Origin of the sequence: Litoreibacter roseus (assembly GCF_009811795.1) — a bacterium.
Taxonomy (GTDB): domain Bacteria; phylum Pseudomonadota; class Alphaproteobacteria; order Rhodobacterales; family Rhodobacteraceae; genus Litoreibacter; species Litoreibacter roseus.
Genome location: NZ_BLJE01000005.1, coordinates 55,308 through 168,477, shown reverse-complemented (window position 1 = coordinate 168,477; position 113,170 = coordinate 55,308). Strand labels below are relative to the sequence as shown.

Sequence of the window (113,170 nt, the reverse complement as noted above, 5' to 3'; positions counted from 1 at the left end):
TCAAAGAGCGTGTCTAACTCGCCCGACAAGGTCATTTCGGTGATGATGTCACACCCTCCGACAAATTCGCCCTTCACATAAAGCTGCGGGATCGTCGGCCAGTCAGAGTAGTCCTTGATCCCTTGACGGATGCCGTCATCGGCCAGAACGTTCACGTCCTGATATCCGACGCCCATGTAGTTCAGCACGCCTGCGACCTTTGACGAGAAGCCGCATTGGGGCATCTCTTTCGTGCCTTTCATGAACAACACGACGTCGTTGGCCGTAACGGTTTCTTTGATCTGTGTGTTTGCGTCAGTCATTTTTATGGTCCTTCTGTCGCGAAGTGTTTTTCTTTGGATTTGGCCGACCGCCGTCGATCCAGCCATTGACGGCTTCTGCCGAGAGATAAAAAAGTCCGAAAAGCGCGTCCATCACTCCGGCGCTTTGGTGGTCAAGGCCAGTGCGTGTAATTCGCCATGGGCCCCGTCCATTTTGCCTTTCAAAGCGGCATACACCGCCCGTTGTTGCTGGACACGGTTTTGTCCCCGGAAACTTTCGTCGATGACCTCTGCCGCGTAATGATTTCCATCGCCCGCCAGATCAGTGATGGTGATCTTCGCATCCGGAAAAGTTTCTCGGATCAGATCTTCGATTTCTCGGGCTTGCATCGCCATGTACGGACTTCCTTGGTGTATTTGTCAAAAAGGTAAGGTTCGGGGTGCCCTGAGACAACCCGTCTAGGCCAAAGCTGCCTCAAAACTGGTCTCAAAGAGATGCGACAGGTCAGCCAAGGGGGCCTCGGACCGTCCGATGCGAACGGTATCGCCGGTGAATTTGCCAACGGTGCTGAGGGTCACGCCTGCGTTTCCAGCTGCGATCATAAGTGCTTCCGCCTTATCGAAAGAACAGCCGATCAGGTAGCGACCCTGATCCTCTCCAAACGCAAAAGCCGTCGTATCGTCATCAAGGCAGACGCCAACACCGCCCGCATAGGCCATCTCAAAGGCCGCCATCGCTAGGCCGCCGTCGCTGATATCCGTACAAACGTCGATCCAGTCGCGCTCCGCCCGGATGAAATCGCCATTTCGTTTCTCGGTATCCAGATCGACGGCCGGGGCGTCGCCGTCCTCACGGTTGAACACCTCGGCCAAAAGCGCAGACTGCCCCAGATGGCCGGTCGTATCCCCAACCAGAATAGCCAAATGACCGTCGCGCACCGTGCCGCTGATGATATGGTCGATATCGTCAATCAACCCGACAGCCCCGATGGTGGGAGTCGGTAGAATGCCGGTCCCATCTGTTTCGTTGTAAAGCGAGACGTTGCCCGACACGATTGGCATGTCGAGGGCCGCAACCGCAGCCCCGATCCCCTTGATCGCCCCCACGAACTGCCCCATGATCTCAGGCTTTTCTGGGTTGCCAAAGTTCAGATTGTCGGTCGTGGCCAACGGCTTGGCGCCCACGGCGGTCAGGTTGCGGTAGGCTTCTGCCACGGCCTGTTTGCCGCCCTCAACCGGGTTGGCTTTCACGTAGCGCGGCGTGACGTCCGATGTGAAAGCCAGAGCTTTCGTCGTGCCATGCACCCGCACGATGCCTGCGCCGGAGCCCGGCGCTACGAGCGTGTCGGCCATGACCTGACTGTCATATTGCTCCCAGACCCACTGCTTGCGCGCGTAGTTGGGGCTGGAGAGCAGGGCTTTCAGTGCATCGATCCCGTCAACCTGCGGCAGGTCCTCAAGTGGCTCGGCGGCGGGCGTCTCAACCCATGGTCGGTCGTATTCCGGTGCATTGCCAGACAGGGCCTTCAACGGAAGGTCTGCCATGACCTTGCCGTTGTGTTCAATCAGGAAACGGTCCTCTGCAATCGTTTCTCCGACGATGGCAAAGTCCAGATCCCACTTTTCGAACACCGCCTTCGCGGCATCTTCCTTGGCGGGATCGAGCACCATAAGCATCCGTTCCTGGCTTTCGCTCAGCATCATCTCATAGGCAGTCATGTTTTCTTCGCGCACCGGCACGTCGTCCAAATTGAGCTTCACGCCCAGATTGCCCTTGTCCCCCATCTCTACGGCGGAGCAGGTCAGACCTGCAGCACCCATGTCCTGAATCGAGATGACGGCGCCCGTGCGCATCAGTTCCTGGCACGCCTCCATCAGACGCTTTTCCGTGAAGGGATCACCGACCTGCACGGTTGGGCGCTTGTCCTCGATCGTGTCGTCGAACTCGGCGGAGGCCATGGTGGCACCACCGACGCCATCGCGCCCGGTCTTTGCACCTAAGTAGACGACGGGCATTCCGACGCCCGATGCTGCCGAATAGAAGATCTTGTCCGCATCTGCCAAACCTGCGGCAAAAGCGTTTACCAGACAGTTCCCATTGTAGGCGGGGTGAAACCGGACCTCGCCGCCAACGGTGGGAACCCCAAAGCAGTTCCCGTACCCGCCAACCCCGGCCACAACACCTGAGACAAGGCTTTTGGTTTTCGGATGATCCGGGCTGCCGAAACTCAGCGCGTTCATCGCAGCGATAGGCCGGGCGCCCATGGTAAACACGTCCCGCAAAATGCCCCCGACACCGGTGGCCGCCCCTTGATAGGGTTCGATATACGAAGGGTGGTTGTGGCTTTCCATCTTAAAGACTACGGCCTGCCCATCCCCAATGTCGACAACGCCCGCGTTTTCCCCCGGGCCGCAGATAACCTGAGGGCCGTCTGTTGGCAGGATTCGAAGCCATTTCTTGGACGATTTGTAAGAGCAGTGCTCGTTCCACATGGCCGAGAAAATGCCCAGCTCGGTGAACGTGGGGGACCTGCCGATGATGTCCAAAATGCGCTGATACTCGTCGGGGCTCAGCCCGTGTGCCGCGATGAGGCCATCGGTCAGTTCTGGTTCGGTCATATGGTCTGTGTCCCCCGGGCAGAGCGCTGGTGCGCGTCAGTTCGCAGACCTTTTAGGACAGGTCCGCACGATGGGGAAGGGGGGCGGCGTGTGCCGCGCTAACCGAAAGGGTGGGCGTGTGCATTTCTACGTCGCCCGCGGTCGGGTGGATCATCTCATCATCCGCCAACGCGGGCAGGATCAAGGTGATCTTCGTGCCGCGATCGACGGCGCTTTCAATTCTGATCTGACCGCCGGACTGTTCCACAAAACCGTGAGCCATCGACAGTCCCAGACCGGAGCCCTCGCCGATGGGTTTTGTGGTGAAGAATGGATCGAACACCCGAGACAGGATATCACTTGGAATGCCGCGACCGGTGTCGGCGATCTCGATTGTCACATACCGACCTTTCGGCAGGTCAAAGACTTTGAAGTCGTCCTTGCTCAGAGGTCTTACAGAAATGGTTAGTTTGCCCCCGGCTGGCATCGCATCTCGTGCATTGATCACCAGATTCAGAAGGGCGTTCTCAAGCTGGTTTCGGTCCAGCTTAACGGCGGGTGTGTCGGGCGAGATGAAGACGTCCGCCTCTATCACGTCCGGCAAGATGCCACGTGCCAGATCCATGAACTCGTCCAGAAACACGTGAATGTCGAAGGCCTTGGACAACAGCACGGACTTCCGGGAGAACGCCAAAAGGTGAGAGACGAGCTTGGACGCTCTGCCCGCGGCAGCCAAAGAGCTTTCCACAAGTTCATCGCGTTCCTTTTGATCCTTGATCTCGCGGTACAGATCGAGATTTCCCATGACGACCGTGAGGATGTTGTTGAAATCGTGTGCCACGCCGCCGGTGAGCCTGCCCACGGCTTCCATCTTTTGTGCCTCGAGGCTGCGTCGATTCACTTCAAGCGTCGTGCGGCGCAGACCGAACACGTCCCGCAAAACTGTGACGTAATAGGCGAGCGTACCGGCGGCGATGATTGGACCGACCCAGCGAACGTGACCGATCTCGGGAGGGCCCAGAAAAAGCGCGCCGAGATATATGATGATGATTGAGTTGGTCACACCATCGATGATCGCAAGTTCGCGAATGGTGGAGCGCTGCGTAAACGAATTCAGAAGCGCACCCAGTATCAGGGCAGTCCCGGCGAAGTTGAGAAAGACGCCGGGCTGGGACCAGAGATAGATTGGCAACGCGATGAAGATGCTGGTCGAGACAAGCTCTGATGTGATCACCGCACGGTAAACCCTCCGGGTCTGATCGACTGTCAGGCGATGGACGAGATAGGCAGTCAGTGCCAGAGCAAGCGTGTAGGCGAGCAGCCAATATACAAATATTGGATAGCCCATGAAGAATGTCATCAGGATGGCCGACACCGTTAGAATTACCAGCCTTGCGGTAAACTCTGGTGTTTTGAAGCTGAAGATAGCACCGAGCGTACGGATATCATCTGCCTGAACATTTGACTGACTGGGTATCGGCAATTGCAACCCTTCAAACCACTTTACGTGTCGGTCGCGTCATACCTTTATTTCGGCTCAGCTCAAATGCGAAAAAAAAGGCCGAGCACTAAGCTCGGCCAAAGTCCAACAGGGAGGTAGACAACGGCATGCCGTCATCTGACTGTTGAGATAGGGATGCTATGTGTCACCTTCAAGAAAAAATCGAGGCGTCGCAGTAATAGCCGCTATGCGTCCTATGCATGGCATTTCGCCGCTATGCATTCTCTCGCATTTGGGCTTTTTTCCGCTGGGCGTTGATCTCTGTCACCACGAAATCGCGGAAGGCCGCGATGCGCTTCGATTGACGCAGTTCTTCGGGGTAGGCGAGGAAGACGGGCACGTCATTGGATTCAACCTCCGGTAGAACGCGAACAAGGCCCGGCTCATCGATCGCTACGTAGTCCGGAAGGATGCCGATGCCTAACCCGTGATGAACCGCCTGAAGGCATCCGAAATAGTTGTTTACTGTCAATAGGTTAGGAAGTTCATAGCTTAGAAGTTCCCGCACCAGCATGGCACCGGCACTGACCTGCTCGGACGTTGTGTTCTGACAAATGAGACGGTGATCGCGCAGGTCTTCCATTGTCTCGGGCGCGGGCTTTTTTTCGAGGTAGGCGCGACTTGCATAGAGCCGCATCTGAACACTCATGAGCCTTTTGCGCACAAGATCAGCCTGGCTGGGTTCTTTCATCCGAATGGCGACATCGGCCTCCCGCATGGGCAAATCGAGCACCCGCTCTTCCAGCATCAGGTCGATGTTGAGGTCGGGATATGTTGCATAAAGGTTACTCAATCTGGGCGCCAGCCACAGCGACCCGAAGCCGATTGTCGTAGTGACACGCAGCTCACCGAAGACTTCTTCTTCGCTGTCGCGAATCCGGGCCGCGGCTGCATCGAGACGCTTGGTTATGGACCGTGTTGCGTCAAAAAGCAGTTCGCCTTGCTCGGTGAGAATCAGTCCGCGTGCATGGCGGTGGAAGAGGGTGGAATTGAGCGACTCCTCCAGCGCGCGCACTTGCCGCGATACAGCAGACTGTGAAAGGTGCAGGACCTCGCCTGCATGGGTCAGACTGCCGGCATCCGCGACTGCGTGAAATATTCTAAGCTTGTCCCAGTCCATCGTGATCCGAACATTTCAATTTAGAGTGGCCCCACCTGCGTTGTCGTACTTAGTCGTCAATTGCTGCAACTGCAAACTTTTCAGGCGAATTCTCGCGTTAAGGTCAGTTTGCCTGACCCAAATTCTGTGCTAGGTTATCGGCAACTGGAGGTACGCATGACCAATCAAGATATCACGCTTCACGACAGGTTCGATCTGGAGAAATCGCCGGTCCTTTTGAACGGGACACAGGCCTTGGTTCGATTGGTTTTGATGCAGCGCGCACGCGACGCGGCGGCCGGTTTAAACACGGCGGGATTGGTCACCGGTTACCGCGGATCGCCGTTGGGGGCAGTCGACTTGCAGATGGGGCGCGCTCAGAAACTGCTCGGACAGTCCCAGATCACATTTCAACCGGGGCTGAACGAAGATCTGGCGGCAACGGCCATCTGGGGTGCGCAGCAGGCCGAGTTGCGGGGCGAGGGGCGCTATGATGGCGTCTTCGGCCTTTGGTACGGCAAAGGGCCGGGCGTGGATCGCTCAGGCGATGTGATGCGCCACGGCAATATGGCTGGAACCTCGGCGCACGGGGGTGTGCTCATGGCGATGGGTGATGACCACACGGGCGAAAGCTCCACCACGCTTCACCAATCAGACTGGGCAATGGTCGATGCCTATATGCCCATCGTCTCGCCAGCGGGTGTGCAGGAAATTCTGGATTACGGGATTTACGGCTGGGCGCTCAGCCGGTTCGCGGGTGTGTGGGTCGGTCTGAAGACGATGAAAGACACGGTCGAAGCGACGGCCGTTGTCGATGGCCGGGCAGATAGGATGCAATTTGTTCTGCCGGAATTTGATATGCCCGAGGGCGGCTTGAATATCCGGCTTGTGGACACGCCCGTCGCACAAGAAGCACGTATGATCGATTATAAGCGGTTCGCGGCAGAAGCCTTTGCAAAGGCTAATAAAATCGACAAACGGGTTTGGGGGAAGCCCGGCGCAAGGATCGGGTTTGTGGCGGCCGGGAAGAACTGGCTGGATCTGGTGCACGCCCTGTCCCTTCTTGGTATAGATGCCGAAGAGGCCGAGCGCTTGGGTCTTACCACCTACAAGGTCGGGCAGACATGGCCGCTGGATATGGACAGTTTTCACGACTGGGCAGACGGGTTGGATCTGATCGTCGTCGTGGAGGAAAAGCGCAAGCTGATAGAGGTGCAGGTCAAGGAAGCGATCTTCGATGACCGGAAGGGCCGCCGCGTCTATGGTTGGCACAAGGGCGACACATGGGAACATGGCCGGCGGATGGAGTTGTTCCCGACGCGATATGCGCTCGACCCGATTGATATCGCCGAAAAGCTCGGCAACATCCTGATCGAAGAAGGCCGCAGAACCGACCGGATCGAAGCCGGGCTCGCCATGTTGGCCGAGGCTAAGCGGGCGGACAATGCTCAAGACATCGCGGCGCGGCTGCCGTATTTCTGTTCGGGCTGCCCCCACAACAGTTCCACCAAAGTGCCCGAGGGATCGCGCGCCTATGCGGGCATAGGGTGCCACTACATGGTGCAGTGGATGGACCGGGAGACGGTGGGATTCACCCAGATGGGCGGCGAGGGCGCGAACTGGATCGGCGAAGCGCCGTTTTCAACCCGTGACCACGTGTTCCAGAACCTCGGCGATGGCACGTACAACCATTCGGGCGTTCAAGCGATCCGGGCTGCTTTGGCAGCTGGCACAAACATCACCTACAAAATTCTTTACAACGATGCGGTCGCCATGACCGGTGGCCAGACCAATGAAGGCGACCTCGATGCGCCTCGTATCGTAGCCGAATTGCAGGCAATGGGCGTCCAGAATGTCTCACTTGTCTATGACGAGAAGGAGGACGTCGACCTCAAGGCGTTTCCTAGGGATCTCGATATTCATGAGCGGGCCGAACTGCCTATCGTACAAGAGAAACTTAGCAAAACCAAAGGCGTGTCTGCGATTGTTTATGTGCAAACCTGTGCCGCTGAGAAGCGCCGCCGTCGAAAACGTGGCTTGTTCCCGGACCCCGACAAACGGGTTTTCATCAACACGGACGTTTGCGAGGGCTGCGGTGATTGCGGTGTCCAATCCAACTGCGTGTCCATCGTGCCGGTTGAGACGGAACTGGGCCGCAAGCGGGCGATCGACCAATCTTCGTGCAACAAGGACTTCTCCTGCGTGAACGGGTTTTGCCCGTCTTTCGTCACCATCGAAGGCGCCGAAATTCGCAAGCAGGCAACGTCCGAAGTGGATCTACCCGATCTGCCCAATCCTGCTTTGCCGTCTATTTCGGGCACCCATAACGTGGTGATCACCGGCGTCGGCGGTACCGGCGTAGTTACCATCGGCGCGGTTCTCGCCATGGCGGCCCATCTGGACGGCAAGGGCGCCGGCATGATGGAGATGGCCGGGCTGGCCCAAAAAGGCGGTGCGGTTCACATTCACTGCCGGCTGGCCAACAACCCTAACGATATATCCGCGATCCGCGTGGCAACCGGTGAGGCCCATGCCGTGATTGGCGGCGACCTCGTCGTGACCTCTGGGGCAAAGACATTGGGTCTGATGAAAGGCGGGCAGACGAAAGCTGTTGTAAACTCTCACGAGATCATAACCGGGGACTTTACCCGAAACACCGAATTTTCCTTGCCGTCCGACCGCCTGCAGATGTCGCTTGAGGCGAAGCTGCAAGACGACGTGGCGTTCTTTGATGCGTCCGACTTGGCCAAGGCGCTGATGGGCGACAGCATCTTCTCCAATATGATGATCTTCGGGGCCGCGTGGCAAAACGGAATGATCCCTCTGACCTACGAGTCGATTGCGCGGGCCGTGGAATTGAACGGTGCAGCGCCTGAGAAAAACCTGCGGGCGTTTGAGCTAGGTCGCTGGGCGCTACTGCACCCCGAAGACGCCGCGCGCCATCTGTCGTCAAATGTGGTCGAACTGCCCAAGACACTGGATGAAAAGATCGATTTTCGTGCCGACCATCTGACCGCCTACCAATCCAAGCGGCTGGCCAAGCGGTACCGGAAATTCATTGACCGCTTTGACGACCCAAAAATGAAAGAAGCGGTGGCGCGGGGCTATCATAAGTTGCTGGCCTATAAAGACGAGTACGAGGTGGCTCGCCTACATCTGGATACAGAAGCCAAGGCGAGAGAAGCCTTTGGTGGCGATCTGAAACTCACCTACCATCTGGCCCCACCGATGATCAGCAAGACCGGCCCGAACGGGCGGCCCGCCAAGCGCGAATTTGGTCCGTGGATCGGCCGGGGATTCAAGATCCTCAGCAAACTCAAGCGGCTGCGTGGGACGCCCCTCGATCCATTCGGTTACACGAAGGAACGGAAAATGGAGCGAGCGTTGATCAAGCAATATGAGCGTGATCTCAAAGCGTTGCCAAGCGATGCGGATCCTGAGGTCGCGATTGCGTTGGCGGAACTACCTTTACAGATCCGTGGTTTTGGTCCGGTGAAAGAGGCAAACGAACAGAATGCTGCCAAACGTCGGGAAGAACTTTTGGCGGCGCTGAGCCAGCCGCCACTGAAGGCGGCCGCAGAATAGGCTAGCCCTTTTTAATCCAATAGGTCTGGTGCGCGCCATGGTCTTCCTGAGCGACCAGCGCGTGCCCGGCCTCGGTACAGAAGTGGGGAACATCAATCAGCGCTGCCGGATCGTCCGCGTCCATCCGCAAAATCTCGCCGGTCTCAAGTGCCTGCAACTGTTTGCGCGCCTTCAAGACGGGTAGAGGGCAGAGCAACCCAATGGCATCCAATTCTGCGTTCCAAGTGTCCATGGCCGTGATCTAGGGGACACGGCGCACGAAGTCTACTGCGCGACGTTCTTACCTTCTTCACTTGAATTGACTAGCGTCCATCCATGACCAGCCAGACCTCCGCGCCAGTGAAAAAACGCCGGGTGTTTTACATCCCCGGCTATGATCCTTTTCCAGCCCGCCGCTACCGGGAACTCTATCGCACCGAAAGCAAGGAGCAGGCGAAGATCAGCGGGTACAGAATTGATATAAAAGGAAAAGGATCCGGTGATGCTCGGGGTTGGGATGTTCGATCTCTGATAGACGGACACATGGTGGATACGTCCGTTGACGTATTAGTCTGGTCCGATCTGGTTCAGCACAGCATGGCCCAAGACATCCCGCGCACCTATTGGCAGTTGGTCAAGACCAGCTGGATCTACATCACCTCCGGCGCGTTGCAACGGCTGATGCGATTGCGCAAAGGTCCGATCATCGCGGCGCTTTATCCCATTGGAATGTTGTTGTTGCAGCTGATGCTGGCGCTGATCGCCGGTGACCTCATAAGTTCGCTCATCCATTCCGGTATCGCATGGATCCTGCCCGATAGTATCGAGTGGCTGATCGGGTTCCTGACATGGCCGGTTTTCATAGTTGTCGCAGTGGTGATCTTGCGTTGGTTCAAAGAGAAGGACGGCTGGTTTTTCGCCCATTACCTGATGCATGACTACGCCTACTCCGCGCAGCATAGCGGTGAGACGCCAGGACTGCTTGAGGTCCGCATGGGGGAGTTTCGTGAGAAGATCGTGCGCGCTCTGGCTGAGCCTTTGGATGAAGTGCTTGTGGTCGGTCATTCGTCCGGCGCGCATCTGGCCGTCAGCGTTCTGGCCGATCTCTTGCGGGAAGGGACGGAGCACAAACCCGCGTTGGCGTTTCTGTCCTTGGGACAGGTCATCCCGATGGTCTCATTCCTGCCGAAGGCAAATGTTTTGCGCGCTGATCTAAAGTATCTTTCGGCGCATCCCGGTTTGACGTGGGTCGACGTCTCGGCCCCAGGCGATGGATGCTCATTCGCGTTATGTGATCCGGTGGCCGTGACCGGTGTCGCCCCAGAGGACAAGCGCTGGCCGTTGGTGCTGTCGGCCGCCTTTACGCAAAGCCTGACACCGGAAAAGTGGAAAGAGTTGCGGTGGCGGTTCTTCCGGCTCCATTTCCAGTACCTCTGCGCCTTCGACCGACCGAAGGACTACGACTATTTTCAAATCACAGCCGGTCCGATGACATTGGCCGAGCGGTACCAGGATCGCGCACCGTCGCGGTCGCGCATCGATGTGGCGGCGTCCCGCTATAGGTCGACCGCCGCATGATCCCCCCAAAGCCAGAAAGCCGGGCGGACAACGTCTCTTTCTGGAAGTATCTGCGCCTGTTTCGCAAAGACATTCTGTCCGCCCAACCCGCGCGGCTTTATAAGGCGTGGCTTGCAGAGTTCAGAACACCGTTTTTTCGAAGCTATCTGGTCAACCAGCCCGAGCTGATCCGCGAGATCCTAAACGTCAGGCCGAAAGATTTTCCAAAATCTGACCGGATTGGCAGCGGGTTGGCACCGTTGTTGGGAAACAGCGTCTTTCTGACCAACGGGGCTGCTTGGGCGCGTCAGCGGCGCATCATCGACCCGGCCTTCGAAGGGGGGCGTTTGCGCGACACATATCCGGCCATGAAAGCAGCCGGCGAGGCGGCATGCGCGCGGCTCAACGCTATGGACTTGTCTGGGCCTGTCGAAATTGAAGAGGTGACGAGCTTTCTGGCCGCGGATGTGATATTCCGCACGCTCTTTTCTTTGCCCATCGAGGACGAGATCGCGGCGCAGGTGTTTCGCGAATTCCAAACCTATCAGCGGCAGCAACCGCTTTTGAATCTCGCCGCTTTTCTTCCGCGTTTTGGGCGGCTGTCGCCGCTGCACAGACGCCAGACCCGAAAATCCGCCGCATCTATCCGCACGCTCATCAAGGAACTCACGACGCGGCGCATGGCCGAGATCAAGGCCGGTACAGCCCCCGATGATCTGGCAACCAAGATCATGCTGACCCCCGATCCGGAAACGGGGGAGACCTTCTCGACGGAAGAAATGGTAGATCAGGTCGCGATCTTCTTTTTGGCGGGTCACGAGACCAGCGCGTCGGCTTTGGCGTGGTCACTTTATCTTTTGGCGCGCTCGCCTGACTGGCAAGCGAAGGTTTCGGCAGAAGCCAGCGATGTGACGGATGATTTCGGCTCCGTATCGCGGCTGAAAGTGTCCCGCGATGTCTTTCGCGAGGCGCTGCGATTGTATCCGCCTGTGCCGATGATGGTCAGGGAAACAACCCGTTCGGAAGAATTTCGCAAAAAAAAGATTGCACCGTCCTCGTTGATGGTGATTTCGCCCTGGCACTTGCACCGACATACCCGGTTTTGGGATACCCCCGATGCCTTCGATCCAGGCCGGTGGAACACGGAGAACGGTAAGGCCTGTCAGCGCAAAGTACTTATCCCTTTTTCAACGGGGCCAAGGGTTTGCCCCGGTGCTGGCTTTGCGATGATCGAAGGACCGCTTCTGCTGTCGATGTTGGTCGGGGCGTTTAGATTCGAGGTTGTCAAAAATCGGGAACCGGTCCCGGTCGCGCATCTCACAGTCCGCGCTGAAAAGGGAATCTGGCTGCGTCTTCAGCCAAAATCCGCCTAGTAATCGGGCGAAAGGTTACCAAAATGCTTCACTCTTCGATTTCTGACGCCACGTCGCAATCTTAAGAAATGATTAACGTCACGAAAAAGTTCCAAAAAAAACAGAAAGTTATGCGTTAATATTACAGACACGGCTGAATCTGTGACAAAAATTCAGTGTTGTTCCCCGTAAATGATGTGGTTCATTTGTCTAAGTTCTTTTCTGCAATTCATTTCTTGGGGGAACGTGATGCCATCACAATTGCTGAAAGCACGAATTACTGCGCCGAAGATGCGTGCCTATTTGCCTTTTTTCAAAGTGAAACGTCGTCGGACCCAAGCAGACCTTTCGCCATCCGAACTGGAGCGTCAGGAACTTCGTGCACAATTCGAAGCAGATCTTGGTCTGTTCATCAAAACGAGCACATCGAAGGCGGGTGCCCGTGCCGTACACAGATCGCGTCAAGCACCGCTTTACTTGCGGGCGAGCGATCAATCCGCCGCCTGATCCTGATACCATTTTAGGACGAAAACCCGGATCGCGGACGCAAGACCTGTGTCCGCATCCCGTGTTGCATCGATCTCGGCCGCAAGGTCGTTAATCGCGCGTTTGTCCTGTGCTGCAATCATTCGGAAAGCCCGCCAGAAGCTGTCTTCCAGCGACACGCTCGTGCGGTGGCCTTTGAGGGTCAGCGACCGCTTTTTGGGTCGGGTCATGTATCCAGCTTATGTTGGTCGAGCTTTTGTCGAAGGCTGATCCGCTCAGCGGAGGTCTTGGATTTCTCCGCTTTCGACTGCCCGAACTTTACCGCATTCTCTTCGGCCCGCGCCTTTTTTTGGGCGCGTGCCTTTGCCTTGCGGGCCTTGTTCAGGTTGACCGGCTTCACTTCGGGCCGGTCATCTGCTCGGGGCGCACCACACGGTCAAACGTCGCCTCATCGACAAAGCCCAAGTTGATCGCCTCTTCACGCAAGGTTGTCCCGTTCTTGTGAGCGGTCTTCGCGACTGTCGTGGCGTTGTCATACCCGATCTCGGGCGCCAGTGCAGTCACCAGCATCAGGCTTTCGCGCATCAGTTTTTCGATCCGCTCTGCGTTCGCTTCAATGCCTGAAACGCAGTTGTCGGTGAACGCCACGCTGGCGTCGCCCAGAAGCTGCATGGATTGCAAAAGGTTGTACGCCATCATCGGCTTGTAGACGTTCAACTCAAAATGACCCTGAGAGCCCGCGAACCCGATGGCCGCGTCATTGCCGAACACATGGGCACAAACCTGCGTCATGGCTTCGCACTGCGTTGGATTGACCTTGCCCGGCATGATCGACGAGCCGGGTTCGTTTTCTGGCAGCATCAATTCCCCCAACCCGCAGCGGGGACCTGAGCCCAGAAGGCGGATGTCATTTGCGATTTTGAAAAGCGATGCCGCGACTGTTTTCACCGCGCCCGACATCTCGACCATCGCGTCATGGGCGGCCAGCGCTTCGAACTTGTTGGGGGCTGTCACGAAGGGCAGACCGGTGATCTCTGCCATATTGGCCGCCACGGTCTGAGCCCAGTCTTTCGAGGTGTTGAGGCCGGTCCCGACGGCGGTACCGCCCTGTGCCAGCTCGTAGATGTGGCCCAAGGCAGCCTCGATGCGTTTGATCCCCATCGCGACCTGGTGGGAATAGCCTGAAAACTCCTGCGCCAGTGTCAGCGGGGTCGCATCCATCGTGTGGGTTCTGCCGATTTTGATAATCCCGTCAAACTCTGCCACCTTCGCCTCAAGCGCGGCATGGAGCTTCTTCAGCCCGGGCAGCAGCACGTCGCGTGCCGTCATTGCCGTCGCGATATGCATGGCCGTTGGGAACGTATCGTTGGAAGACTGGCCCATGTTGCAGTGATCGTTCGGGTGAACCGGTTCCTTGGATCCGATCTCGCCGCCCAGGATTTCAATCGCACGGTTCGCGATCACCTCGTTTGCGTTCATGTTGGATTGCGTACCGGAACCGGTCTGCCAGACGACCAACGGGAAGTTGTCATCCAGCTTACCGTCAATGACTTCCTGCGCGGCCTCGGTAATCGCGTCGCCCAGCTTCGCATCTAGCTTGCCGCTCGCCGCATTGGCCTGTGCGCAGGCCTTCTTGATCACCCCAAGCGCCCGCACGATGGCCACCGGCTGGCGTTCCCAACCAATCGGAAAGTTCAGGATGGAGCGTTGGGTCTGCGCGCCCCAATATTTGTCCGAAGGAACCTCTAAAGGGCCAAAGCTGTCGGTCTCGGTCCGGGTGTTGGTCATGGTCGCAGTCCTTTTGTCCTAGGGTCGCCCCGATTTAGCGGGGCCGCCCAAAGATGACAATCGAAGGTTGCGCTAACAGTTGGGTCAGGGTTTGCGAAAACTATCGAGACTCACGACTTCCGCTTCTTTTTGCGGTGGCTCATCGTCTTTTTCAGGTTCGGATTTCACATCGGGCACTTCGGCTTCGAGCGTGTCCAGATCAAGCTCTGCGATCTCCACAATCTCAGGATCACCCTCGTCCTGATCGTCTTGTGTCTCAAAGCGCAGGCCGAACTCGACCGACGGATCGACGAAGGTTCGAATGGCACTGAACGGGATCGACAGGGGTTCGGGCGAGTCGCCAAAATTCAGTGTGATCTGAAATCCATCTTCGCCCACCACAAGTCCGTCAAACCAGTGCTGAATGACGATAGTCATCTCCTCCGGATAGCGGTCAAAGAGCCAGTCTGCCATTTCGACATCAGGGTTTTGCGTGTCGAAGGTGACAAAGAAATGATGCTCGCCCGGCAGGCCCCGTTCCCCCACTTCTGTGAGAACCTCGGCAATCAGACCCCGCATCGCGCGGTGCATCTTGTTGCCATAGTCGATACTATCACTCATGGATCAGCCCCTCTGTCCCGTTCAACATAAGGAATTCTGATCCGATGGAAAGGGGGTCAGACCATCAACGACAGCCCCACCGCCGCAAGCGCCATAAGTGGCAGCACAATGAGCAAGTCGAGCTTCCGCCAGATCAATAATGCAGCAGCTAACGCGGTGATCAGAACTGGCTGCCATTGTAACGTCGTCAGATCTGGCAAGGTGATGGCCAGATCAAGGATCTCACCAATCTGCCAAGAAAACACCGCCTCTGCCGAGAACCACAAGGCGGAGGCAAACCATAAGCTGAGATTGGCGATCACGCCCACAACCGCTGCTGTAATTGCGCTGAGCGCGCCCGACAGACGGGGTTTGTTCGCGAGCCCGTCGATGTAAGGCGCCCCGGCGAAAATCCATAAAAAGCAGGGCGCGAAGGTCATCCACAGCGTCACCACACCCGCGATGAGTGAGAGGCCCAAACCGCCCTCGCGAAAGCCCGCCAGCATTCCGACGAACTGCGTGACAAGGATGAGAGGGCCCGGCGTGGTCTCTGCCAAACCCAAGGCGTCCATCATCTGCGCCGTCGTAATCCATCCAAATTCGCCTACAACCGCTTGGGTCATGTAGGTCAGAACGGCATAGGCGCCGCCGAACGTCACGACGGCGAGGGTGGAAAAGAACAGCGCCAGATCGCTTAGAAAACCTGGTGCAACAATCAAAATCGCCAGAAGCGGCATCAGCCACAGCGCGCCCCATATAGCGATTGTGCGCAGGGTGCTCACGGTCTTCACGGGCTCCGACGGAACTTCCTTTGAGGGGGCGGGCGCCAGAAACAGCCCGCCGATCAGGGCTGCAGCAAGGATCACCAGCGGAAAGGGCGTATCGAACAGATAAATTGCCATGAAGCTGAGTGCCGCGATCACCCAATGCAGCGGCGTCAGCAGCGCCTTGCCGGCAACCTTTGCCAGCGCTTGAAGGACGACGATGACGACCGTGGCTTTCACGCCCAGAAAAAGAACCTGAACGATCGGCAGGTCGCCGATATAGGCATAAGTCAGCGCCAGCGCGAGGATGACCGCAGCGCCAGGCAAAACGAAAAGAAGTCCCGCGATCAGTCCACCGCTCACCCCGTTCAGCCGCCAGCCCGCATAAGTTGCCAATTGCATCGCCTCCGGACCGGGCAGAAGCATACAAAACGACAGCGCGCGCAGAAACTGGTCCTCGGTCAGCCACGGGCGATCCTCGACCAGTTCCTTGTGCATCAGCGCGATTTGTGCTGCGGGGCCGCCGAAGGACAAAACACCAACGCGGCCGAACACGCGGAAAAGTTCGGACTGGGAAACGCTCATGAAAGATGTCCTTCAGGCCACTCGTGATCTTCGCCCTGACCATCCCGCGCCCAGCGATAGAGCGCGTCGTAGAGCATCATTCCGGCATCTAGCTGTTCCAGATCATTGCGAAATTTCCGTGACAGTCCGACTGAGACGGCAAGAAGACCTGCAGCTTCGGGGGCCAAATCGTGACGACCTGTATCCGCCGCACGCACCACGGTGGCCAGTCGGGTCAAGGCTGGGGTGGTCAACCCGAAGGTTTCGACCATCTTGTCAAAGGTGCAGAATGTGCCTTTGTGGCTCCAATCGCCGTCTGGCATGTCGAAGGGAGTTGCCCCAAAACGGGTCGCGACATCCTGCACTTGGGCCGGGGGCACAAACAGGAACCGGGCTGTCGGATCAACAAATCTGCGGATCAGCCACGGGCATGCGATGCGGTCGATCTTGGGCCTGTGGCGTGTCACCCAAAGCGGTCCGGGGTAGGCACCCATGGGTACCATTGGTAACCCGGCCTCTGACCATCCAACCATGCCGCCGTCCAGCACTTCGGCCGCGACGCCATGACTGCGCAAGACCGCAGCCGCGCCGTGGCTGAGCTTGAGGCCCTTGTGGCAGATTACGACCGCCGGGCGCGTCCCAAGCGTGGGTACAAGATCGGCGACGGACTGAAATGCGCAGGGCAGGGCGGTCGGCACGCGGGCCGCAATCGCGGCCACGTCTTCCTCGATGCGCACATCTATCAAGACTGGCGCGTCGGGCAGGCCGACCCTGCGCGTGAGATTGTCGGGTGATATTTCGTTGAACGCTGGCATATGTGCACCCCGGATATGGCGTTAAGCTGGGATGCGAAACTCTGGCCTTTGCCTCACGGGGTGCTCGCAAGCCCCATAGGCCAAACATGCCGTGCCGGGTCAGGGTGGTCAAGGGTATCGCTGCAGGAGGGAAGATGCAGGCTTCTGTTGCCAGGTGCCTGCGAACCCCGCCTTACGCTGCTAGGCGCAAGGACTTAATTTTCAGTGTTCCGCACAGCTTACGCTGCGAGGGCTACTGGAGCTTTGTTGTCATTTGCAACTAGCTTAAGTGTACCGATAACGGTGGTAACTCACCGAGACAAAGCTAACCCCTTTAGACGTTCGTCGATCCTGTTTCGACCCCTCTGTCCGCCAAATGAACGGGTTTTGGTGGAGTCGCCGGGTACCGCCCCCGGGTCCGATCCGCTTATTACGAGCGCGTTTATGTCCATAGTCCCGAAGGACATTCTAGATATAAGGGAAACCCCTTTCGGTTTCAATAACCTGTGCTCACGCAGCAAGTGCAAGTTTGTAGACGTGGATCTCAAAGGTTGGGTGCATATCGGCGCCGATTACTTGTTCCTTGTAATGGCGGTAGGTGGAGCGCCAGTAGGGTTGGATCACCACGCCTTCGTCCTGCATGATCTGCTGGATCTTTGCCATCGTCTCGCGCCGACTGTCCGCATCCGCGATGGACAGCGCCTCGTTCAGAAGGCTGTCGAACTCGGGATTTGAGAATCCGCTTTCATTCCATGGTTCGCCAGACCGGTAGGCCAGCGCCAAGACCTGCACCCCCAGCGGACGCTGGGCCCAGTCAGTGGTCGAGAATGGATATTTGGTCCAGTCGTTCCAGAAGGTTGAGCCGGGAATGATCGTCCGTTTGATCTTGATGCCCGCATCCCGCAGCTGCGCGGCGATAGCGTCAGAGGTATCGCGCCGCCATGTGTCATCGATAGAGACCAGATCATGCTCGAAATCGGCGAGGCCTACCTCCTCCAGCAAAGCCATGGCGGCTGCCGGATCGTAGGTTGGGTCGGAGATCTCGGCATATTCCGGATGGATCGGACAGACGTGATGGTTTTCCGCAACGACGCCCTGATTGGCGTAACCGAGTTCAAGGCAGACCGCATTGTTCACAGCCATTGCAAGCGCCTTGCGCACCCGGACATCCGCGTAGGGCTGTATGCCATCGACCTCGGCCACCTGATTGGGGCGGGTGACCATCGTATTGGCGGTCACGGCTTCGGATTTGACCCAGCCAATGGCATCGAAGATCTCGATGAACTCGCCGAGGCTTTCGTAGATCATATCGACCTCGTCGGCGTCGACGGCAGCCACGATAGCCGCTTGATCCGTGCCGTAATCCACGTATTCGATCCGCTCCAAAGCGGCCTCGCCAATGACGCCCTTGCCCCACCAGTCATGATCGGTGTTGCGCACCAATGCGCACCGGACACCGACCTCGAAGCCGTCGGGCAGAAAGGGACCGGTCCCAATCGGATTGGACAGCGGGTCACCGTCAAAAGACGAATGAACGATAGCGGCGGGATAATCGGAAAATCCCGCGATCAGTGTGATGTCGGCGGTGCCGGGGCGCAGAATAACGGTCTGGTCGTCGGCCACTTCAATTGCGCCTTCGCGTGCTACGCCTGTGTCTTCGTCGATCAGAGACCCCATGCGGCTGGCCATCGAATTGCCCTCGACGCTGCGGTCGCACCACCGTTCGATGTTGAAGGCGACGTCTTGGGCTGTGAACGGATCACCGTTGTTCCATGTCACGCCCTCGCGGATCTTCAACGTATATTCGGTCGCGTCCGGGTTGACGTCCCAGCTGTCCAGAAGGATTCCGCGGAAGCTGCCATCTGCATTGTATTCGACCAGATATTCCAGCCATCCGCGGGTAAAGTTCGACATCTGCGGCCAGTCATATGTCCGCGGGTCTTTCAGGGCCTTCACAGTGCTTTCGATCCGCAGTGTTCCGCCATCCTGTGCATGACCTTCTGCGCGTGCAGGCGGCACGGCGCCGATCAGCGCGTAAGCCGCCGTCGCCGTAAGGCCCAGCGACGTGGCGCGGCTGAGAAATTCTCGTCGTGACATCTGACCCGCCGTGACGTCCTGTGCATAGGCGATGGCTGCGGGGTGAAGGTCGGTTTGGGTGCGTGAATACAGCAAGGCGAAGTCCTGTCGATCTCAAGTTGCGATGACCCAAGCCTGTTTCAATTTTATCCACAGACAAGTCTTGACAGATATATTGAGGCGTTTGAGGCCACAGTACGAAAAAGGCGCGCCGCATTCAGCGACGCGCCTGATCCCATCCAAAATGAAAGACCTTAGAAGCCCGCTTTGATCCGTTCGAACTGTTGGATCATTTGTTCCCGCAGGGCGTTGTCCATGGGTAACTGCGCCAGCAGCGGGGCCTCGATCTCGTTCAAGCCGACCTCCGTCAGTTCCTCTTCGCCAAACCCGCTCATCGCCTCGGTGTTGGAATGGCCATAGCCCCATTCCGTCACGATGTATTGCGCGCTGCTGTCACTGAGCCACGCGTTGATAAAATCGTGAGCCTTGTCTTCCGATCCCGGTCCATCCACGAGGTTTACGTATCCGCAGAACCAGGCTGACGAGCCTTCGGCCGCCTCGCGTTGGAACTCGATATTGTAACCGTCGCCGACCATCTGGACGGGGGTTTCGTTCCATGCCCAGGCGATTAGTACTTCGCCCGTCGCCATCAGTTGCGCTAGTTCCGCGCCATCGGCCCAATAGGCCCGTGTGTTGTCATGAGCCTGACGCAACCAATCGCTTGCGGCCGCCAATTGCTCTTCCGTTGCCTGCGTCCAGTCGCTGACACCGGTCGCCAGAAAGGCCAGTGCAAATGCGTCGTCCACATTGTCTGGCAGCGAGATACGGCCAGCATATTTCGGATCGAGGAAAACGGACAGGGACGCGACCTCGTTTTCTGTGACCTCGTCTGCATTGTAGGCAAGCCCTGTCATACCCAGATCGACGGGAATGAAGTAGACCTCACCATCGCGCACAAACGTAGGGTCGTTCTTGTAGATGTCGGCGACAGTTTCATAGGCCGGAATTTTCGAGACGTCCCACGGCTCGATCAGGCCCGCTTGGTACCATTTGTCCACGGATTGCGAACAAGGGTGAGATACGTCGGCCTTAAAGCCTGAGCGCAGCTTCTGAAATGCTTCTTCCTCTTCCCCAAAGAACGCAAAGGTCGGCGGCGCGCCATGGGCATCAATGTAGGCTTGAAAAAACCCTTCTTCCTCGAACCCGGACCAATCGAAAACCAAAAGCTCCGGGTCGGCAGCGCTGGCCGCTGTCGCGATAAGCGCGCTGGCGGCGCAACCCAGAAGGCGGGGAAGATGAGACATTCAGAAGCTCCTCTCAGAAGGGTGTTGAATTTGATGAATACGCTAAAATGCGGCCCGCGCAGTCACAAGCAGAAAGCCCGTCAGCCGCTTGGTCGAGCGACGATCAGATCCTCTGCGAGCGCTTGTGTGTAACTTTCAAGCAGATCAAGGCTATCTTTCACCGCGGACGGATCGCGTTGCTCTAGCGCATCGACGATGTTTCCATGAAGCATCAGGATTTTGACGCGAGAGCGGGCCGTAAAGGTGATCATATTCATCAGCGGCTGCATCGCCTCTACCGCGCCTGCAAGTTGGTAACTCAGAACCGGGTTGCTCGCGCTGTCGACCAAGGCGCGGTGAAAGGCGACATCGGAAGCGCAGAAGGCCTCGTCACTCAGCTCATCTTGGGCCTGATGCCCCAGCTCTGCTTTCATTTTTTCCAGATGAGAGCTCTCGCGCCGGGTACATGCCATAACGGCGCAGGCCCGTTCCAGCGCGTAGCGCGCCTCACAGGCCTGGGTGAAGCTGACATCATTCATCGACAAAAGAAGGGTCGAGGTCGTGACATGCATTGCTTGCGCATCTTCAAATGTCAGACGATTGACGAAGGCCCCTCCGGTGGCACCCCGCTGCGTGCGGATCAGGCTTTGCGCCGCAAGTCGTTTCAGCGCTTCGCGCACTGTCGACCGGGACACGTTGAATTGGTCTGACAATTCCGTTTCAGACGGCAGACGCGCGTCTACGATAAGTTTGCCCGCGACGATGGCATCGCGAATGGCTTGAGCGATCTGAGCGGACAAATCCTTTGGGCTGGACGGATCGATTTTCATATGTCAGACAATTAATGTCTGACAATTGAAATGCAAGACAAACCGGAGGCTGTCCAGGTTGAGCGGAGCAATGAGGTCCATAGGGTGGCTTGGCTTTTTCGGTGCCATACTCGCCGCGTGGTGGGTCATGTTTTCCATGGCGCAAATGTCGGGCGTCGATCTCATCGGGCGGCCTATGAGCATGAATATGATGCCGATGACGAGCTTCGGGGCGCTTTTTCCCATGTGGGCGATCATGATGGCTGCGATGATGCTGCCAACGCTCGTCCCGACGCTTTTGTCCTACGAAGACCTGATGCGCAGCGCCAACGGGACACGGGCAGGGTGGCTCGGTGTGTTACTTGGATACTTCATTACATGGGTAGGCTTCGCGGTATTGATCTCGGCGGTGCAGGTCGCACTTTTGACAAGCGGCGCGATTACGTCGCTTGGTACTTCTGCCTCGCCGTTCATCGCCGCGGCATTGTTGTTTGCGGTTGGGATCTATCAATTTACTAGGATCAAGGACGCGTGCCACGGCGTTTGCCTGTCGCCTATGACCTATTTTCTGGGCCGTTGGAAAACCGGTTTTGCGGGCGGGCTGCGCATGGGGCTTGGCCTCGGCTCATTCTGCGTCGGTTGCTGTTGGGGCTTTATGGCTCTCGGCTTCGTCGGTGGTGTCATGAGCCTGCTTTGGATGGGCCTCGCAACGTTTGTGATGATCTTGGAAAAACTGCCGCAAGTCGGCCGTCATATAACCCGCCCGTTGGGCGTGATCTTGATAATTGCGGGATGCGCAACCGCCGGATACGGTCTGACCTGAGAGGAGCTCACAATGGCAAAAGCGGACAGAAAACCCTCGGACAGACTGCAGGTCATGCAGAAGATCGACAGTCGGATGAACCCGTCGCGCAGGCGGAAAGAGCCGACCGATTGGGCGATTAACGGGGAGCTTTTTCTGAATTGCTCCTGCACCGTGTTTTGTCCCTGCGTCGTCTCGCTTGGGGCGCACCCACCGACGGAGGGTCACTGCCACGCGTGGATGGCCGTTGCGATTGACGACGGGCATTTCGAGGGCGAAAGCCTCGCCGGGCTGAATGTCGGTCTGCTGGTGGACATCCCCGGTCGCATGGGCGAGGGCAACTGGAAGGTTGGCGCTTACGTAGATGAGCGCGCGACCCAGAAAGCCTATAACGGCATCCTGAAAATCTTCTCAGGTGCAGCGGGTGGTACGACGGGTCTTTTCACCATGCTCGTCAGCGAAATCATCGGGGCTGAACGTGCCCCGGTCGAGATCGTCCGGGATGGCAAGAAACGGTCCATCGTGATCGGACGAAAAATTCAGGGCGAGATCGAAATGATCGATGGAAAGAGCCCCGATCACCCAGTCATGGTCTCGAACTCCAAATACTGGATGGGCCCCGATATCATTGCTGCCGTTGGTACGAAAAGCCGCGTACGCGATTATGGGCGCGTCTGGGATTTTGGCGGGAAATCCGCAGAGATCTGCCCGATCGCGTGGTCTGGTCCCTGAGATGATCACAGTCGAGTTCTGCAAGGTTATGTCACGTTACAATGCGTGGCAGAATGAAGGGCTTGAACAGGCGATGCTGGCGCTGAACCAAACGGAGTTGCGCAAGGATCGTAAGGCATTTTTTGGATCGATCTGGTCCACAGCAAACCATTTGCTTTGGGGCGACAAGATGTGGTTGTCACGGCTCAGCGGCGGACCGCCACCCGGGGGGACACCGGGTGGCCTCGATCTGCATTCGGAGTTGCAGCCTTTTCTAGATGATCGCCGGCGCACCGATGGTCATATCACCCGTTGGGCCGGGCGACTGACCCATGTCGATCTGGTTGGGCCGCTGACGTGGTACTCAGGTCTTTCTGGGCGGAATGTCACGCAGTCCAAGGCAATGTGCATCATGCATTTCTTCAACCATCAGACCCACCATCGCGGACAAATTCATGCAATGCTGACCGCAGCGGGACACAAAACGATGATCAGTGACTTGGCGTTTATGCCGGAGGCGTTTTGAATGGCGTTGATCTCTCCCTCTCGCCGGTTGCGCAGAACCCCGTTTTCCGACGGTGTCGAAGCCGCCGGGGTTAAGGCCTACACTTGTTATAACCACATGCTATTGCCGACGGTATTTCGCTCGGTGGACGAAGACTACCACCATCTGAAAAACGCCGTGCAGGTTTGGGATGTCTCGGTCGAGCGGCAGGTCGAACTGCGTGGTCCCGATGCAGGCCGCTTGATGCAAATGCTGACCCCGAGGGACTTGCGCGGGATGCTGCCCGGCATGTGTTATTATGTGCCCATGGTCGATGAAACTGGCGGCATGTTGAACGACCCGGTCGCCCTTATGCTAAGCGATGATCGCTACTGGGTGTCTATTGCTGACAGCGATCTTTTGTTGTGGGTCAAAGGGTTGGCGTACGGTCTTCGTCTTGATGTCCTCGCGGAAGAACCTGACGTATCGCCCTTGGCCGTTCAGGGCCCCAAAGCCGAGGATCTGATGGCACGGGTGTTTGGCGACGGCGTGCGCGACATCCGATTTTTCCGCTACGGATATTTTGATTTTCAAGGGCAGGCGCTGGTCGTTGCCCGGTCCGGTTACTCCAAGCAGGGCGGTTTCGAGATCTATGTGGAGGGCAGCGAGATCGGAATGCCGCTCTGGAACGCGCTGTTTGAGGCGGGGCGCGATCTGGATGTCCGGGCCGGATGCCCCAACGGGATCGAGCGCGTCGAAGGCGGGTTGCTGAGCTACGGCAACGATATGACCCGAGAGAACACGCCCCATGAATGCGGGCTGGGAAGGTTCTGCTCGACCCAGACGGCTATTGGCTGCGTGGGTCGGGATGCTTTGCTGCGGGTTGCAAAGGAAGGACCCGTGCAACAAATTCGGCCGCTGTCGATTGAGGGCGATATCCCGCCCTGTGATCGCGCGTGGCCTATCACGGCCAAGGGCAAACGGATCGGAAAAGTGACCTCCGCTGCCAAGAGCCCTGACTTCAACACCAATGTCGCCATCGGCATGGTGCGGATCACTCATTGGGACCCTGGCACGGAACTGAGAGTTGAGACCACAGACGGCCCGCGCCCTGCTCGGGTCGAGGAAAATTTCTGGATCTAGAGGAGAGAGACCATGTTCAATGCTTTGATCGTCGAAAAGGATGAGGACGGCAAGACAAGTGCCTCTGTTCAGGAGATTTCTGAGGATCGGCTGCCGGACGGGAATGTGACCGTAGCCGTCGAATACTCCACCGTGAATTACAAGGACGGACTGTGCATTGGGCCGGGTGGTGGTTTGGTCCGCAACTACCCTCATGTGCCGGGCATCGACTTTGCGGGGACCGTAGAGACATCCGACGACGACCGCTACGCGCCGGGCGACAAGGTCGTACTGACCGGATGGCGCGTGGGCGAAGCGCACTGGGGCGGGTACGCGCAGAAGGCCAAGGTACGGGCGGACTGGCTGGTTCCCCTGCCCAAAGGTTTGGACACGCGTCACGCGATGGCGGTCGGCACCGCCGGGTTCACCGCGATGCTGGCTGTCATGGCGCTTGAAGATCACGGGATGACACCAGGTCATGGCCCGGTGCTGGTAACTGGGGCCGCTGGTGGGGTTGGCTCGGTTGCCACAGCGATTTTGGCGAAACTCGGCTACGAGGTTGCAGGCGTCACCGGGCGGCCAGAAACCGCAGATTACCTGAAATCTCTGGGTGCCACTCAGATTGTGGCGCGCGACGAGATCAACGAGACTGTGAAGCGCCCGCTTGAGGCCGAAACCTGGGCGGGCTGTGTCGACGCGGTTGGCGGTGAGATGCTTGCGCGCGTTTTGGGGCAGATGAAGTACGGCACGTCCGTGGCCGCTGTTGGTCTGGCCGGTGGGGCGGCTTTGCCTGCGACGGTTATTCCGTTTCTTTTGCGCGGCGTGAACCTTCTTGGCATCGACAGCGTGATGAAGCCCTATGAGGGTCGGCTGCGTGCTTGGGAACGGATTGCCAGTGACCTGCCGATGGACAAATTGGACGAGATGATTCAGCCCGCGACGCTTTCGGATCTGCCCGATCTTGGGGCCAAAATCCTGAAAGGTCAGGTCAAAGGCCGCTTGGTGGTCGACGTCAACGCTTAGCGTCCAGCTTGATTGTCAGGCAGTCGCGCTAGGTCAGCCTTGTGCTGAGAACAGGTTTTGACGAGAGGGCGCCATGGCTGACGATACACCGATCCTGTACTGGTTCCGCCGCGATTTGCGGCTGGGTGATCACGAGGGATTGACCGAAGCCGGCAAGACCGGGCGTCCCGTGATCCCTGTGTTTGTCCATGATGAGGTTGTCGCTGGTCACGGCGCGGCTCCGAAGTGGCGTCTGGGGTTGGGGGTCGCGCATTTTGCCGAAACGCTCGAAGGCATCGGATCACGGCTGATCTTGCGCAAAGGCACGGCGCTGGAGGTTTTGCGCGCTCTGATTAAGGAGACCGGGGCAGGGTCGGTCTGGTGGACCCGCGCCTATGATCCCGATGGGATCGCGCGGGACAAAAAGGTGAAATCCGGTCTCAGCGAAGACGGGATCGATGCACAGAGCCATCTGGGACATCTGCTGTTCGAACCGTGGACCGTCGAGACCAAGCAGGGCGATTTCTACAAGGTCTACACACCCATGTGGAAATCAGTGCGCGACAGGGACGTGCCATCGGATCTGCCTGCGGTCTCTGCGCTGAAAGCGCCCGATGCTTGGCCGGACAGCGAGGACTTGTCGAAATGGAACATGCGCGCAGGCATGGTGCGCGGCGCCGACATTGTTGCAAAGCATGTCGCGGTCGGGGAGGATGCTGCGTCCCAGCGGCTAGGCACTTTCATGGGGCACAGGATCGCGGACTATGCCGAAGCGCGGGACCGGATCGCCGAGAAGGGGACCTCGAACTTATCCGAAAATCTCACCTACGGGGAAATCTCTACCCGCCGCTGCTGGCACGCGGGGCGGCGCGCGCTGGCCGATGGGAAAGCGGGGGCCGAGACTTTTCTGAAAGAACTTGTTTGGCGTGAATTCGCGTATCATCTGGCCTATCACACGCCGCGGATCACATCCGCCAACTGGCGGGAGGAATGGGACGGTTTCCCGTGGAAAGATGACGAGCGAGCCGCGGAAATCAAGGCGTGGAAGCAGGGGCGTACGGGCGTTCAACTGGTGGATGCTGCGATGCGCGAAATGTACGTCACTGGAACGATGCATAACCGTGGACGGATGATCGTGGCCTCTTATCTGACCAAGCATCTGATGACCCACTGGAAGGTTGGGATGAAATGGTTCGAGGACTGCCTGATTGACTGGGATCCGGCGTCGAACGCAATGGGGTGGCAATGGTCCGCAGGATCAGGCCCCGATGCCACGCCGTTTTTTCGTGTCTTCAACCCCGCAACGCAGGCCGAGAAATTCGACAGCAACCGGGTTTATCGTGCGCGGTTTCTTGGGGAGCTTTTCGAGGATCACGGAGAAGAGGCCGAAGACTACTTCGAAGCCATTCCCCAGAGCTGGAACATGTCCATCGACGACAGCTATCCAGAACCCATTGTCGCCTTGGACGAAGGACGGGAACGGGCTCTTGCCGCGTATAAAAATCGCTGACGTGGGGTCAGGTTTTCGAAAATTAACACAGGTTAATTTCTCTTGAGCCACCGCCGCCTATCTGTCTAATTTAGTTTACAACTTGTGTAATGGATGATCCATGGAAGCTCTTAATACCACCGTCGGACAGAAGGCTCTGCCGCGCTATTTTTCTCAGGCCTTTCAGACGGCACAGAAGCTGACCTATGGACGGCTCGATATCAAGCTGGAGGACGGTCGCGTCTTTCGCGCAGAGGGTGCAAAGCCCGGGCCAATTGCTGAATTTACCGTTCACAACAACGATCTTTTCGCGCGGCTCATCCGCGAGGGCGATCTGGGCTTCTGCGACGCCTATCTGGATGACTGGTGGTCGACGCCGGACCTGCAGGCGCTCATGGATCTGGTGCACGCGGACAATGAGGACGTCTATGATGGCTATCCCGGTATGGGGCTTGTCCGGGCCTACGAGAAACTACGATTTTGGATGCAGGCCAATTCCCGCAAGCAAGCCAAGAAGAATATCAGCTATCATTACGATCTCGGTAACGAATTTTATGACATCTGGCTCGACGACACGATGACCTACAGCTCTGCCTTTTTTAAGACCGGGCAAGAGAGCATGGAGAAGGCCCAGACCCAGAAATACGCCAGCATGATCGACGAAATGGGGGCGCAGCCGGGGGATCACGTCCTGGAGATCGGGTGTGGCTGGGGTGGCTTTGCCGAATACGCCGCGAAAGAGCGGGGTCTGAAAGTGACCGGGCTCACAATCAGTCAGGAACAGCACGATTACGCAGTGGATCGCATCCGCAAAGCCGGGCTTGAGGGGCAGGTCGAGATCAAGATGCAGGACTACCGCGACGAAAAAGGCACATATGACGGCATCGCCTCAATCGAGATGTTTGAGGCCGTCGGCGAGAAATACTGGCCGGTTTATTTCAACGCTGTGCGTGACCGCTTGAAGCCTGGCAAGAACGCAACGCTGCAGATCATAACCGTTGAGCACAGACGGTGGGCTGTCTACAAGCGAGGCGTTGATTTCATTCAGAAATATATCTTTCCGGGGGGCATGCTGCCCAGCCCGAAAGTCCTGCGGGACGAGATCGCGCGCTCTGGGTTGAACCTTAAGCATTCCATCGAATTCGGCGAGAGCTACAGCCAGACATTGCGCCGCTGGCATGAGACGTTCAACGCCCGATGGGATGAGGTTGCAGAGCTTGGATTTGATGCCAGGTTCCGTCGGATGTGGAATTTTTATCTGACCTCTTGCGCGGCTACTTTCTGGAGTGGAAACTGCGACGTGACACAGATCACGATGACACGACCGGAATAGAGACACCTTTCAATGCCCACAGCCGCCAAGATCATCGCCGCGCTAATTTTCGGCGTGACAGGATATTTGACCGCGCAGTCCGTCATTCCCCTATTGCCAGAGGGCATGCCGGTGAACTGGCTGTTCCCTGTTTCGGTTCTCATTCCCGTCGTGTGCGGATGGCGCGTGATGGGCAATCTTGTGGGCAAGAATTACGCGGTGGCCATCAATTCGGGCATCTATACGGTTGTGGTCTGCCTCTTCTACGTTCTGTTGACCTTCTCGATCAGTGAGATGATCAAGCGGTCCGTTGGCCTGCGATACGATGGACCGATGGAAGCGATCGTTGGCATGTTCGGCATATTCGTGGAATACGCACTTTTGCTGGCGGCATCGGGTCCGCTCACATATCTTATTGCAGGGGCCGTGATCGGTGGTATTGCCGCTGAATGGACCAACCGCCGGTGGAGCTGATGCTTTAGGTCAGATCCCGGATTTTCGCCGAAAGTGCTTTTATGACGAACCTGTTTCTCTATGGCACGCTCTGCGATGCTACTCTGTTGAAGACAGTTCTGGGGGCCAGCCCATCCTATGAGCCAGCGCATCTACCGGATCACCAAACTTATTGGGTCGCGGGGCAACATTTCCCGATGATCGTCCCGCGCGAGGGCGCGCAAGCCGACGGTATGTTTTTGCGCGGCGTATCAGACGCGCAGTTGGACCGGATCAGCTTTTACGAAGGCCCTTTCGCATTCGATCTGCAAAACTGCACGGTCATCTCAGATGGCCGCAAGTATGATGCACGGGTTTATCGGGCCACGTCAGACGCATGGCATCCCGGAGAGATATGGAACCTCGTCGACTGGCAGGATCGCTTTGGTCCCGTGCGCCGCGAGGCCGCAGTCGAGATCATGAGCTATTATGGCGCGTTAAATGCAAACGAGGTCGCAAGTCGGATGACCGTGATCGAAACGCGGGCGCAGGCGCGGGTCAACGCCGTCTCCAAACCATCGCCGATTGACCTGAGGTCCGGCCTTGCCAGAGATGACGTTGAGATTGTTGACCAGCGCAGGATCTATTCCGAATTCTTTGCTCTGGACGAGTTGGACGTAAAGTACCGTCACTTTGATGGCGGTCAGAGCGATCTGGTGGAACGCGCTGTGTTCATTGCGGCCGACGCCGTGACTGTGTTGCCCTATGATCCGGTGCGGGACCGGGTGCTTTTGATCGAACAGTTTCGGGCGTCTCTTGTATCGCGCAACGATCCCGTTCCGTGGCTGTTGGAGGCTATCGCGGGTCGGATCGATCCATATGAAACGCCGGAGGCTGCCGCGCGCCGTGAGGCGCAGGAAGAAGCTGGGATCGAACTTGGCGCGCTTCATCACATGTCCAGCTACTACGTCTCGCCGGGGGCGGCGACGGAGTACATCGTTTCCTATCTTGGCATTGCGGATTTACCTAATGACGCGGCGGGCTTTGGCGGACTGGAAACCGAGGCGGAAGACATCCGCGCAATGGTGGTCAGCTACGATCAGTTCATGGGGGCTCTGACCAGCGGTGAGATCTCGAATGCACCACTGGTGATCTCGGCTCTCTGGCTGGCGCAGAACAGGGCACGTTTACGTGCAGGCACTGCTGGTTGAGTTCCCGAAGATGACGTCCTATCAACAGAGACGATCAACACAATCGATCACTGCCGGGGAGGGCGCCGCATGACCGTCAAATCAAATCTGGCAGACCTGATCGGGAACACCCCCTTGATCCGGCTGAACAAGGCCAGCGAGCTGACCGGCTGCGAAATCTTGGGGAAATGCGAGTTCATGAACCCAGGTCAATCGGTCAAGGATCGTCCGGCGCTGACCATCATTCAGGACGCCATTGCCAGCGGCGCGCTGAAGCCCGGTGGTACGATTGTCGAAGGCACTGCGGGAAATACCGGCATAGGTCTGTCGCTGGTTGGCGCATCGATGGGGTTCAAGACCGTCATCGTCATCCCAGAGACCCAGAGCCAGGAAAAGATGGACATGCTGAAGCTCGCTGGTGCGACTTTGGTGAAGGTTCCGGCTGCCCCTTACCGAAATCCGAACAATTTCGTTCGCTACTCCGAGCGTTTGGCGAAGAAATTGAACGAGACCGCAGAGAACGGCGCAATCTGGGCCAACCAGTTCGACAACGTGGCGAACCGCAAGGCTCATATCGAGACGACTGGACCAGAGATTTGGGGTCAGACGGGCGGTAAGGTGGACGGCTTTATCTGCGCGGTGGGATCCGGCGGCACATTGGCGGGCGTAGCGACGGTCCTGCAGCCAAAAGGGGTCAAGATCGGATTGGCAGATCCCATGGGGGCCGCGCTTTACGATTTCTATACGACGGGTGAGCTAACGACGGATGGCGGCTCTATCGCGGAAGGGATCGGTCAGGTGCGGATTACGAAAAATCTCGAAGGCTTCACCCCTGATTTCGCCTATCAGGTCCCGGACGAAGAGGCGCTGCCGATCGTGTTTGACCTGTTACGTGACGAAGGGCTGTGCATGGGCGCATCCTCAGGCGTTAACATCGCCGGTGCCATCCGCTTGGCCAAGGATCTGGGCCCGGGGCATACCATCGTGACAATCCTGTGTGACTACGGCACGCGTTACCAGTCCAAGCTCTATAACCCTGAGTTCCTAAAAGAGAAAAACCTGCCATGCCCTGCATGGCTCGAGGATGAAACACCGCTTTTGCCGACGGTGTTCGAGGACTGATATGCGCTACATCAAGGTTCTGTTGCTCTGCGTTTTCAGCGCATTTTGTGTTGCTGCTGTTACGGTGCCGTCCGGCCTTGTCGCGCAGACCTCGCAGACTCAATCCGGGCAGCCGGACTACAATCTCTGGGACCGCGTTGCCAGCCGGGCGGACAACCTGCTTGCGGATGAAAACACCACACTTGAGCAACTGGACAGCCTGTCTTCCGAGTTGTTCGACTGGCGGCAGAAGTTTCTGGCGGCGCAGAGTATCAACTCGGAACGCATCACCACCCTGAGAAATCAGATCGAAACCCTTGGTCCGAAGCCCGCTGAAGGCGAGGCAGAGGAAGCGCCCGAAATTGCTGAACGGCGCAGTGAGTTGAACAGCCAGCTGAATACTTTGCTGACGCCCGTCCGACGTGCGGAAGAGGCTTTTACGCAGGTCAATGGCCTGATCGGCGAAGTTGATGCGCTTTTGATCGAACGTCAGACGAACCGAGTTCTGGAACTGGGTCCATCGCCGCTGATGCCTGCAACATGGAATGACACAGCCAAGGATGTGTCGCGCTTCGTCACCCAAGTGCGTCGGGAAGTGGTGAACAACTTCAATTCGCCGATAAAACGCAAGCAGCTTCATGACAATCTTCCGGTTATTGTTGTTCTTTTGGTTGTCGCAGGCCTTTTGATCCTGAGATCGAATGCGTGGATCGACAAAGGTCTCAACTACCTGCGGAAACGCGAGTCCTCCAGCCGGGCTGGGTACCGGGTTGGTGTATTTTTCATTTCGCTTGTATCGATGGCGCTGCCCATTCTGGGGCTTAGTGGTCTAATCGAGGCCGCAGATCAAAGCATGCTGACATCGCGCGTGGGCGACATGCTTTTGCGCATTCTCTCTGCGACGGTGATTATTCTCTTTGTCAGCCGGTGGCTTGGTCAGCAGGTTTTCCCGGCCGCATTCCCGCCTCGACCTATCTTGAACCTCAGTGCCAGGCTCTTGGGCCGTGGGCGCCGTCTTGCGGTCGCCGCAGGTATTCTGCTGGCGTTGCGGATCGGCATTCGACGGCTCGGGGAAGAGGGGTTCCTGAGCGATGCGGCCATCGCGGTTCTGGGCTTCCCGATTCTTTTGCTGGGGGGCTACGTGCTCTTCCGCTTGGCGCGCCTGATGACATCGGCAAACGAAAAGCTAGCCGAGGTCGAGGATGACGCGGAGGCCGAGGTGAAGGCGGAGGCGCCCGTCGGATTAATCCTGCGGTTCCTGTCACGGGGGACGATCCTTCTGGCGGTTATCGGTCCGCTTCTGGGCCTGATCGGCTATCGCTACGCGGGTAACATGCTTGTCTTCTCTGCGCTGCAGACCGTTGCCTTGGTCGGCCTTGTCGCGGTCCTGCAACGCCTGGCTCGTGACACCTACGCGCTCTTTGTTGGTGATGACCGGCTTGAGGACGGGCTGATCCCTGTGATCCTCAGCTTTGCCCTGACCATACTGGCTACGCCGTTTTTCCTGTTGATTTGGGGCGCGCGCACCACGCAATTGCAAGAGGCATGGACCGTCGTCGCAACAGGGTTCCAGATCGGCAGCACCCGCATTTCGCCAACAGATTTTCTAACTTTCGCGATCATCTTCGCCATTGGCTACATGCTGACCCGCTTCTTACAGGGCGCGCTGAAAACGCAAGTTTTACCGAAGACACGGATCGACACGGGCGGGCGCAATGCGATCATTTCGGGGACGGGCTATGTCGGCATCTTCCTCGCAGCAGTGATCGCAATCACCACGGCTGGGATTGATCTTAGCAGTTTGGCCATTGTCGCGGGTGCACTATCCGTGGGCATTGGTTTTGGTCTGCAAACCATCGTCTCGAACTTCGTGTCGGGCATCATTCTTCTGATCGAGCGTCCGGTCAGCGAGGGGGACTGGATCGAGGTCGGCGGCACCATGGGGGTCGTGAAGGACATTTCAGTCCGGGCCACCCGCATCGAGACCTTTGATCGCCGCGACGTCATCGTGCCCAATGCCGATCTGATTTCGACCTCCGTGACCAACTGGACGAAGGGCAACCTTAGCGGTCGTTTGATTGTACCGGTGGGTGTGGCCTACGGGTCCGACACGCGCAAGGTACAAGAGATTTTGCAAGGGGTTGCCGAAGATCACCCGGTGGTGATCCTGCGCCCACCGCCGTCAGTATTCTTTATCGGGTTCGGTGCGGACTCTCTGGATTTCGAAATCCGTGCAATCTTGCGGGACGTCAACCATACGCTTTCGGCCCAAACCGAGATGCGGCACAACATCGTGAAACGGTTCGAAGAAGAAGGTATCGAGATCCCATTCGCGCAGCGCGATGTCTGGCTGCGAAATCCAGAAGTGCTGCAGCAGGCCGCGCCCCAGCAGGAGCCGCCGGAAGACCCGACCCCGAAAGGCCCGCGGGAAGATCTGGAGTTGTCCGATCCATCCGATGACAGCTCAGACGCTCCAGAAGGGGATGACGCGCCCCAACCGTAAGCTGACCGGTGGTTTGTTTTGAAAGGGTTTGATGAGCAGGCCACAGTCGCGCAAAAACTTTCGCGAAAGGGCCGATCATTCTGTCTGTGCCCTCTTGCCCCCGGACAAAACTTACTGATAGACCCGCCGGCGGAGCGGTGGCCGAGTGGTCGAAGGCGCACGCCTGGAAAGTGTGTAGGCGGGGAACCGTCTCGAGGGTTCGAATCCCTTCCGCTCCGCCACATCCCCCCTGTCTTAGAAAAATTCAGTACGCTCTGTAGGTCGCCTTTGCTGCTTCAGAAGCGGGTTGGCACCGCGGCCAAGCTGACGGTCACTTTTGTTGAAGGCTCAGCTGTCCCTTAAAGTCCTGAGGCGCGCTGTTGCATCCTCCATGCGTGATTTGACGAGTGACAGCTCCTCGTCAGAAAAAGCCTTGGCCATGGCCGTCACAACCTCGCTTTGAATATCAAAGGCCTGACGTGCAAGTATTTGTCCCTTTGGCGTGAGCGATAGGAGCCACGCTCTTTGATCTGTCGCAGACCGGCGCCGGCTGATCAGCCCGTCGGCTTCAAAGCGCGAGATGAGCATGCTGATCCCGCTTTTTGCAGAAAAACACCGATGCGAAAGCTGCTTCTGCGTTAGGTCATCAGACCGCATGAGGTTCATCAGAACTTCGTGTTCGAGCAACGACAGTCCAAGCGGTTCGAGACGTTTTGATAATGTCGCGGTGCATTCGTTGTAGGTTTGCACAACCGCTAGCCACGTCTCTGTTGCAACCGCGGGTGACACATCATCGGTAGGAATAGGGTCGGATGGATGCTTCATACATAGAGTATAAACCGTGCCTTGATTGGTTCAAATATGATCTTTATGGTTCAAAGTTGAACTAGTATGGGGCGCCTAATGAATTTGTATCTGAGGTTAATCTGGACTGTTCTGCGCACATGGTGGCTGCCCAAGCTGTCGATCACCGACGGCTTCGAACGTGAGTTGCGTGTGCTTCCAAACGATATCGACATCAACCTGCACATGAACAACGGCCGCTATTTGACGATCGCAGACCTCATGACCGTTGAATATTTTGCACGAACCGGATTCCTGAAAGCATTGATCAGGAACAGGTGGAAGCCGGTCCTTGGCGGCGCCATCATCACCTATCGGCGACAGTTGAAGCTTGGGCAGAAATACAAAGTGAGCTACCGCTGGACCGGGGCTGACGCCCACTGGAATTATCTCTTCTTTCAGTTCTCTGCGATGGATGGAACACTGTGCGCTACGGGCTATTCCAAGGGCGCGGCCGTATCGCGTAAAGGTCTTGTGACCAACGATCTGTCATTTGAAGCGCTTGGGATCCCCCAACCGGCGACAACCCTACCCAGTGCCGTACAGCATTGGAAAGAGAGCGAAGCCAAGTTGATAGGCTGAGGTCAATCAATGAACTCTGGCATCCATGCGGTATTGGCGTTTAGACGGCCCAAAATGGATCAGCATCTGAAGGCTATCGAGTGGCGGGGCATCATGCATTTTTCTAACGCAGCTCATCAAAACGACACTGCCGAGCACGCAGATCTCTCCTTATGACGGCATAGGACATGTACGCGTCGCAGACCCAGTAAACGGAGCGCGTTTTTTGAGTCATCTTCTCTTGGTGTGGGAATGTCGCGATATGGCTTCTTGTTGTCACGTTTGGCCTGATCGTACTTCGCGCAGGCCCAGTTGAGCACTTCAAATTGACAAACCGCCCGCCCGCGCGCACGACTGCGTTACTGCCAAATCCGCCCATAAAGACCTCTATGGCTTATCCCGTTTTTCTTTCATCGCGGACTTCACTCGTTTGCCGAAGTTTTTGTGGCGGGCTCGTGCCTCGGCAATTGTTTCAGAGTTGTACTGGTCTTCCCGCTGCAACTTCTGCCAGCGGTGAAACCGTTTTTCGTCCAAGTCCCCGGCGGCAACCGCCGCTTGGATTGCGCAGCCGGGTTCTGTCAGGTGCTGGCAGTCCGAGAACTTGCACTGATCCGTGAGACCATCGAAATCGGCGAAGACCTGCGCGATCCCGTCGGCGCTGTTGTCGAGCGGCAAGGACCGCATCCCCGGCGTATCAATGAGCCAACCGCCACAGGTCGTCTGGCGCAAACTGCGGGACGTTGTGGTGTGTCTGCCTTTTGCGTCGTCCTCCCGGATGCCTTGTGTCAAAGCGGTCGCGCCGGTCAGGCCATTCAGGATCGTTGACTTGCCAACACCGGATGATCCCACCAACGCAGCCGTGTCACCGGGCCTGAGCCACGGCGCGAGCGTCGCAAGCTCAGACATGTCACGCGCATCGATTGTCAGGGCGGTTGCGAGAGGTGACAGACGCTCCACCTCTCTGCGGTAGGAGGCGGCATCGTCCGCGAGATCAGCTTTGGTCAGAACGACAAGTGGCAGGGCATCGCTGCTTGCCGCCAGTGCCAGATAGCGTTCAAGCCGGGCGGGATTGAAGTCCGCGTTGCAGGACGTGACAATCATGAGCGTATCGACATTTGCCGCGATAAGTTGTGCCCGCATGTCGTTTCCGGCGGCCTTTCTGCGCACAACGTTACGGCGCGGAACCAGTGTTTTGACCTGTCCCGTTGCGAGATCTGCCAGAACCCAATCGCCCACAGCCAGATCGCCTGTGGTCATACCCGCCGGAAGGGTCAGGCTGGCATCGCCTTCTGCGGTTTTTGCCAGAACACGGTCGCGGTGCACGTCGCTGAGCCGCCCGGGTTGAACGGTTTCGTTGATCTCCGACGTGACGTGAGACGCGAAGGTATCCGACCACCCGAGGTCGGTAAGTGGTGTGTTTGTCATGTGAAGTGCCCTTAAAGACGTAAATGGGCCGACGCCGTGCAGGCGGTCAGCAAAAGTCTCGTGTCGGGCCAGATCAGCGGGCTAGCGCAGATCCGCCCGGGGGAATGTGACATTGGCCATAAGATCCTCCTCGGGCTGCAAATTCAGCACAAGCATAACGCTCTGACGTTCGTTACACAATCACCTGCGGTTGATTGGTGGGCGTGGCGCTGGCCACGTATAGATACACTTACTTGGCAGTCTGGGCATGGACGTTAGGGTCAGGGGAATATCTTGAGATGGGGATCTTCAATGCAACAATTGATCAGGGCGGCGCGCGCTGTCCTTTGCAGTCTTCTGATTGCTCCAACGGGCGCGATGTCTGAAAATCGCATAGATCGACAACTGCCCAATGCGCCCGAGCTTTCGGCGTACGGCGCGTTCCCCGTTGGGGTTCAATCCATCACGCTGACCAATCCAGACCAAATCGACATTCTTGCCATCGACCCGGACGGGCCAAGACCAACGGAACTGCCGCGCTATGATCGCCCGCTGCGGGTGGAGATCTGGTATCCTGCGGCCGAGGGCGCATCTGGCGAGACGGCCCTAAGTGTCTATTTGCGGGATGGGATGACACAAGTGCAGATCGAGGGGCAGGCCGTTCGCGATGCAGCGCCGGGGCAGGGACCCTTTCCGCTGGTTCTGATTTCGCATGGCTATCCTGGCAACCGCTTTCTGCTGTCACATCTGGCCGAAAACATCGCCTCCAAAGGCTATGTTGTTGCGTCCATTGATCATACGGACTCGACCTATCGCACCAAAGCCGCTTTTGGCTCGACGCTGGTCAATCGACCTCTGGATCAGGTGTTCACGTTGAATGAAATGGAGCGGTTATCGAACGAGAGCATTTCGTTTCTCAGCGGTCTTGTGGACACGTCGAACACGGCGTTGATCGGATATTCCATGGGCGGGTACGGGGCCGTTATCGCGATGGGCGGTGGCGTCACTCAAACTGCAACCGACTACAGCTGGGGGGCACCCCACGGTACGCTTTCCGTGCACCAGAGCGGATCCGACACGTTGGCTGCTCTTCGCGATCCGCGCATCAAGACGGCCATTGCATTTGCACCTTGGGGAATGAACCGGGTGTTCTGGGACGCGGAAACGCTGAAGGGCATTACCGCGCCGATGCTCTTTATTGCGGGCTCTGTCGATGATGTGTCCGGGTATGAGACGGGTGTTCGTGCACTCTGGCAGCAGGCGGTGAATGCCGACCGCGCCCTTCTGACATTCGACAATGCGAACCACAATGCGGCCGCACCCATGCCCGCGCCGCAGGAGGCGGACCGGTTTGATGAAGATCTTGGGTTCAATCTGACCGAGCACTATACGGATGCGGTGTGGGATACGGTCCGAATGAACAACATCGCACAGCATTTTGTGACGGCGTGGCTGGGCAGGCATCTGAAGGACGACGCGGAAATGGATCGCTTTCTGGACCTTGTTCCACGCTCCAACGACGGGGCTTGGTCGAAAGAAGAGGACGGTTCAGAAAAACCCGATCACACCCATTGGACCGGCTTTCCAAAGCGGACGGCCAAGGGTTTGAGGTTTGAGACTTTGCCCGCAACGGAGTAGATCCGGCACCGCCGGCTGGCGTTAATGATGCACTGGCAGCATGATGCCGAGGTTGAAACAACTCAAACCGTCTGATCTGGCGAGCAGCAGGCGATGTTTTTAATGCCGGGTTCGCAGGAAATTGCGGATTTCTTGCCTTGGCGCTCGTCCGGCACGCGGTAGGCGATGAAGTCTCCCTCAGAACCCCAGACCTTCAATGCTTGATCGACTTTAACTTTTCCAATCAGCATCTTGCAAGATTTCTCTCAAGTCCTCCCGGGCGGCGCGGAGGGGTCTGGTTCCCGTATTCCCCGTTATCGATTGTTTTCGTTTCGGAAACAAATCTAAGACATCTGGCAAACTGCTAACGGAATGCAGCCGACGCAAAAGACCGCCTATCGCACATCACAGGCGTGATTTGGCCAAGCAGGATGCCGCCATACACGGACCTGTGAGGTTAGAACTGACCCGGTTCGCCCCTACATTTCAGTCATCGAGTATCAGAAGAAAGTGCAAGCTATGAAACGTCAAATTTTGTTCACCACAGCGACCTGCATGATGATTACATCCCCCGTTTGGGCTGGCAGTTTCGAACCAGCGGAGCCCGTACCATCGCCGGTTGTAACGGCACCGGTCGTCGATGCAGCACCGATATATGACTGGACCGGTTTCTCGGTCGGTGCACAGCTGAGCTACGGCGATGTCGAAACGGACGGCGCCGCTGATCTGGACGGGGATGATTTCCTGTACGGGCTCAGAGCCTACTATGATTATGATTTCGGCAACTTCGTAGTTGGTGGTGGTATTCAGTATGACCGGGCCGATATCGATCTCGATGATGTTGCCGCGATCGACTCTGTTCTTCGGATCGGTGCGCGTGTCGGTATCCCTAGCGGCAGGAATTTTTACTACGGCACCGCCGGGTATGCGCGTGCGGACACAGATGACGGAACCTTGTCCGTTGGCTCTTCAGATGGCTATTTCGTCGGCGCCGGCTACGAAGTGTTTCTGACGGAGCAGATCACTGCGGGCGCGGAGTTGCTTTACCATGAGTTCGACGATTTCGACGTGGATGATCTGGAAGCCGAAGCCACGACCCTTGGCTTGTCCGTCAACTACCGCTTCTAGCTAAGACTACGGTCAGGTGGACCTGCATTCGATGTGGATGCAGGTCCATTTTACTCTCTTCAGAGCGTCAGTCAGAAGATACCTCTTATTCCGTCAGACCGATGCGCTTACCGAACGCTTTGTGGCTGTCGACCATGGCTTTTGTTTCCGGCGTCTTCTCGGCCCATTCGGTCCATGCGTTCTGGGCAGCCGCACGGAACGCAGATCTGTCCTCGGCGGACCAGTCATAGATCGTTACGCCCTCTGCTGGCAGTTCCGCCAAGGCTTCCCCGTTTTCCACCAAGGTCAGCATGATCAAATCCATCGCCAGCACCTTTTCGGCCGCGGTAATGATTGCCCGCTGCTGATCGGTCATCCCCTCCCATACATCGGTGCGGCAGGCCAGATGATCCGAGGACATCGAATGGAAGCCGGGATAGGTCGTGTGTTTGGCGATGTCGTAGATGCCCAACCCCCGGTTCACCGCAAGGGTTGAGGCGTCGGCCCCGTCGATAATGCCCGTTTCGAGCGCTGTGAAGATCTCGGTGAAATCCATCACGATGGGCTTCGCCCCGAGAGATGCGAAAATCTCGGATTCCATCCCGGGCGGCGAGCGAAACTTGAACTCTTTCAGATCGTCCGGTCCAGCCAGCGGGTGGGTCGAATTCAGGGACTCCTGACCGCCCACATGTGCGCCGACAAACGTCATGCCAAGTGCATTGTAAAGCTCATTGATCTGTTCTTTTCCGCCTCCGAAATTGACCCATGCTTGATACTGGATCGGTGTGTCGTATCCGCCCATTGTGTCTGCCACGAACTGGAACGCAGGGTTCTTTCCGGTCTGATAGCTGCCGTTCGTCATGTCGCAGTCCAGAATGCCAGACGCTGCGGCGTCGAAAGTCTCCACCGATTTCACGACCGACGCGGAATAGAACATTTCGATCTGGATTTCGCCGTTGGACATGGTTTCAACATTTTCGACGAATTCAGCAATCAGACGTCCAGACGTGGATTCCGGGGCTTGGTGGTTCTGGATACGAAGTTGCACCGTGTGGCCCTCGGCAAATGCCGGTGCCGTCAAGGCGCTGAGGGTGATGGCTGTGGTCGCAGAGATGAGGGTCTTCGCTGGTCTACGCATGTGGTCCTCCCTTTTTGCGCGGTGCACGTCCGGCTGGCCCGGATCTTTGCGTGCGTTACGGGAGGATGAAACGGGATCCGGGCCAATTTGTCACGACAATCCGCCCGGACCCCTTTCATTGTTGCGTCCTGCATGGGCTATTTCGCCCGTGCTGCGTCCTCGTCCGGACTGCGCGTAATCAGGGTTTCAATCTCGGCCATGATGGATGCGGGCAGGGGACCGTGATCCAACGCGCTCGCGTTGTCCGTGATCTGCGCCACTGTCCGCGCGCCGGGCACCGGAACGTTTTGGCCTGACTTCGCCCAAAGCCAACACAGCGCCCCTTGCGGCACGGTGCGCCCACCGGTTTGCAAGAGTTCGCGGATCGCATCCACCCGGGCGAGGTATTCCGGGTTGATCTTGCCGTCCTGGAAGAAGGTCTTCCACGCCTGATCGGTGGACCTGATGTCGTCTGCCTGCATTTTCGTGCTGCTGTCGAACTTCCCTGTGAGAACACCCATCCCGAGCGGGGACCGGATGATCGCCGCCAGATCATGCTGTTCAATTACGCCCTGAATGGTCGGCACGTCGAGAAACACATTCATCGCGTGCTCGACGGCGGTGAAACCCGGGCGGTCCGCGAGGGCCTCAACACTTTTGGGAAAGTCTGTGCTCCACCCGTAGCTGCGTATGAGCCCGTCCTGCCGCGCGGATTCCATCGCATCAAAGAGCGGGGTCGCCACGTCCAGCGTCAACTCGTTCACATGCAACAGGAGGACATCAATGCGGTCCCGCCGCAATCTTTTGAGACAGCGCTCGATCGCAGGCCTGACATGGGTCGGGTCGAGATCCTCGCCCGTGAGCTGCTTTGACTGTTCGTCGAATGCCAGCCCGATTTTGGTAATGATGATGGCGTCGGGATGATCGGCTAGTGCTTCGCCCATCAACCGTTCCGCATGACCCGCGCCATAGACCGCCGCAGTATCGAAAAGCTGAATGCCTGCGTCCAGCGCCGCATGGATCGTCCGAATGGATTCGCTATCTTCGGCGTTTGCATAACCTAACGGCTGCGCGCCTCGATAGAACGGCCCACCAATCGGCCAACACCCCATACCAAGGGGCGCTATGTCGGTTCCAAGAAATTTCATGAGATCACCTGTGCTTGCTTATGCACTCAGGCTGTCAGCAAAATATGTTTTCATCCATGAAAGTTAACGTAAGTGTGTTTTCAATAATGAAATTTGGGGCAAATATCACCCGACATCCCCCGCTCAAAATACCCGCTGGTCCCGCCGTGACAGGAAGAACCCGTGGCCATCGCGGTTGATGCATTCCAAGCCGCTTCGGGACGATCCGCAAACAAAGCCGCTGAATTCTCGGGTGGTGCCGTATTCAGCGGTTTCCTCTGCCGTGCCCGCTGTCATTGAACTGCCCTCGTCACACAGCATCGTGACGGGGCCGCTGTCGCGCATGAAAAACGTGTGACCCCAATCTGCATCGCAGCTGCTTGGACGGGGTTGGGCGGGAGGATTGAACCGGTTGATGATGGTGCATTCGAGATCGGCAAAGTTTACTTCCTGATCCACGGTACACTGAATGTTCCGTGACGGCGTCTGAAACGACGACACATCCGCAAAAGCTGCGGTTAGGGAAAGAATATAAACGGAGGCAGCAAATCTGAGCATCAAAACCCTTTCGCCATGCGTTCTCGTGCAGGATTCATAGCGCATAAGAATAGGGTGCAAGGTATACGGCGGCCAGTCAGGTTCAGACGTCAGAAGATCACGTCTTCGCTATCTGACGCGCGCTCGCTCGGTCTTCGCCCAGTCCGGCCAGCCAATGTAGTGCTCGATCAGCCCAATGGCGATACAGGCTGCAAGTATCACCAGAAAGAGCTTCACTTGTTTCTCCGAGGGTGGGTTTTGCGCCCATCTCTTTGCCCTCAGAAGCCAGCGAAAGTTCATTCCGTAAACCGAACCTTACCGATGTAGGGCAGGTTCCGGTCGCGTTGTCCGTAGTCGATCCCGTAACCCACGACAAATTCATCGGGAATTTCGAACCCTGTCCAAGTCGCCTTGATATCCACTTCGCGCCGGGTTGGTTTGTCGAGCAAGGCAACGGTTTCAATGCGCGCGGGCTCCCGCCCGGCCAACAGCCTGATCACGTGGCTTAGGGTGAACCCGGTGTCGACGATGTCTTCGACGACCAATACGTCGCGACCTGCGATCTCGCCGCGCAAATCCTTAAGAATACGGACCTCCCGCGAACTTTCCGTGCTGTCACCGTAGCTGGAGGCCTCAAGAAAATCGACCTCGACGGGCAGATCCAGTTCGCGCACAAGATCAGCAATGAAAACAAAAGACCCCCGCAAAAGGCCGACGATCACCAGCTTATCCGTGCCTTCGAAATGGTCGTGAATTTCCCGAGCGAGGACCTCAATTCGGGCAGCGATGGACTTGGCCGAGATCATCTTGTCGATGACATAGGGCGGGTGAGACATGAAACCCCCTTGTCTTTTCGGTGTTATCCTACGAAATCGCTTCCCAGATCAATCAAACAACACCTGCCGGACAAAGACCGAATGCCAAAGCACGCCGAAACCCGCTCTATGCCCTATACCGCGCAGCAGATGTACGATCTTGTGGCGGATGTCGCCGCATATCCAGAGTTCTTGCCATGGTGTGCCGCGGCGCGCATCCGGTCCCGCGACCAAAAAGAACATTGCGAGGTGATGCTGGCCGATCTCGTGATCGCGTTCAAAGTTTTCCGGGAACGCTTTGGCAGCCGGGTGACGCTGTTTGCAGATGAGCTGAAGATCGACACCGAGTATCTGGACGGTCCGTTCAAATATCTTGTCAGCACATGGCGGTTCGAGGACACGGCAAGCGGGTGCGATGTGTCCTTCGACGTTGATTTCGAATTCAAAAGCCGGATGCTGCAAGGCGTGATCGGCCTGGTGTTCAACGAAGCCATGCAGCGGGTCGTTCGCGCATTTGAAAAACGCGCCGTGGCGCTGTACGGCGGCCCGGCGAGCGCAACCGCCTGAGGCGTCTGGCGCAGAATTAGTATCCGCGCCATATCCAGCCGCCGCCGAAGATCCGCGTGCTGTCGTCGTCGTAGAACACACAAGCCTGTCCCGGGGACACGCCTTCTTCCGGCGTCAGCAATTCGACCTCCGCCTCCGTTGCCGAGAGCGGGCGAATAATTGCAGAGGCGGGGGGGCGTGTGGACCGAACCTTCACCCCCACATGCCACTCGGACTGGCTGTCGAACGGGGCATCGCCCAGCCAGTTGATTTCGCGCACGGGGATCTTGCGCGTCGCCAAAGCTTCTTTCGGGCCGACGATCACATGCCGCTTGTCCACGTCCAGTTTCACAACGTAAAGCGGCGTGGACAATCCGCCGATCCCCAGGCCGCGCCGTTGACCAATCGTGTAGTGGATCACACCCTCATGTTGGCCTAAAACGGTGCCACCCATATCAACGATTTCACCGGGCTCCCCCGCGCCCGGCCGCAGCTTCTCGATCACCGCAGCGTAGTTGCCATTCGGGACGAAGCAGATGTCCTGGCTATCGGGTTTATCCGCGACCGGCAGTCCAAACTTGAGCGCCAAAGCGCGTGTTTCGGACTTTGATTGCAGATGCCCCAACGGGAACCGCAGGTAGTCCAGTTGTTCAGGCGTCGTGGAAAACAGAAAGTAGCTCTGGTCCCGCGCTGCGTCAGCCGCGGAATGAAGCTCAGATCCAAACTTGCCGGATTTGCGCTGGATGTAGTGCCCGGTCGCCATGCAATCGGCGTCCAGATCCTTTGCCGTTTCCAGCAGGTCCTTGAATTTAACGCGCTCATTACAGCGGATACACGGCACGGGCGTCGCACCAGCAAGGTAGCTGTCCGCAAATTCATCAATCACGGCTTCTTTGAAGGTGTTCTCGTAGTCCAGCACGTAATGCGGGAAGCCCATCTCCTCGGCCACGCGTCGTGCATCATGAATATCGCGTCCTGCACAACAGGCACCTTTCTTGGCCAGGGCCGCACCGTGGTCATAAAGCTGCAATGTGACGCCCACGACGTCGTAGCCCTCGTCCGCCAGTTGGGCTGCTACGACCGAGCTGTCCACACCGCCGGACATGGCCACGACCACGCGCGTCTCGGACGGCGCTTTCGCGAAACCGAGCGAGTTGAGTTGTCCTGTTGTCCAATCGAGCGCCATCGGCGGGTCTCCGAGCGGGTGAGTTTCAGATTTGAGCGAGTTCCTGCGAAATATAGGAAAATCTTATCTACTCACAAGAACCAGCTTCATGCCTCTTTAAACTTGGATGTGCAAACACTCAGCGAACACAGAAAAAGATGGAATGATCGCATGTATCTTAAGCGTCAAGCTGGCCCGCATTTGGTAGAATTGCCCGATGGCACGACGATGACCCGCGCTGATTTGCCAGATCCCTCGACCCGTCGCTGGGTCGCCAGCCGAAAAGCTGCGGTCGTAAGAGGCGTAGATGCGGGACTTTTAACAAAAAAAGAAGCGTGCGATCTTTATAACCTGTCAGAGGAAGAGCTAAGCTCCTGGCGGACGGCCGTCTCGGTATTTGGGGAGAACGCGCTGAAGACGACTGCATTACAAAAATATAGGCAACCAGAACCCTTAGAGAGCAAACACTAACGCCGGTAACTTTGAATTAACCTTTTCGTATTTAAAGTTTGTTTACATGAGGGGCAGACCGGAGAGATTAAGATGCGCGTATTACTCGTGGAGGACGACCCGACAACAGCAAAATCAATTGCGATGATGCTGACCCATGCGAACCTGAACGTCTATACAACCGATTTGGGTGAGGAGGGGATCGACCTCGCCAAGCTCTACGACTACGATCTCATTTTACTCGATCTGAATCTGCCTGACATGACGGGCCACGAGGTTTTGCGCCAGCTCAGGCTGGCCCGTATCGAAACCCCCATTCTGATCCTGACGGGTGCCGACGACACCGAAAGTAAGCTTAAAGGCTTTGGTTTTGGTGCAGACGATTACCTGACAAAACCTTTCCATCGCGAAGAACTGGTCGCCCGCATTCACGCCATTATCCGCCGCTCCAAGGGTCATTCCCAGTCGATCATCAAGACAGGTAACATCGCAGTGAACCTTGATGCCAAAACGGTGGATGTGGACGGGACGCCCGTTCATCTGACCGGCAAAGAGTACCAGATGCTGGAGCTTCTGAGCCTTCGCAAAGGGACGACGCTCACGAAAGAGATGTTTCTGAACCATCTGTACGGTGGAATGGACGAGCCGGAACTCAAGATTATCGATGTTTTCATCTGCAAGCTCCGCAAAAAGCTTGCGACAGCAACAGGTGGCGAAAGCCATATCGAGACAGTATGGGGCCGTGGCTATGTTCTGCGCGATCCTCAGCCAGCGACTGCAGACGATACACAGCGTGTCGCGATAGGCGCTTGATCTGACGAACCTATGACCTGCCGGAGAGCAGGCAGAGCGCATAGAAGGCGGCCTGATTGTGGCCGCCTTTTTTTGTTGAGCCAGCCATTCGCTCACTCTGGACGCCTTGGCCGTGGCGCACTATCCCTCTAGATAGTCTGCCCTGACAAGGCGGATTGATCTGGGGGTTTTCCTGCAATGCCAAACGATACTGCGAGCTTCGACACGGTGTCGGTCGACAGTTTGACCGAACGCCAAGCCAAAGCTGAACTTGCCAGACTCGCAGAGCTTCTAAGTGACGCGAACCGAGCCTACCACACAGAAGACCAACCAGATCTGAGCGATGCGACCTACGACCTGCTCAAGCGGCGCAATGCTGAAATTGAAGCGCGATTTCCGGATCTGAAACGCGACGACAGCCCCTCCGATGCGGTAGGTGGACCGGTTGCGGAGGGATTCTCTAAGATAGCTCATGAGCAGCGTATGCTGTCGCTCGGAAACGCGTTCGACACCAATGATGTCGTCGAGTTTGACGCTCGTATTCGGAAGTATCTCGGGCTTTCTGCAGAGGACGAACTTGATTATACCGCCGAGCCGAAAATTGACGGTTTGTCTCTGTCTCTGCGCTACGAGCAGGGCAAACTGATTTATGCGGCCACCCGGGGCGATGGTCAGATTGGTGAGAATGTCACAGCCAATGCACGCACCATCAACGATATTCCGCAAACTCTGGACGGCGCGCCGGATGTTCTGGAAGTACGCGGTGAAGTGTATATGTCCCACGCCGACTTCGCCGCGCTCAATGTTGCGCAAGAAGAGCGTGGCCAAAAACCGTTTGCCAACCCGCGTAACGCCGCTGCGGGTTCACTCAGGCAACTGGATTCCGAGATCACCAAGTCCCGCCCGCTTCGGTTCTTTGCTTACGCGTGGGGCATATTGAGCAGCCCGCTGGCCGAGACCCAAAAGGGTGCGCTTGATCGTTTGAAGGCCCTTGGTTTCTGCACCAATCCGATGACGGCGCTGTGCAACGGTCCCGACGCCTTGATCGCCCATTACAAAAAGATCGAGGAAGAGCGCGCAACGCTGGGGTATGACATCGATGGTGTGGTCTACAAGGTCGATGATTTGTCCTACCAGCGACGGCTCGGCATGCGCTCCACAACGCCAAGATGGGCAATCGCTCATAAATTTGCGGCAGAGCTTGCGTGGACATGGCTTGAGGCAATCGACATCCAGGTCGGACGAACCGGTGCCTTGTCGCCCGTCGCTCGCCTGACCCCGGTCACTGTCGGTGGTGTGGTCGTGTCAAATGCGACCCTGCACAACGAAGACTATATTGCGGGACGCGACGCGAAGGGCCAATCTATTCGGGACGGTAAGGACATTCGCGAAGGAGACTTCGTGCAAATCTATCGCGCGGGCGATGTGATCCCGAAAGTGGCTGACGTTGATCTGGAAAAGCGACCCGCCACAGCAAAACCTTATCTATTCCCGAAGGCGTGTCCGGAATGCGCCTCCGACGCCGTACGGGAACCGGGGGACGCGGTGCGGCGCTGCGTTGGCGGTCTGATATGCCCGGCGCAAGCCGTTGAAAAGATGAAGCATTTTGTCAGTCGAGCGGCGTTTGATATCGATGGTCTGGGCGCCAAACAGGTTGAGATGTTTTACGACGACGCCGATCTGCCGATCCGCGAGCCGGCCGATATCTTTACATTGCGCAACCGCGACGCAGCCAATCTTACAAAGCTGAAAAATCGCTTGGGCTGGGGCGAGAAGTCTGCCGAAAACCTGTTTGACGCAATTGACGAGCGACGGGCCATCCCGCTCAATCGTCTGATTTTCGCGCTTGGTATCCGCCATGTCGGTGAAAGCGCGGCGCAACTTCTTGCGGTCAACTACGGCAACTGGGACGCATTTTTGCATGCAGTCGAGAATGCTTCGTCGCTTGAGGGTCCAGAGTGGGACGGTCTCTTGGCAATCGACGGGGTTGGGGCGGTCATGGCACGGTCACTTGTTGAAAGTTTCGCTCAAGAGGCTGAACGCGCATCAATCGATAGGCTCGTGGGGCACCTCACGGTCGAGGATGTGAAAGCAAATGTTGCGGCTGACAGCCCCGTGGCGGGCAAAACCGTCGTGTTCACGGGAACACTGGAAAAGATGACGCGATCCGAGGCGAAGGCACGGGCCGAGGCGCTTGGCGCAAAGGTGTCAGGCTCGGTTTCTGCCAAGACGGATCTTGTCGTTGCCGGTCCGGGCGCAGGATCCAAGGCGAAAAAAGCCGCGGACCTAGGCCTTGAGATGATTGACGAAGATGGCTGGATCGCACTGATCGGATCGGCCTGATCTCATGTCAGGTCGTCCGCCTATCCTGTTCCCGCTTTTCGGTGAGTTGACACAATTGCCCGGAATTGGGCCGCGGCTCGCTCAAAATCTGTCGGGCCTGCACATCCGCGCGCCGCGAGACCTGCTCTTTACGCTGCCTGTCTCTGGGATAGATCGCACCCGTCGCAAGTCCATTCGGGAGGTGGCGGCGCCCGCCATCGTGACGGTGGATGTCGAGATCGGGCTGCATGTGCCGCCGCGCAGCAAGGGACGACCTTACCATGTGCATGTCCATGATGCGCAGACCGAGTTCCGCTTGGTGTTTTTTCATGCCCGAGCAGACTATCTCAAGAAACAGCTTCCGACGGGCCAGCGGCGGATCGTCTCCGGTAAAATCGAAATCTTTGATGGGATCGGGCAGATGGTCCATCCCGATCATATTCTGACGTCGGAGACTGCGGGCGACATGCCGACGTTCGAGCCGGTCTATCCGCTGACCCACGGAATCACGCAGCGGGTCATGTCACGCGCGGCGCAAGGGGCCGTGGCATTTGCACCGGAACTGGACGAATGGATTGATCCCGCACTGAAGGCGAGGGAAACTTGGCCAGATTGGCAAGAGGCCATTTCACAGGCACACGCACCGCAAGACCTAAGCGATATCTCTCTTGATGCGCCCGCACGTACCCGATTGGCGTATGACGAATTGTTCGCGCACCAGTTGACGCTGGCCCTTGCACGGTTGCATCAGCGGAAAAAACCGGGGATTTCGACTGTTGCGACTGGCATTCTGCAAAAGAAGGTGCTGGCGAGCCTGCCGTACAAGCCAACAGGCGCCCAGATCCGTGCAACGCGCGAGATCGCGAAAGACATGTCGATGCCCGTGCGGATGAACCGCTTGCTCCAAGGGGATGTCGGCGCAGGCAAAACGCTTGTGGCGTTTCTTGCTTTGTTGGCCGCGATCGAGGGTGGAGGGCAAGGGGCGCTGATGGCGCCGACAGAAATTCTTGCGCGGCAGCATATGGAAAGTCTTGCTCCGCTGGCAGAGGTTGCCGGGGTGTCACTGGCCTTGCTGACGGGGCGTGACAAGGGGGCGGAGCGTCAGGACAAGCTTTCGGCACTGGCCCGGGGGGACACGAACATTCTGCTTGGAACTCACGCCGTTTTCCAAAATGACGTTGTGTTTCACGACCTTCGTCTGGCCGTAGTTGATGAACAGCATCGCTTTGGGGTTCGCCAGCGGCTTGAGCTGGGATCAAAGGGCACGGCCGTTGATCTGCTTGTCATGACTGCCACGCCTATTCCGCGCAGCCTGGCTCTTGCACAATATGGCGACATGGATGTTTCGATCCTTGATGAAAAACCGCCCGGGCGCGAACCCATCACGACCGTCACCGTATCAAGCGATAGGTTGGATGAAGTCATCGCCAAGCTGCATGGGGCCGTCGCTGATGGTCGGCAAGCGTATTGGGTCTGTCCGCTTGTCGAAGAGAGTGAGCTGAGCGACAAGACAGCCGCAGAAGCACGTTTTCAGGCATTACGAGCCGTGTTTGGCGAAGGGGTTGTCGGCCTTGTCCACGGGCAAATGCCGAGCGCTGAAAAAGATGCAGCGATGGCGCGCTTTACGGCGGGTGAGATGAAAATTCTGGTCGCGACGACTGTGATCGAGGTCGGGGTGAATGTGCCCAATGCGACGATCATGGTGATCGAGCAAGCAGAGACCTTCGGCTTGGCACAACTGCATCAACTGCGGGGCAGGGTCGGTCGCGGTTCGGCAGCATCGGCTTGTGTTTTATTATTTGAAGATCCGATTTCTGAAAGTGGCAAGCGGCGCCTGAAAATTCTTCGCGATACAGAAAATGGCTTTCGCATCGCGGAAGAGGATTTGGCGATGCGCGGGTCAGGCGATCTTATCGGGACCGCGCAAAGCGGCCTGCCGCGGTTTCGGATCGCTGACCCGGAGCGGCAGACCGCGTTGATGGCAACTGCTCAATCCGATGCTCGTGCGCTTTTGACGACGGACCCCGGTCTTGAATCGCGCAGGGGACAGGCGGCGCGTGTGCTTCTTTGGTTAACAGAGCAGGACAAAGCAATTCGCTTAATATCAGTGGGTTAGGGATTTCTGACTGCTTTTGTTCGCAAATGTTCTTAAAAAGTTCTTTACAGACTCATCCATAAATGAGAACAAAGTGGCAACTTATGGATTTCAGGTGAGGGCCGCAAGATGATAAATGATGTAAAAGACATTTTGGCAAGGTCGCCCAAAGCTTTGATCGTTGATGTTCTTGGCGCTAGTGCAATCGGCATCATAATGGCCGTCGCACTTCATCTTCCGAGTTTGGTTTAAGTATCGAGTTGCCTGCTGTCTGACACTCGCACTGCTCGAATTTCTGTCCCGTTGTTCGAGGGGTATATGCAAAAGTCCCCAACTTTTCGCCGGTTGCCTCATGTCCGGTCTGCATATGGTGCGAGAGACATGCTGACTGGCCACCACGTCCCCGCGTGGTGGCCTTTTTATTCCAGCAGGTAGGCAAGCCGTAGATTGCCCCAGTGCTGTCCGTTTACGAAGATCGGCGCGCAAACATCCTTTGTCAGCGTATAGGATCCGCCGCCCATGTCCCGACGGTAGACCTGCAGAAGAAATGGTGCTTGGTTGCGCCCACCCTTCAAGCCGACCCTATCATCAAAAATCCGGCGGTTCCGGGAATGGCGCGCATTCCAGACTGGATCGCCGGGCCTCTGAGGCTGCGAAACGCGTGTGTTGTGGGTCGGAATATATCCATTTCGGTCGATCGCCGCGCAAAGGCAAACTCGCTTGTGAAAATCGAGACCCTTTTCAAGAATGTCAGGTAAGACCTCGTCCGTGAATTCGGTGAACTGGGTCGTATGTTGCACCGGGTTTGTTCCCTCGACCTGTACGTAGTTCGTGTCGAATAGCGCGGCATGGCTGATTTTACCCTCTTCAATAGCAGCTTCGAACCGCTCGGCGATCAGATCGGCATTTGTTTGCACAAAGCTGATGAAAGGTCCGTCTGCAGCATTGCCACCAATGCTGGCCACGCTTTGCACGATCGCTTCGCTGAGGTCGATCAGGTGACCGATCCGCTCGCTTGCCTTGGTTACGGAAATCGACGTGCTATGGACGGCTTCGGCCATATCATCGAAGGCCGGCGCAATTTGACTGCCTGTTTGATGTGCGGCCTTTGCGGTTTCGCTCATGCGGATGGTCTTTACATTCATCTCGCGCATGGCTGTTTCTATGCCACCCAATGCGTTATCCGTCACAGCAGCATCATCCAGCACCTTGTCGGCATCCCGTGCGATGGCAGCAGCCTCCGTGCGCAGGGATGATACGATCTTGCCCAGGCCCGCGATATTTTTTGCGATGCCGCCTGCGGCGCGGGATGTGTCGCGGGAGAGTGCGTTGATCGCCTCGGCCACGACCGCAAAGCCACGCCCGGCATCACCCGCCCGAGCAGCTTCGATACTGGCATTGATGGCGAGAATATTAACCTGCGTGGCGATCGCAGTGATGTCATCATTGTCATTGCGCACATGTTTCAGAGCGTCTTCAGAGGACCGGATGCGCGTGTCCAGATCCTTGACCCATGTCGCTATGGACTTGCTGTACTTTACGGTGTCTTCCATCACCCGAAGGGACTGGGCCACAACCTCGAGCGCGTTTTCGCTGTCATTCCTGATCGATCCCAGCGAATCCGAGATCGTCTCATTCTGGTCCAGAAGCTCATGCAGTGCGATCTTCAGTCGATCGACGGCAACCGCGTGCTGACGGGACTTGTTGTCAACATTTTCTAGAAAGCCTGCGACGTCTACAATCGATCCGCCAAGGCCACCGACAAGTTGTGTAAGGCTCAGGTCTTCCGGTTCGACCTCTGACGCCCGACGTTGATCGGCATCTTCTTCGTAAGCGACGGCTTCGACAGCTTGCATCCTGACCTCATAGATAGGGTATCAGGCAGGGGTAGCAGTCTAGTCTTGTCAGTCCGTTAACGGGGATCGCCTCAGGCGCAGCTTTGCGTGCGCGCCTGCTCAAGTGCGTCAACTGTCGCATCCAATGAAAGAAGAATGGAGGCGTGCCGGTTCTTGAAATCACGTGCCGGAGTAAGGACTTCCAGACCGTCAAAGGGCGCGTCCGGCACAGGGCCGCCTGATTTGAGCATGTCCTTCAATTGATCGCGCGCAGTTTGAACCTGTTCAGGTGTGCATCCGACAATTGCATCTGCCACTACGCTGGCTGCAGCCTGCCCCAAAGCGCACGCTTTAACATCCTGACCATAGTCACTGATCAAACCATCGGTCATATTGACATCGACGGTGACCGTCGAGCCGCACAAAGGCGAGCGTTTTTTGGCTGTCGCATCAGGATTTCTCAGCCGCTCCGTCCGCGCGATATCTGCGGCAAGGGCAAGGATCTTGCCGGAATAGAGCTTGATCAGATCGGTATCAGCGGACATTTGATCCCTCGACGTGGTCGTTGTGGGCTTTCCCAGCCCGTTGCCTCTGATTAAGTAACTCTTGCGGCTCGTTTTGCAAAAGGAAACAGCAATGACCTTCGACCCTGCGACACTTCACTACACGTCGGACGGGCTCATCCCGTGTATCGCCCAGCAGGACGGCACTGGCGAAGTCCTGATGATGGCGTGGATGAATGAAGCGGCTGTCGAGCGGACGCTGGCGACGGAAAAGGTCACCTATTGGTCGCGGTCTCGGCAAGCCTTCTGGGTTAAGGGCGAAACCAGCGGCCATACACAACAGCTGGTTGAACTGCGCGTGGACTGTGATCGGGATTGTCTTTTGGCGATCGTCCGCCAGACCGGACCAGCATGTCACACGAACAGGCGCAGCTGCTTTTACACCGCGATTCAAGATGAAGCAGAAGTCGAGTTGATGAAGCCCGAACCCTAACGCTAGGCTAGACCCACCAGATCACGCAGGTCAGCAGGCGTAAATCCCGCCGCGCGATACGTGGCAATTGCCTTTGCATCGTCACGTTTGGCCAGCCGCTTGCCTGCGTCGTCTCGGATCAATCGATGATGGTGGTAGATCGGCGTGGGGAACCCCAAGAGGGCTTGCAGAACGACATGGATCTGCGTGGCATCGAACAGATCCTCGCCGCGCACCACATGGGTGATGTCTTGCGCAGCGTCATCGACGACACTGGCCAGATGGTAAGCCGCTGTCCCAATATCGCGCCTGTGCAAGACAACATCTCCGACAGTCTCGATCATCGTCCCCAAATCAACCATTCGATCCATAATCTCGCCAGAGCCGGTTTCTTTAAAAAATAAATCTCTATCAATGAGTTCCGATGTTTTCTTCATGTCCAGACGAACGGCATCGGTTGGCGCTGCATCGGCCATCGAACGTTTGCGGCAGGTTCCGGGGTAAATCAGGCCATCCGGACCTGTAGCATGGACGCCTTCCTGCGGCGCCCCCAAAGCGTCGCGGATATCGGCTCGCCGACAACTGCATGGATAGACCAGGCCAAGCGTCGCCAATTCTGAGAGGGCAGCATTATAGCGCGGGCCGTTCTCCGACTGGCGCAAGACCGGCATATCCCATTTGAGGCCGAGCCATGCGAGATCATCGAAGATTTGCGATTCCCATTCTGGGCGACAGCGACTTGTGTCGGTATCCTCGATCCTCAAAAGAAATGTGCCGCCGGCATCTGTCGCCATATCGTATGCCAGCAGAGCAGAATAGGCATGGCCCAGATGCAGCGGACCTGTCGGTGAAGGGGCGAAGCGGGTGCGGAAAGTCACGCTTTCTCGAACACGTAGACCATGGATTTCAGGTCAAGTCCCGGAAGATGCTCGCCGTAGTCTTCTACCAGTTTGCGATGGTCCGCGGCCTCCAGCGCCTTGACGCGTGCAGTATAACTTTCATCCGCAAGTGCATGATCATTCAGGGAAAACCCCAAATATCCGCCGGTTGGCAGCAGATCAATCAACGTGTCCATAAGTGACGCCGGTCCGGCGCCGGTGCTGATGACGCCGATTGCCACGATTGCCGCATATTGCCCTTGGGTAAAAGGCAGCGGACGGGACAGGTCGAGCGTTGTTAGCGTGCGATACATCTTCTTTTCTTGGGCGACAGCCAGCATCTCGGCGGCGGGATCGGCACCGTCGCAGGTTTTGAAACCGGCGTCGCGCAACGCGGTTCCGCCAAGACCTGTTCCGCAGCCGTAGTCCAGGATAGGTGTCGTTTTGTCGCTGATGCAGCGCCCCATAGCGTCGGCGACGCGTCGCGGGGTGAGATAGCCGTGTTCCCCGACCTCATCATCATAGGTGGTCGACCATGCATCATAGAGATCGCGTTGGGCGTCCTTACCGGTCGTCTGATACACCTTATCGAGATATTTTTCAGCCATACCTGACCGTCGCAAAAAGATCAGGCGGCGTCCAGTCTGGGACCATCAAGCCATGACGTCCAAGCGGCTTTCGCGCGATCAGTATAGATCTTGTAGCGTGTCTTGCGATTTTTCCGGCCACCCTTGGCGTCAACCGGCGGAAACAGCCCGAAATTCACATTCATCGGCTGGAAGGTCTTTGCGTCAGCACCGCCGGTGATATGGGTCACGAGCGCGCCCATTGCTGTTTCTGGGGGCGGCGTTGTAACGGGCTTACCAAGTATTTCGGCCGCGGCGAAGCGTCCCGCCAAAAGGCCCATCGCGGCACTTTCCACGTAACCTTCGACGCCCGTGATCTGTCCTGCAAACCGCAGGTGAGGGCGGCTGCGCAGGCGCATCTGGTTATCCAGAAGGGTGGGCGAGTTGATAAATGTGTTGCGGTGAACGCCGCCCAGACGCGCGAATTCTGCCTCTTCAAGGCCAGGGATCATTCGGAGCACCTCTTTTTGCGCCCCGTATTTCATCTTGGTCTGAAAGCCCACGATGTTGAACAGTGTGCCCAATGCGTTATCGCGTCTGAGCTGAACGATGGCATGGGCCTTTACGTCCGGCTGATGCGGGTTGGTCAGCCCCACGGGCTTCATCGGGCCAAAGCGCAATGTTTCGCGACCACGCTCCGCCATCACCTCAATGGGCAGGCAGCCGTCGAAGTAACCTGCCGTTTCACCCGGCTTGAACTCCGTTTTATCCGCGGCGAGCAAGGCGTCGATAAACGCTTCATACGTGTCACGATCCATAGGGCAATTTAGATAGGCCGTCCGCTCTTCCTCGGTGTCGCCCTTGTCGTAGCGGGACTGAAACCACGCCTTCTCCATGTTGATCGTGTCGAAATAAATGATCGGCGCGATGGCATCGAAGAAGGCGAGGGCATCCTGACCAGTGGCGTCGGCGATGGACGAGGCCAGATTGCCCGAGGTCAGCGGACCGGTCGCAACGATCCAGTGCCCGTCCTCTGGCAAGGTTGTTATCTCATCGTAGCTGATCGTGATATTCGGATGATCTTGGAGGGTCGCGGTGACGCTTTGCGCAAATGGATCGCGATCCACCGCCAGCGCCCCGCCCGCAGGAAGCGCGTGCTTGTCAGCGGTTGCCATAATCAGTCCGCCCGCGGCGCGCATTTCCCAGTGGAGCAGGCCTACAGCGTTTTGTTCGTCATCATCGGACCGAAACGAGTTGGAGCACACCATCTCCCCTAAATTGCCGGTACGATGGGCAAAAGTGCCGACCTTCGGCCGCATCTCGTGGATTGTGACGTTGACGCCGAGATTTGCGGCCTGCCATGCGGCCTCGGACCCGGCCATGCCGCCACCAATGATGTTCAATGTGTTGCTCATGGCAAGGATGTAGCGATGCCTGATCTAAATGAAAAGCCTTCCGGCTTTCCTCTCTTTCTTGATGCCCTTTGAGGCGTGAGCCCACAGCGGTTCAACGCTGCGACTGCCTACTCGGTGGTGTCGCCGTCGTCCTCGTCGCCCTGATCGGCAATCCACGCGACGGACACGACCTCTTCCCCTTTGCCGGTGTCAAAGACCTTCACCCCGCCCGCGCTGCGTGACCGGAAGGATATGCCGTCAACGGGACAGCGAATGGATTGGCCTTTGGAGGTGGCCAACATGATCTGATCGTCCATATCGACTGGGAATGAGGCGACGATCGGCCCGCCCCGCATTGCCTTGTCCATGGCCATCACACCCATGCCGCCACGCCCACGCACAGGGTAGTCGTGGGACGAACTGGTCTTACCGGCCCCTTGAGATGTGATCGTCAGGATCAGATCTTCTGCCGCTGACATCTCGGCGTATCGTTCCTGAGAGATTGCACCCGGTGCGGCTTCCTCATCCTCGACCTCAGCGTCATCGGCTAAACCCATGACAGCACGGCGCATTTTGAGGTAGGCCGTGCGTTCTTCCGGGCTGGCCTCGAAGTGTCGGATCACGGACATGGACACGACTTTCTGATCGCCGTCCAATTTGATACCGCGTACGCCCGTTGAATTGCGGCCAGCAAAAACGCGCACGTCCGTCGTCGGGAAGCGGATCGCGCGACCGGAACTGGTGACCAGCATCACATCATCGCTCTCTGTGCAGATACGTGCGTTTACCAACTCGACATCCTCGGGCAATTTCATCGCTATTTTGCCATTGCGCATAACATTGGTGAAATCGCTTAGCGCATTGCGGCGGACGTCACCTGCGGTTGTGGCAAAGACAATCTGCAGGTCGCCCCAGTCTTTCTCATCCCGGTCCACCGGCATGATTGCAGCAATGGAAACGCCCGTGGGGATGGGTAGAATGTTGACGATCGCCTTGCCTTTGGAGGTTCGCCCCCCTTGCGGCAAGCGCCAAGTCTTGAGCTTGTAGACCATGCCGTCCGTGGTGAAAAACAGAAGCTGCGTGTGGGTGTTGGCCACAAAGAGCCGTGTGACCACATCGTCTTCCTTGGTCGCCATACCGGACAGGCCTTTACCACCGCGTCGCTGCGCCCGGAAATCGGCGAGCGGCGTGCGCTTAATGTATCCGCCCGAGGTCACGGTCACCACCATGTCCTCTTTCTCAATCAGGTCCTCGTCTTCCATGTCGCCGGACCATTCGGCGATCTCTGTGCGACGTGGCACGGCAAACTGGTCCCGGACCTCTTTCAATTCGTTGGAGATGATCTCCATGATCCGGTCGCGGGATCTGAGAATATCGAGGTATTCCTTGATCTTACCGGCAAGCTCTTCCAACTCGTCCGTGACCTCTTTGACCCCGATTTGGGTCAGACGTTGCAGGCGCAGTTCAAGAATGGCGCGGGCTTGCGTCTCGGACAGGTTGTAGGTTCCGTCCTCGTTCATAGTGTGGGTCGGATCGTCGATCAGCTTGATATAATCGGCGATGTCCTGAGCGGGCCAGCGCCGGGTCATCAGCTTCAGCCGCGCTTCGGCCGCGTCCGCCGACTGACGGATGGTCGCCACGATCTCATCCACGTTCGACACCGCGACCGCCAGACCGCACAACACATGGGAGCGTTCGCGTGCCTTGCGCAGTTCGTAGGCCGTACGTCGCGCGACCACATCTTCGCGGAAGGCGATGAAGTTCGTCAGGAACGACCGCAAGGTCAGTTGCTCCGGCCGCCCACCGTTCAGGGCCAACATGTTGCAGGCAAAAGACGTCTGCATCGGTGTAAAGCGGAACAGTTGGTTCAGAACAACTTCGGCTGTTGCATCGCGCTTCAGCTCGACCACCACGCGGACGCCGACCCGGTCGGATTCGTCCTGAACATGAGAGATGCCTTCAATTCGTTTGTCACGGGCGGCTTCCGCTATGCGTTCGATCATCGTGGCCTTGTTCACCTGATAGGGAATTTCGGTCACGATAATCGCGTAGCGGTCCTTGCGAATTTCCTCGATATGGGTCTTGGACCGCAGGATGACGCTGCCGCGCCCCTCGGTATAGGCTTTCCGCGCGCCAGTGCGGCCCAGAATGATACCGCCCGTTGGAAAATCGGGGGCGGGAACGTATTCCATCAATTCGATCGCATCTAGATCGGGATTTTCGATCAAGGCCAGCGTTGCCTCGATCACCTCGCCCAGATTGTGCGGGGGAATGTTGGTGGCCATACCCACGGCGATCCCGCCAGCCCCATTGACCAGCATGTTAGGAAAGCGGGCGGGCAGGACGGTCGGCTCTCGGTCTTTGCCGTCGTAATTGTCCTGAAAATCGACTGTGTCTTTTTCAATATCAGCAAGGATTGCACTGGCGGGTTTGTCCATCCGCACTTCGGTATACCGCATGGCGGCGGGGTTATCGCCATCCATCGAGCCAAAATTGCCTTGCCCGTCCAAAAGCGGCAGCGACATGGAGAAGTCCTGCGCCATACGGACGAGCGCGTCGTAAATCGCGCCGTCGCCATGGGGGTGGTATTTCCCCATCACGTCCCCGACGGGACGGGCCGATTTGCGGTAGGATTTGTCGTGCGTGTTTCCCGTCTCGTGCATTGCATAGAGGATGCGTCGGTGCACTGGTTTCAAGCCGTCGCGCAGGTCCGGGATGGCCCGGCTGATGATCACCGACATGGCATAATCAATGAACGAGGTTTTCATCTCGTCGGTGATAGACACTTGCGGTCCATCGTGGATCATACGTTCAGGAGTGTTTTCTTCTTCGTTCTCAGGTGTTTCCGGCGTGTCGTTCACGTAAATTCCGATCTTGCTTTTGGCCGACTACATTTTGTTGTGAAAACTATAGCCGATGCTGCATATGGGGTGCAATGCCCATGAAAATCATGTTCGGGAGCGAGTCAGGCGCGCCGTAACGCCAGCACCCAGATCACCGCAAGACAGAGGGACAAAATCGCGTTCCAACCGGCCATAGATATGCCCGCCAGTTGCCATGCGATTTCATCACACCGCACCAGCGGGGCGTTCATGATTTGATCCAGAAGCTCTTCCGGGGTGAGGTCCCCGATTGGGGTAGACGTGCAGGTCGTCGGGCCTTCCCACCACTGCTGCTCGACACCGACATGGAAAAGACCAATGCCCGCTGTCGTCAGTGCGGCCAGCGCCCCTAAGGCAAGCAGGACACGCGTTTGGATTGCAAGAAATACGAGGCCTATCAGGATGGCGATTGCATGGGGCCACCGCTGCCAAAGACACATTGCGCACGGCGGATAACCGAAATACTGAAAGACAAACGCGCCACCTAGAAGAAGCGCCGAGCCAAGCGTCGCAAGCGAGGCAAGGCGCAGCGCCGTCATATCAATTTCACCGCAGCGAAGCCGCCAAGCAGCAGCACGATGAAAGCTGAAAAGGCGAGACCCAGCCTTTTTTCGATGAATTCGCGTATGGGCGCCCCAAATTTCCACAAAAGCGCGGCAACGATGAAGAACCGCATGCCGCGGGCAATGATCGAAGTGACAATGAATGTGCCAAGCGGCATGCCGGTCCATCCGGACATGATCGTGATGACTTTGTAGGGAAACGGGGTCAGTCCGGCGATCAGAACCGGCCAGAAGCCAAGGTCGTTGAAGCGCTGATTGAATTCCAGGGCGGCATCGCCTTTGCCCAACATCTCCAACAGCGGTTGTCCGATTTGCAGGAAAAATAGCGCCCCTATGGCATAGCCCAGAAGTCCACCCAAGACGGATGAGATCAAACACACCGCCGCAATCAGAAATGCGCGGTCAGGACGGGCCAAGATCATCGGGATCATCAGAAGATCTGGCGGAATGGGAAAGAACGAACTTTCCACGAAAGATACGAGCGCGAGCGCCCACAACGCGTTTGGATGCGCACTCAGCGACATCGTCCAGTCATAAAGACGCTTGATCATTGGAAAGCCTGCACTTCTTTTAGGGCTATGCAGCACGGAGGGGCACCTTCGGTCAAGGTAGGGGAGAACACAATGCGCTGGAGAGGTCGTCGCGGAAGCGGAAATATCGAGGACAGGCGCAGGCAAAGAGGTGGCGGTGGCGCACGTGCGGGTGGGATCGGCGGCTTCGGGCTGATCGCCATCGTCCTGATCGGCTGGTTCCTGGGCATTGATGTGACACCCTTGCTGCAAGGGGGCGGCGGATCGGTGTCCGTTGGCGCCCCGCAATCCCAAGAAGTCACAGAGGCCGACGAGCGCGCCGCGCAATTTGTGTCGGTCGTTCTGGCCGATACGGAAGAGGTCTGGGCCGAAATCTTCGCCGAGCAGGTCGGACAGCCTTACGACCCGGCGACACTTGTTCTGTTCAAAGGGGCAACCAACAGCCCTTGCGGCGGGGCAAACGGCGCGTCCGGACCCTTCTATTGCCCGGCAGACGAGAAAGCCTATCTCGACACGGACTTCTTCGTCACGATGGAACGTCGCCTCGGTGCGGGCGGTGATTTCGCGGCGGCTTATGTAGTTGCTCATGAGATTGCACATCATGTGCAGAATGAACTGGGCATTCTGGGACAGGCGAACCAGATCCGCGCGCAATCGTCCCAGGCCCGCAGCAATGAGATTTCCGTGCGGATCGAGTTGCAAGCCGATTGCCTGTCCGGACTTTGGGCTCGGTATGCGCAGGCGCGCTTCGGATCACTCGAGCAGGGAGATCTGGAGGAAGCGATCAATGCAGCGAAACAGATCGGGGACGATACCTTGCAGCGGAACGCGGGCCAGCGTCCCAACCCGCATACTTTCACCCATGGCACATCCGAGCAGCGGCAGCGGTGGTTCGCAAAGGGCTATGAAAATCCGCAAATTCAGACCTGCGACACCTTCAGCACAAACCGCCTGTGACATGTGGGAAGATATTGATTGTCAATGTCAATCAATATGCCTAACGTGACTTGCAATCGCTCTTGCAGTGATAGGACGCAGCGTTAAGCTGCGCGCATCTTACGTTTGGGAGGACGACTGAACATGAAACATCTGTTTACATCTGCGCTGGTCGGCGCGATGACGCTGGGGATGACTGCGACCGCAAGCTTTGCACAGGACGTGACGCTGAGATGTCAGCATTTCCTGTCGCCGAAGGGATCGGTGCCACGCTACTTTATTGAGCCTTGGGCGGAAAAGGTTGAGGCGGACTCAGGCGGCCGGATCAAGGTCGAGATCTATCCGGCGATGCAACTGGGGGGCAAACCGCCTGCACTCTATGATCAGATCCGCGACGGTGTAATTGATTGCGGTTGGGCGCTGCCTGCCTACACGCCCGGTCGGTTCCCGGAAGCAGAGGCATTTGAATTGCCATTCATGACCTCGATGAGCGCCGAGGCCTCCTCCAAGGCGGCATGGGAGTTCACTGAAAAGTACATGCAGGAACGTCTTTCAGACATTAAGGTGCTTGCTGTGCATGTGCATGGACCCGGTGTCATTCACAAAAAAGGTGATCCGATCACGACGCCCGCTGATTTTCAGGGCGTGAAGTTGCGCGGGCCGTCCCGCCAGGCCAACGCATTGCTTGAAACACTGGGCGCGACGCCCGTCGGCATGCCGGTTCCGGCTTTCCCGGAAGCTCTGTCGAAAGGCGTCGTTGATGGTGGTGTGATCCCTTGGGAAATCGTGCCGCCGCTGAAGGTGCATGAACTTGCAGACAGCCACACGCAGATTGGTGGGGACCGTGCGCTTTACAATACATTTTTCATCTGGGGTATGAACAAGAACACCTACGAGTCTCTGCCCGATGATCTGAAAGCGGTGATCGACGCGAATTCCGGCCTCCAAACATCTGCCGATGCCGGTCGTGCAATGGACACCGGCGATACGGCTGGCGAGGAAACAACAGCCTCTGCGGGTAACACAATCGTCACGATGGACGAGGCCGCTGTGGCAGAGCTTCGTGCAATTGGCGACGCGCAAACCGAAGCATGGGCCGCTGAGATGACCAGCAAGGGCCTTGATGGGGCTGCGATGGTGTCTGACGCGCAAGCCCTTGTCGCCAAATACGCCGACAATTGATCTCGGACATGCCCCGGATTTCGGTCCGGGGCATTTGAGAAACAGGATCGTGCTATGACTGTGTTGATTGCAGGCGGAGGTATCGGCGGCCTTGCGTTTGGTCTGAGTCTGCATCAGGTTGGGGTGCCATTTCGTATTTTCGAGGCTGTCGAAGAGCTGAGGCCGCTTGGGGTGGGGATCAACCTTCAACCTCATGCTGTCCGGGAATTGTTCGAACTGGGTCTTGAGGATCGGTTGGACGAGATCGGCCTGCGCACCAAAGAAGTCGCATATTTTTCTGCCCACGGTCGTGAGATATGGCGAGAGCCGCGCGGTCTGGATGCAGGCTACCGGTGGCCGCAATTCTCCATTCATCGCGGATTGCTTCACATGGCACTTTTGGATGCTGTGCGGACCCGCTGTGGCACGGATGTGGTTCAGACAGGTGTAGCGGTCTCTGACTGGACGAACCTGCCGGATGGGGTCGAGGTCGCGTTGGAGGACCGAAAAACCGGCAAATCCAAAGGAACTACAAAAGGTTCGGTGCTGATTGCCGCCGATGGGATCAATTCGACTGCCCGGGCAAAGCTTTATCCCGAAGAGGATGGCGCCGTCTGGGGCGGTACGATGATGTGGCGCGGTGTGACGGACGGCCCTGCCTTTCTCAGCGATTGCACGGTCGCGATGAGCGGCAAGAAAGATGTCAAGTTCGTCTGCTACCCCATCGCGCGCAACACGGAAGGTGTTCGGATTAACTGGATCGCCGATCTTACGATGCCACCAGACTATGATTGGCGGGCTCAAGACTGGAGCCGGGAGGGCGCGCGCACTGATTTCGCGCAGCACTTCAAGGATTGGTCGTTTGACTGGCTCGACATCCCTGAGATTATCGAAACCGCAGAAAACGTTTGGGAATACCCAATGGTTGACCGAGAACCGCTGAGCCAGTGGACCCACGGCAACATGACCTTGCTTGGTGATGCGGCCCACGCCATGTATCCCATCGGATCGAACGGTGCATCGCAATGTATTCTGGATGCCAGGCATCTGGCACGGGCTTTGCGGGATCACGGCGAGACGCAGGACGCGCTGATGGCCTATGAGGATGTTCGCCGAGACAGCGTAAACGCCTTGGTGTTGGCAAACCGTGGTGACGGGCCGGACAAGATCTTAGATGAGGTCGCAGTACGCGCACCCGACGGGTTCGGCACGATAGACGAGGTCATGAGCGCGGAAGAACTCGACAGTCACGCGCGGCGCTATAAAGCGATTGCGGGCATGGACATCGAGACCTTAAACGCAAGCGCAAGCATATTGGATGACCGGGCCGCATGACACTTGCAAAGACCACCGAACTGCGCGTCGGGCGCGCTCTGACCCTCGTGTGTCGTCTGCTTGCTTATGGCGGTGGCGTCTTGTTGGTCAGCATGGCTGTAATCACCGCGGCCTCCATCACAGGGCGCGCGTTGATTTTTGCGGGGCTGTCTCCAATCACCGGTGACTTTGAGCTGGTCGAGGCGGGCTGCGCGATCGCCATTTTTGCATTTTTGCCGTGGTGCCAACTCAACCGCGGGAATGTGACAGTCGACATTGTCGCGAATGCCTTGCCGTCCCGCTTGAAAGCCATATTGGGCCTGATCGGCGATATCTCCGTCACTGTCGTCGCTGGGTTGATACTGTGGCGCATCTGGCTGGGCTTCGGGGAAAAATTCCCCTACGGATCGGATGCGGTGAGACGCTTTTTCGGCATGGGATCCAAGCCTTTCTTCCCGGAAACAACTTATGAGTTGGAACTGCCCGTCTGGATCCCCTATGCGATGGCGACCTTCGGCGCGGCCGTATTTCTTTTGGTTAGTCTTTACACGGTCTGGCGCGCGCTCAATTGGGTACTTGCAGGGGAAGAGCCATGACAGGTCTGGAACTGGCGCTCATAGCCTTCGCGCTGATGCTGCTGGCGATCTTTCTGCGGGTGCCGATTGCCGTAGCAATGTTTGCGACGGGGTTCATCGGAACTTGGATCGTTCTGGGGCGTCCAAGTGCGACGCTCAGTCAGATGAAAACGCTGACTTATGATACGTTCTCGAGCTACTCGCTCAGCATCGTGCCGCTGTTTCTGCTCATGGGGCAGTTCGCAACCAAGTCAGGCATGTCTGCCGCCTTGTTCAACGCCGCGTCCGATTGGCTGGGGCACAAGAGGGGTGGTGTGGCGATGGCAGCAGTGGGCGCCTGCGCAGGCTTCGGGGCGGTCTGCGGATCTTCCCTCGCCACGGCATCGACAATGGGGCAGGTGGCGCTGCCCGAAATGCGCAAACGCGGGTACTCCGACGCGCTGTCGACAGGTGTTTTGGCGGCTGGCGGGACACTGGGCATTCTGATCCCGCCATCGGTCATTTTGGTGATCTATGCGATCCTTACAGAACAGAACATCGTCAAGATGTTCATCGCCGCGCTCGTGCCCGGTATCTTGGCGGCGTTGGGTTACATGCTGACCGTTGCGATTTATGTTCGGGTCAAACCAGGCTCAGGACCCGTTGCCGAGCGGAAACCGATCAAAGAACGGTTCCGGACGCTTTGGCGGGTCTGGCCGGTCGTCGTGATTTTCGGTTTGGTTATGGGGGGGATCGCGGCTGATTGGAACTGGGCGAACCCGGGTGTTCAAGCGCTTTTCACGCCAACCGAAGGGGCTGCAGTGGGGGCCGTCGCGACGGGCCTCTACGGTATCCTGACGGGCGGGCTGAACTGGCGAAGTTTTCTCGACAGCATCCTCGAAACGGCCCAGGCCAGCGCGATGATCTTCCTGATCATCTTTGGCGCGCAGGTGTTCAACTCTTTCCTCGCCTTCACTCAGGCGCCTCAAGCTCTGGCAGAGTGGGTCACAGGGCAGGGGTTCGCGCCCCTCACTATCCTGATCGCGATGCTTGTCTGCTATCTTGTCTTCGGCTGTGTCATGGATTCCTTGTCGATGATCCTTCTGACCATCCCGATCTTCTTCCCGATCATCGAGGTGCTGGATTTTGGCATGACGCCGGAACAAGTGGCAATCTGGTTTGGTATTCTTGCCCTCATTGTGGTGGAGGTCGGACTGATTACGCCGCCCGTGGGTATGAACCTCTTCATTATCAATCAGGTGGGTCGGGATATTCCGATTTCACAAACTTACCGGGGCGTCCTGCCTTTCGTGGCCAGCGACCTGGTGCGGGTGGTGATCCTTGTGGCGTTCCCGGTCCTGTCGATCTGGTTCGTCAGTTGACGCGAAGCTCAGCTTCGACCGCACTGGTCACCTCACGGCTCATTGGTCTGACGTTTGATCCGTAGGTCTCAAGAACCTCTCCGTCGCCGCTGATCAGGACTTTGTTGAAGTTCCAGTTGGGCTCAAATCCGACGGCATCCTTCACCCATTTGTAAAACGGATGTGCATCGCCGCCGCGCACGTCCGAAATTGTGGTCATTGGAAAGTCGAGCCCGTAGTTGAGCTCACAGAATTCTTTTACTTCCGTCTCGCTGCCAAGCTCCTGACGGAAGTCGTCTGACGGCACGCCAAGCACAACCAGACCTTCGTCCCGGTAGGTGTCGTAGAGCTCCTGCAAACCTGCGTATTGGTAGGTGAAGCCGCAAAGCGAGGCCGTGTTCACGACAAGGACAGGTTGTCCGGTCCACGCGTCCAGATCAATGGTTCCGCCGTCAATGCTGTCGAAGGTAAATGCCTCTGCCTGTGTTGCGAGCAGAAGTGTACTGGACAGGACTGCTAGGAGTGACGTGCGCATCATTTTCTAACCCTCTTCTTCCGGCTGAAACATAGGCCCTGGCCGTCGGAGTTCAATTAATCGGAAGCCGACGTCCGTCTGTGATTGACCTTTGCGTGGGCGTTGTCTAAATCGCCTCTACCTCTGGTGGCGGCTACCGCGCCACATCACAGATCGCAGGGGCCCGAGTGGCGGAATTGGTAGACGCAGGGGATTCAAAATCCCCCGCCGCGAGGCTTGTCGGTTCGAGTCCGACCTCGGGTACCAGACCATCCTTTCCACGCAACGATGATCGCTACATATCCCGCCGGCGTCGAATCGAATCGCCAAATGGTTAAGTTGTGCCGGGTCCGAAACAGTGTGTGGTCCGGCTTTGAGAGTGTTTCACAGGTGAGCTTTGGCCGTCGCTGATTGTGAAAAAAATCGTTCGGCGTTTGTCTTCTGAGATCACGAAAAATGAAGGCAGGGACCGAAGTGGGGTTTGTCAGACCCATGGAATTCTCGACGCGGTGCGTTTGCCTTTTAAGCCACTGATGCAAATTGAAAAATCCGAAAAAGAAGCCCGATAGGGCGTTTAGGTTTTGGATTGAATTTGGCCTGTTTCGCACCGGTCTCGGCGATCACTCCCGAGAAATGAGAGTTTCATACGTCGGATTTGTGGCAGCAATCGGCCAATTTCCGCTTGGTTTGAGGCAGCGTTTTGTTAAATTGTATGAATACCAGATGAACGTCTGGTTGCGAAAAATTCAGGCCACGGGGGCGGCCGCAAGAAGATGCTTGGAATTGTCAGGTGCTGCGCCTGTCGATGCCCCTCGATCCTTGTAAGCCGTCTGCTCGGTTTGCTCGGACGCCCGATCATCTCGCTTGCGGTTTTCCCTTGGCCTCATCATCTGAGGAGTTTGGTGCTGCCGTGCCCTGTCTGACGTCCGGAACTTCTGTCGCCACCCCACAGGGGGAGATGCGCGTTGAAGACCTGAAGGTCGGTGATGATGTCATCACACGGGACAATGGGACGCAGCCACTGGTCAGCGTGTCTATCAAGACGCTGGACGCCTTCTGGCTTCGCACACACGAGCATCTGCAACCCATCGTGATCGAGGCAGGCGTTCTTGGAAACGGGCTGCCTGAACAACCCATCCGCGTCAGCCCCAATCATCGGCTTTTGTCCCTCAGGGATAGAACGGCGCTGGCCTATGTCGACGCCGAGACGTTGATTGCGGCGAAAAATCTGCTGAATCCGAAGGCGGGCATCTACAAGTTGGATGCCGGGACAGTGACCTACGTCCACATCGCGTGTGTCTGCCATCAGGTTGTGTTGTGCAACGGGACGTGGACCGAAATTTTCCAGCCGCATGACAAGTCTCACCACGGATTTGGCAATGCACAAAGAATTGAGCTTTTTGAGATATTTCCTGATCTCAAGACGACACATCCCTGGCGACAGCGTTCTACGTCGCGGGAGATGTGGCGGCGTCAAAGTGCGCGCCTGATGGCGCGGTGACGTTTAAGGAATCCGAAGAGCGGCGTGTTTGTTGCTGCGGTTCGGGGGAAGGTAACGAGTATAAGGGTCGCTGTGGGGAGCGGCCCTTTTTCATTGTTCTACTTCAGTCATTTTTGGCGTCTTGCCGTGCGGCGCGCCAAGCTTCCCAGTCTTCCGGCGTATCGAGATCGGACAGAGCATGCTGACCGGGCAGTGGGACAAGCACCGTATCTGCCACATGTGCTTTCAAAACCGGCTGCGCGCCCGCATCACCTTTCGTTCGCATAAGCTCGGGGAACAACGCGGCGCGCACCAGGACCGGATGTCCCGGACGCCCATCTTTGGTCGCGCCTCTTACGACGACAGCATCCGTATCGCGGGCCGCATAAATGACTGCGTTCAAATCCGCCGTGGTGAGATCAGGCAAATCCGCGAGAATAATCAGCACGGCGTCAGTCGTCACATTCGACAGACCGGTTTGCAGCGAATGGCTCAGACCCAGGCCCGACCCATTGTTGAACAGAGTATCGACCGGTAGGTCGTCTAAGGCGTCGGCGCGCGCCGGGCGATCTGGCGGCAGTATCACACAAACTCGATCAACCTCTGCGGACAGGCACGTTCGTGCCACGCGTGTCAGCAGGGGCGTGCCATCAATCGGCTCCAACAGCTTGTCAGATCCCCGCATCCGACTGGAGGCGCCACCTGCCAGCAGAAGGGCGGTGATCGTTGGTCCGCGCATGCTCATCTGATGTGTCTTGACGTCCGTTCGCTGCTGAGTCGAGACCCTGTCCTCTGGTCTTTGGTGCTCGGGGTCAAAGCGATTTAGATATTCGGCGCTCATTGGGTATCAATTGGCAATAATTCGCCCCCGTTTTGGCAATTGTTTCTACGTCTCGGGCGCAAGTTTGCTTATCGGAGAAATTTGGACAAGATTGCTTTGCGGCTGTCCGCAGCTTCCGTGAAAAAGCAGATCGACACGTCCTTTATTTCTGGTTTGATCACATGACCCCATTGCAAAAAACGACACTTGCCGCGATCGCCGCAGGCTTTCTTGTCACCCCCGCGGTTCAGGCCGCCGTTCTCAATTTTGAATTGAACTCGGGCATTATGTTCGACCTGTCTGAGCGTGATGATCGCGTCGGCGATGTCGAGCCGGGTGGCGAAGGCCTTGATGATTTCGAGACCATCTTCGATGGCATTGGTTTTTACGACGTGATCGGATCGTTCAATGTGGACACGGAAACGCTGCAGGTGTTCGGCGCCGAGGTGACGACGCCGTTCGCCACCTACGTACAGACGGAAGATGCCACAGCTGCCCCAGACTTCGTCAAACTCATTTCAGCAGATGGTATGATGGCGCTGGAGTTTGTGAACCCGATTACCGCTGAAGACATCAATCGTCCCGAGGAGTATGCCAATGATGATTTTTCGGAGCAGGACCGGTTCAGTTACGATTCCTTCTTCACAGAGATCATCGAATTTGACCCGACCAGCCTGAGATTGTTTGGTGTGTCGGACGAGGCATCTCAAATTGATACGTTCAGTGTTGAAGATACCCGAAGCGTCACGCCGGTTCCGCTGCCAGCAGGCTTGCCACTGTTGGTTGGGGCGTTCGGGCTGTTGGGGGTGTTGCGTCACCGCAGGGCCTGATAAACCTCATTTCGACAAAAAGGCGGCTCTCGGTGAGCCGCCTTTTTCTATTAGACGGATGCACTCCGTTCACATCGCCTTATTTAGGTTCTCGTCGATTTTTTCGAGAAACCCTTCCGTGGTCAGCCAATTCTGATCCGGTCCGACGAGAAGCGCGAGATCTTTCGTCATGAACCCGCTTTCGACCGTATCGACGATCACATTTTCCAAAGTCTCGGCGAACTTCATCAACTCGGCGTTGTCATCCAACTTGGCGCGGTGCTTGAGCCCGCCGGTCCACGCATAGATGGACGCGATGGAGTTGGTCGATGTCGCTTCCCCCTTTTGGTGTTGCCGGTAGTGGCGGGTGACGGTGCCATGTGCGGCTTCTGCCTCAACGATCTTCCCATCTGGGGTCATCAGTTGCGATGTCATCAGGCCAAGCGACCCGAACCCCTGCGCCACAGTGTCGGACTGCACGTCGCCATCGTAGTTCTTGCAGGCCCAGACAAAGCCACCATTCCACTTCATTGCGCAAGCAACCATGTCGTCGATAAGCCGGTGCTCGTAGTGGATGCCCTTGGCCTTGAATTTCTCTTCAAATTCTTTCTCGTAGATCTCCTGAAACAGTTCCAGAAAGCGGCCATCATACTGTTTTAAAATCGTGTTTTTTGTCGAGAGAAAGACGGGCCATCCGAGGTTGAGACCATAATTCAAGGACGCACGCGCAAAATCGATGATCGAGTTATCGAGGTTGTACATACCCATATAAACGCCAGCGGAGGGAGCTTTGTAGACCTCATGCTCGATCACTTCACCGTCGTCCCCGACAAATTTCATCGACAAGGTGCCGGGGCCGGGAAATTTCATATCCGTCGCGCGGTATTGATCACCGAAGGCGTGACGGCCGATTACGATGGGTTGGGTCCACCCCGGCACAAGGCGGGGCACGTTCTTGCAGATAATGGGCTGGCGAAAGACCACACCGCCCAGAATGTTACGGATCGTCCCGTTGGGCGAGCGCCACATCTTTTTCAGGCCAAATTCTTCGACGCGGGCTTCGTCCGGGGTGATCGTCGCGCACTTCACCCCAACGCCGTATTCCTTAATGGCTTCAGCGGCGTCTATCGTGATTTGGTCTTCGGTTTCATCGCGGGCTTCGATGCCGAGATCATAGTATTTCAGGTCAATGTCGAGATAGGGCAGGATTAGCTTCTTTTTGATGAAGTCCCAGATGATCCGGGTCATCTCATCCCCGTCGAGTTCGACGACGGGGTTTTCCACCTTTATCTTTGACATGCAGTCTCTCCAATATGCGAGTCACGTGGGCGCGTCATAACGCAAGCCCGTCAGCGGAGAAAGCGGCGACCGGCCAGCGCTCGAACTGATCGTGTCATGGCACGTAGACATTCTCTGGATGGCTGAGCTTAACAAAAAATTAGCGAAGTTGGGCTAAGCAGCCTGTGCGCGACCTTCCGCATCTTCACCTATTTCTTGATTAAATGAGATCCCCTGTCAGCGGGGATATACACTGTCTTGAGAAAAGTGTAAGTTTAACTGGACGTGTCGACAGATATTTTTCGCCTGATATGGACATCCCTTGAAATCATACACCCGCCTTCCAGCACAATCAGGAGAGTCCGCGAAAGTGCTGGGGCTTTTGGAAGGGCTGTCCAACTCCTTTGCGCTGTCAGTTCTCAACTCTTCGCTCGATTGCATCAAGTTGATCGAGCTGGATGGCAGTCTGTCCTTCATGAATACGAATGGTCTGTGCGCGATGGAAATTGATGATTTCTCTGCCATCGAAGGGCGCCCTTGGCCCAGCCTTTGGCCAAAGGATGCGCAAACCCTGCTTCAAAACGCGATCGAAGATGCGGCCCTCGGCCTGCCGTCTGAATTTGAGGCGTTTTGCCCGACCGCACGCCGCAACGACAGGTGGTGGCATGTCTCGGTTGTGCCGGTCTGTGCCAGTGATGGTCGGGTCGAACGGATCATGGCGACATCCCGTGATATATCGAACCGCGTGTCTTATGAGAACCGTCTGACAGATCGGGATCATCAGCTCACGTCCTACGCCAGAGAGCTTTCGCTGCAGCTTGAGGAGAAGAACGAGCTGATCGAGCGACAAAAGCTGCTGATGGGTGAGATCGACCACCGGGTCAAAAACAGCTTTGCTCTGATCACCGGTATTTTGAGGCTTCAGATGCGCGAGATGGCTGAGCCAGCGGCGGTATCTGCGATCAACGACGCAGTCAACCGGATCGGAACGCTGGCCCGTGTCCATGAGCAGCTGCACATGCATGCAGAAGCGACAATGGTTGAGCTGTACCCGTTTCTCTGCCTGCTTTTGGACGATTTGGCCTCTGTCATGACCGATCACGGCAAAATTGATGTGGGTCCCGTCGCCAACTTCCCGGTCCCGGCCAACGTCGCCGTTCCATTGGGGCTGATCACGGCAGAACTTGTCGGAAATGCATTGAAGCACGGCGCACCAAAGGACGTTCCCATGGTTCGCTTCAGTCTTGTGCCATGCGATGCCGGAGAGACAAGCTTCAGACTTTCGGTCAGTGATGATGGTGTGGGGCTGCCCCACGGCTTTGACGTCATCAAAAGCACCGGGCTGGGGATCAAGATTTGCCGCGTCTATGCGGAACAAATCGGCGCGACGTTCGAGTCCAAGAATGGTGATCTGGGTGGGGCACAGTTCGATGTGATCTTCCCACGCCCGATAGTTTAGCGGCTCAGGTTTCTGCAGGTTTCTCTGGCGAAGGCGCCGGTTCGGACTCGTTGGGGCTCGCGGCATTTTGCGGCTTTGCAGCGTTCTCCAGCTTCTGTCTCAGCATGCGTCTTGCGCGGGCTTCCGCGCGCCGCACCCTGATGGCGGTCAGAAACGCCTCTTGAGTGGTCTGCGAACTGGCGCCGATCACTTCGGAAATCTGATTGACGAGTGTCTCGTCCCCCAGCTTTTCTTCAGCTGCGATCACGTCCTTTGCCAGCGCATCCGCCAGATCTTCGGTGATCCCCATTGCGACTTACCGGGTGTTTTCAGTCATGCGCCGCCGGACGTATTCCTCGACAGATGTCGTCAGCGTGTCCATGTGATTATCTTCAAAAAAGTGACCTGCGCCTTCAACTTCTTGGTGCGTAATCGTGATGCCCTTCTGCTCATGCAGCTTGTTCACCAGCGAAACAGTATCAGGCGGCGGTGCCACCCGGTCCCCCAGACCATTTATGATCAGTCCGGACGAGGGGCAGGGGGCGAGGAAGGAGAAGTCATACATATTTGCAGGCGGCGAGACCGAGATAAAACCCGTGATTTCCGGGCGACGCATCAGAAGCTGCATGCCGATCCACGCCCCGAACGAAAAACCAGCAACCCAGCAATGCTTGGTATTCTGGTTCATCGACTGCAGGTAATCCAGCGCCGAGGCGGCATCGGACAATTCGCCGATGCCCTGATCGTATTCGCCCTGGCTGCGCCCGACACCGCGGAAGTTAAACCGCAGGACATTGAAGCCCATATTGTGGAACGTGTAATGCAAGTTATAGACAACACGATTGTTCATTGTCCCGCCGAACTGTGGGTGCGGATGCAGGATGATCGCGATCGGAGCGTCCTTGACCCCTTTATGCGGATGGTAGCGGCCTTCCAGACGTCCTTCGGGTCCGGGAAAAATCACTTCGGGCATAGGGTCGTGGTCCTTTGGTCAAGATCAGCCGCGCGAAATCTTGACGACTTTGCTGGGGCAATCTAGAATAGTTCTAAATGAGTGGCGATAGTGGTGCCGGAACGGTTCGGATCAGTTAAGGTCTGTGCCTCTTGGCGTCAATGCCAATCGCCAAAACCGGGGGGCGTCAGAGCGCAATGAAGCTTAGCACAAAGGGCCGTTATGCCATGGTCGCGCTGACCGACCTTGCGCAATCGTCGGAAGGGGGGCTTGTGTCCCTCAGCGAAATTTCGCGCCGTCAGGACTTGTCTTTGCCTTATCTCGAGCAGTTGTTCGTCAAGTTGCGCCGCGCGGGGATTGTCACATCCGTGCGGGGACCCGGCGGTGGCTACAAGCTGGCAAAGTCACCGGAGGCAATTCGGGTCTCCGAAATCCTCGAGGCCGTCGATGAGACTGTAAGTGCGATGCACACGGGGGCGAACGCATCGGGTGCCGTCTCAGGCTCCAAGGCGCAATCCATGACCAACCGCTTGTGGGAAAGCTTGTCCGCCCATGTTTATGTATTTCTGCACCAGACCCGTCTGTCGGATGTCGTCAGCAACGATTTGACGCCGTGTCCTGCGGTGCCGTCAATCTTCACCGTCGTGGATGACGCATGACAGGTCGTGTCTACCTTGATTACAACGCGACGGCCCCCCTGCGTCCTGAGGCGCGAGAGGCGATGATTGCCGCGATGGATGTGCTCGGCAATCCGTCCAGCGTCCATTCGGAAGGGCGGGCGGCGAAGGCGGTTGTCGACAAGGCGCGGGGGCAGGTGGCCCGACTTATGGGCTGCTACCCGGATGATCTTGTGTTCACAGGCAGCGCGACGGAAGCTGCCGCCTTGGCTATTCCGGAATTTGCAACCGTATCCGGCAGTGAGGTTGAGCATGACGCCGTTGCCGCATGGATCAATCATCCGGATTGGGACGTGGATAAGAACGGAAAGCTCACGGGAACCTTTCGGGGTCAACCGCTGACAGAGTCAATCTGGGACGATCTGGTCGCGGTGCAGGCGGCAAACAGTGAAACAGGCGTTTTGCAGAACACCATGCCCATCGCACAGAGCCTATGGGCCTTGAAGCGGGACGTGAAGATCTTGGTCGACGGGGTTCAGGCCATTGGCAAAATTCCGTTCTCGACAGATAGGTCCGGCGCAGATTACCTGATGGCATCTGCTCACAAGATCGGCGGTCCGAAAGGGATCGGGGCTCTCTACGTCAAGCGCGGGCTGTCGACGGCGCCGCGTATTCCAGGTGGCGGTCAGGAAATGGGTCGGCGGTCAGGCACTGAAAACATTGTCGGAATTGCTGGATTTGGCGCTGCCGCAGAGGCCGCCGCCCGGGATCTGAAGGATGGTGTTTGGGACCGGGTTGCGAAACTTAGAAATATTCTAGAAAAGGCCATTGAGGCTGCTTCAAAGCATACTATTTTAGTTGGGAAAGGGGCTGATCGGTTGCCCAACACAACCTGCTTTATTACGCCCGGGTGGAAGGGCGAGACGCAGGTGATGGTGATGGATCTTGCGGGGTTTGCGATAAGCGCAGGTTCTGCATGTTCGAGCGGCAAGGTGAAGTCCAGCCGTGTGTTGAAAGCGATGGGCTATGACGACACAGAGGCCGCAAGCGCCATTCGCGTTTCGCTGGGACCTCAGACAACAGAAGACGATGTGCTGCGTTTCGCTGAAACGTGGTTGAAGGCGGAACAGAAATTTCACGCGAAAGCCGCGTGAACGGACGGGAGATCAGGATGTCCTTGGACACGGAAGTCAAAGAAGGTGTGGATCAGGAAACCGTCGATGCGGTCCGCGAAGTCGGCGGGGCCTACAAGCACGGTTGGCAGACCGATATCGAGATGGATTACGCCCCAAAGGGCGTGAATACGGACATCGTGCGCCTTATCTCCAGCAAAAACGATGAGCCCGAATGGATGACTGAATGGCGCTTGGGCGCCTTCGACCGTTGGGAAAAGATGAAAGAGCCCGAGTGGGCGATGGTCGACTATCCAAAGATCGACTATCAGGACATTTATTACTATGCCGCCCCGAAAAGTATGGCCGAGAAGCCAAAGTCCTTGGACGATGTGGATCCGAAACTTCTGGAAACGTACAAGAAACTTGGAATTCCGCTGAAGGAGCAGATGATCCTTGCGGGTGTGGAAGGGGCTGAGAATGCCCCGGCTGAAGGGCGCAAAGTGGCCGTCGACGCTGTGTTCGACAGCGTTTCTGTTGGCACGACCTTCCAAGAGGAATTGAAGAAAGCGGGCGTGATCTTCTGCTCAATTTCTGAGGCGATCCGGGAGCATCCGGAGCTGGTCAAGAAATACCTTGGTTCAGTCGTGCCAGTTACGGACAACTACTTCGCGACGTTGAACTCTGCTGTGTTTTCTGACGGGTCCTTTGTGTATGTGCCGCCCGGCGTGCGCTGCCCGATGGAGCTAAGCACGTACTTCCGGATCAACGCGGAGAACACCGGCCAGTTTGAGCGGACACTGATCATCGCTGATAAAGGTTCTTACGTCAGTTATCTCGAAGGCTGCACGGCACCCATGCGTGACACGAACCAGCTGCATGCGGCTGTCGTGGAATTGGTCGCCTTGGAAGATGCAGAGATCAAGTATTCGACGGTCCAGAACTGGTATCCGGGCGATGAAAACGGGGTCGGTGGCATTTATAACTTCGTGACCAAGCGCGCTGATTGCCGTGGCGACCGGTCTAAGGTGATGTGGACGCAGGTCGAAACGGGCTCTGCGGTTACATGGAAATACCCGTCTTGTATCCTGCGCGGGAACGAAAGCCAGGGCGAGTTTTATTCGATCGCCATTGCCAACAACATGCAGCAGGCCGACACCGGCACGAAGATGGTTCATCTGGGCAAAAACACCAAATCGCGCATCGTCTCGAAGGGCATCAGCGCGGGCAAGGCGCAAAACACCTATCGTGGGCTGGTATCCATGCACCCAAAGGCGAAAGAGAGCCGCAATTACACACAGTGCGACAGCTTGCTGATTGGTGACAAATGCGGGGCACACACGGTGCCGTATATCGAAGTGAAGAACAATTCGAGCCGCGTGGAACACGAGGCGACAACCTCCAAGGTCGATGATGACCAGCTGTTTTACTGCCGCCAACGCGGCATGGACGAGGAAGAAGCCGTCGCGCTGGTTGTCAACGGGTTCTGCAAGGATGTTCTTCAAGCCCTGCCAATGGAGTTTGCGATGGAAGCGCAGCAACTGGTGGCGATCTCGCTGGAAGGGTCCGTAGGTTAAGTGCTGTCGAATGGCCCCATGGATGGTCCGTCTCGCGTAAAGGCGTGTCTGAGACGTGCGGGACCACACGGGCTTCGTTGGCCTTAAAGAAGACACGCAAGATTACTGGGCGGCAGGAATAGCTGATCTCAGGAACAGAACGAGGAAGAAAAGAATGTTGGAAATCAAGAACCTGCACGTACAACTTGAAGAAGAGGACAAGCAAATCCTCAAAGGTGTCGACCTCACAGTCGATGCGGGGCAATTGCACGCGATCATGGGGCCAAATGGCTCCGGCAAGTCGACATTGTCCTACGTTCTGTCTGGCAAGGACGGCTATGAGGTCACCAAGGGCAGCGCGACGCTTGAAGGTCAGGACGTGCTTGATTTGGAGCCTGAAGAGCGCGCCGCCGCAGGTCTGTTTCTTGCTTTCCAGTATCCTGTCGAAATTCCCGGTGTCGGGAACATGACGTTTCTGCGCACTGCGGTGAACGCGCAGCGCAAGGCGCGGGGCGAGGAAGAGATGAGCGCGGCTGATTTTCTCAAGGCAATCCGCGCCCGTGCCAAAGAGCTTAAGATTGATGCGGACATGCTGAAGCGGCCGGTCAATGTCGGGTTCTCGGGCGGTGAGAAAAAGCGAAACGAAATCCTTCAGATGGCGATGCTTGAGCCGAAGATGTGCATCTTGGACGAGACAGACTCAGGTCTGGATGTCGATGCGATGAAGCTCGTGTCCGAAGGGGTGAACGCGTTGCGGAACGAAGGCCGCTCTTTCCTCGTTATTACGCATTATCAAAGGCTTCTGGACCATATCAAACCTGATGTCGTTCACATTATGGCCGACGGTCGTATTGTGAAAAGCGGTGGGCCAGAACTGGCCCTCGAGGTCGAAAACAACGGGTATGCCGATATCTTGGCTGAGGTGGCCTGATGGCACTTCCAGAACAAAAACAAAGCCAGATTGACGAGCGCTTGTCTGACCTGACTTTGCCGGAGGGCGGCGTTTGGTCGAGTGCTGCGCGCGCAGACGCTCTGGACCGATTGCGGGCCATGGGATTGCCTGTCCGCCGTGATGAATATTGGCGCTTTACCGATCCGCGCGGTCTGGTTTCGTCCGACGCGCCGGCGGCCAAAGTGCTCGTGACAGACGAGGCGCCGATCTTTGAGATCATCAACGCGCTGAAAATTGTCTTCGTGGATGGTGTTTTCGACGCGGATCAATCAGATGATCTGACCCTCGAAGCCGTCGATATCCAGCGTCTCTCAGACGCTGCCTCGACAGATATCCACTGGGCGAAAGATATCTACGGCGTCCTGGAAGCCCGAGGCCAGTCGCCGGTTCAGCGCCCACTGGCTGCGTTGAATACGGCCTTTGCGACAGACGGCATTTTGATCCACGTGACGGGTAAAGTGTCCAAGCCAATTAACCTGATTTACCTCCATCAATCAGAGACATCGGACGCAATCCTGCACCATTGCATCAAACTGGACGCCGGCGCTGACGTGACCGTACTGGAAAATGGCCCCGCTGCGGCGCGCTTCAACAAAGTAATGGAAGTCGAGGTTGCCGATGGCGCCGCCTTCCATCACGTGCGCACTCAAGGCCGGGACCACGAACGCAGCGCGGCGACGCATATGTTCACGCGCCTTGGGACCGAAAGTACGTTCAAAAGCTTCACCCTGACCGTCAATGGCGTGCTGACGCGGAACGAATGTGTAATTGAACTGACCGGTGACGATGCTGTGGCCCATGTTGCCGGTGCTGCTGTGGGCGACGGCGACTTTCACCATGATGACACAGTTTTCGTGACCCATGATGCGGTGAATTGCGAAAGCCGTCAGGTGTTCAAAAAAGTTCTGCGCAACGGGGCGACCGGTGTGTTCCAGGGCAAGATCCTCGTCAAAGAGGGGGCTCAGAAAACCGATGGCTATCAGATCAGCCAGTCCTTGCTGCTGGATGGCGACAGCCAGTTTCTCGCAAAGCCTGAGTTGGAGATCTATGCCGACGATGTCGCCTGCTCTCATGGGTCGACGTCTGGCGCTATCGATGAAGACGCGCTGTTCTACCTGCGGTCACGCGGTGTGCCATCATCCGAGGCGCAGGATTTGCTGACCTTGGCCTTCCTCGCCGAAGCCTTGGACGAGATCGAAGATGAAGACATCGCGGCTGTTTTGCTGGAACGGCTAGACGGTTGGCTGTCTCGTAGGCGCGCCACCTAGTCTATGTCGACGGCCCAGACAATTCTGCGCAGCTACCGTACCCCCGGTGCCGTTCTAAAAAGGTTCCGGGATGACGGGGCGGACGAGGGCTTGGCCCTCACGTGGCTTCTTGTCGCGTGCATTCTGTTTTTTGTCGCGCGCTTGCCCGGTCTGGCCAGAACGGCGCATCTGAATGGGGATGAGACGCCGCTTTTTGGATTGGCGCTTGGAACGTTCTTCGGCACGATCCTTCTGGCGCCCCTATTTTTCTATGTCTTGGCCGCGCTATCGCATCTCGTTGCAAAGATCGTGGGTGGGTCGGGCCGTTGGCTGGACGCGCGCCTCGCGCTGTTCTGGGCCTTGCTCGCCGCCACGCCTCTGGTGTTGTTGCGCGGACTGGTCGCTGGGTTCATTGGCGAGGGACCGCAACTGACACTCGTTTCGTTCGTTGCCTTCGCTGGCTTTCTCTATATTTGGTTGCGTGGCCTCATTGCATTGGAAAGGGCCACCTGATGTTGAAAGCGCTCACGCCACTTACGATTGAGAGCATCAAACGCCCTCAAGATGCCGCACGTGCGCTGCAAGCTTGGGATATTCCGCGTGAAGCGCTGTGGACCGCCTTGGCAGCAGTAGCCCTGATGAGCGTTATCGTAACAAAGCTGATCGTCTGGCTGACGCCTGCAGGCGCGACATCGCAGCCGTTTCCAAGCGCACCGGTTGTTCTGGCGGTGCTGGTTGCGGGCGGCTTGGTCATAACTGTACTCTGCACGTATTACTTTGGGCGCGTGTTTGGCGGGACGGGCTCATTTGACGACAGCATGAAGGCGGTCATTTGGCTGCAATGGGTGCTTCTTGTACTGCAGGTCGGACAGGTCATCCTGTTCCTGATCTCACCCGGTCTGGCCCTTCTTGCCGGGCTTGCACTGTTCCTGATTGGCATCTGGATTTTCCTGAACTTCGTTCTCGTGATTCACGACTTCAATTCCCTTGCCATGGTCTTTTTTGGCACGTTGATCACCATCGTCGGCGTGTCGTTCGGACTGGCCATTGTGGCGTCGCTTTTTGCAGCTCTGCTGGGGCTGGAGGTACAAAATGTATGATGTGAATGCAGTTCGCGCGGATTTTCCGATCCTGTCGCGCGAGGTAAACGGAAAACCGCTTGTTTATCTGGACAACGGTGCATCGGCGCAGAAGCCCAAGGTCGTGATTGATGCAATCGCACATGCCTATTCACATGAATATTCAAATGTTCACAGGGGCTTGCACTATCTTTCGAATGTCGCGACCGAGAAGTATGAGGGTGTTCGAGGTAAGATCGCGCAGTTCCTAAACGCAGCATCCGAAGATGATATCGTGATGAATTCCGGCACGACCGAGGGCATCAACATGGTCGCTTACGGTTGGGCAATGCCGCAGATGGAGGCGGGGGACGAGATCATCCTCAGCGTCATGGAGCATCACGCGAACATTGTGCCGTGGCATTTCCTGCGCGAACGGATGGGTGTCAAACTGGTTTGGGTGGACGTCGACAGCAATGATGATCTTGATCCGTCCAGCGTGATTGACGCGATTACGCCGAAAACAAAGCTCATCGCAGTGACCCATCTGTCGAATGTTCTGGGCACCAAGGTCGATATCAAAACGATATGTTCCGAAGCGCACGCGAAGGGCGTCCCGGTGCTGGTCGATGGATCTCAGGCAGCGGTTCACATGCCTGTTGATGTGCAGGACCTGGGATGTGATTTCTACGCAATCACCGGTCACAAACTCTATGGTCCGTCTGGGTCAGGCGCAATTTATGTGCATCCTGACCGGATGTCCGAGATGCGCCCATTCATGGGTGGCGGGGATATGATCCGTGAGGTCCATAAGGACGTCATCACCTACAATGATCCGCCGATGAAGTTCGAAGCGGGCACGCCTGGTATCGTGCAGACGATCGGCCTGGGCGTTGCGCTAGACTACATGATGGGCCTCGGGATGGACAATATTGCATCCCACGAAGACATCTTGCGAGACTATGCGCGTGATCGGCTGGACGGGTTGAATTGGCTCAACGTTCAGGGACAAAGTGCCACGAAGGCTGCGATCTTCTCATTCACGCTGAGCGGCGCCGCCCATGCCCATGATATCTCTACCGTTCTTGACAAAAAAGGCGTGGCCGTCCGGGCGGGTCATCATTGTGCACAGCCCTTGATGGAGCATATGGGCGTCACCGCCACGTGCCGGGCGTCGTTCGGGCTTTACAACACCAAGGACGAGGTCGACACGCTGGTGGACGCACTGGAACTGTGCCACGAACTGTTTGCCTGACACGCAAGGAAGACTTCGCCTGACGGATGCAGGCGAAGTCTATCAGATTAGCCGCAGAAAAGATCTTCGCGGTGGGTCACATGGTCTCGGTGTGTCTCAACGTACTCCATCATCCGTCCCATCGTGCAATCGGCACCGCCAAAGCCATGCCAAGGCTCAAAATGATGCAGGTTCAGGACACTTTCCGGATCCAGACGCAACAACCGTATGATAACCGAAGCCACGATGTGTCCTCCGACGCCGGTCAACCGACCTTTGCCTTTCTCGGATGCTTCCTGCAGGCAGTAAAACCAGAGCGGCGTTTTATCGATATGATGGTCCGTCAGCGCCGTCGGGGGCGCCAATGCGTCCAGGCCCAGTTTGGCCGCCGCTTGCTGGCCAGAAGCAAGCTTCAGCGCGGAGCGGTCCCGGAGGATGTTTCTGAGCCCCAGTTTTCTGGCCTGTTCGAGCGGAATCTCATGCCCGTTCCATTCCAGACCACCACCAACAATGTTGCCCGGCAGTTGGAACAGGGTATCAGCCATTTCGATACCGACAGGCAGGGCCTTCTGCGCCGCTGTGCCCGCAACATCAAAGAACATCCGCATCTCGATATCGCTCTCCGTTCCACGGGGCGAGAAGCCGAGCATTTCGAACAGATGGACCGGGTCACCGCCCTTTTTTAATTTGTAGGTCGGTTGCACCGTCGCATGCCCGAACCGGTACGCCGCGCCGGAAAATTCTGCTGGCATGATAGGGGCGTTGGGGAAGGGGTCATGGGCCAGAACATGGTCGATGATTTTTTGATCGACGAAGGCCGGCAACATCTCGTGAAGGACGATCCACTGATAGTGCAGCCGGATGAACCGTCGCACCTGCTCAAACCCCATCAATTTCGGGGCGACCACTTCGCTCCAAATTTCGCTGCGGATGCCCATGGCGGCACAATCATGCACGTCCTTGGCGGTGTCATCCTCTTCCTCCACATGGCTCATGAGGATGTTATGCAGCTGAATGAAGGCGCCTTGGATCTGGCTAACAATGATGTTTTCGTCATTGCGCGGATCACCGATCAGCGCGCGCCCTTTGCAGTTGCGTGGCAGATCATTGGGATTGTCTTCGCGTCCCATCAGCATGAAGCCTTCATGGTCGGGCGAATAAAGGAACGGCGTCGCTTCCGGCCCGTCCCCGTAGACGCAATCCAGATCCAGATTGGGCGTTCTGATGTTGCGGATAGAGCGCGGATCAATGCGCGTTCCGATGGCGCTCTGAGCGTCGAGAGTCACGTCATGATCCACGAACTGGCCCAAAAATGTCATACCGGCGTCTGCGGGACCGTCGTTAATTTCATCCGTGCGCATTGTTTCCACCAACGCATCAAATGCATCGACAATATGCGATGTGCTCAAATTACCGGTAACCGGGTTTTCATGAAAAAGCCGACCGAACACCTGCGGAAACGGCGCGGAATCGTTCAATGCATGAGCATTGAGGCATTCCTTTACGAGATAGTCATAGCGGGAAAGGCCGTGGAACATCTGTACCATGGAAATACTCCTAATTAAAAATACGCCAAATTGGCGCCACTCTTGAAACAATCATGGCGATACCATTTTCTGTGATTCAGAAAAAGTATTAATTTTTGGGCGGCATTTTGGACATGGCCGCCATTGCACCACCGGATCAAGCTGGCTATACCGCGCTGAGGCACCCATAGCTCCGCTGGATAGAGCGCTGCCCTCCGAAGGCGGATGTCAAGTCTGGCGGTTGCTAAGGGAACTGGAAGAATAAGTTTGCGAAACAATGGCTTGAGCGGATGTCGGAACCGCTATTCAAACGAGTCAATGTTTCGAGTAAGCACTGCGTAAGCAGTAGGAAGAAATAGAGCACCCGTAGCTCAGCTGGATAGAGTGTCGGCCTCCGAAGCCGAAGGTCACAGGTTCGAATCCTGTCGGGTGCGCCATTTCTCTCAATAAATCAATATCTTAGAAAACGGCGCCGCGGAGCTTTGCTGCTTACGTGGTGCTTGCGCGGCGATTTTGCGTAGACAATCAGGCAATTATGGCGTGCTGGAGCGATATCGCCAACTAAGTCAGTCGGTTTTTGCGGTAAGTTCGAATCTCACGCGCACCACCACGTGAGAAATGGTTCGCTGCCGTGCCAGTGAGTACTCCTTGATGCGAAATGACGCCGACGGTGCGAATGCCAACCCGCGATGAGATGCGAACTATTCCTAAGCAGTCGCGCTACGTTCGGCTGGCAGCGGCCTACGACCAGTTCGCTCGCACAATACGGCGGATAGCGATGGCGCCGGACGGCAGCCGGAGGCCCTACTGCCGCGCCTCCCGCCGCCACTTCCCTGGCGTTGTGCCCAGCACGCGGCGGAAGGTGTCGGTCATGTGGCTCTGGGAGGCGAAGCCGGTGGCGTAGGCGATTTCGGCGAGTGGCATGTCGCCCAGACGCAAGAGTTCGCAGGCTTTGTCCAGACGCTTGCCGGTGACATAGACGTGCGGCGTGTCGCCAGTGGTGGCCTTGAAGGCGTCGGCGAAGGTCCAGCGGGGCATGTCGAGTGCGCTTGCAAGGTCTTCGACAGTGAGCCGTTCGGCAAGCCGGTGCTCGACCAGCGTGTCGATGCGTGTGATCTCGTCGGGGCTGAGCGGCAGGATCGGCTGCGGTCGGCGGAGCGCGCCTGCCTTGTCGAGCAGCCGCGCGATCAGGACTTGGGTCAGCCCGTCCATCAGCAGGTCGCTGGTGCCACCTGTCCGCGCGCTCTCGGTCCACATCTGCATGACGGTGCGGCGGAGAGTGTCGTCTCGGAAAAGTGTGGCTCCGGTCAGAGAGTTCAAGTCTGATAGGCTACCCGCGCCATGATCCTCAAGCAGCGCTTCAATCTCAGCTGCGGGAAGAAGAATGTCTATGAGTTCATGTTCCCCATAGCAGTAGAAATCTACAGCCGTCCCCGGTGGAACGAAGCTGAGACAGCCGCTTCGATAAGTTGTTTCGTCGGTAAGGCCATCACCGACGTTCCAACGGAATGGCATGTCAGCGCGCATCACCAGGATTAGCCCCAATTCCGGCACAGCAGGATCTGTACCTTCAAATGGCTGCTGCTCAGCGCGAAGCAGTTTCAGCGGTATCGATCCACCGGAGCGATGTTCCTGAGGGAATCCTGCGTAAGGACTGGACGGATCATTGTAAAAATCTGCTAGCGAGGGTGCGGTGTGCTGTGTCATTTTTTCCGCCTCCTTTCGCGTGCAATTGGCCAGAACTTCAAAACACTATATAGCACAAAGTGATCCAGTATTCTGTAATCGTCGAGAATTCAGACTTCGTCGGTCGACGAATGTGAAATACCTGCGCGCTAATTGGTGCGACCTTTCTGGAATGACCTTCGGAACCTCCAAACCGCCACCTGTGGTCAGTTCCAGCGACGGGTCCCGGCGCGACCTCAGTACTGGCAGCATCTGCTATGTCATGTTGAGCAAGGACGACACTGTTGTCGCCGGTGACGATTTCGAGATTTTCCTGCGCAACGCTGGGCGTGGCCGTGCCCGCTGGTCGGGAACGAACGGCCGAGACCGGTCAGGCGCTGCCATTCTGCTGCCACCGGGGGCAACGCTATCAATCTCGGGCCATCTGAGGGCGCTTCGCGTGGTGCTTCCGGGGCTTGTGGTCACAGAGTACGTCGGGCCCCTAGCCGAGGCACTGATCGGTTTGCTCTGCTCGCGTGCTTGGCGCAGTTCCGATGAAATTGCAGAGACTTCGCTGGCGTTGGTGCGGCTCTTGATCCACGAAGAAATGGCCTCGCGGGCTGAGCATGGCGGTGCGCATCCAAGGTTAAACTGAAATTTTTTCAGAATCGTCGAGCGTTCTGGATTTCCAATTCTTGAATCAACATCTGCGCGGAATACGGGCCTAAACGAATTTGCTTTCTGATCTGTATGAGGCAGTCCGAATTCAACATCCAGGATTCAGCAAACACGACAGCTGATCAGCGCCTGCGCCTCATCACTTTCAGGCGTGGAGAAGTTTGGCCTGAGCGTGAGCAGTGCGAAATCGTCCTGGTGCTCGACTGCCAGGCGAAAGAATTCAGCCTGACAGACCTTCACGGGAGGCTGAGCGTTGGCGAACTCGTTCTCTTGCCTGTAGGGGACAGCACCAGCGCTTGTGTGAGAGGCCGTGTCTTGAGCGCGCGGATGGATAATCTTCCCGCACCGCCGTTTCCGCAACGCGTAGGTGACCGGCTGATCGGACAGCTTCTGCGTAGGGCTTGGGGCTCATCCTACACCGCGAGCGAGATCATTGACCCGATGTTGAGCGTGATCGAGCTTCTCGTTGCGTCGCGCGTGCGCGCTCAGCAGGAGCGATTGGACCTCATGGATCGCCTCGATCACCGCATAGCGCGCAGTGTCGATTACATCGAGACCCACTACGGCGATGCGCTGACGATTGCAGAACTTGCTGGCATTGCCTGTCTTTCGCCCGGTCATTTTTCCCGGACTTTCAAGGCGGCGATGGGCGTTCCGGTTTGGGCCTATGTCACTTGCCGTCGGTGCGAGCGAGCGAAGGAGATGTTGCTGACGACAAGCGTTTCGATCGCCGAAATCGCCTATCGCTGTGGCTTCGCCAACCAAGGCCACCTGACACGGTGCTTTAAGGAGGCTTTCGGGGTCACCCCAGCAGCGGCACGCAATGGGCTCCATTGCACCTAAGGTTTAAGCGCGATCTCGTCCCAATTGTGCAACGGCAGCCAAGGCGCTTCATGGAAGTGAACCTGGTAGCAACCTGGGACGATCACCTGAGACAACGCAGTCGGCAGTCATTCACCGATATGCCGCGCGATCATATGGAAACTGAGACGCCTCCGACGTTCTCAAAACACTTGAAACTCCAGAACCGAATGCCACAAGTTTGAGTCCTTTCAGGAGCACCATCTCTTGCTCTCCCAGATTGTCTATAAAAATCTCAAAAATCTAGGGTATTCGACCTTCAGATTGTCTTGGAAAGTTCCTTCCACTCTTGGACATTCCAGACATTTTTGCGGCCTTTGTAAAACCCAAACTGAAAAGGTCCGCACATGCTTCTCACAAAAACTCGCCTGCGCTCGTTGAGGAACCTATGGTAGCGTGGCAGGAGAGCGAAGTCGAAGCTTGGATAAAAGCCAAGATTGCATCAGCAAACGAGAGCAAGATCCAAGGCTGTTGCCTAGCAGTTGAAGCGAGCTAAATAGCAGAAAGCTGCAAACTGTCGTGCGCATTCTGCAATAATTTCGGTCAACTTCGTTCTGAAAAAATCGCTAGCGGTGTTATACGCAGTCGTGATGTCGACTGAATTACAGCAGATTGAAGCAGAGCACCGAGGCCCTCCCTACGTGGTTGGCTGCGGCTCGCCAGTAGTCGGATGGATACGAAGCACTCGCGATTCCGAGCTGACCGGTAGCAGCGCGCGCCACTCGCGTGGCCCGAGCAGCCGGTATGCTGGGGCCTGTGCGTCATGACCGCTCCTCAGCACGCTGCTGATCCCGGGGCCAAGTTCAACACCCATGCCGATTTTTACAGCGATTCGGCCTACGCCGCATTTCCACAGCAGCTTCGGCGTGGTGGGTCTTTCGGCGTGACGATGATGAAGGTTGAACAAGAGCCGATTGATTTCATCGACGCGCCCGTACCCGAAATCGTTTTCTGTCGCGGGGACAGTGTGATGGCTGAGGTATTGATCGACTGTGGCGACGGTCCGGTCGTAAGCGACAGATTCGCAAGCGGACTTACAATCTACCCAGCACAAAGTGCGAGCAGGACGAGGGTTAATGATGCCCACGCGCTCACACAGTTCGCCTTTCCTGTAGCTGCCCTCACCGACGAAATGCTGGATGCAGGGATAGCTCTAGATGGGGCGAACTTCGGACGGTGGATCGGCCGCTGTCTGGCCACGCCGGTCACGGTTTCCCGACTCATGGACAGAATGTGGAGTGTGATGCAAAAGCCGGAAGCGAAAGACCATCTCCTATTCGACGGCCTGACGCTGCAATTTTTGGCTGAACTGTCCGGAGCGAGTGACCTCGCGCCATTGGGTGGCGCCCGCCCGGAGGATGAGCGCATCGCTCGGGTGATCGACTATATTGAGTCGTATTTCGGCGATGCGATGACAATTTCCGAACTGGCCGCAGTCGCCTGCCTATCGCCTGGGCATTTCTCACGCACCTTCAAAATGACTACGGGCTATCCGGTTTGGGATTATGTCACCCGACGCCGCTGCCAGCGGGCAAAGGAAATGCTGTTGTCGACGCACCTCTCGATCGCCGAGATCGCCTACCGTTGCGGCTTTGCAAATCAGAGTCATCTGACACGCTGTTTCAAGAGTGCTTTCGGAAAAACGCCCGCCGCTGCGCGGCAGGAAACCCGTCTTTCCTAGATTCTAGCGGCATGTTGTTCGTATCGTGCAATAGCACGATTAATTGATGGTAAACACCACCTTTCTCGGCAGCTAACATCAGATCATAGAGCAGCACTGCTCAACGTACTGGAGTTTAGGGTTCCGGCCTTGAGGTACGGTCCCCAATTGCCGGCGCTTCCAGTCCAGCGCGGCAGCACCAAGGAGAAATAACACATGAAGCTCAGATCAGTTAGTCCGAGGACATGGAATGGCGCTGTGGCCTTGGTCGTTGCTGCTTTCGTTTTCGCCGCTCCCGCTGCGTCGCAGCCGCGGATCGATGTCTCAATTCTGCCGCAGAAAAACACAGCCTTCGAGCCGCTGCCGTCCAATATCGTTGCTGCTTTCGAAAAGGGAAATTTTCTCGAAAGCGTGATCGTTCTTCCGAACGGAGACCTGCTGATCACTGAGGCCATCGGCCATATAGTCTGGCGAGTTTCGTCGACCGGAACGCGCACGCTGTTTCATCATTCGGATATCCAGCCGGTGGGTCTGGCTGTCGATATCGATGGTCGGATCGTCTCGTCCGGCAGGACTGCAGACGGTACCGGCGCGGTCTTTATATTTCATGATGATGGCGAGCTTGAGCGAACCATCCCAATCGAAGGGGCGCAATTCCTGAACGGTACTACGTTTGTCTCGCCCGGTCAGTTGCTGGTTGCGGACTCAGGAGCCGGAACGATTCTTCAGGTCGATACCGATACCGGAGAGGTACGGATATGGCTGTCGGGCGAAGTTCTCCAATCACATCCGGATCGCAATCCTCTGCTACCAGCGGTAAATGGGTTGAAGTTATTCGATGGCTCGGTCTACGCGACTAATTCCAGCCGTATGACTGTTTTGCGCATCTCCCTCATCGGGCCAGATCATCGCGCGGGAGAGCCTGAGACGGTTTCGGAAAATGTAGTACTCGACGATCTCGCGATCGCTGCAGACGGGACGATCTACGGCACCACCCACATCTATGACAGCGTGATCCGGATTGAGCAGGACGGGTCTGCCACGACCATCGCTCGCGCCGAGCAGGGCGTTGCAGGATCAACGGCGGCGGCATTCGGCCGCCGTACAGAGGACCGAAATACGCTCTATGTCGTTGGCGATGGAGGTTTCTACCTCGATCCAGAAAACCCTGCAGCAGCAAATGTAGTTGCCATCGATGCGGGCGAGCCGGGCTTATCGCTTGCGGCAAGCCTTTCTCATCTTGCCTATCCCGGTATGGAGCGCGCCGCCAGCATGGCGGTGGTGCGGTGTATCACCGCGTCGGGATCGGATGAGAGGCGGCGAGCTGCCGCGCCTGACTACACCAGATTTCTTGAGCTTAATATGACCCGGATTGCATTTGCAGGGCAGGTCTACGGCGATGGGCGGAAAGCGGAGCCGACGGCTCGGCTCTATTTCATGCACGGTTTAGACGAAGCGCGCGCTGAGGCGATGATGGAAGGGTCTCCCTATTTTACCGAAGGTGTTTACAGCAGCTGCGACGCCGAGCCATTCGATGTGATGCTGGGCTCCATGATCGGAGCGGTGGCCTGGCCGGACGAGGTTTCCCGCGACCGGTGACCGCCTTGTCGATCTGTTCTTCGAATCTTGCCAAATGTACACGACGGGTATTGCCGCCAGCGTTCGCCGGATCGATGGCGCTTTTTTGCACCTGTCTTCCCACCTCGCCTGTCGCCGCACAGCCCACGCAGACACTCCCGGACCTGATCGCAATCATCGAAAGGCAGGAAGAGCTGATCCGCCGACAAGGCGAACGTATTGATGAACTGGAGCGCCGACTTGACGACAGAGCAAGAGGCAGCGAGCCGTCGATAGCGATGTTGGCGGAGCCCGCTATTGATTCGGTAGTGCCTCAAGCGTCAATTCCTGTGAGCAGCGACGGGGTCTATGACGAACCGATTAACAGGCAAGGCCGCACCGATGGCGAGATAGGCCGATTTCCGGACGATACAGTCGTCAGGCCGGGCAGTTTTGACAATTCGATCAAGATCCCAGGTAGTCTTCTTGCGTTTAGGATTGGAGGGTTCGCGCAGGTTGATCTCAATCGGTCTTTCGGCAACGGGATAGCCGATGGGGCGTTCCTGCCAAGCCTCATTCGCTTAGCCGCGCCAAATGCATCGCGCACCGCTATCTTCGCTGATAGCAGCCGCCTCAATCTTGACGTTCGCGGGGATACCGAACGCGGCTTGTTTAGGGCCTTCATCGAAGCAGATTTCAATGGGGCAGAGGGCAATCCATTAACTTCTAACGGTGATGGGTTGCGCCTTCGTCATGCTTATGGCCAGCTCGGCAATCTCTATGCGGGCCAATACTGGTCGCTTTTCTCTGATGTTGAATCGTTTGCCGAAACGCTTAACCCCACATCGCCGACGGGCAAGTCGGTGGTGAGGCAGGTCGGGATACGCTATGTTGGTGATTTGTCGGCAGACCTGTCCTATGCCATCGCCGCCGAGAACCCGGCGAGCCGGTTTTCGGGGCCCCAATCCACCGAAAGCCTCGACAACTGGCCCGATCTGCTTGCCGGGATGACCCTGGAACGCGACTGGGGCCGAATACGCCTAGTGGGTTTGGTACGCGCGCTGCGAGCGCGTACAGAGATCGATGGCAAGACCCGTCCCGACAGCGAGATTGGGTGGGGCCTGAATATGACCGGCCGCATCGACCTGCCCTTCCTTGGAGACCGCGACAATCTGGTGTTCGGCGTTGGCGGCGGTGAGAGCATTGGGCGCTATCATCTCGAACTGGCATTCGACGGTCTTGACGGAACCGTGAGTGCCGACGGAACGCTGCAGACCGTCCCAACATGGACGGCACATGCCGGCTATCAGCATTGGTGGTCCAACACGCTGCGAAGCACGGCGACCTACGGGCTCATTGTAGTTGGCCGAACGCAGAGCCTTGATGATGACGATCCACGAATGCTGCAGAGCGGTACCGTAAATCTTGTCTGGTCGCCGGTTGCCATGGTCGATCTGGGCGCGGAAATAGTCATCGGAGCGCGCGAAACACAATCCGGCGAGCAGGCCGATGCGTCGCGGCTCCAATTCCTGGGGCGGTTTCGTTTTTGATCGGGCTTGTTCGCATCAAACGAGCGAATGGAGCAAGCCGAGCCAGTTGATCCGCTAGATGTTGGTATCGTGCAAAGGCATGCGCGTCCGGTAGAAAACACGGCCGTTCCCGTCGGCTATCATCATTTATCGATCGAATTCTGGTCGTGCAACGGAGGATGACTGACCATGCAGAACGCAGCAACTTGCGCAACCGACACCCGAACGTCTCCCGTCGAGGACTGTCAGCTCTATATCGACGGCACTTGGCGCGAGAGTGCCTCAGGTGATCGCATGGAAACAGTCGACCCGACGACCGAGTCTGTCATCACCACTGTCGCCAAGGGAGGCAAGGATGATGTTGAAGCGGCCATTGCAGCGGCGCGGCGACGCGCCGACGATGCAGAATGGGCCCGCATGCCAGCGCCGGAGCGTCAAGGTCTGATGATGACGGTCGCCGATATCGTCGAGCGCCATGCTGACGATTTCGCGCGCTGCGAGACGCTCGATATGGGCAAGCCCATCCAGTTCGCCCGTAGCATCGATGCCGTCCTTCTTGCGGATTTGTTCCGTTTCTTTGGCGCGGCGGCAGCTGATCCGGATGGTGATGCGCGCACCGTCTCACCGCCACCCGACCATGCAGCACGTCAGGTCATGTCCGTGCGCGAGCCGGTCGGCGTTGTGGCGGCCATCACACCCTTCAACTTCCCCCTACTGCTCTCGGCGACCAAGATCGCGCCAGCCATGGCGGCTGGGAACACGATCGTCCATAAGCCCGCCTCGGCCACGCCGCTTTCTGCCGTGCGCCTCGCCATGGCGTTCGAGGAAGCGGGCGTGCCCGCAGGGGTCTACAACCTCGTGACCGGACCCGGATCGGAGATTGGCGACACGCTGGTGACACACTCTGATGTCGACAAGATCGCCTTCACTGGCTCAACCGGTGTCGGCAAAGGGATCATCGCGAAGAGCGCCGACACAGTGAAGAAGGTGACGATGGAGCTGGGCGGCAAGTCGGCCCATATCATCTTCGCCGATGCAGACATGAATAACGCGATACAAAACGCGATCTTCGGCATTTTCTACAACAAGGGCGAAATTTGCACCGCAGGATCGCGTCTTCTGGTGGAGCGTTCGGCTCTTGAAGAGGTTCTCGCGGCACTGGTCGCAGCTGCGGGTGCACTCGTCATCGGCGATCCGCTTGATGCCGCGACATTCCTCGGCCCGATGGCGGATGAAGGTCAGTTGAAGAAGGTCGAGAGCTATGTCCGCAAGGGCCGCGAGGCCGGTGCTGACCTGCGCTATGGCGGCGAACGGGCAGAGCCTGAAGGATTGGGCGGCAAAGGCTGGTTCCACCAACCGACGATTTTTCTTGGCACAAACGACATGGCCATCGCTCAAGAGGAAATCTTCGGGCCGGTTCTGACGGTCATTCCTTTCGATGACGAGGCCGAAGCGATCCGCATCGCCAATGATACCACGTTCGGTCTCGCCTCGGGCGTGCAGACGACGGACATGGCCAAGGCCCTACGCGTCGCGAACGCCCTTAAAGCCGGCACTTGCTGGATCAACAGTTACAATTATTTCGACGTGTCGGTTCCGTTCGGCGGATACAAGCGATCCGGCTTTGGCCGAGAATGCGGACGACAGGTGTTGGAGAACTACACTCAGACCAAATCCATCTGGTTGCCGTCCATTGCGGAGGCCACATCATGAGCGCGGCGAAGGTCGCAGTCATCACCGGCGCCAATCGCGGCATCGGCCGTGCCACCGCGCTCCGGTTCGCGGACGCGGACTACCACGTCGTGATCGGTGCGCGCGACGCGGCGCAAGCAGAAGAGGTCCGGGAAGCTATAGCAGCGAAGGGCGGTAGCGCCGAAGCCATGCCGCTCGATGTGACCGCCCCCGCATCAATAGACGCTGCGGCAGATGCGCTCGCCAAGGCCCATTCGAGCATATCCGTTCTGATCAACAATGCCGGAATAAATGTTGGCCAGGAGCACGACATTGTTGCCGCGTCTTATGAGGATATAGAAGCCTCTCTTGCGATCAACGCGATTGGCCCCTTGCGCATGTCGCGGGCCTTGCTGCCTCTGCTGGAAGCATCGAGGGATGGTGCCAGCATCATTAACGTCTCTTCCGAAGCCGGGTCGATCGCCGCGACCCTCGATCCTGAAAATGACTATGCTTCGATGAAGGCGGGCTCGTATCGACTATCGAAGATGGCGTTGAACGGGGTCACTGCGCTTCTTTCAAAGGCACTGAGAGACACGTCTGTTACCGTACACGCCATGTGCCCTGGTTGGACGCAAACCGACATTGGCGGGCCGGATGCTCCCAATACGCCTGAGGATGCGGCAGACCTCGCGCTCGGCATTGCGACCGGCGGCGTCGATGCGCCGGATGGAAGTTTTCGCAACAGGGAAGGCGCGCTGCCATGGTGATGCGACCAGCCTTCAGGAGCCCGCAACAGAAGCAGACGGATATGAAGAGGATCACAAGATGACACGCTCCCCCGAAGCGACCGTACGCGCGTATTATGCCAGCTTTCGCGAGGCCAACTGGCGCGACCTCATTCCCGACCTCTTCACGGAAGATGCGGTCTATCTGAACTTTGCCAGCGAGCAGATGTCACCCGAAACCAAACAGGCCATTCCCTGGGCCGGGACGTGGACCGGGATCGCTGAGATTATCGCTTTTCAGGAACTTCTGAATGCGAACTTTGAAGTTCGCGGCTTCGATGATCACACGTTCATTGTCGACGGCGACCAGGTGGCTGTGTTCGGCACACTCCGCTTTGTGGCGAAATCCACCGGGCACGCCGCCGATAGCGACTTCGCCATGCATGCCGTGGTGCGCCAGGGAAAAATCGCATCCTACCACTTCTACGAGGACACCTTCGCCATCGCCAATGCCTTTAGAACGGCGGGATCTTGGACAATCGACAATGGGGCGCCCGGCGCGCCGCCGCGGACCGTGCCGGAGAACGGTACATAAGTCGCAGGTATCAGTGCCGTCGTTACCTGCGCCCAAGCCGGAGATCATGCGGTTGAGGCGATGGTGCAATCGGCCGCAATTGGAAAAGGAACTGAATTGCCATGACCCAGAAACTGCAAACCAAGAGCACTTGGAGCGGCATTGATGTTCGCCCCTTCGGTCCTTACCGCGAGTCTCTCGCGGCTGAATTGGGTCATCTCACTTGGAAGGATGCCGCGCTTCGGCAGAAGTTGGCCGAAAGCCCGAAGACCTATTTCGAACTGACAGGGTTGCCCGAACCTGAAGGCATGGACCTTCGGATTGTTGACAAGGCGACCGATGAATTCATCTTCGTCGTTCCGCGTATCCCGCCCAAAACTGAGCTCTGGTATCGCTACGAGCAGATCTCCGACTGGTGGATGCTTGCGCACGGCTTTTACTGGTGGATGCGCCGCGAGCACGGCGAGGTGGTCGACCCCTTCCTCGGCGCGCTCAACGTCCAGATAATTGGGCGAAGCTGGACGGACCCTGAGTGGCGGGCTGCTCTTTTGTCAGCGCCGCGGGAAGCGCTCGAGGCCGAGATGGGCGGTACATTCCATCCTGACCTTCATGTTCGCGCGATCGAAGAAACAAACGCGCACACTCTCGTGCTGCCCACGGACCCAGCCGATGAGCGTATTGCCGACGGAAGCGAGCACCACGGAAGCCTCTTTGCGATAGCGCACACTTGGTGGCAGTGGCTTATCTGGCCGCGGCTGATGCATGCCGTGGACGGTTCCGAGATCGAAGGAATGGTCGGATGAGTTTTGATGTCATCTCTGCGCGATGCGTGACTGGTTGGCGACGAGCGGCGGGCTGCATGACGGGGATCGCGCTCCTAATAGCCTGCTCGGGCGGCGCTTCTGAGGCGGAAACCCCAACCGAGCCGATCGCAAAATCCGAGGTGCTCGCCCGTTTCGCACCTGGAACTTTCCTCGAGAATCTCGAGATCGCACCGAATGGCGACGTGGTCTTCACCAATTACACCGCGAAGCGCCTTGAGATCTGGCGCCCGGGCGGGGGCTTGCAGACGCCGATTGATCTCGGAGCGCATGCGATGAATGTCGTCGCCCGGGATAGCGAATTCGTGGTGCTTGCGCATCGTGGGTCGATGGCGGCGCCGACCGCAGATGGTCTCGGCAACGTCGTGATGATCGTCGCATATGATGGCGAGATCCGCGAAACTATCGATCTACCACAAGCCGCAGCCCTTAATGGCATGGCACTATTGTCCCAGACTGTTGCCCTTCTGGGTGACTCTGCAACGGGTCGGGTTTGGCAAGTTAATCTGGAATCCGACCTTGCTTCGGTTTGGTTCGAGGACCCGAGCCTGGCCCCAGAAGATCCGGCGGGTTTCGGGCTCAATGGCCTTCAGATCCATGACGGCGCGCTCTATCTTGCGAATTCCGCCGATGCATCACTCAGCCGGATCGACATAGGCGCGGATAGCGCGCCTTCGGGCGATCTAGAACGTGTCGCAAGTTTGCCCGGCATTGACGATTTCAAGTATGCTGCCGACGGAAGGTTGTTCTTCGCGCCGCATACCGATGTGGTACTGGTCCGCGCGCGCGATGGCAGCGTGGAGCCAGTGCTCGATGAACATGTCGATGGGGCGACGGCGGTCGAACTCACACCGGACGGCACCACGCTTTACGCATTGGGGACGGGCGGTGTGTTCATCGGCGGAACCGGAGAGGCGACGCTAGTACGTTTGCCGCTCACCGCGATCGAGACCGACAAGGAGACGGGACAATGATTGTCGTGACTGGAGCCACTGGCGGCAATGGATCGGAGATTGTCCGCCTTCTGAACGAGCGTGGAGCATCGGTTCGGGGTATGGTTCGTGACCCCGAACGGGCTCGCGGTCGGTTACCTGCCGCTGTCGAATTGGTTCGGGGAGACTTTGACGCACCAGAGACGCTCGCGCCAGCCATGCGCGGCGCGCAGACGCTTATGCTCATTTCTTCGGCCGATCCGTCCCTGCCGGACCGGGAGCTGGCGGCGGTCCAGGCCGCAAAGGATGCAGGCATCGAACGGATTGTAAAATTTTCTGTCATCGCCGCCGACCACGAACCGACTTTCGGTTTTGGCCACTGGCACAGGCCGGTCGAGGAGGCAATCCGCGCGTCTGGTCTGGCCTGGACGTTCTTGCGACCGAACGTGTTCATGCAGAATCTGTTCTGGTTTACTGACCCGATCAAGTCAGACGGCGTATTCGGCCTACCAGTGGGCGACGCGAATGTCAGCGTTATCGACACGCGCGATATCGCCGCCTGTGCGGCGGCCGTGTTGTCCGAAGACGGCCATGACGGTCAGGCCTATCTCTTGACTGGCCCGGAGGCCCTGTCGTTCCAGCAGCAAGCCGACGTTTTAACTGACGTTCTAGGTCGCTCGATACACCATGAGGATATTACGCCTGAAGAGCACAAGCGGCGACTGCTCTCCTTTGGACAGAGCGAAGCCTATGCTGACGCGGAGCTCGAACTCGACGCCGAGCTGAAGGCGGGAGAACTGGGCACAGTCAGCGACAGTGTGAAACGTTTGACCGGTCGTCCTGCACGATCATTCAGAGACTTCGCCAGAGATTTCGCACGAGAATTCCGACCGGAGGTAGCATCATGAAGATTGCAGTTTTGGGCGCTGGCGGCGTCGGACGAGGCATTGGCGGCATACTTGCCGCAGCCGGACACGAGGTCGTCTATGGCGTGCGTGCACCGAAGAATGGCGAGATGTCGTTCGCTGATGCCGTATCGGATGCAGCTGTCGTACTTCTTGCGGTCCCGTACTCCGCAGCCGAGCCGGTCATCGCGGCGGCGGGCGATCTGACCGGCAAGGTTCTCATCGATGCAACCAACGCCGTCGACATGGGCGACGAGGGTCCGCGCATTGCTTTGAAGCCGGGACAGTCTGCAGGTGAGAATATCGCTACCTGGGCCGAGGCAGCCGATGTTTACAAGAGCTTCAATCAGGTGGGCGTCGAGGTGCTGGCCGAGCCAGACTCCTTCGGCGGAGCCAAGCCCTTCATGCTCATTGCCGGCCCCGATGGCGAAAGCCGCAGCATCGCCGAGCAGGTCGTCAGTGATGCTGGCTTCGACCCACAATACCTCGGCTCAATACGGCAATCCCACCTACTTGAGGCCTTCGCGATGATCTGGATCAACCTTGCAGGGACTGGCCGGACTGGACGTGACTGGGCGCTGGTCCGGCATCACATGGAAACGGACCAATGAGCGGCAGTGAGCAATCAAATGTTGAGAAGGTCCGGCATTTCTTCGAACTGCAATATGCTGGCAGAGCGGATGAAGGGTTCCGGCTTTACGGTCACGACCACTTTCGCTTCGTTACGGGCTCAGCTGGGAACGATGAGTTGCGCGCCGCAATCCCCTGGGCCGGATACGTCCATGAAGGTGAAGAAGGTTACGCCGAACTATACAGCAAGCTCTTCGGTGAGTTCGAGGTCGAGGAATTCACGCCGCATTCCTTCGCCGAAGCGGGAGGGCGGGTCTACGTCGAAGGGCACTTCCTATTCCGTCATAAGCAAACAGGCAAGCTTGCGGACAGCGATTGGTGCGCCCGCTTCGATATGAAGGGCGGGCGGATTGCGGGCGGTCAGTTCTTCGAAAACACGTTCGCTGTAGCTGCAGCGCGGACCCCGTAGAATGCCTGGCGAAGCCGATCAAACAAGCGCGGACGAAGCGTCGCCGATCGGCACCGGGTCCCAAACACCTACCGAATTAGAGCCTACGGAACGCGAGACGAGTTCAGCGCTCGCTCCGCTGCGCAACCGCCTCTTTTTGGCCCTCTTCATCGCCACCACCGTCTCGAATTTTGGAACCTGGGTTCAAGATGTCGGGCGAGCCTGGCTCATGACCGAACTTACGCCGAGTGCCACTCTTGTTGCACTCGTGCAATCTGCTGCGATGGCAGCAATGGCGCTCCTGGTTTTGCCCGCCGGAGTGATGGCGGACCTCTATGACCGGCGGCGGCTCCTGCTCGGCGCTCAGATCGCGATGCTGCTGGTCACGGTCGTGCTCGGCCTGGTCACGATATCGGGCGCGATGACGCCGCCCCTGCTCTTGGGGCTGACCTTCGCGCTAGCGGCTGCTGCCGCATTTTCGCTGCCTACCTTTCAAGCCATGATTGCTGACATTGTCGGCGAGGATGATTTAACGCAGGCGCTCGTTCTCAACGGTATCTCCTTCAACCTCGCCCGAGCCGTTGGTCCAGCGCTCGGCGGCGTCCTGGTCGCTGCGATCGGTCCGGGCGCGGTTTTCCTGCTCAACGCGGTAAGCTTCGCTGGCGTCGTTGGCGTACTCTTCTTTGCGAAAGCTGCGAGCGTGCAAGCTGCTCTGGGAGAACTCCAGATCGGACGCGAACGGGCTTTGGCGGCGCTGCGTGCCGGCCTGCGCTATGCCCGCAACGCACCCAGCCTGCGCAGCCTGCTCGTGCGTACAGCCCTCTTTTCCATTCCGGCGAGCGCGCTTTGGGCGCTTTTGCCACTGGTCGCCAGGCGCGACCCGCAAGCTGGGCCTGAAGTGTATGGTTTGCTTCTGGCCGCTGTCGGGATCGGCTCGCTCATCGCTGGTGTTACGCTGGCGGCCATGCGCAAGCGGGCCGATGATGCGCATCTGGTCGGGATGGCTGGCGTATTCCTCGGGGCTGCGATTGGCCTCTTCGCACTCGCGCCTGCTTTAGCGGTTCCCGCCATGATCTTGGCTGGAATGGGCTGGATGATCTGCATGGCGCTGCTAACGGCGGGGGTGCAGGTCGCGGTTCCTGGTTGGATCAGAGGCCGCGCGACCTCTTTGTTCATGATGGTTTTCGCTGTCGGTATGGGCGCCGGAAGCCTGCTGTGGGGTGCCTTGGCCGATACGATCGACCTCACCGCAGCTCTTGTCTCGGCCGGCGTTTTGCAGCTTGTCGGAACCGCGGTAACGTTCGCGTGGCCCATGCCGAAAGCCAAGGCGCCGTCAAGCACGACCCGAGCCGCCGTTTGGCCAGAACCCAACATCAATGCCGACATCGACTCTACTGACGGCCCGATCCTCGTGACAGTGCAATATGCTGTTCGGCAAGGCATGGAGGACCGATTCCACGAAATCATATGCCGCATCGCAAGCACGCGCCGAGCCAGCGGGACAGTGACCTGGGACTTGTTCGAACACGGCGGTGAGCCAAGGCGCTTCATGGAAGTGAACCTGGTGGCAACCTGGGACGATCACCTGAGACAACGCAGTCGGCAATCCGCCGAAGCGGTTGAGTTGGAGCAGATGCTTCGTGCGACCTTGCAAGAAGAGAGTGAACCGCATGTGGTCCACTGGATTGGCGCAGGGCGGAAGAAGGCTCAACCGACGGCATCACGACCCACCGATCTACCGCACACTCTTATCGGCCCTACCACGATGGATGTCTGACGCATCGCGCGCGGCAGTCCAATCACCGTCGGAAGCGATCTAAATGAAAGAACAACTGGCCGAAACTTTTTCGAAAGGAAATAGACCATGAAGACCTCGCCATTCGCAGCCCGCTTCGTCGGAGCAGTCACATTAATCATGACGCTGGCCATTCCCGCATGGGCGTATGAGATCGAGCGGTTCCACGAGCCGGGACCCGGCAGTGTGAATACATGGATACTCGAAGGCGAGGATGGCGTCGTGTTGATAGATGGCCAGCGAACCATTCAAGCCGGCCAGGACTTGGCGGAGCGCATCGAGGCGACAGGCAAGCCGCTTCTCGCCATACTCATCACTCATCCGCATCCAGACCATGTGGGAGGGATCCCATCTATACTGCAAGCCTTTCCCGACACCCCAGTCGTTGCGCTCCAAGCCACCGCCGATGAGATGCAAAGCGATAGCCTTGGGATGTTTGCCTTCGCGCGCCGCGTGAATGGCGACGCTTATCCAACGCAGCTTGCCACAGTCACTCGGGTGGTGGTCGATGGGGAGGTTCTACGCTTTGGAGATATTGCGCTCACGGTTGACGATATCGGAGCGGGCGAGTCCATCGCCATGACGATCTTCTACGATCAGCAGAACGGCGCAGTCTTCGTGGGTGACTTAACGGATAATGACAAGAAAGGCTTTCTGCTCGAGCAACGCACAACTCAGTGGCTTCGGCAACTGGATTACGTCACCCAGAAATATGGGCGCGATCAAACAATTGCGTACCCGGGTCACGGCGCCCAAGCTCCTCTCTCCAAACTGGCGGAAGAACAGGCTGTATGGATCACGGATATGCATGGCCTCGTTCGCGTTCGTATCGAAGATGGTGTATTTACGGATGAAGAGGCAACCGAAGTCGCCGAGGAATTCGAACTGCTACATCCCGGTCAAGAGCCTGTTGCGCCGATTCCTGATTTTATGCGTCTCAATGCTCAAGCTATCGCTGAAGAATTGCTGAGGGAAAGGTGAATTGTACCTAAAACTGGCTCCTAACTGGAGCTAGACCCAAGGGGCGAAGGTCTTAAAGAAATCTGGCCTGCGACTGTGCTAATACGGACCCCGAAAACGTAGTATTTGGTTCTGTCTGTTTCGCGCGTTCGCGATGTCGCGAGAGCCGCAAAACCGCTCTTTGTCGAAAGCGATATGGTCCCTTGAACAATCAATTTCGCGAAATGGCTTCGCGGAGCATAAAGCAGGAAACTCATGTCAATGCCTAGTCGTTGATCTAACGGAATATCCGTATTCTATAAAACTGAGTTCGGAATCTGGAGGAGACTTTTCCGAGCCTCATGTATGACATGTCGCATGTGTCCAGATGTTCAAACAGCACAGTTGTCATACTTTCTCACTGTCGCGGAAGCGGGCAGCTTTCACCGCGCTGCGGCTGCGCTTGACATTGGACAATCTGCGATCAGCCGACGCATTCAAAAGCTTGAGGACACTTTGGGCGTGTCACTCTTCGAGCGGCGTCCTTCTGGTGCTAGGCTAACTGTCGCTGGCGAGTGTTTTGCGCTTCGTGCCAGACTGATCATGGATGAGGTTAACTTTGCAGTCGATGCCGCAAGGTCAGCCGGCATCGCCAAGAACGGTCATTTACAGATCGGCATCATCGCGTCGCTTTCAGCAGGCCCAATTCGAACGTTGCTGCAAAGATTTGTCGAGAGGCATCCGCAGGTGGAAATTTGTCTGCTGGAAACCGATCGCAGTGAGTTGATGACGATGCTAAGTCATCGTCGGATTGATCTGGTATGTGTTTCAGGGGAGCCCGACTATGATGACTTTGACAAATTGATCCTCGCGAAGGAACACGTGTTTCTGGGGGTTGCTAGTGATCATCCCTTGGCGATTCAGACTGCATTGGCTTGGTCTACATTATCGGGACAGCGTTTTATCGTTAGCGCCCGCGAGCCCGGTCCGGAAATTCATGACTACGTAATCCGCCAACTGAGCGATCTCGGGCGCTCGGTAAAAGTGCGACGGCATAGGCTAGGACGCGAGGGCATCATGAGCCTAGTTGGCCTTGGTCTTGGAGTTAGCTTGGTCACTGATCACTGGCGAGGCCTATCGTACCCGAATGTGACCTTCGTACCAATTCGTGATGAGGCCGATCAAATCCCGTTTTCCTTGGTTTGGCGCCCAGAGAACGACAATCCGGCGCTTCGCCGCTTCATCTCTCTTGCGCGGATCGAGGCGAAGAAGAACGGTGATCCTTCCTGAGCTTCGAAAAACCACGATCGGTCTTCATGAATCGTTCCAGCATCGGGGCTACCAACTTGGCCGGCTCAAGCGTTTCTCCGTTTTCAGCGCCAAGGATCTCTGCATAGGCCGTCAGATCGCGATGCACGTGCGCAGGCAGTTCTACGTTTAGCTTCACCGGCTTATCATTTCGGATGTTTCCAAGTTTCAGCTTCGTCATTGGGTGGCTCCTCGTGGCTCGAGAATCAGATCGCGCGTGACCATCACCCGGACAGGAAACCCCGGCCGGATCGTGAGCGTTGGTGGGATACCCAGCTGACGCTGCACGATCGCTTCACCGGCGCGCCCGATCGTGTCTTGCGTGCCGTCGCGAATGGCTTCTGCGATCTCGTCGCCATCGTCCTCACCGCTCTCGAGCCCGATATTGAGGATCGTGGCGAGCGCTGCGGCTAGGAAAACTGATCCCCAATGGTTGTCGACACCGTCCTCAAGGCCGGCATAGCCAGCCCCGTCCGTTCCCGGTTCGCGTTCGAGGACGATCGAGCGGCCGTCGGGCAGGATGAGCCGTGTCCAAACGAGCAGCAGGCGCCGCTGGCCTGTCGCGACACGGCTGTCATATTCTCCGAGGAGCCGCGCTCCTTGCGGGATAAGGAGGAACTGTCCGGTCGGGCTGTCATAGACATTGGCGGTAACCTGGGCGCTGATTTGGCCCGGCAGATCGGACCGCAAACCAGTGAGCAGTGCGGCCTCGATCACGGACCCAGCCTGCAGGATATAGGGGCTTGCTGGCGGCTGCAAGCGATCTGCCGCCGTCGTGCGACGATCGACGTCTCTGTCCAGAAACGCTTCACGGCGATCGACAGCATCGGGCCGATCCGTCGCTCCCGTTGCGGTTGGAAAGAGCCCCTGTAATCCCGACGCTTGCGGCGGCCCTGGCCTTGCCGGTTGAGAGCTGGCAGTCGTGCTGCTGGTCTGCGCATCGGCAAAGAGCGTCGCGAGCCGTGCGGCCTCTGCCTCCTGGAGCCGCAGCTGTTCGACCGGATCGACGGCGGGTCCAGTGGCGGGCACGACCGGCACCGCCTCACCGCGCCGCTGGGCGGACAAGACTGGACGACCCAACTCGCCCGGCAGCGGCGGCCCAAGCTGCGGGATCGATCCATAGTCTCGTGGCAGTAGCGATAGGCCCTCCGCCTCCTGCACACGCTCGGTGGAGAAAAGCTCCGACGGCCCGTCCCCCCGATCTGGGCCTTGAAACGCGACGATTAGGATTGCACCGATCCCCAGCCCGCCCGCCACGGTAATGACCGTGATCGCTCTACGCGATAGTCTCATCACGCGCGGCGGGTCCGGGCGCAGCCGCAGGTCCTTGGCGATCTCCTGCTCGGACCGCGGCTCGGTTTCGCCGCCATCCTCATTCCGGTCTGCTTCACGATCACTCATGTCGCTCACCGGTCATCGTCCTGGCGCCACGCGGAGACTATACGCTCCTCCCGCTTCGCACTCCGGCGCACGCCGTCGGTCCGGACGATCCGGACGACGCGCTGGCGGTCGCCAAGCCGCAGCTCGGCGGCGGCGAAGAGCCTATCGACGATCATGTAATTGCGTCGGATGCGGTAATTGACGAGCTGGCCATCCCCTTCCGGCCCTATCACGAAGAGCGGCGGCATCTCGCCCTGGCCGATCCCGCGCGGGAATTCGATGAAGACCTGCCGCCCATCGTCGAAGGTACGGCGCGGCCGCCAGGGCGCGCGATCGCCGGTGATCCGGTAGCGGAAATTGAGATCGTCGAGATCGACATTGCGACCGATAGGTAAGTTTGCTGCAGCACGATCGTTCTGACGACGCAGCGCGATCAGTTCGTCCTCGGGATACTGCCACGAGACCGAAGCCATGTAAGCCTGCGGTGTCGCCCGCAGTTCGAGGTGGTAGGTGCGCCGGTCGGTATTGATGACGAGATTGGTGACCAGATCGGACCGTGTCGGTTTCACGAGCACATGGATGCGGCGGTTACCGCCAGCGCCGCTTTCCGTGTCGCCAATGATCCAACGGGCGGTGTCTCCCGCCGCGATGGGGCCGGAGCCGACAAGACTTTCGCCTGCCTGCAGGGCGATGTCCGTCACCTGTCCCGGAGACGTATAGACCTGATAAAGCGCGCCGGAGCTGTAGGGATAGAGTTGGACGGCGTTGATGAAGCCATCGCGGACTGGTTCGATCCGGGCAGCGGCGTTGGCGTTGGTCACTCGCTCGCTCGGTTCCTCCGCTTCTGCCGGACGATCATCAGCATCGATCCGCATGAGCTGGCCTGGCAGCGGTAGAGGCTCCGGTGTCTCAACGAGACGAACAGGCAGCGCCGGTTCCGCGACCAGCGTTGCGGCGACTGGATCGTCGTAGCTGATCTCGGGCGGTTTGAATGTGGCGCACCCGGCTAGCATCGTGCAGGCGAGAAGTGTTGTGATCGAAAGTTTGGTGGACACTCGGTGTCTCATTGGGCGTTCTCCCGTGACCAGTTGATGGCGTGGACGAAGACGCCGAGAGGGTTCTTGCGAAGGCGCTCCGCGTCGCGGGGCGGCTGGACGACGATGGAGAGGATGCCGGTCCAGCGTTCGGTCTCGGCGAGTTGTCCGTTGATGTAACGGCGTTCGATCCAGGCGACGCGGAAGCTCGAGTCAGATGCGCGGATGACGCTGGAGATTTCGGCCGCGACCTGAACTTCGCCGACGCGGGCGAAGGGGTCGTTCTCCCGCGCGAAATCGTTGAGCGCGACAGCCCCGCGATCAGTGGCGAAGTCATAAGCGCGTAGCCAGTTCTCACGCAGCACGATGGGATCGGCCGGGACCTGACGAACGTTCTCGATGAAGCGCGCGAGGTGGAACGCGATCTGAGGATCGGTGGGACGATAGTTCGCCGTGGCGGGAGTGACCGCGCGAGCCGCGCCAATGCGATCGACCTCGACCACATACGGAACGATGGTGCCTTGCGTGGATTGCCAGACCAGCGCCATTCCGAAAGTTGCGGTCGTGGCGAGGCATCCCAGAGCCATAAGCCGCCAATTGCGGGCTTGGACGCGGGCGGAACCCATGCGTTCATCCCAAGCCTGAGCGGCTTTCTGATAGGGTGTCGTCGGTTCCGGTGTCTTGGCGTATCGCACGCTCGGTCGCTTGAATCTCATGATCTCTCCGAAAGGCTAATGGACGTGCCCGCACCGCCGCCATCGCCTGAGCGCAGCGCGTGGGCAGTGGTCATGGCGCCATGGTGCAATGATTGCTGGCGTTTCATGCGGCGCGCCCAAGCGGGCGGACCGTCGTTTGCGGGGGTCGGCATGTTGGCCGGGGAATTGCTGAACTTGCCGCCGGTGGCCTCGAATGCGGCGCGCGAGCCGGAGCGATAGCTGTCGCCGACGGCACGCTTAAGCGGACTGATGGCGGTGGATGCTCCAGCCTGTCCGACCGCGGCCATGCCGCCTGCGGCTTTTCCGGCAGTCGTCGTTCCCGATGCAGCGCCGATTTGGAACGCGGTGGAGGCACCGCCCGCGACAGCAGAACCGCCACGTAAGGCTGCGCCTCCGACGGCACCAGCCATCTTCGCACCCGCGAGGCCTCCGGCGACGACACCGCCTGCGGCCAAACCCGCACCAACAGCGGCCCCAGCACCAAGCTGCGGACCGCCAGAGACGATGCCATTGGCGATGCCTGGGCCGAAGATGCCGAGCGCGAGGATAGAGAGGGCTGCCAGTACGACGGCCATGGCGTCACCGATGATTGGTTCGCCAACAAAGCCGGTGGTGAACTCACTGAATATGGTCGAGCCGATCCCGACGATGACCGCGAGTACGAGCACTTTGACGCCTGAGGAGATGACGAGGCCGAGGACGCGCTCGGCCATGAAGGCGGTCTTGTTGAAAAGACCGAAAGGCACGAGGATGAAGCCCGCCAGCGTTGCCAGCTTGAATTCGATCAGGGTGACGAAGAGCTGGATCGCGAGGATGAAGAAAGACAGCAGCACCACGACCCAGGCGAAGAGCAGGATCATGATCTGGATGAAGTTGTCGAAGAAGGCGACGAAGCCCATCAGGTCGGCGACGGATTCCAGAATTGGCTGACCGGCTTCGAGACCGACGGCGGCGATGCGGCCCGGCTGAAGCAACTCGCCTGCGCCAAGGGCACCACCTGTCGCGACAAGACCCAGTCCGGCGAAGCTCTCGAAGATGATCCGCGCGAGTGTGTTCCAGTTGCTGATGATGTAAGCGAAGACGCCGACAAAGAGCGTTTTCTTAACGAGCCGTCCGATGATGTCGTCATCCGCCCCCCAAGCCCAGAAGAGGGCTGCGAGCGTGACGTCGATGACGATCAGCGTGGTGGCGAGGAAGGCGACATCGCCGCCGAGCAGCCCGAAACCGCTGTCGATATAGGTGGTGAAGACCTCCAGGAACCGATCGATGACGCCGACATCACCCATGGCCTACTCCGTTTCCTGATCGTTGGATGTGAGGCCAAAAAAGCGCCGCCGATTCTCTTCCCAAGCCGCTTGGCAGGTCGTGTCGGTCTCCAATTCTTCCGGGGTCAGCGTCCGGCAGTGCTGCAGCATCGCCCGCAGTGGATCGTCCGAAACAACCGTTGCCGGTTCGCCCGCACGCTCTGCTTCAAGGGCGGACTGGAACTCGACCGCCACCATGAGCGCGGCAATGGCGCCCATGGCGATCGTGATCCCTCTGAGGGTAGTCTCAGCAGACAGCTTCATCGCGTCCTACCGGAACATCCGCACGGTCGTCGGCTCGTAGCCGGAGCCGTAGTCGAGGAAGCGGTTCAGGTTCTCGCGCGCGTGCGCTTCGGCCGTCGCGACGCGTGCGGCTTCCAGTGATTGCGCGCGGTTCTGCGCGGCAATGGCGGCCGTTAGATCGGAGATCTGCTGGCTCTGGAGCGCGAGGAGCTGGTTGCCGGCCTGGGTCGCCTGCAACGCACCCGTTGCCGCCTGACTGCGCCCGACGAGCGCCTGCATCTCGGTGCGAGCGGTCTCGATATTGCCGACGACGCCGGCCTGGACCTTGAGCGCATCCTCGAACCCGGCGACGGAAGTGCGCCAACGGTTCTGCGCACCCGCAATCATCTCGTCGAAATCGCCCCGCGCGGCGGCGGTGCCGTAATCCTGGGTGAAGGCCTCGTCGATCGTCGCTACGTCATGGGCGATGCGCTGCGCTTCGTTCAGGAGTTGCTGGGTCTGCTCGACCGACGATTGCAGGCGGGACAGCGAGGAATATGGCAGGCTTGCGAGGTTACGGGCCTGATTGACCAGCATCTGGGCTTCGTTCTGGAGCTGGGCGATCTGGTTGTTGATCTGCTCCAGCGTGCGCGCGGCGGTCAGCAGGTTCTCGGCATGGTTTGTGGGGTCGTAAACGATCCCGCCGAAGCCGCCGCCGAACAGTGCATGGGCCGGCGGTGCGGTCGCCGGTGATAGCGCGATCGCGCTCGAAAGCAGTAGGGCCGCGGCAGCGCGGCCGGCCAGTTTACTTGTCTTCGTTCTGAACATTCTCAGTCTCCTTGTCGTCTTTTGCTTTTGGGGTGGGGGATGGGGCAGCCTCGATCACGGCATCGGACGGGCCGAGCAGCTCGGTCGCCCAGCCAAGATCGCGGCGGGCGAGCCATGCGGCGGCGAAGCTGTCCCGCCCATGCTCGTCGAGGATCGCGTCAATGGCGGCGTGATCGGATTTGGAAGACGCCGCGGTGAAGGCCAGCGCGACCTCGCCCAAACCAAGCGCAAACAGCCGGTTGCCGCGGCGCGACTGGCAATAATAGTCACGTTTCGGTGCCGCCCTCGCGATGATCTCGATCTGCCGGTCGTTGAGCCCGAAGCCGCGATAGGTGGCGGCGATCTGCGGTTCGAAGGCGCGCTCGTTGGGTAGGAAGATGCGGGTCGGGCAACTTTCGACGATCGCGGGCGCGATGTCCGACCCATCGATATCGGCAAGCGATTGCGTGGCGAAGACGACGGAGGCGTTTTTCTTGCGCAGCGTCTTCAGCCATTCGCGGAGTTGCGAGCCGAAGGTCGCGTCATCGAGAGCTAGCCAGCCCTCGTCGACGATGATGAGGCTCGGACGTCCTTCGAGCCGGGCTTCGATCCGGTGGAAGAGATAGGAGAGAACGGCGGGCGCGGCCGCGGACCCAATCAATCCCTCCGTTTCGAAGGCCTGGAAGTCGGCGCTGCCGAGCGCTTCGCTTTCCGCATCCAGCAAGCGACCGAAAGGACCGCCGAGGCAAAACGGCGCGAGAGCACGCTTGAGATCGTTTGATTGGAGCAGGACCGAGAGTCCGGTCAGCGTGCGCTCCTCGACAGGAGCGGAGGCGAGCGAGGTGAGCGCCGACCAGAGATGGTCGCGCGCCACTGGATCAACCGTCACCCCTTCGCGGGTGAGCAGTCCGGCGAGCCAGTCCTGCGCCCAGCTGCGCTCGGCTGGATCGTCGATCCGCGCGAGCGGCTGCAGATGGACCGCATCGTCTTCGTCCGACAGGGCGAGTCCGAGATCTTCCCAATCCCCGCCGCAGGCCATCGTCGCGCAGCGGATCGACCCCCCGAAATCGAAAGCGAAGATCTGCGCGTCTGCATAGCGCCGGAACTGCAGCGCCATCAGCGCCAACAACACCGACTTGCCCGCGCCGGTCGGGCCGACCACGAGCGTGTGGCCGACATCGCCGACATGGGTAGAGAAGCGAAACGGCGTCGCGCCTTGCGTCTCTGCATAGAAGAGCGGCGGGCCGTCCAGATGGTCGTTGCGCGCCGGTCCCGCCCAGACGGCGGAGATCGGAATCATATGCGCGAGGTTGAGCGTCGTGACCGGCGGTTGCCGGACATTGGCGTAGAGATGGCCGGGCAGCGAGCCGAGCCAGGCTTCCACCGCGTTCAATGTCTCAGGGATGCAAGTGAAGTCGCGGCCTTGCACCACCTTCTCTGCGGTCTTGATCTTCGCGTCCGCCGCGCGCTCGTCCTCGTCCCAGACGGTGATCGTTGCGGTGACATAGGCCGCACCAACGATGTCCGAGCCAAGCTCCTGCAGCGCCTCGTCTGCATCCAGTGCTTTGTTGTCGGCGTCCGAATCAAAAAACGTCGAGGCCTCGTTGGTCATCACCTCTTTGAGGATCGCGGCGACCGATTTGCGCTTGGCAAACCATTGGCGGCGAATGCGAGTGAAGAGCTTTGTTGCGTCTGTCTTATCGAGGCATATGGCACGGGTGGCCCAGCGATACTCGAAGGCTTGGGCGTTGAGTTCGTCGAGCAGGCCGGGCCAAGTCGAGGTGGGGAAGCCGACGATGCAGAGCGTGCGCAGATAGGCATTGCCCAGGCGCGGTGCGAGACCACCGACCAGCGGCTCGTCGGCGAGATAGGCATCGAGATGCATCGGCGTCTCGGGCACGCGCACGGTTTGCCGCCGCGTCGAGATCGTTGAATGCAGATAGCCCAGCGTCTCCTCGTCGGTGAGCCAAGCGGCTTCCGGCATGAATCCTTCGAAGAGGTCGAGCAGCCGATCGCTGCGGGACCGAAACGCGGCGAGATGCTCGCGCGGGTTTGCACCCTTGCTCGGTGCATCCTCGAACAGCCATCCGCTGGCGCGGCTTGTGTCGTCCGCAGGCGGCATCCAAGTCAGCGTCAGGAAATAGCGGCTCTCATAGTGGGATGACGCTTCCTCGAATTGCGCGCGGCGCTCTGCATCGACCAGCGCCGAGACCGGATCAGGAAACTCGGAGAGCGGATACTCGCGTGCCGGGATGCGCTGTGCTTCGACGAACACGGTCCAGCCCGACCCCAGGCGTCGAAGCGCGCTGTTGAGGCGGGCCGCGGTCGAGACCAATTCCGATGGCGTCGCGGAGTCGAGGTCCGGTCCCCGGAAGGCTGCTGTCCGCTGGAAGCTGCCATCCTTGTTGAGGATGACGCCGTCAGCAATCAACGCGGCCCATGGCAGGAAATCCGACAGCAGCGCGGCTTTGGAACGGTATTCGGCGAGGCGCATCATCGGGTCACACCCCCATCCATGTCGGATAACGGAGGTGGCGGCGCGCGACGTCTGCGATCTGCGCGTCATGCTTGGCGGCGTAGACCGCGAGCATGTGACCGATGACCCAGAGGGCGAGCCCGACAAGCCAAAGGCGCAAGCCCAGACCAACAGCGGCGGTGATCGTCCCGTTCGCGATCGCGATGGTGCGCGGAGCGCCACCGAGCAGGATCGGTTCGGTGAGTGCGCGATGGACAGGGGCGGTAAAGCCTGGAATGTCGGTGGGATCGCTCATACGAGTACGCCGCCACCGAAGGAGAAAAACGAGAGGAAGAAGCTGGACGCGGCGAAGGCAATCGACAGGCCGAAGACGATCTGCACTAGTCGACGCGCGCCACCCGATGTGTCGCCGAAAGCGAGTGTCAGACCGGTGATGATGATAATCATCACCGCGACTATCTTGGCGACCGGTCCTTCAATGGATTCCAGGATTGCTTGCAGCGGCGCTTCCCAAGGCATGCCGGACCCTGCGGCCTCTGCTTGCCCCGCAGCGAGCAGGAAACCGAGTCCAGCGGCGCTAACGTAGATGGGCCAACGGGGATAGAGGAGATTGAGTCGGCTGGTCATGGGGCATTTCCTTTCGCGGGGGTGAGAATTGGTTCGAGCGCGTAGTCGCCCTCGGCGGTGAGACCCGTGACGCTCGCGAGGTCTGCGAGACGGCGATCGCTGCCGCGTCCTTGGAGGACCGCGAGCACGTCGATGGTCTCTGCGATCAGAGCGCGCGGGACGGTGACGACGGCTTCCTGAATGAGCTGTTCGAGACGGCGCAGCGCGCCGATGGCCGATCCCGCATGGATTGTCCCGATGCCGCCGGGATGGCCTGTGCCCCAGGCTTTGAGGAGATCGAGTGCCTCGGGCCCGCGCACCTCGCCAATCGGGATGCGGTCCGGGCGTAGACGAAGCGACGAGCGTACGAGATCGGAAAGGGTCGCCACGCCATCCTTGGTGCGCAGCGCGACCAGATTAGGCGCAGTGCATTGCAGCTCGCGCGTGTCTTCGATCAGGACCACGCGGTCGGAGGTCTTGGCGACTTCGGCGAGCAGTGCGTTGGTGAGCGTCGTCTTGCCGGTGGAGGTGCCGCCAGCGACAAGGACATTTGCACGCGATGCGACTGCCTCACGGAGCGCCTTAGCGGCGGCACTATCCATGATCCCGGCGCGGATATAATCATCGAGCGTGAAGACGGCGACGGCGGGTTTGCGGATGGCGAAGGTCGGGGCTGGGACGACAGGCGGCAGCAATCCCTCGAACCGTTCGCCCGTTCCAGGCAACTCGGCGGAGACTCTGGGTGCGTCCGCGTGGACCTCAGCGCCGACATGATGGGCGACCAGGCGGACGATACGCTCACCATCATCGGCGGTGAGCGTCGCGCCCGTATCGCAGAGACCCTCGCCGAGCCGGTCGACCCAGAGGCGACCGCAGGGATTGAGCATCACTTCGACGACGGCGTCCTCGTCGAGCCAGGCCGCGATATCCGCGCCAAGCGCCGTGCGGAGCATGCGGGAACCGCGCTCGATCGCTGCTGATTTGAAAGTGTGGACGGTCATTCGCGGCCCCGCAGTTGAGTACGGGGTCGATCAAGAAGACCGCCAATCAGTAATCGGCAATAGGTTTGACGGCGTAGTAGTACTATGGCCTAGAGAGGCAGGCGAAAGGGCGAATGGCACAATGCGCTGACGCGCTATGGCGGCCTGCGATGGCCGGTTTCGGTGGTGAGAATCACCAGACTGCGCGTAATCGGTGTAAATGAGCCGATGTGCCGAAGATCGAACTCGGTATTCAGCCTTCGCCGATGATAACGCGCAGCGCTTTATCAATCTGGCGATGGAGCCTTTTCGTATCGGCTTCGGCGAGACCGAGCGTGAGCTCGAAATAAGCCTCGCCAAGGGTCAGCTGGACCAGCATTTCGGCTTTCTCCCGCGCCTCACGTTCTGAAAACCGGGATGAAAGGATCTCGGTCAGGCGCTGGCGGATGACTTTCGGTCCGGCGTCGTAGAACAGTTTCCCGAGTTCCGGCATGCGTTCGGCCTCGGCGACGATGGCGCGGTAGAGCTGCATGCTCTCGGGACGCACGAGTCCTTCCGCGAAGGCACGAAGCTCCCTTCGCAAAGCATTGATGAGGTCGCCGGTCGTTCCCGCGTCCGCTTCGAGTTCCGGCACATCGCACATGGCGCGGACGAGACCGATAACGAGGCCGTCCTTCGATCCAAAATGGCGATAGACCGTTTGTTTGCCGACCCCAGCTTTCGCCGCGACCGCATCGACGCTCCCACCGGTAAAGCCCTCGCGCAGGAACACCTCGCGCGCGCCATCGAGTATGGCCGTGCGTTTGCTGTCGCGCAGGCGTGAGGAAGGTGATGGGTCGGTCTTCGTCGTCATGAGTGAACCCATAGCACAGAGGATCGCACTTGACGAGACTGATCCGTCTCGTTACATAAACGAGACCATATAGTCTCGTTATGAAAGGAGCCACCATGACAACCAACGACACCGCCCGCCTCGGTCACCTCTTCGCCGAGATCATCAACGGACGTGATCTTTCGCGCTTCGCGGAGATCGTCGCCCCCGACTATGTCAATCACAACCCATACGCCGCCCCCGGCCTCGACGGTGTGATCGATGTCTTCGGGGCGATCCTCGCGGGCGTGCCCGATCTGGTCGTGACCGCCGAGGACGTCTTCGTCTCGGAGGACGGATCGCGCGCCGTCGGCCGCTATCGCTATGAGGGCACCCATACGGGCAACTTCATGGGAAACCCGGAAACAGGGTCCGCCTTCACGATGCGATCGATCGATATCTGGCGCGTGGAAGATGGAAAGTTCGTCGAGCATTGGGACGAGATCAACACGCTCGATATCTTCACCCAGGTCGGCGCGGTCGAGATGAAACAGGCCTCGGCAGCCTAGGATCGGTAGTCAGCGATGAACGATGTTGCCGCATATCGCTCTACCCAGCCACAGCTGAGCGATCTTCGGTCGTTCATCGCTGTGGCCGAGGCCGGCTCGTTTCGGGCAGCAGCCACGATGCGAGGCTTGCAGCAGTCGACGTTCAGCAGACGCGTCCGGCAACTCGAGGACATAATCGGAGTGTCGCTTTTCGAGCGACGCTCCGATGGTGTCCGCCTCACGCGCGCTGGTGAGAATTTCCTGCGCCGCGCGCAAGCGGCCCTTCGCGATCTCGATCGTGCCGTGATGCTGGCTACACGGGACGGCGCTGCGCGAACCGGCGTGCTCGTCATCGGGATCATAGACTCGATGTCGACCGGGCATCAGCGCGACTTCCTTCAGGTGATCGCCGCGGCAATGCCCGACATCGAGATTTCGATCCTTGAGGATACGCGTTCGGCCCTGATCGCCGGTTTATATCGAGGAAGCATCGATGCCGCGATCCTGTATGGCGATGCGGGTACGGATGATCTCGACGTGCTTCCCATGTGGTCAGAGCAAGTCGTAGCCGCTTTGCCATTTGACGACGGATTGGAGGCCGCCGACAGTATCCGGACCGATGACCTAGCCAGCACAAAGATCATTTTGATGGCCCGTGATCCAGGGCCGGACATACAGGCCTATTTGAGTGAGCTGATCGCTAAGCCACCAAAGCGAAGTCGGGTCGTCCTTCACGATGTCGGCCGCGAAGCGCTGTTGAATATGGTAGGACTCGATATGGGCGTCACGCTCGGGCTCAGAAGTTGGACCGGCACGGCCTATCCGGGTGTACGTTTCGCGAAGATCGAAAATGCGCCCAAGATGGGTTTCAGTCTGGTGTGGTCGCCGACGCGGGACAATCCGGTCTTGCGGCGAACGATCAGTCTCGCCCGCAATCTCGTGCGAGCGGACTGACCCACGATCAGGATGGTGGATCCGGGGTCCGGTGATCCTCGGACACTTCTGTCGTGAGCGAGCCGCCTTTGGTGAGTCGCCGCCCGAGCGCTTCAACAAACCCGTCATATCGTTCCTTGCCCGAGGCCTGTGCGGCCTCCCGCATCTCGTCGGGCAATGGCGGTGTGGTTGTCAGCCAGAACTTCACGAATAGGGCGACGGCTTCATTCCCGATCGACACGTCTCGCTCCAAGCGCTCGACCGCGCGGGTAAGTCGATCCAAACGTCGCACGATCGCGGCCTCGCGCTGATCGGCTCCATCGGGCGACAGGAATGCGGCGAGCGCCGCTTCCACGATCTGCGATTTCGAGACCTTCCGACGCGCGGCCAAAGCGTCGAGCTCAACCGACAGAGCCGGATCAAAATAGACATTCAAACGATCTTTCTTCACGGCCACCTCCTAGAGCTCGATCCCGTCATCGGGATCAAGCGAAGCCTGCCGTGCGACCGTGCCAAACCGGTCACGCATGGCCTTGGCGCGCTGCGCGTCATCTTCCTGCTCGTCATCGAGATCGGCGAACTCGCTGCGCGCAGGCGCTGGTTCCGGCGCGATGTCTTCATGATCCGGAAGGTCGGGCTGCCGACGGATGCCGCCGTCGACATCCTCGCTCGATCCCTTCCGTTTCTTGGGCGGAGGCGCGGCGATCGGTTCGCGGTCGCTCCAATCGTCCGTCATGCTGCAGATCACTCCGGCTTGCGCATTGCGATCCGGCGGAGGGCCAATCCGTGCCTTGAACTGCGGATCGGCATAGTAGCGCGCCTTCTCCGCCCGGACCGGCGGCGCGCCGGAGACCAGCACGATCTCGTCCGTTGGCGGGAGCTGCATCATCTCGCCGGGCGTGAGGAGCGGTCGCGCAGTCTCCTGCCGGGAGACCATGAGATGTCCGAGCCATGGGGAGAGCCGATGCCCGGCATAGTTCTTCATCGCCCGCATCTCAGTGGCAGTGCCGAGGGCGTCAGACACACGCTTCGCTGTGCGCTCGTCATTCGTCGCGAAGGCGACGCGGACGTGGCAGTTGTCGAGGATCGCATTGTTCTGCCCGTAGGCCTTCTCGATCTGGTTGAGCGATTGCGCGATCAGGAATGCCTTGATCCCATAGCCGGCCATGAAGGCCAGCTGGCTCTCGAAGAAGTCGAGCCGCCCGAGTGCGGGAAACTCGTCGAGCATCAGCAGCATGCGGTGGCTGCGCATGGCGTGCAGATCCTCGGTCAGCCGTCTACCGATCTGATTGAGCACAAGACGGATCAGGGGCTTGGTCCGCGAGATGTCCGATGGCGGTACCACGAGATAGAGCGTTACCGGTCTGTCGCCGGTCACCAAATCGTCGATCCGCCAGTCGCAGCGACGCGTGACCTTGGCGACGACCGGATCGCGATAGAGCCCGAGGAAACTCATCGCCGTCGAGAGCAC

At 58.0% G+C, this 113,170-nt stretch carries 110 protein-coding genes, 3 tRNA genes and 1 other RNA gene (2 of these 114 only partly in view); 61 read left to right on the top strand and 53 right to left on the bottom strand.

Annotated features, from left to right (window positions below; genetic code table 11):
* The 5 genes from grxD to KIN_RS18645 form a co-directional block, all read right to left on the bottom strand.
* On the bottom strand, positions 1-302 hold the 5' portion of the coding sequence (gene grxD, locus KIN_RS18665) for a Grx4 family monothiol glutaredoxin (RefSeq protein ID WP_159809939.1). It extends 61 nt beyond the left edge of the window; the window shows 302 of its 363 coding nt (coding positions 1-302); the start codon lies at positions 300-302; its stop codon lies beyond the left edge, outside the window.
* 111 nt (positions 303-413) lie between these two features.
* Positions 414-656 (bottom strand): BolA/IbaG family iron-sulfur metabolism protein, encoded by a 243-nt coding sequence (locus tag KIN_RS18660; protein ID WP_159809937.1) that lies wholly within the window; start codon positions 654-656, stop codon positions 414-416.
* 63 nt (positions 657-719) lie between these two features.
* Positions 720-2,879 (bottom strand): phosphoribosylformylglycinamidine synthase subunit PurL, encoded by a 2,160-nt coding sequence (gene purL, locus KIN_RS18655; RefSeq protein ID WP_159809935.1) that lies wholly within the window; start codon positions 2,877-2,879, stop codon positions 720-722.
* A gap of 52 nt (positions 2,880-2,931) precedes the next feature.
* Positions 2,932-4,341: a sensor histidine kinase gene (locus tag KIN_RS18650; protein ID WP_159809933.1), complete on the bottom strand. Its 1,410-nt coding sequence runs from the start codon at positions 4,339-4,341 to the stop codon at positions 2,932-2,934.
* 232 nt (positions 4,342-4,573) lie between these two features.
* Positions 4,574-5,479 carry a LysR family transcriptional regulator gene (locus tag KIN_RS18645; RefSeq protein ID WP_159809931.1) on the bottom strand — a complete coding sequence of 302 codons (906 nt, stop codon included), beginning with the start codon at positions 5,477-5,479 and terminating at the stop codon, positions 4,574-4,576.
* A 156-nt stretch (positions 5,480-5,635) separates the two neighbouring features.
* On the opposite strand from KIN_RS18645, the gene KIN_RS18640 reads away from it, so the two are divergent.
* Positions 5,636-9,043 carry an indolepyruvate ferredoxin oxidoreductase family protein gene (locus tag KIN_RS18640; RefSeq protein WP_159809929.1) on the top strand — a complete coding sequence of 1,136 codons (3,408 nt, stop codon included), beginning with the start codon at positions 5,636-5,638 and terminating at the stop codon, positions 9,041-9,043.
* 1 nt (position 9,044) lies between these two features.
* Here the strand turns inward: KIN_RS18640 and KIN_RS18635 are convergent, their stop codons facing one another.
* Positions 9,045-9,275: a sulfurtransferase TusA family protein gene (locus KIN_RS18635; RefSeq protein ID WP_159809927.1), complete on the bottom strand. Its 231-nt coding sequence runs from the start codon at positions 9,273-9,275 to the stop codon at positions 9,045-9,047.
* A gap of 83 nt (positions 9,276-9,358) precedes the next feature.
* Here KIN_RS18635 and KIN_RS18630 point away from each other — a divergent pair, with 83 nt between their 5' ends.
* From KIN_RS18630 to KIN_RS18620, 3 genes are all read left to right on the top strand, one after another.
* Entirely contained in the window at positions 9,359-10,600 is a 1,242-nt protein-coding gene (locus KIN_RS18630; protein WP_159809925.1) for an alpha/beta hydrolase family protein, read from the top strand.
* Entirely contained in the window at positions 10,597-11,952 is a 1,356-nt protein-coding gene (locus KIN_RS18625) for a cytochrome P450 (protein WP_159809923.1), read from the top strand. The genes KIN_RS18630 and KIN_RS18625 overlap by 4 nt, the downstream gene beginning before the upstream one ends.
* A gap of 228 nt (positions 11,953-12,180) precedes the next feature.
* Positions 12,181-12,438 carry a hypothetical protein gene (locus KIN_RS18620; protein WP_159809921.1) on the top strand — a complete coding sequence of 86 codons (258 nt, stop codon included), beginning with the start codon at positions 12,181-12,183 and terminating at the stop codon, positions 12,436-12,438.
* On the opposite strand, the gene KIN_RS18615 is transcribed toward KIN_RS18620, so the two are convergent.
* The 10 genes from KIN_RS18615 to KIN_RS18570 all read right to left on the bottom strand — a co-directional run bounded on the left by KIN_RS18615 (position 12,423) and on the right by KIN_RS18570 (position 21,095).
* Positions 12,423-12,647: a ribbon-helix-helix domain-containing protein gene (locus KIN_RS18615; RefSeq protein WP_159809919.1), complete on the bottom strand. Its 225-nt coding sequence runs from the start codon at positions 12,645-12,647 to the stop codon at positions 12,423-12,425. The genes KIN_RS18620 and KIN_RS18615 overlap by 16 nt on opposite strands.
* Complete coding sequence (locus KIN_RS18610) at positions 12,644-12,817, bottom strand: DUF4169 family protein (RefSeq protein WP_159809917.1); 174 nt, start codon at positions 12,815-12,817, stop codon at positions 12,644-12,646. The genes KIN_RS18615 and KIN_RS18610 overlap by 4 nt, the downstream gene beginning before the upstream one ends.
* Positions 12,814-14,205, bottom strand: a complete 1,392-nt coding sequence (gene fumC / locus KIN_RS18605; RefSeq protein WP_159809915.1) for a class II fumarate hydratase — start codon at positions 14,203-14,205, stop codon at positions 12,814-12,816. Before fumC ends, KIN_RS18610 begins: the two co-directional genes overlap by 4 nt.
* 84 nt (positions 14,206-14,289) lie before the next feature.
* Positions 14,290-14,805 (bottom strand): SspB family protein, encoded by a 516-nt coding sequence (locus KIN_RS18600; protein WP_159809913.1) that lies wholly within the window; start codon positions 14,803-14,805, stop codon positions 14,290-14,292.
* Positions 14,806-14,861: 56 nt separating this feature from the next.
* Complete coding sequence (gene chrA, locus KIN_RS18595) at positions 14,862-16,133, bottom strand: chromate efflux transporter (RefSeq protein WP_159809911.1); 1,272 nt, start codon at positions 16,131-16,133, stop codon at positions 14,862-14,864.
* Complete coding sequence (locus tag KIN_RS18590; protein WP_159809909.1) at positions 16,130-16,927, bottom strand: chromate resistance protein ChrB domain-containing protein; 798 nt, start codon at positions 16,925-16,927, stop codon at positions 16,130-16,132. Before KIN_RS18590 ends, chrA begins: the two co-directional genes overlap by 4 nt.
* A 133-nt stretch (positions 16,928-17,060) precedes the next feature.
* Positions 17,061-17,410: a transfer-messenger RNA gene (gene ssrA / locus KIN_RS18585) on the bottom strand.
* 6 nt (positions 17,411-17,416) lie between these two features.
* Entirely contained in the window at positions 17,417-19,003 is a 1,587-nt protein-coding gene (locus KIN_RS18580; protein WP_159810065.1) for an ABC transporter substrate-binding protein, read from the bottom strand.
* 233 nt (positions 19,004-19,236) lie between these two features.
* Positions 19,237-20,286, bottom strand: a complete 1,050-nt coding sequence (locus tag KIN_RS18575) for an extracellular solute-binding protein (protein ID WP_159809907.1) — start codon at positions 20,284-20,286, stop codon at positions 19,237-19,239.
* An 80-nt stretch (positions 20,287-20,366) separates the two neighbouring features.
* The gene (locus KIN_RS18570) at positions 20,367-21,095 is read right to left on the bottom strand and encodes a FadR/GntR family transcriptional regulator (protein WP_159809905.1); all 729 of its coding nucleotides are present in this window, start codon (positions 21,093-21,095) and stop codon (positions 20,367-20,369) included.
* A gap of 70 nt (positions 21,096-21,165) precedes the next feature.
* Here KIN_RS18570 and KIN_RS18565 point away from each other — a divergent pair, with 70 nt between their 5' ends.
* From KIN_RS18565 to KIN_RS18510, 12 genes are all read left to right on the top strand, one after another.
* Positions 21,166-21,897 (top strand): DUF2182 domain-containing protein, encoded by a 732-nt coding sequence (locus KIN_RS18565; protein WP_174239144.1) that lies wholly within the window; start codon positions 21,166-21,168, stop codon positions 21,895-21,897.
* A 12-nt stretch (positions 21,898-21,909) separates the two neighbouring features.
* Positions 21,910-22,608: a DUF1326 domain-containing protein gene (locus KIN_RS18560; RefSeq protein WP_159809901.1), complete on the top strand. Its 699-nt coding sequence runs from the start codon at positions 21,910-21,912 to the stop codon at positions 22,606-22,608.
* A 1-nt stretch (position 22,609) separates the two neighbouring features.
* Positions 22,610-23,113: a DinB family protein gene (locus tag KIN_RS18555; RefSeq protein ID WP_159809899.1), complete on the top strand. Its 504-nt coding sequence runs from the start codon at positions 22,610-22,612 to the stop codon at positions 23,111-23,113.
* The gene (locus KIN_RS18550) at positions 23,114-24,214 is read left to right on the top strand and encodes a dimethylsulfoniopropionate demethylase (protein ID WP_159809897.1); all 1,101 of its coding nucleotides are present in this window, start codon (positions 23,114-23,116) and stop codon (positions 24,212-24,214) included.
* Between the two features lie 12 nt (positions 24,215-24,226).
* Positions 24,227-25,216 (top strand): acrylyl-CoA reductase (NADPH), encoded by a 990-nt coding sequence (gene acuI, locus KIN_RS18545; RefSeq protein WP_159809895.1) that lies wholly within the window; start codon positions 24,227-24,229, stop codon positions 25,214-25,216.
* 73 nt (positions 25,217-25,289) lie between these two features.
* Positions 25,290-26,705 carry a cryptochrome/photolyase family protein gene (locus KIN_RS18540; protein ID WP_159809893.1) on the top strand — a complete coding sequence of 472 codons (1,416 nt, stop codon included), beginning with the start codon at positions 25,290-25,292 and terminating at the stop codon, positions 26,703-26,705.
* A 100-nt stretch (positions 26,706-26,805) separates the two neighbouring features.
* Positions 26,806-28,017 (top strand): SAM-dependent methyltransferase, encoded by a 1,212-nt coding sequence (locus tag KIN_RS18535; protein WP_159809891.1) that lies wholly within the window; start codon positions 26,806-26,808, stop codon positions 28,015-28,017.
* 12 nt (positions 28,018-28,029) lie between these two features.
* Positions 28,030-28,470, top strand: a complete 441-nt coding sequence (locus KIN_RS18530) for a TrgA family protein (RefSeq protein WP_159809889.1) — start codon at positions 28,030-28,032, stop codon at positions 28,468-28,470.
* 41 nt (positions 28,471-28,511) lie between these two features.
* Positions 28,512-29,639: an NUDIX domain-containing protein gene (locus KIN_RS18525; RefSeq protein ID WP_159809887.1), complete on the top strand. Its 1,128-nt coding sequence runs from the start codon at positions 28,512-28,514 to the stop codon at positions 29,637-29,639.
* Between the two features lie 69 nt (positions 29,640-29,708).
* Complete coding sequence (locus KIN_RS18520; protein ID WP_159809885.1) at positions 29,709-30,740, top strand: cysteine synthase A; 1,032 nt, start codon at positions 29,709-29,711, stop codon at positions 30,738-30,740.
* Between the two features lies 1 nt (position 30,741).
* The gene (locus tag KIN_RS18515) at positions 30,742-33,222 is read left to right on the top strand and encodes a DUF3772 domain-containing protein (RefSeq protein ID WP_159809883.1); all 2,481 of its coding nucleotides are present in this window, start codon (positions 30,742-30,744) and stop codon (positions 33,220-33,222) included.
* Between the two features lie 131 nt (positions 33,223-33,353).
* Positions 33,354-33,443 (top strand) — tRNA-Ser (locus KIN_RS18510).
* 106 nt (positions 33,444-33,549) lie between these two features.
* On the opposite strand, the gene KIN_RS18505 is transcribed toward KIN_RS18510, so the two are convergent.
* Positions 33,550-34,026 carry a MarR family winged helix-turn-helix transcriptional regulator gene (locus tag KIN_RS18505; protein WP_159809881.1) on the bottom strand — a complete coding sequence of 159 codons (477 nt, stop codon included), beginning with the start codon at positions 34,024-34,026 and terminating at the stop codon, positions 33,550-33,552.
* Between the two features lie 78 nt (positions 34,027-34,104).
* Between KIN_RS18505 and KIN_RS18500 the strand changes: the two genes are divergently transcribed.
* Entirely contained in the window at positions 34,105-34,626 is a 522-nt protein-coding gene (locus tag KIN_RS18500; RefSeq protein WP_159809879.1) for a thioesterase family protein, read from the top strand.
* Between the two features lie 366 nt (positions 34,627-34,992).
* On the opposite strand, the gene rsgA is transcribed toward KIN_RS18500, so the two are convergent.
* Positions 34,993-36,030 carry a ribosome small subunit-dependent GTPase A gene (gene rsgA, locus KIN_RS18495; RefSeq protein ID WP_159809877.1) on the bottom strand — a complete coding sequence of 346 codons (1,038 nt, stop codon included), beginning with the start codon at positions 36,028-36,030 and terminating at the stop codon, positions 34,993-34,995.
* A 291-nt stretch (positions 36,031-36,321) separates the two neighbouring features.
* Between rsgA and KIN_RS18490 the strand changes: the two genes are divergently transcribed.
* Positions 36,322-37,647: an alpha/beta hydrolase family protein gene (locus KIN_RS18490; RefSeq protein ID WP_159809875.1), complete on the top strand. Its 1,326-nt coding sequence runs from the start codon at positions 36,322-36,324 to the stop codon at positions 37,645-37,647.
* 62 nt (positions 37,648-37,709) lie between these two features.
* Here KIN_RS18490 and KIN_RS18485 read toward each other — a convergent pair whose 3' ends face one another.
* Positions 37,710-37,877: a hypothetical protein gene (locus tag KIN_RS18485; protein ID WP_159809873.1), complete on the bottom strand. Its 168-nt coding sequence runs from the start codon at positions 37,875-37,877 to the stop codon at positions 37,710-37,712.
* Positions 37,878-38,145: 268 nt separating this feature from the next.
* Here KIN_RS18485 and KIN_RS18480 point away from each other — a divergent pair, with 268 nt between their 5' ends.
* Positions 38,146-38,754 carry an outer membrane protein gene (locus KIN_RS18480; RefSeq protein ID WP_159809871.1) on the top strand — a complete coding sequence of 203 codons (609 nt, stop codon included), beginning with the start codon at positions 38,146-38,148 and terminating at the stop codon, positions 38,752-38,754.
* Between the two features lie 85 nt (positions 38,755-38,839).
* Here KIN_RS18480 and KIN_RS18475 read toward each other — a convergent pair whose 3' ends face one another.
* The 4 genes from KIN_RS18475 to hpt form a co-directional block, all read right to left on the bottom strand.
* Positions 38,840-39,871, bottom strand: a complete 1,032-nt coding sequence (locus KIN_RS18475; protein WP_159809869.1) for a TRAP transporter substrate-binding protein — start codon at positions 39,869-39,871, stop codon at positions 38,840-38,842.
* A 137-nt stretch (positions 39,872-40,008) separates the two neighbouring features.
* A complete protein-coding gene (locus KIN_RS18470) occupies positions 40,009-40,998 on the bottom strand; it encodes an aldo/keto reductase (protein WP_174239143.1) in 990 nt (329 codons plus the stop codon).
* A gap of 123 nt (positions 40,999-41,121) precedes the next feature.
* Entirely contained in the window at positions 41,122-41,535 is a 414-nt protein-coding gene (locus tag KIN_RS18465; RefSeq protein WP_159809867.1) for a DUF6636 domain-containing protein, read from the bottom strand.
* A 275-nt stretch (positions 41,536-41,810) separates the two neighbouring features.
* Positions 41,811-42,350, bottom strand: coding sequence for a hypoxanthine phosphoribosyltransferase (hpt, locus tag KIN_RS18460; protein ID WP_159809865.1), 540 nt, complete (start codon positions 42,348-42,350; stop codon positions 41,811-41,813).
* An 81-nt stretch (positions 42,351-42,431) separates the two neighbouring features.
* Here hpt and KIN_RS18455 point away from each other — a divergent pair, with 81 nt between their 5' ends.
* A complete protein-coding gene (locus tag KIN_RS18455; protein ID WP_159809863.1) occupies positions 42,432-42,896 on the top strand; it encodes a type II toxin-antitoxin system RatA family toxin in 465 nt (154 codons plus the stop codon).
* A gap of 16 nt (positions 42,897-42,912) precedes the next feature.
* Here KIN_RS18455 and mnmA read toward each other — a convergent pair whose 3' ends face one another.
* Positions 42,913-44,061, bottom strand: a complete 1,149-nt coding sequence (gene mnmA, locus KIN_RS18450) for a tRNA 2-thiouridine(34) synthase MnmA (RefSeq protein ID WP_159809861.1) — start codon at positions 44,059-44,061, stop codon at positions 42,913-42,915.
* A gap of 150 nt (positions 44,062-44,211) precedes the next feature.
* Between mnmA and sciP the strand changes: the two genes are divergently transcribed.
* The 4 genes from sciP (at position 44,212) to recG (ending at position 49,720) form a co-directional block, all read left to right on the top strand.
* On the top strand, positions 44,212-44,511 hold the full coding sequence (sciP, locus tag KIN_RS18445) for a CtrA inhibitor SciP (RefSeq protein ID WP_159810061.1): 300 nt from the start codon (positions 44,212-44,214) through the stop codon (positions 44,509-44,511).
* 72 nt (positions 44,512-44,583) lie between these two features.
* A complete protein-coding gene (gene ctrA, locus KIN_RS18440) occupies positions 44,584-45,303 on the top strand; it encodes a response regulator transcription factor CtrA (RefSeq protein WP_159809859.1) in 720 nt (239 codons plus the stop codon).
* Between the two features lie 177 nt (positions 45,304-45,480).
* Entirely contained in the window at positions 45,481-47,625 is a 2,145-nt protein-coding gene (gene ligA / locus KIN_RS18435) for an NAD-dependent DNA ligase LigA (protein ID WP_159809857.1), read from the top strand.
* A 4-nt stretch (positions 47,626-47,629) separates the two neighbouring features.
* Positions 47,630-49,720, top strand: coding sequence for an ATP-dependent DNA helicase RecG (recG, locus tag KIN_RS18430; RefSeq protein ID WP_159809856.1), 2,091 nt, complete (start codon positions 47,630-47,632; stop codon positions 49,718-49,720).
* A gap of 398 nt (positions 49,721-50,118) precedes the next feature.
* On the opposite strand, the gene KIN_RS18425 is transcribed toward recG, so the two are convergent.
* Positions 50,119-51,555: a methyl-accepting chemotaxis protein gene (locus KIN_RS18425; RefSeq protein ID WP_159809854.1), complete on the bottom strand. Its 1,437-nt coding sequence runs from the start codon at positions 51,553-51,555 to the stop codon at positions 50,119-50,121.
* A 71-nt stretch (positions 51,556-51,626) separates the two neighbouring features.
* Entirely contained in the window at positions 51,627-52,079 is a 453-nt protein-coding gene (locus KIN_RS18420) for an iron-sulfur cluster assembly scaffold protein (protein ID WP_159809852.1), read from the bottom strand.
* A 91-nt stretch (positions 52,080-52,170) separates the two neighbouring features.
* Here KIN_RS18420 and hisI point away from each other — a divergent pair, with 91 nt between their 5' ends.
* A complete protein-coding gene (hisI, locus tag KIN_RS18415; protein ID WP_174239142.1) occupies positions 52,171-52,530 on the top strand; it encodes a phosphoribosyl-AMP cyclohydrolase in 360 nt (119 codons plus the stop codon).
* A gap of 2 nt (positions 52,531-52,532) precedes the next feature.
* Here the strand turns inward: hisI and gluQRS are convergent, their stop codons facing one another.
* From gluQRS to KIN_RS18385, 6 genes are all read right to left on the bottom strand, one after another.
* Positions 52,533-53,387: a tRNA glutamyl-Q(34) synthetase GluQRS gene (gene gluQRS, locus KIN_RS18410; RefSeq protein ID WP_159809848.1), complete on the bottom strand. Its 855-nt coding sequence runs from the start codon at positions 53,385-53,387 to the stop codon at positions 52,533-52,535.
* A complete protein-coding gene (locus tag KIN_RS18405; RefSeq protein ID WP_159809846.1) occupies positions 53,384-53,995 on the bottom strand; it encodes a class I SAM-dependent DNA methyltransferase in 612 nt (203 codons plus the stop codon). The genes gluQRS and KIN_RS18405 overlap by 4 nt, the downstream gene beginning before the upstream one ends.
* Before the next feature lie 20 nt (positions 53,996-54,015).
* Entirely contained in the window at positions 54,016-55,368 is a 1,353-nt protein-coding gene (trmFO, locus tag KIN_RS18400; RefSeq protein WP_159809844.1) for a methylenetetrahydrofolate--tRNA-(uracil(54)-C(5))-methyltransferase (FADH(2)-oxidizing) TrmFO, read from the bottom strand.
* Between the two features lie 107 nt (positions 55,369-55,475).
* Positions 55,476-58,208: a DNA gyrase subunit A gene (gene gyrA / locus KIN_RS18395; RefSeq protein WP_174239141.1), complete on the bottom strand. Its 2,733-nt coding sequence runs from the start codon at positions 58,206-58,208 to the stop codon at positions 55,476-55,478.
* Positions 58,209-58,312: 104 nt separating this feature from the next.
* On the bottom strand, positions 58,313-58,768 hold the full coding sequence (locus KIN_RS18390) for a disulfide bond formation protein B (protein ID WP_159809842.1): 456 nt from the start codon (positions 58,766-58,768) through the stop codon (positions 58,313-58,315).
* Complete coding sequence (locus KIN_RS18385; protein ID WP_159809840.1) at positions 58,765-59,343, bottom strand: YqaA family protein; 579 nt, start codon at positions 59,341-59,343, stop codon at positions 58,765-58,767. Before KIN_RS18385 ends, KIN_RS18390 begins: the two co-directional genes overlap by 4 nt.
* A gap of 72 nt (positions 59,344-59,415) precedes the next feature.
* On the opposite strand from KIN_RS18385, the gene ypfJ reads away from it, so the two are divergent.
* From ypfJ to KIN_RS18360, 5 genes are all read left to right on the top strand, one after another.
* Positions 59,416-60,279 (top strand): KPN_02809 family neutral zinc metallopeptidase, encoded by an 864-nt coding sequence (gene ypfJ, locus KIN_RS18380; RefSeq protein WP_159809838.1) that lies wholly within the window; start codon positions 59,416-59,418, stop codon positions 60,277-60,279.
* A gap of 123 nt (positions 60,280-60,402) precedes the next feature.
* Entirely contained in the window at positions 60,403-61,440 is a 1,038-nt protein-coding gene (locus KIN_RS18375) for a TRAP transporter substrate-binding protein (RefSeq protein WP_159809836.1), read from the top strand.
* A 54-nt stretch (positions 61,441-61,494) separates the two neighbouring features.
* Positions 61,495-62,754 carry a flavin-dependent oxidoreductase gene (locus KIN_RS18370; protein WP_159809834.1) on the top strand — a complete coding sequence of 420 codons (1,260 nt, stop codon included), beginning with the start codon at positions 61,495-61,497 and terminating at the stop codon, positions 62,752-62,754.
* On the top strand, positions 62,751-63,329 hold the full coding sequence (locus KIN_RS18365) for a TRAP transporter small permease (protein ID WP_159809832.1): 579 nt from the start codon (positions 62,751-62,753) through the stop codon (positions 63,327-63,329). Before KIN_RS18370 ends, KIN_RS18365 begins: the two co-directional genes overlap by 4 nt.
* Positions 63,326-64,669, top strand: coding sequence for a TRAP transporter large permease (locus KIN_RS18360; protein ID WP_159809830.1), 1,344 nt, complete (start codon positions 63,326-63,328; stop codon positions 64,667-64,669). The genes KIN_RS18365 and KIN_RS18360 overlap by 4 nt, the downstream gene beginning before the upstream one ends.
* Here KIN_RS18360 and KIN_RS18355 read toward each other — a convergent pair.
* Entirely contained in the window at positions 64,662-65,183 is a 522-nt protein-coding gene (locus tag KIN_RS18355; RefSeq protein ID WP_373281679.1) for a glutathione peroxidase, read from the bottom strand. The genes KIN_RS18360 and KIN_RS18355 overlap by 8 nt on opposite strands.
* Before the next feature lie 161 nt (positions 65,184-65,344).
* Here KIN_RS18355 and KIN_RS18350 point away from each other — a divergent pair.
* Positions 65,345-65,429: transfer RNA gene (locus KIN_RS18350), tRNA-Leu, on the top strand.
* Between the two features lie 538 nt (positions 65,430-65,967).
* A complete protein-coding gene (locus KIN_RS18345; protein WP_279285289.1) occupies positions 65,968-66,663 on the top strand; it encodes a Hint domain-containing protein in 696 nt (231 codons plus the stop codon).
* A 103-nt stretch (positions 66,664-66,766) separates the two neighbouring features.
* Here KIN_RS18345 and KIN_RS18340 read toward each other — a convergent pair whose 3' ends face one another.
* A complete protein-coding gene (locus KIN_RS18340; protein ID WP_243144977.1) occupies positions 66,767-67,387 on the bottom strand; it encodes a nucleotidyltransferase family protein in 621 nt (206 codons plus the stop codon).
* Between the two features lie 257 nt (positions 67,388-67,644).
* Here KIN_RS18340 and KIN_RS18335 point away from each other — a divergent pair, with 257 nt between their 5' ends.
* A complete protein-coding gene (locus KIN_RS18335) occupies positions 67,645-68,292 on the top strand; it encodes a VPLPA-CTERM sorting domain-containing protein (RefSeq protein ID WP_159809824.1) in 648 nt (215 codons plus the stop codon).
* A 69-nt stretch (positions 68,293-68,361) separates the two neighbouring features.
* Here the strand turns inward: KIN_RS18335 and KIN_RS18330 are convergent, their stop codons facing one another.
* Positions 68,362-69,570 (bottom strand): NADP-dependent isocitrate dehydrogenase, encoded by a 1,209-nt coding sequence (locus KIN_RS18330; protein ID WP_159809822.1) that lies wholly within the window; start codon positions 69,568-69,570, stop codon positions 68,362-68,364.
* A gap of 349 nt (positions 69,571-69,919) precedes the next feature.
* Between KIN_RS18330 and KIN_RS18325 the strand changes: the two genes are divergently transcribed.
* A complete protein-coding gene (locus KIN_RS18325; protein ID WP_159809820.1) occupies positions 69,920-71,008 on the top strand; it encodes a sensor histidine kinase in 1,089 nt (362 codons plus the stop codon).
* Positions 71,009-71,012: 4 nt separating this feature from the next.
* On the opposite strand, the gene KIN_RS18320 is transcribed toward KIN_RS18325, so the two are convergent.
* On the bottom strand, positions 71,013-71,297 hold the full coding sequence (locus KIN_RS18320) for a hypothetical protein (RefSeq protein ID WP_159809818.1): 285 nt from the start codon (positions 71,295-71,297) through the stop codon (positions 71,013-71,015).
* A gap of 6 nt (positions 71,298-71,303) precedes the next feature.
* A complete protein-coding gene (locus KIN_RS18315) occupies positions 71,304-71,960 on the bottom strand; it encodes an alpha/beta hydrolase (protein WP_159809816.1) in 657 nt (218 codons plus the stop codon).
* A 176-nt stretch (positions 71,961-72,136) separates the two neighbouring features.
* Between KIN_RS18315 and iscR the strand changes: the two genes are divergently transcribed.
* The 8 genes from iscR (at position 72,137) to KIN_RS18275 (ending at position 79,736) form a co-directional block, all read left to right on the top strand.
* Positions 72,137-72,598: a Fe-S cluster assembly transcriptional regulator IscR gene (iscR, locus tag KIN_RS18310; RefSeq protein WP_159809814.1), complete on the top strand. Its 462-nt coding sequence runs from the start codon at positions 72,137-72,139 to the stop codon at positions 72,596-72,598.
* Positions 72,595-73,710 (top strand): cysteine desulfurase family protein, encoded by a 1,116-nt coding sequence (locus tag KIN_RS18305; RefSeq protein WP_159809812.1) that lies wholly within the window; start codon positions 72,595-72,597, stop codon positions 73,708-73,710. Before iscR ends, KIN_RS18305 begins: the two co-directional genes overlap by 4 nt.
* A gap of 17 nt (positions 73,711-73,727) precedes the next feature.
* A complete protein-coding gene (gene sufB, locus KIN_RS18300; protein WP_159809810.1) occupies positions 73,728-75,245 on the top strand; it encodes a Fe-S cluster assembly protein SufB in 1,518 nt (505 codons plus the stop codon).
* 154 nt (positions 75,246-75,399) lie between these two features.
* The gene (sufC, locus tag KIN_RS18295; RefSeq protein WP_159809808.1) at positions 75,400-76,155 is read left to right on the top strand and encodes a Fe-S cluster assembly ATPase SufC; all 756 of its coding nucleotides are present in this window, start codon (positions 75,400-75,402) and stop codon (positions 76,153-76,155) included.
* A complete protein-coding gene (gene sufD, locus KIN_RS18290) occupies positions 76,155-77,444 on the top strand; it encodes a Fe-S cluster assembly protein SufD (protein WP_159809806.1) in 1,290 nt (429 codons plus the stop codon). Before sufC ends, sufD begins: the two co-directional genes overlap by 1 nt.
* 3 nt (positions 77,445-77,447) lie before the next feature.
* Positions 77,448-77,936 (top strand): YIP1 family protein, encoded by a 489-nt coding sequence (locus tag KIN_RS18285; protein WP_159809804.1) that lies wholly within the window; start codon positions 77,448-77,450, stop codon positions 77,934-77,936.
* On the top strand, positions 77,936-78,523 hold the full coding sequence (locus KIN_RS18280; RefSeq protein WP_159809802.1) for a YIP1 family protein: 588 nt from the start codon (positions 77,936-77,938) through the stop codon (positions 78,521-78,523). Before KIN_RS18285 ends, KIN_RS18280 begins: the two co-directional genes overlap by 1 nt.
* Positions 78,516-79,736: a cysteine desulfurase gene (locus KIN_RS18275; protein WP_159809800.1), complete on the top strand. Its 1,221-nt coding sequence runs from the start codon at positions 78,516-78,518 to the stop codon at positions 79,734-79,736. The genes KIN_RS18280 and KIN_RS18275 overlap by 8 nt, the downstream gene beginning before the upstream one ends.
* Positions 79,737-79,783: 47 nt before the next feature.
* Here KIN_RS18275 and KIN_RS18270 read toward each other — a convergent pair whose 3' ends face one another.
* Positions 79,784-81,262 (bottom strand): peroxidase family protein, encoded by a 1,479-nt coding sequence (locus KIN_RS18270; RefSeq protein WP_159809798.1) that lies wholly within the window; start codon positions 81,260-81,262, stop codon positions 79,784-79,786.
* Between the two features lie 339 nt (positions 81,263-81,601).
* On the opposite strand from KIN_RS18270, the gene KIN_RS18265 reads away from it, so the two are divergent.
* Positions 81,602-81,678 (top strand) — tRNA-Arg (locus KIN_RS18265).
* Positions 81,679-82,045: 367 nt separating this feature from the next.
* On the opposite strand, the gene KIN_RS18260 is transcribed toward KIN_RS18265, so the two are convergent.
* The gene (locus KIN_RS18260) at positions 82,046-82,948 is read right to left on the bottom strand and encodes a helix-turn-helix domain-containing protein (RefSeq protein WP_159809796.1); all 903 of its coding nucleotides are present in this window, start codon (positions 82,946-82,948) and stop codon (positions 82,046-82,048) included.
* 151 nt (positions 82,949-83,099) lie between these two features.
* Here KIN_RS18260 and KIN_RS18255 point away from each other — a divergent pair, with 151 nt between their 5' ends.
* From KIN_RS18255 to KIN_RS18180, 16 genes are all read left to right on the top strand, one after another.
* A complete protein-coding gene (locus KIN_RS18255; RefSeq protein ID WP_159809795.1) occupies positions 83,100-83,561 on the top strand; it encodes a hypothetical protein in 462 nt (153 codons plus the stop codon).
* Between the two features lie 350 nt (positions 83,562-83,911).
* Positions 83,912-84,427, top strand: coding sequence for a helix-turn-helix domain-containing protein (locus KIN_RS18250; protein ID WP_159809793.1), 516 nt, complete (start codon positions 83,912-83,914; stop codon positions 84,425-84,427).
* Positions 84,428-85,208: 781 nt separating this feature from the next.
* A complete protein-coding gene (locus KIN_RS18245) occupies positions 85,209-86,126 on the top strand; it encodes a helix-turn-helix domain-containing protein (protein ID WP_159809791.1) in 918 nt (305 codons plus the stop codon).
* A 195-nt stretch (positions 86,127-86,321) separates the two neighbouring features.
* Positions 86,322-87,704 carry a hypothetical protein gene (locus KIN_RS18240; RefSeq protein ID WP_159809789.1) on the top strand — a complete coding sequence of 461 codons (1,383 nt, stop codon included), beginning with the start codon at positions 86,322-86,324 and terminating at the stop codon, positions 87,702-87,704.
* A complete protein-coding gene (locus KIN_RS18235) occupies positions 87,701-89,212 on the top strand; it encodes a DcaP family trimeric outer membrane transporter (protein ID WP_159809787.1) in 1,512 nt (503 codons plus the stop codon). Before KIN_RS18240 ends, KIN_RS18235 begins: the two co-directional genes overlap by 4 nt.
* A 168-nt stretch (positions 89,213-89,380) precedes the next feature.
* Positions 89,381-90,904 carry an aldehyde dehydrogenase family protein gene (locus tag KIN_RS18230; protein ID WP_159809785.1) on the top strand — a complete coding sequence of 508 codons (1,524 nt, stop codon included), beginning with the start codon at positions 89,381-89,383 and terminating at the stop codon, positions 90,902-90,904.
* Positions 90,901-91,632, top strand: coding sequence for an SDR family NAD(P)-dependent oxidoreductase (locus KIN_RS18225; RefSeq protein WP_159809783.1), 732 nt, complete (start codon positions 90,901-90,903; stop codon positions 91,630-91,632). Before KIN_RS18230 ends, KIN_RS18225 begins: the two co-directional genes overlap by 4 nt.
* A gap of 58 nt (positions 91,633-91,690) precedes the next feature.
* On the top strand, positions 91,691-92,185 hold the full coding sequence (locus KIN_RS18220) for a nuclear transport factor 2 family protein (RefSeq protein WP_159809781.1): 495 nt from the start codon (positions 91,691-91,693) through the stop codon (positions 92,183-92,185).
* A 101-nt stretch (positions 92,186-92,286) separates the two neighbouring features.
* Positions 92,287-92,967, top strand: a complete 681-nt coding sequence (locus tag KIN_RS18215; RefSeq protein WP_159809779.1) for a hypothetical protein — start codon at positions 92,287-92,289, stop codon at positions 92,965-92,967.
* Positions 92,964-93,959: an SMP-30/gluconolactonase/LRE family protein gene (locus tag KIN_RS18210; protein ID WP_159809777.1), complete on the top strand. Its 996-nt coding sequence runs from the start codon at positions 92,964-92,966 to the stop codon at positions 93,957-93,959. Before KIN_RS18215 ends, KIN_RS18210 begins: the two co-directional genes overlap by 4 nt.
* On the top strand, positions 93,956-94,825 hold the full coding sequence (locus tag KIN_RS18205) for an SDR family oxidoreductase (RefSeq protein WP_159809775.1): 870 nt from the start codon (positions 93,956-93,958) through the stop codon (positions 94,823-94,825). Before KIN_RS18210 ends, KIN_RS18205 begins: the two co-directional genes overlap by 4 nt.
* Positions 94,822-95,433 carry an NADPH-dependent F420 reductase gene (locus tag KIN_RS18200; RefSeq protein ID WP_159809773.1) on the top strand — a complete coding sequence of 204 codons (612 nt, stop codon included), beginning with the start codon at positions 94,822-94,824 and terminating at the stop codon, positions 95,431-95,433. The genes KIN_RS18205 and KIN_RS18200 overlap by 4 nt, the downstream gene beginning before the upstream one ends.
* The gene (locus tag KIN_RS18195) at positions 95,430-95,861 is read left to right on the top strand and encodes a nuclear transport factor 2 family protein (RefSeq protein ID WP_159809771.1); all 432 of its coding nucleotides are present in this window, start codon (positions 95,430-95,432) and stop codon (positions 95,859-95,861) included. Before KIN_RS18200 ends, KIN_RS18195 begins: the two co-directional genes overlap by 4 nt.
* Before the next feature lies 1 nt (position 95,862).
* Entirely contained in the window at positions 95,863-97,617 is a 1,755-nt protein-coding gene (locus KIN_RS18190) for an MFS transporter (RefSeq protein WP_159809769.1), read from the top strand.
* An 87-nt stretch (positions 97,618-97,704) separates the two neighbouring features.
* The gene (locus KIN_RS18185) at positions 97,705-98,616 is read left to right on the top strand and encodes an MBL fold metallo-hydrolase (protein WP_159809768.1); all 912 of its coding nucleotides are present in this window, start codon (positions 97,705-97,707) and stop codon (positions 98,614-98,616) included.
* Positions 98,617-98,952: 336 nt separating this feature from the next.
* Positions 98,953-99,864, top strand: a complete 912-nt coding sequence (locus KIN_RS18180; RefSeq protein WP_159809766.1) for a LysR family transcriptional regulator — start codon at positions 98,953-98,955, stop codon at positions 99,862-99,864.
* Here KIN_RS18180 and KIN_RS18175 read toward each other — a convergent pair.
* The 12 genes from KIN_RS18175 to KIN_RS18120 form a co-directional block, all read right to left on the bottom strand.
* Positions 99,815-100,063: a DUF2274 domain-containing protein gene (locus tag KIN_RS18175; protein ID WP_159809764.1), complete on the bottom strand. Its 249-nt coding sequence runs from the start codon at positions 100,061-100,063 to the stop codon at positions 99,815-99,817. The genes KIN_RS18180 and KIN_RS18175 overlap by 50 nt on opposite strands.
* The gene (locus tag KIN_RS18170) at positions 100,060-101,283 is read right to left on the bottom strand and encodes a TraB/TrbI/VirB10 family type IV secretion system protein (protein ID WP_159809762.1); all 1,224 of its coding nucleotides are present in this window, start codon (positions 101,281-101,283) and stop codon (positions 100,060-100,062) included. Before KIN_RS18170 ends, KIN_RS18175 begins: the two co-directional genes overlap by 4 nt.
* Before the next feature lie 5 nt (positions 101,284-101,288).
* Positions 101,289-102,329: a P-type conjugative transfer protein TrbG gene (gene trbG, locus KIN_RS18165; protein WP_159809760.1), complete on the bottom strand. Its 1,041-nt coding sequence runs from the start codon at positions 102,327-102,329 to the stop codon at positions 101,289-101,291.
* The gene (gene trbF / locus KIN_RS18160; RefSeq protein ID WP_207710153.1) at positions 102,326-103,015 is read right to left on the bottom strand and encodes a conjugal transfer protein TrbF; all 690 of its coding nucleotides are present in this window, start codon (positions 103,013-103,015) and stop codon (positions 102,326-102,328) included. Before trbF ends, trbG begins: the two co-directional genes overlap by 4 nt.
* On the bottom strand, positions 103,009-104,298 hold the full coding sequence (gene trbL, locus KIN_RS18155; protein ID WP_159809756.1) for a P-type conjugative transfer protein TrbL: 1,290 nt from the start codon (positions 104,296-104,298) through the stop codon (positions 103,009-103,011). The genes trbF and trbL overlap by 7 nt, the downstream gene beginning before the upstream one ends.
* Positions 104,299-104,301: 3 nt before the next feature.
* Complete coding sequence (trbK-alt, locus tag KIN_RS18150; protein WP_207710151.1) at positions 104,302-104,580, bottom strand: putative entry exclusion protein TrbK-alt; 279 nt, start codon at positions 104,578-104,580, stop codon at positions 104,302-104,304.
* A 6-nt stretch (positions 104,581-104,586) separates the two neighbouring features.
* Positions 104,587-105,366 carry a P-type conjugative transfer protein TrbJ gene (gene trbJ / locus KIN_RS18145; protein WP_159809754.1) on the bottom strand — a complete coding sequence of 260 codons (780 nt, stop codon included), beginning with the start codon at positions 105,364-105,366 and terminating at the stop codon, positions 104,587-104,589.
* Positions 105,344-107,842, bottom strand: coding sequence for a conjugal transfer protein TrbE (gene trbE / locus KIN_RS18140; protein ID WP_159809752.1), 2,499 nt, complete (start codon positions 107,840-107,842; stop codon positions 105,344-105,346). The genes trbJ and trbE overlap by 23 nt, the downstream gene beginning before the upstream one ends.
* A 4-nt stretch (positions 107,843-107,846) precedes the next feature.
* The gene (locus KIN_RS18135) at positions 107,847-108,116 is read right to left on the bottom strand and encodes a VirB3 family type IV secretion system protein (protein ID WP_159809750.1); all 270 of its coding nucleotides are present in this window, start codon (positions 108,114-108,116) and stop codon (positions 107,847-107,849) included.
* Positions 108,113-108,448: a TrbC/VirB2 family type IV secretion system protein gene (locus KIN_RS18130; RefSeq protein WP_159809748.1), complete on the bottom strand. Its 336-nt coding sequence runs from the start codon at positions 108,446-108,448 to the stop codon at positions 108,113-108,115. The genes KIN_RS18135 and KIN_RS18130 overlap by 4 nt, the downstream gene beginning before the upstream one ends.
* Positions 108,445-109,380, bottom strand: coding sequence for a P-type conjugative transfer ATPase TrbB (trbB, locus tag KIN_RS18125; protein ID WP_207710152.1), 936 nt, complete (start codon positions 109,378-109,380; stop codon positions 108,445-108,447). Before trbB ends, KIN_RS18130 begins: the two co-directional genes overlap by 4 nt.
* A gap of 280 nt (positions 109,381-109,660) precedes the next feature.
* Positions 109,661-110,260 (bottom strand): TetR/AcrR family transcriptional regulator, encoded by a 600-nt coding sequence (locus tag KIN_RS18120; protein ID WP_159809744.1) that lies wholly within the window; start codon positions 110,258-110,260, stop codon positions 109,661-109,663.
* Between the two features lie 95 nt (positions 110,261-110,355).
* On the opposite strand from KIN_RS18120, the gene KIN_RS18115 reads away from it, so the two are divergent.
* Positions 110,356-110,787: an ester cyclase gene (locus KIN_RS18115; RefSeq protein WP_159809742.1), complete on the top strand. Its 432-nt coding sequence runs from the start codon at positions 110,356-110,358 to the stop codon at positions 110,785-110,787.
* A gap of 15 nt (positions 110,788-110,802) precedes the next feature.
* Complete coding sequence (locus KIN_RS18110) at positions 110,803-111,720, top strand: LysR family transcriptional regulator (protein WP_159809740.1); 918 nt, start codon at positions 110,803-110,805, stop codon at positions 111,718-111,720.
* A gap of 7 nt (positions 111,721-111,727) precedes the next feature.
* On the opposite strand, the gene KIN_RS18105 is transcribed toward KIN_RS18110, so the two are convergent.
* Both KIN_RS18105 and KIN_RS18100 read right to left on the bottom strand, forming a co-directional pair.
* Positions 111,728-112,150, bottom strand: coding sequence for a ribbon-helix-helix domain-containing protein (locus tag KIN_RS18105; RefSeq protein ID WP_159809738.1), 423 nt, complete (start codon positions 112,148-112,150; stop codon positions 111,728-111,730).
* 9 nt (positions 112,151-112,159) lie between these two features.
* Positions 112,160-113,170, bottom strand: partial view of a conjugal transfer protein TraG gene (locus KIN_RS18100; RefSeq protein WP_159809736.1) — the 3' portion only. It continues 984 nt past the right edge of the window; 1,011 of the gene's 1,995 nt are visible here — the last part of the coding sequence; its start codon lies beyond the right edge, outside the window — the gene reads right to left on this strand; the stop codon is at positions 112,160-112,162.

What these genes read in the sequence shown, in the direction of transcription:
- KIN_RS18385 (WP_159809840.1), bottom strand. Translation starts at nt 59,343, where the DNA reads ATGATCAAGCGTCTTTATGACTGGACGATGTCGCTGAGTGCGCATCCA.
- KIN_RS18130 (WP_159809748.1), bottom strand. Translation starts at nt 108,448, where the DNA reads ATGACCAGCCGACTCAATCTCCTCTATCCCCGTTGGCCCATCTACGTT.
- KIN_RS18215 (WP_159809779.1), top strand. Translation starts at nt 92,287, where the DNA reads ATGACCCAGAAACTGCAAACCAAGAGCACTTGGAGCGGCATTGATGTT.
- KIN_RS18260 (WP_159809796.1), bottom strand. Translation starts at nt 82,948, where the DNA reads ATGACACAGCACACCGCACCCTCGCTAGCAGATTTTTACAATGATCCG.
- KIN_RS18345 (WP_279285289.1), top strand. Translation starts at nt 65,968, where the DNA reads ATGCCCCTCGATCCTTGTAAGCCGTCTGCTCGGTTTGCTCGGACGCCC.
- KIN_RS18500 (WP_159809879.1), top strand. Translation starts at nt 34,105, where the DNA reads ATGAATTTGTATCTGAGGTTAATCTGGACTGTTCTGCGCACATGGTGG.
- KIN_RS18275 (WP_159809800.1), top strand. Translation starts at nt 78,516, where the DNA reads ATGTATGATGTGAATGCAGTTCGCGCGGATTTTCCGATCCTGTCGCGC.
- KIN_RS18270 (WP_159809798.1), bottom strand. Translation starts at nt 81,262, where the DNA reads ATGGTACAGATGTTCCACGGCCTTTCCCGCTATGACTATCTCGTAAAG.
- KIN_RS18320 (WP_159809818.1), bottom strand. Translation starts at nt 71,297, where the DNA reads ATGGGGATCACCGAAGATCTGGCGGATGCGCTGGCAAAGGACGTGATC.
- KIN_RS18490 (WP_159809875.1), top strand. Translation starts at nt 36,322, where the DNA reads ATGCAACAATTGATCAGGGCGGCGCGCGCTGTCCTTTGCAGTCTTCTG.
- KIN_RS18315 (WP_159809816.1), bottom strand. Translation starts at nt 71,960, where the DNA reads ATGCCCGAAGTGATTTTTCCCGGACCCGAAGGACGTCTGGAAGGCCGC.
- KIN_RS18185 (WP_159809768.1), top strand. Translation starts at nt 97,705, where the DNA reads ATGAAGACCTCGCCATTCGCAGCCCGCTTCGTCGGAGCAGTCACATTA.
- KIN_RS18660 (WP_159809937.1), bottom strand. Translation starts at nt 656, where the DNA reads ATGGCGATGCAAGCCCGAGAAATCGAAGATCTGATCCGAGAAACTTTT.
- sufD (WP_159809806.1), top strand. Translation starts at nt 76,155, where the DNA reads ATGGCACTTCCAGAACAAAAACAAAGCCAGATTGACGAGCGCTTGTCT.
- ligA (WP_159809857.1), top strand. Translation starts at nt 45,481, where the DNA reads ATGCCAAACGATACTGCGAGCTTCGACACGGTGTCGGTCGACAGTTTG.
- KIN_RS18335 (WP_159809824.1), top strand. Translation starts at nt 67,645, where the DNA reads ATGACCCCATTGCAAAAAACGACACTTGCCGCGATCGCCGCAGGCTTT.
- KIN_RS18615 (WP_159809919.1), bottom strand. Translation starts at nt 12,647, where the DNA reads ATGACCCGACCCAAAAAGCGGTCGCTGACCCTCAAAGGCCACCGCACG.
- KIN_RS18190 (WP_159809769.1), top strand. Translation starts at nt 95,863, where the DNA reads ATGCCTGGCGAAGCCGATCAAACAAGCGCGGACGAAGCGTCGCCGATC.
- KIN_RS18255 (WP_159809795.1), top strand. Translation starts at nt 83,100, where the DNA reads ATGACCTTCGGAACCTCCAAACCGCCACCTGTGGTCAGTTCCAGCGAC.
- KIN_RS18515 (WP_159809883.1), top strand. Translation starts at nt 30,742, where the DNA reads ATGCGCTACATCAAGGTTCTGTTGCTCTGCGTTTTCAGCGCATTTTGT.
- trbL (WP_159809756.1), bottom strand. Translation starts at nt 104,298, where the DNA reads ATGGGTGATGTCGGCGTCATCGATCGGTTCCTGGAGGTCTTCACCACC.
- KIN_RS18480 (WP_159809871.1), top strand. Translation starts at nt 38,146, where the DNA reads ATGAAACGTCAAATTTTGTTCACCACAGCGACCTGCATGATGATTACA.
- KIN_RS18405 (WP_159809846.1), bottom strand. Translation starts at nt 53,995, where the DNA reads ATGGCTGAAAAATATCTCGATAAGGTGTATCAGACGACCGGTAAGGAC.
- ctrA (WP_159809859.1), top strand. Translation starts at nt 44,584, where the DNA reads ATGCGCGTATTACTCGTGGAGGACGACCCGACAACAGCAAAATCAATT.
- KIN_RS18115 (WP_159809742.1), top strand. Translation starts at nt 110,356, where the DNA reads ATGACAACCAACGACACCGCCCGCCTCGGTCACCTCTTCGCCGAGATC.
- acuI (WP_159809895.1), top strand. Translation starts at nt 24,227, where the DNA reads ATGTTCAATGCTTTGATCGTCGAAAAGGATGAGGACGGCAAGACAAGT.
- chrA (WP_159809911.1), bottom strand. Translation starts at nt 16,133, where the DNA reads ATGAGCGTTTCCCAGTCCGAACTTTTCCGCGTGTTCGGCCGCGTTGGT.
- KIN_RS18375 (WP_159809836.1), top strand. Translation starts at nt 60,403, where the DNA reads ATGAAACATCTGTTTACATCTGCGCTGGTCGGCGCGATGACGCTGGGG.
- KIN_RS18220 (WP_159809781.1), top strand. Translation starts at nt 91,691, where the DNA reads ATGACACGCTCCCCCGAAGCGACCGTACGCGCGTATTATGCCAGCTTT.
- KIN_RS18285 (WP_159809804.1), top strand. Translation starts at nt 77,448, where the DNA reads ATGTCGACGGCCCAGACAATTCTGCGCAGCTACCGTACCCCCGGTGCC.
- fumC (WP_159809915.1), bottom strand. Translation starts at nt 14,205, where the DNA reads ATGACCAACACCCGGACCGAGACCGACAGCTTTGGCCCTTTAGAGGTT.
- KIN_RS18635 (WP_159809927.1), bottom strand. Translation starts at nt 9,275, where the DNA reads ATGGACACTTGGAACGCAGAATTGGATGCCATTGGGTTGCTCTGCCCT.
- KIN_RS18540 (WP_159809893.1), top strand. Translation starts at nt 25,290, where the DNA reads ATGGCTGACGATACACCGATCCTGTACTGGTTCCGCCGCGATTTGCGG.
- KIN_RS18645 (WP_159809931.1), bottom strand. Translation starts at nt 5,479, where the DNA reads ATGGACTGGGACAAGCTTAGAATATTTCACGCAGTCGCGGATGCCGGC.
- hisI (WP_174239142.1), top strand. Translation starts at nt 52,171, where the DNA reads ATGACCTTCGACCCTGCGACACTTCACTACACGTCGGACGGGCTCATC.
- KIN_RS18565 (WP_174239144.1), top strand. Translation starts at nt 21,166, where the DNA reads ATGAGGTCCATAGGGTGGCTTGGCTTTTTCGGTGCCATACTCGCCGCG.
- KIN_RS18205 (WP_159809775.1), top strand. Translation starts at nt 93,956, where the DNA reads ATGATTGTCGTGACTGGAGCCACTGGCGGCAATGGATCGGAGATTGTC.
- KIN_RS18520 (WP_159809885.1), top strand. Translation starts at nt 29,709, where the DNA reads ATGACCGTCAAATCAAATCTGGCAGACCTGATCGGGAACACCCCCTTG.
- KIN_RS18210 (WP_159809777.1), top strand. Translation starts at nt 92,964, where the DNA reads ATGAGTTTTGATGTCATCTCTGCGCGATGCGTGACTGGTTGGCGACGA.
- KIN_RS18200 (WP_159809773.1), top strand. Translation starts at nt 94,822, where the DNA reads ATGAAGATTGCAGTTTTGGGCGCTGGCGGCGTCGGACGAGGCATTGGC.
- KIN_RS18135 (WP_159809750.1), bottom strand. Translation starts at nt 108,116, where the DNA reads ATGAGCGATCCCACCGACATTCCAGGCTTTACCGCCCCTGTCCATCGC.
- KIN_RS18390 (WP_159809842.1), bottom strand. Translation starts at nt 58,768, where the DNA reads ATGACGGCGCTGCGCCTTGCCTCGCTTGCGACGCTTGGCTCGGCGCTT.
- KIN_RS18230 (WP_159809785.1), top strand. Translation starts at nt 89,381, where the DNA reads ATGCAGAACGCAGCAACTTGCGCAACCGACACCCGAACGTCTCCCGTC.
- KIN_RS18330 (WP_159809822.1), bottom strand. Translation starts at nt 69,570, where the DNA reads ATGTCAAAGATAAAGGTGGAAAACCCCGTCGTCGAACTCGACGGGGAT.
- mnmA (WP_159809861.1), bottom strand. Translation starts at nt 44,061, where the DNA reads ATGGCGCTCGATTGGACAACAGGACAACTCAACTCGCTCGGTTTCGCG.
- KIN_RS18110 (WP_159809740.1), top strand. Translation starts at nt 110,803, where the DNA reads ATGAACGATGTTGCCGCATATCGCTCTACCCAGCCACAGCTGAGCGAT.
- KIN_RS18175 (WP_159809764.1), bottom strand. Translation starts at nt 100,063, where the DNA reads ATGACGAAGCTGAAACTTGGAAACATCCGAAATGATAAGCCGGTGAAG.
- KIN_RS18550 (WP_159809897.1), top strand. Translation starts at nt 23,114, where the DNA reads ATGGCGTTGATCTCTCCCTCTCGCCGGTTGCGCAGAACCCCGTTTTCC.
- KIN_RS18525 (WP_159809887.1), top strand. Translation starts at nt 28,512, where the DNA reads ATGACGAACCTGTTTCTCTATGGCACGCTCTGCGATGCTACTCTGTTG.
- sufB (WP_159809810.1), top strand. Translation starts at nt 73,728, where the DNA reads ATGTCCTTGGACACGGAAGTCAAAGAAGGTGTGGATCAGGAAACCGTC.
- iscR (WP_159809814.1), top strand. Translation starts at nt 72,137, where the DNA reads ATGAAGCTTAGCACAAAGGGCCGTTATGCCATGGTCGCGCTGACCGAC.
- KIN_RS18575 (WP_159809907.1), bottom strand. Translation starts at nt 20,286, where the DNA reads ATGTCTCATCTTCCCCGCCTTCTGGGTTGCGCCGCCAGCGCGCTTATC.
- KIN_RS18195 (WP_159809771.1), top strand. Translation starts at nt 95,430, where the DNA reads ATGAGCGGCAGTGAGCAATCAAATGTTGAGAAGGTCCGGCATTTCTTC.
- KIN_RS18250 (WP_159809793.1), top strand. Translation starts at nt 83,912, where the DNA reads ATGGATAATCTTCCCGCACCGCCGTTTCCGCAACGCGTAGGTGACCGG.
- KIN_RS18475 (WP_159809869.1), bottom strand. Translation starts at nt 39,871, where the DNA reads ATGCGTAGACCAGCGAAGACCCTCATCTCTGCGACCACAGCCATCACC.
- KIN_RS18370 (WP_159809834.1), top strand. Translation starts at nt 61,495, where the DNA reads ATGACTGTGTTGATTGCAGGCGGAGGTATCGGCGGCCTTGCGTTTGGT.
- hpt (WP_159809865.1), bottom strand. Translation starts at nt 42,350, where the DNA reads ATGTCTCACCCGCCCTATGTCATCGACAAGATGATCTCGGCCAAGTCC.
- KIN_RS18170 (WP_159809762.1), bottom strand. Translation starts at nt 101,283, where the DNA reads ATGAGTGATCGTGAAGCAGACCGGAATGAGGATGGCGGCGAAACCGAG.
- KIN_RS18240 (WP_159809789.1), top strand. Translation starts at nt 86,322, where the DNA reads ATGAAGCTCAGATCAGTTAGTCCGAGGACATGGAATGGCGCTGTGGCC.
- KIN_RS18420 (WP_159809852.1), bottom strand. Translation starts at nt 52,079, where the DNA reads ATGTCCGCTGATACCGATCTGATCAAGCTCTATTCCGGCAAGATCCTT.
- KIN_RS18355 (WP_373281679.1), bottom strand. Translation starts at nt 65,183, where the DNA reads ATGCGCACGTCACTCCTAGCAGTCCTGTCCAGTACACTTCTGCTCGCA.
- trmFO (WP_159809844.1), bottom strand. Translation starts at nt 55,368, where the DNA reads ATGAGCAACACATTGAACATCATTGGTGGCGGCATGGCCGGGTCCGAG.
- sufC (WP_159809808.1), top strand. Translation starts at nt 75,400, where the DNA reads ATGTTGGAAATCAAGAACCTGCACGTACAACTTGAAGAAGAGGACAAG.
- KIN_RS18630 (WP_159809925.1), top strand. Translation starts at nt 9,359, where the DNA reads ATGACCAGCCAGACCTCCGCGCCAGTGAAAAAACGCCGGGTGTTTTAC.
- KIN_RS18625 (WP_159809923.1), top strand. Translation starts at nt 10,597, where the DNA reads ATGATCCCCCCAAAGCCAGAAAGCCGGGCGGACAACGTCTCTTTCTGG.
- KIN_RS18340 (WP_243144977.1), bottom strand. Translation starts at nt 67,387, where the DNA reads ATGAGCATGCGCGGACCAACGATCACCGCCCTTCTGCTGGCAGGTGGC.
- KIN_RS18465 (WP_159809867.1), bottom strand. Translation starts at nt 41,535, where the DNA reads ATGCTCAGATTTGCTGCCTCCGTTTATATTCTTTCCCTAACCGCAGCT.
- KIN_RS18245 (WP_159809791.1), top strand. Translation starts at nt 85,209, where the DNA reads ATGACCGCTCCTCAGCACGCTGCTGATCCCGGGGCCAAGTTCAACACC.
- KIN_RS18365 (WP_159809832.1), top strand. Translation starts at nt 62,751, where the DNA reads ATGACACTTGCAAAGACCACCGAACTGCGCGTCGGGCGCGCTCTGACC.
- KIN_RS18570 (WP_159809905.1), bottom strand. Translation starts at nt 21,095, where the DNA reads ATGAAAATCGATCCGTCCAGCCCAAAGGATTTGTCCGCTCAGATCGCT.
- trbG (WP_159809760.1), bottom strand. Translation starts at nt 102,329, where the DNA reads ATGAGACACCGAGTGTCCACCAAACTTTCGATCACAACACTTCTCGCC.
- KIN_RS18555 (WP_159809899.1), top strand. Translation starts at nt 22,610, where the DNA reads ATGATCACAGTCGAGTTCTGCAAGGTTATGTCACGTTACAATGCGTGG.
- KIN_RS18560 (WP_159809901.1), top strand. Translation starts at nt 21,910, where the DNA reads ATGGCAAAAGCGGACAGAAAACCCTCGGACAGACTGCAGGTCATGCAG.
- rsgA (WP_159809877.1), bottom strand. Translation starts at nt 36,030, where the DNA reads ATGACAAACACACCACTTACCGACCTCGGGTGGTCGGATACCTTCGCG.
- ypfJ (WP_159809838.1), top strand. Translation starts at nt 59,416, where the DNA reads ATGCGCTGGAGAGGTCGTCGCGGAAGCGGAAATATCGAGGACAGGCGC.
- KIN_RS18360 (WP_159809830.1), top strand. Translation starts at nt 63,326, where the DNA reads ATGACAGGTCTGGAACTGGCGCTCATAGCCTTCGCGCTGATGCTGCTG.
- KIN_RS18620 (WP_159809921.1), top strand. Translation starts at nt 12,181, where the DNA reads ATGCCATCACAATTGCTGAAAGCACGAATTACTGCGCCGAAGATGCGT.
- KIN_RS18535 (WP_159809891.1), top strand. Translation starts at nt 26,806, where the DNA reads ATGGAAGCTCTTAATACCACCGTCGGACAGAAGGCTCTGCCGCGCTAT.
- KIN_RS18470 (WP_174239143.1), bottom strand. Translation starts at nt 40,998, where the DNA reads ATGAAATTTCTTGGAACCGACATAGCGCCCCTTGGTATGGGGTGTTGG.
- trbK-alt (WP_207710151.1), bottom strand. Translation starts at nt 104,580, where the DNA reads ATGAAGCTGTCTGCTGAGACTACCCTCAGAGGGATCACGATCGCCATG.
- sciP (WP_159810061.1), top strand. Translation starts at nt 44,212, where the DNA reads ATGTATCTTAAGCGTCAAGCTGGCCCGCATTTGGTAGAATTGCCCGAT.
- KIN_RS18505 (WP_159809881.1), bottom strand. Translation starts at nt 34,026, where the DNA reads ATGAAGCATCCATCCGACCCTATTCCTACCGATGATGTGTCACCCGCG.
- KIN_RS18640 (WP_159809929.1), top strand. Translation starts at nt 5,636, where the DNA reads ATGACCAATCAAGATATCACGCTTCACGACAGGTTCGATCTGGAGAAA.
- trbB (WP_207710152.1), bottom strand. Translation starts at nt 109,380, where the DNA reads ATGCTCCGCACGGCGCTTGGCGCGGATATCGCGGCCTGGCTCGACGAG.
- trbE (WP_159809752.1), bottom strand. Translation starts at nt 107,842, where the DNA reads ATGATGCGCCTCGCCGAATACCGTTCCAAAGCCGCGCTGCTGTCGGAT.
- KIN_RS18485 (WP_159809873.1), bottom strand. Translation starts at nt 37,877, where the DNA reads ATGCTGATTGGAAAAGTTAAAGTCGATCAAGCATTGAAGGTCTGGGGT.
- KIN_RS18600 (WP_159809913.1), bottom strand. Translation starts at nt 14,805, where the DNA reads ATGAGTGATAGTATCGACTATGGCAACAAGATGCACCGCGCGATGCGG.
- KIN_RS18305 (WP_159809812.1), top strand. Translation starts at nt 72,595, where the DNA reads ATGACAGGTCGTGTCTACCTTGATTACAACGCGACGGCCCCCCTGCGT.
- KIN_RS18530 (WP_159809889.1), top strand. Translation starts at nt 28,030, where the DNA reads ATGCCCACAGCCGCCAAGATCATCGCCGCGCTAATTTTCGGCGTGACA.
- KIN_RS18225 (WP_159809783.1), top strand. Translation starts at nt 90,901, where the DNA reads ATGAGCGCGGCGAAGGTCGCAGTCATCACCGGCGCCAATCGCGGCATC.
- KIN_RS18580 (WP_159810065.1), bottom strand. Translation starts at nt 19,003, where the DNA reads ATGTCACGACGAGAATTTCTCAGCCGCGCCACGTCGCTGGGCCTTACG.
- trbJ (WP_159809754.1), bottom strand. Translation starts at nt 105,366, where the DNA reads ATGTTCAGAACGAAGACAAGTAAACTGGCCGGCCGCGCTGCCGCGGCC.
- KIN_RS18455 (WP_159809863.1), top strand. Translation starts at nt 42,432, where the DNA reads ATGCCAAAGCACGCCGAAACCCGCTCTATGCCCTATACCGCGCAGCAG.
- KIN_RS18590 (WP_159809909.1), bottom strand. Translation starts at nt 16,927, where the DNA reads ATGCCAGCGTTCAACGAAATATCACCCGACAATCTCACGCGCAGGGTC.
- KIN_RS18280 (WP_159809802.1), top strand. Translation starts at nt 77,936, where the DNA reads ATGTTGAAAGCGCTCACGCCACTTACGATTGAGAGCATCAAACGCCCT.
- purL (WP_159809935.1), bottom strand. Translation starts at nt 2,879, where the DNA reads ATGACCGAACCAGAACTGACCGATGGCCTCATCGCGGCACACGGGCTG.
- KIN_RS18180 (WP_159809766.1), top strand. Translation starts at nt 98,953, where the DNA reads ATGTGTCCAGATGTTCAAACAGCACAGTTGTCATACTTTCTCACTGTC.
- recG (WP_159809856.1), top strand. Translation starts at nt 47,630, where the DNA reads ATGTCAGGTCGTCCGCCTATCCTGTTCCCGCTTTTCGGTGAGTTGACA.
- KIN_RS18425 (WP_159809854.1), bottom strand. Translation starts at nt 51,555, where the DNA reads ATGCAAGCTGTCGAAGCCGTCGCTTACGAAGAAGATGCCGATCAACGT.
- KIN_RS18120 (WP_159809744.1), bottom strand. Translation starts at nt 110,260, where the DNA reads ATGACGACGAAGACCGACCCATCACCTTCCTCACGCCTGCGCGACAGC.